The organism is Streptomyces sp. NPDC056169 (genome assembly GCF_042268445.1).
Lineage (GTDB): Bacteria > Actinomycetota > Actinomycetes > Streptomycetales > Streptomycetaceae > Streptomyces.
Genome location: NZ_JBHJUO010000028.1, coordinates 1 through 91881 on the forward strand (window position 1 = coordinate 1; position 91881 = coordinate 91881).

Annotated in this window: 125 protein-coding genes and 2 pseudogenes; 30 read left to right on the forward strand and 97 right to left on the reverse strand. The window is 70.1% G+C overall.

Annotation, left to right across the window (positions count from 1 at the left end):
* From ACFC0G_RS35385 to ACFC0G_RS35555, 35 genes are all read right to left on the reverse strand, one after another.
* Window positions 1-688: collagen-like protein (locus tag ACFC0G_RS35385; protein WP_376411781.1), on the reverse strand; the 688-nt coding region annotated here is incomplete at its 3' end.
* Window positions 685-984 (reverse strand): hypothetical protein, encoded by a 300-nt coding sequence (locus tag ACFC0G_RS35390; RefSeq protein WP_376411785.1) that lies wholly within the window; start codon window positions 982-984, stop codon window positions 685-687. The genes ACFC0G_RS35385 and ACFC0G_RS35390, both read right to left, overlap by 4 nt.
* Before the next feature lie 38 nt (window positions 985-1022).
* Complete coding sequence (locus tag ACFC0G_RS35395; RefSeq protein WP_376411787.1) at window positions 1023-1382, reverse strand: hypothetical protein; 360 nt, start codon at window positions 1380-1382, stop codon at window positions 1023-1025.
* Window positions 1383-1424: 42 nt separating this feature from the next.
* Window positions 1425-2513: a peptidoglycan-binding protein gene (locus ACFC0G_RS35400; protein WP_376411790.1), complete on the reverse strand. Its 1089-nt coding sequence runs from the start codon at window positions 2511-2513 to the stop codon at window positions 1425-1427.
* On the reverse strand, window positions 2513-2641 hold the full coding sequence (locus ACFC0G_RS35405) for a hypothetical protein (RefSeq protein ID WP_376411793.1): 129 nt from the start codon (window positions 2639-2641) through the stop codon (window positions 2513-2515). Before ACFC0G_RS35405 ends, ACFC0G_RS35400 begins: the two co-directional genes overlap by 1 nt.
* A 146-nt stretch (window positions 2642-2787) precedes the next feature.
* The gene (locus ACFC0G_RS35410; RefSeq protein ID WP_376411796.1) at window positions 2788-4350 is read right to left on the reverse strand and encodes a hypothetical protein; all 1563 of its coding nucleotides are present in this window, start codon (window positions 4348-4350) and stop codon (window positions 2788-2790) included.
* Window positions 4347-5447, reverse strand: a complete 1101-nt coding sequence (locus ACFC0G_RS35415) for a hypothetical protein (RefSeq protein ID WP_376411799.1) — start codon at window positions 5445-5447, stop codon at window positions 4347-4349. Before ACFC0G_RS35415 ends, ACFC0G_RS35410 begins: the two co-directional genes overlap by 4 nt.
* Window positions 5444-6379 (reverse strand): hypothetical protein, encoded by a 936-nt coding sequence (locus ACFC0G_RS35420; RefSeq protein ID WP_376411802.1) that lies wholly within the window; start codon window positions 6377-6379, stop codon window positions 5444-5446. Before ACFC0G_RS35420 ends, ACFC0G_RS35415 begins: the two co-directional genes overlap by 4 nt.
* 12 nt (window positions 6380-6391) lie before the next feature.
* Window positions 6392-7294, reverse strand: a complete 903-nt coding sequence (locus ACFC0G_RS35425; RefSeq protein WP_376411805.1) for a hypothetical protein — start codon at window positions 7292-7294, stop codon at window positions 6392-6394.
* Window positions 7291-11763: a hypothetical protein gene (locus ACFC0G_RS35430; protein WP_376411807.1), complete on the reverse strand. Its 4473-nt coding sequence runs from the start codon at window positions 11761-11763 to the stop codon at window positions 7291-7293. The genes ACFC0G_RS35425 and ACFC0G_RS35430 overlap by 4 nt, the downstream gene beginning before the upstream one ends.
* Before the next feature lie 17 nt (window positions 11764-11780).
* Window positions 11781-12260, reverse strand: coding sequence for a hypothetical protein (locus tag ACFC0G_RS35435; RefSeq protein ID WP_376411810.1), 480 nt, complete (start codon window positions 12258-12260; stop codon window positions 11781-11783).
* Complete coding sequence (locus ACFC0G_RS35440; RefSeq protein ID WP_376411813.1) at window positions 12176-12703, reverse strand: hypothetical protein; 528 nt, start codon at window positions 12701-12703, stop codon at window positions 12176-12178. Before ACFC0G_RS35440 ends, ACFC0G_RS35435 begins: the two co-directional genes overlap by 85 nt.
* A 104-nt stretch (window positions 12704-12807) precedes the next feature.
* Window positions 12808-13596 carry a hypothetical protein gene (locus tag ACFC0G_RS35445; RefSeq protein WP_376411816.1) on the reverse strand — a complete coding sequence of 263 codons (789 nt, stop codon included), beginning with the start codon at window positions 13594-13596 and terminating at the stop codon, window positions 12808-12810.
* Between the two features lie 100 nt (window positions 13597-13696).
* The gene (locus tag ACFC0G_RS35450; RefSeq protein WP_376411818.1) at window positions 13697-14146 is read right to left on the reverse strand and encodes a hypothetical protein; all 450 of its coding nucleotides are present in this window, start codon (window positions 14144-14146) and stop codon (window positions 13697-13699) included.
* Window positions 14143-14529, reverse strand: a complete 387-nt coding sequence (locus ACFC0G_RS35455; protein ID WP_376411820.1) for a hypothetical protein — start codon at window positions 14527-14529, stop codon at window positions 14143-14145. The genes ACFC0G_RS35450 and ACFC0G_RS35455 overlap by 4 nt, the downstream gene beginning before the upstream one ends.
* Window positions 14526-14975: a DUF6093 family protein gene (locus ACFC0G_RS35460; RefSeq protein ID WP_376411823.1), complete on the reverse strand. Its 450-nt coding sequence runs from the start codon at window positions 14973-14975 to the stop codon at window positions 14526-14528. The genes ACFC0G_RS35455 and ACFC0G_RS35460 overlap by 4 nt, the downstream gene beginning before the upstream one ends.
* Window positions 14975-15361: a hypothetical protein gene (locus tag ACFC0G_RS35465; protein ID WP_376411826.1), complete on the reverse strand. Its 387-nt coding sequence runs from the start codon at window positions 15359-15361 to the stop codon at window positions 14975-14977. Before ACFC0G_RS35465 ends, ACFC0G_RS35460 begins: the two co-directional genes overlap by 1 nt.
* On the reverse strand, window positions 15358-15699 hold the full coding sequence (locus ACFC0G_RS35470; protein ID WP_376411829.1) for a hypothetical protein: 342 nt from the start codon (window positions 15697-15699) through the stop codon (window positions 15358-15360). The genes ACFC0G_RS35465 and ACFC0G_RS35470 overlap by 4 nt, the downstream gene beginning before the upstream one ends.
* Window positions 15700-15746: 47 nt before the next feature.
* A complete protein-coding gene (locus ACFC0G_RS35475; RefSeq protein WP_376411832.1) occupies window positions 15747-16595 on the reverse strand; it encodes a hypothetical protein in 849 nt (282 codons plus the stop codon).
* A complete protein-coding gene (locus ACFC0G_RS35480; RefSeq protein ID WP_376411835.1) occupies window positions 16592-16936 on the reverse strand; it encodes a hypothetical protein in 345 nt (114 codons plus the stop codon). The genes ACFC0G_RS35475 and ACFC0G_RS35480 overlap by 4 nt, the downstream gene beginning before the upstream one ends.
* 123 nt (window positions 16937-17059) lie before the next feature.
* Window positions 17060-17398, reverse strand: coding sequence for a hypothetical protein (locus ACFC0G_RS35485; RefSeq protein ID WP_376411838.1), 339 nt, complete (start codon window positions 17396-17398; stop codon window positions 17060-17062).
* Entirely contained in the window at window positions 17398-18447 is a 1050-nt protein-coding gene (locus ACFC0G_RS35490; RefSeq protein WP_376411841.1) for a major capsid protein, read from the reverse strand. Before ACFC0G_RS35490 ends, ACFC0G_RS35485 begins: the two co-directional genes overlap by 1 nt.
* A 21-nt stretch (window positions 18448-18468) precedes the next feature.
* The gene (locus tag ACFC0G_RS35495; protein WP_376411844.1) at window positions 18469-19209 is read right to left on the reverse strand and encodes a hypothetical protein; all 741 of its coding nucleotides are present in this window, start codon (window positions 19207-19209) and stop codon (window positions 18469-18471) included.
* 111 nt (window positions 19210-19320) lie between these two features.
* A complete protein-coding gene (locus tag ACFC0G_RS35500; protein ID WP_376411847.1) occupies window positions 19321-20091 on the reverse strand; it encodes a hypothetical protein in 771 nt (256 codons plus the stop codon).
* A gap of 62 nt (window positions 20092-20153) precedes the next feature.
* Entirely contained in the window at window positions 20154-22022 is a 1869-nt protein-coding gene (locus ACFC0G_RS35505) for a hypothetical protein (RefSeq protein WP_376411850.1), read from the reverse strand.
* Window positions 22023-22704: 682 nt separating this feature from the next.
* Window positions 22705-23778: a PhlD gene (locus tag ACFC0G_RS35510; RefSeq protein ID WP_376411853.1), complete on the reverse strand. Its 1074-nt coding sequence runs from the start codon at window positions 23776-23778 to the stop codon at window positions 22705-22707.
* Window positions 23779-23865: 87 nt separating this feature from the next.
* Entirely contained in the window at window positions 23866-24702 is an 837-nt protein-coding gene (locus ACFC0G_RS35515; protein ID WP_376411855.1) for a helix-turn-helix transcriptional regulator, read from the reverse strand.
* A gap of 691 nt (window positions 24703-25393) precedes the next feature.
* Complete coding sequence (locus ACFC0G_RS35520; protein WP_376411857.1) at window positions 25394-26641, reverse strand: hypothetical protein; 1248 nt, start codon at window positions 26639-26641, stop codon at window positions 25394-25396.
* A 120-nt stretch (window positions 26642-26761) separates the two neighbouring features.
* On the reverse strand, window positions 26762-27505 hold the full coding sequence (locus ACFC0G_RS35525; protein ID WP_376411860.1) for a hypothetical protein: 744 nt from the start codon (window positions 27503-27505) through the stop codon (window positions 26762-26764).
* Between the two features lie 2 nt (window positions 27506-27507).
* Complete coding sequence (locus ACFC0G_RS35530; RefSeq protein WP_376411863.1) at window positions 27508-28296, reverse strand: hypothetical protein; 789 nt, start codon at window positions 28294-28296, stop codon at window positions 27508-27510.
* Window positions 28296-29087: a hypothetical protein gene (locus tag ACFC0G_RS35535; protein ID WP_376411866.1), complete on the reverse strand. Its 792-nt coding sequence runs from the start codon at window positions 29085-29087 to the stop codon at window positions 28296-28298. The genes ACFC0G_RS35530 and ACFC0G_RS35535 overlap by 1 nt, the downstream gene beginning before the upstream one ends.
* Window positions 29084-29515, reverse strand: coding sequence for a hypothetical protein (locus tag ACFC0G_RS35540; RefSeq protein WP_376411869.1), 432 nt, complete (start codon window positions 29513-29515; stop codon window positions 29084-29086). The genes ACFC0G_RS35535 and ACFC0G_RS35540 overlap by 4 nt, the downstream gene beginning before the upstream one ends.
* A complete protein-coding gene (locus ACFC0G_RS35545) occupies window positions 29512-30108 on the reverse strand; it encodes a hypothetical protein (protein ID WP_376411872.1) in 597 nt (198 codons plus the stop codon). Before ACFC0G_RS35545 ends, ACFC0G_RS35540 begins: the two co-directional genes overlap by 4 nt.
* A gap of 298 nt (window positions 30109-30406) precedes the next feature.
* The gene (locus tag ACFC0G_RS35550; protein WP_376411875.1) at window positions 30407-30706 is read right to left on the reverse strand and encodes a hypothetical protein; all 300 of its coding nucleotides are present in this window, start codon (window positions 30704-30706) and stop codon (window positions 30407-30409) included.
* Window positions 30703-31008, reverse strand: coding sequence for a hypothetical protein (locus ACFC0G_RS35555; RefSeq protein ID WP_376411878.1), 306 nt, complete (start codon window positions 31006-31008; stop codon window positions 30703-30705). Before ACFC0G_RS35555 ends, ACFC0G_RS35550 begins: the two co-directional genes overlap by 4 nt.
* Before the next feature lie 178 nt (window positions 31009-31186).
* Here ACFC0G_RS35555 and ACFC0G_RS35560 point away from each other — a divergent pair, with 178 nt between their 5' ends.
* Window positions 31187-31753 carry a hypothetical protein gene (locus ACFC0G_RS35560; protein WP_376411881.1) on the forward strand — a complete coding sequence of 189 codons (567 nt, stop codon included), beginning with the start codon at window positions 31187-31189 and terminating at the stop codon, window positions 31751-31753.
* A 435-nt stretch (window positions 31754-32188) separates the two neighbouring features.
* Here the strand turns inward: ACFC0G_RS35560 and ACFC0G_RS35565 are convergent, their stop codons facing one another.
* Entirely contained in the window at window positions 32189-32770 is a 582-nt protein-coding gene (locus tag ACFC0G_RS35565; protein ID WP_376411884.1) for a hypothetical protein, read from the reverse strand.
* A 149-nt stretch (window positions 32771-32919) separates the two neighbouring features.
* Here ACFC0G_RS35565 and ACFC0G_RS35570 point away from each other — a divergent pair, with 149 nt between their 5' ends.
* Window positions 32920-33522, forward strand: coding sequence for a hypothetical protein (locus ACFC0G_RS35570; RefSeq protein WP_376411887.1), 603 nt, complete (start codon window positions 32920-32922; stop codon window positions 33520-33522).
* A 54-nt stretch (window positions 33523-33576) separates the two neighbouring features.
* Here the strand turns inward: ACFC0G_RS35570 and ACFC0G_RS35575 are convergent, their stop codons facing one another.
* The 4 genes from ACFC0G_RS35575 to ACFC0G_RS35590 all read right to left on the reverse strand — a co-directional run bounded on the left by ACFC0G_RS35575 (window position 33577) and on the right by ACFC0G_RS35590 (window position 35609).
* The gene (locus tag ACFC0G_RS35575) at window positions 33577-33924 is read right to left on the reverse strand and encodes a hypothetical protein (RefSeq protein ID WP_376411889.1); all 348 of its coding nucleotides are present in this window, start codon (window positions 33922-33924) and stop codon (window positions 33577-33579) included.
* A 12-nt stretch (window positions 33925-33936) separates the two neighbouring features.
* Window positions 33937-34680, reverse strand: a complete 744-nt coding sequence (locus tag ACFC0G_RS35580; RefSeq protein WP_376411892.1) for a bifunctional DNA primase/polymerase — start codon at window positions 34678-34680, stop codon at window positions 33937-33939.
* Window positions 34677-35132, reverse strand: coding sequence for a hypothetical protein (locus ACFC0G_RS35585; RefSeq protein WP_376411895.1), 456 nt, complete (start codon window positions 35130-35132; stop codon window positions 34677-34679). Before ACFC0G_RS35585 ends, ACFC0G_RS35580 begins: the two co-directional genes overlap by 4 nt.
* 252 nt (window positions 35133-35384) lie before the next feature.
* Window positions 35385-35609: a hypothetical protein gene (locus ACFC0G_RS35590; RefSeq protein ID WP_376411897.1), complete on the reverse strand. Its 225-nt coding sequence runs from the start codon at window positions 35607-35609 to the stop codon at window positions 35385-35387.
* Between the two features lie 94 nt (window positions 35610-35703).
* On the opposite strand from ACFC0G_RS35590, the gene ACFC0G_RS35595 reads away from it, so the two are divergent.
* The gene (locus ACFC0G_RS35595) at window positions 35704-36189 is read left to right on the forward strand and encodes a hypothetical protein (RefSeq protein ID WP_376411900.1); all 486 of its coding nucleotides are present in this window, start codon (window positions 35704-35706) and stop codon (window positions 36187-36189) included.
* A gap of 17 nt (window positions 36190-36206) precedes the next feature.
* A complete protein-coding gene (locus ACFC0G_RS35600; protein ID WP_376411902.1) occupies window positions 36207-36575 on the forward strand; it encodes a hypothetical protein in 369 nt (122 codons plus the stop codon).
* 42 nt (window positions 36576-36617) lie between these two features.
* Here the strand turns inward: ACFC0G_RS35600 and ACFC0G_RS35605 are convergent, their stop codons facing one another.
* From ACFC0G_RS35605 to ACFC0G_RS35625, 5 genes are all read right to left on the reverse strand, one after another.
* Complete coding sequence (locus ACFC0G_RS35605; protein ID WP_376411905.1) at window positions 36618-36827, reverse strand: hypothetical protein; 210 nt, start codon at window positions 36825-36827, stop codon at window positions 36618-36620.
* A 177-nt stretch (window positions 36828-37004) separates the two neighbouring features.
* Window positions 37005-37187, reverse strand: a complete 183-nt coding sequence (locus ACFC0G_RS35610; RefSeq protein WP_376411908.1) for a hypothetical protein — start codon at window positions 37185-37187, stop codon at window positions 37005-37007.
* A gap of 184 nt (window positions 37188-37371) precedes the next feature.
* Window positions 37372-38886, reverse strand: coding sequence for a hypothetical protein (locus ACFC0G_RS35615; protein ID WP_376411911.1), 1515 nt, complete (start codon window positions 38884-38886; stop codon window positions 37372-37374).
* 206 nt (window positions 38887-39092) lie between these two features.
* The gene (locus ACFC0G_RS35620) at window positions 39093-39365 is read right to left on the reverse strand and encodes a hypothetical protein (RefSeq protein ID WP_376411914.1); all 273 of its coding nucleotides are present in this window, start codon (window positions 39363-39365) and stop codon (window positions 39093-39095) included.
* A 184-nt stretch (window positions 39366-39549) separates the two neighbouring features.
* Complete coding sequence (locus ACFC0G_RS35625) at window positions 39550-40296, reverse strand: GntR family transcriptional regulator (RefSeq protein ID WP_376411917.1); 747 nt, start codon at window positions 40294-40296, stop codon at window positions 39550-39552.
* A gap of 247 nt (window positions 40297-40543) precedes the next feature.
* On the opposite strand from ACFC0G_RS35625, the gene ACFC0G_RS35630 reads away from it, so the two are divergent.
* The 17 genes from ACFC0G_RS35630 (at window position 40544) to ACFC0G_RS35710 (ending at window position 51698) form a co-directional block, all read left to right on the forward strand.
* Window positions 40544-40855, forward strand: coding sequence for a hypothetical protein (locus ACFC0G_RS35630; protein WP_376411920.1), 312 nt, complete (start codon window positions 40544-40546; stop codon window positions 40853-40855).
* A complete protein-coding gene (locus ACFC0G_RS35635; RefSeq protein WP_376411923.1) occupies window positions 40855-41094 on the forward strand; it encodes a hypothetical protein in 240 nt (79 codons plus the stop codon). The genes ACFC0G_RS35630 and ACFC0G_RS35635 overlap by 1 nt, the downstream gene beginning before the upstream one ends.
* Window positions 41091-41507, forward strand: a complete 417-nt coding sequence (locus ACFC0G_RS35640; RefSeq protein WP_376411925.1) for a hypothetical protein — start codon at window positions 41091-41093, stop codon at window positions 41505-41507. Before ACFC0G_RS35635 ends, ACFC0G_RS35640 begins: the two co-directional genes overlap by 4 nt.
* A gap of 74 nt (window positions 41508-41581) precedes the next feature.
* A complete protein-coding gene (locus ACFC0G_RS35645) occupies window positions 41582-42346 on the forward strand; it encodes a hypothetical protein (protein ID WP_376411928.1) in 765 nt (254 codons plus the stop codon).
* A gap of 48 nt (window positions 42347-42394) precedes the next feature.
* Entirely contained in the window at window positions 42395-42703 is a 309-nt protein-coding gene (locus tag ACFC0G_RS35650) for a hypothetical protein (RefSeq protein ID WP_376411931.1), read from the forward strand.
* Window positions 42704-42744: 41 nt separating this feature from the next.
* On the forward strand, window positions 42745-42876 hold the full coding sequence (locus tag ACFC0G_RS35655) for a hypothetical protein (RefSeq protein WP_376411934.1): 132 nt from the start codon (window positions 42745-42747) through the stop codon (window positions 42874-42876).
* A gap of 83 nt (window positions 42877-42959) precedes the next feature.
* Window positions 42960-43157 (forward strand): hypothetical protein, encoded by a 198-nt coding sequence (locus tag ACFC0G_RS35660; protein ID WP_376411937.1) that lies wholly within the window; start codon window positions 42960-42962, stop codon window positions 43155-43157.
* 5 nt (window positions 43158-43162) lie between these two features.
* Window positions 43163-43366 (forward strand): hypothetical protein, encoded by a 204-nt coding sequence (locus tag ACFC0G_RS35665; RefSeq protein WP_376411940.1) that lies wholly within the window; start codon window positions 43163-43165, stop codon window positions 43364-43366.
* A gap of 18 nt (window positions 43367-43384) precedes the next feature.
* Window positions 43385-43687 carry a hypothetical protein gene (locus ACFC0G_RS35670; protein ID WP_376411943.1) on the forward strand — a complete coding sequence of 101 codons (303 nt, stop codon included), beginning with the start codon at window positions 43385-43387 and terminating at the stop codon, window positions 43685-43687.
* A gap of 28 nt (window positions 43688-43715) precedes the next feature.
* Entirely contained in the window at window positions 43716-43919 is a 204-nt protein-coding gene (locus ACFC0G_RS35675) for a hypothetical protein (RefSeq protein WP_376411946.1), read from the forward strand.
* A 42-nt stretch (window positions 43920-43961) separates the two neighbouring features.
* A complete protein-coding gene (locus ACFC0G_RS35680; protein ID WP_376411949.1) occupies window positions 43962-45182 on the forward strand; it encodes a hypothetical protein in 1221 nt (406 codons plus the stop codon).
* Between the two features lie 185 nt (window positions 45183-45367).
* Window positions 45368-45709: a hypothetical protein gene (locus tag ACFC0G_RS35685; protein WP_376411952.1), complete on the forward strand. Its 342-nt coding sequence runs from the start codon at window positions 45368-45370 to the stop codon at window positions 45707-45709.
* Window positions 45710-45857: 148 nt separating this feature from the next.
* The gene (locus ACFC0G_RS35690; protein WP_376411955.1) at window positions 45858-46349 is read left to right on the forward strand and encodes a hypothetical protein; all 492 of its coding nucleotides are present in this window, start codon (window positions 45858-45860) and stop codon (window positions 46347-46349) included.
* Window positions 46350-46588: 239 nt separating this feature from the next.
* Window positions 46589-48310, forward strand: coding sequence for a hypothetical protein (locus ACFC0G_RS35695; protein ID WP_376411957.1), 1722 nt, complete (start codon window positions 46589-46591; stop codon window positions 48308-48310).
* Between the two features lie 21 nt (window positions 48311-48331).
* Entirely contained in the window at window positions 48332-48712 is a 381-nt protein-coding gene (locus ACFC0G_RS35700; RefSeq protein WP_376411960.1) for a hypothetical protein, read from the forward strand.
* Window positions 48713-48832: 120 nt separating this feature from the next.
* Complete coding sequence (locus tag ACFC0G_RS35705) at window positions 48833-51163, forward strand: hypothetical protein (RefSeq protein WP_376411963.1); 2331 nt, start codon at window positions 48833-48835, stop codon at window positions 51161-51163.
* 88 nt (window positions 51164-51251) lie between these two features.
* Window positions 51252-51698 (forward strand): protein kilB, encoded by a 447-nt coding sequence (locus tag ACFC0G_RS35710; RefSeq protein ID WP_376411966.1) that lies wholly within the window; start codon window positions 51252-51254, stop codon window positions 51696-51698.
* Window positions 51699-51909: 211 nt separating this feature from the next.
* Here ACFC0G_RS35710 and ACFC0G_RS35715 read toward each other — a convergent pair whose 3' ends face one another.
* Window positions 51910-52629, reverse strand: coding sequence for a hypothetical protein (locus ACFC0G_RS35715; RefSeq protein ID WP_376411969.1), 720 nt, complete (start codon window positions 52627-52629; stop codon window positions 51910-51912).
* A gap of 103 nt (window positions 52630-52732) precedes the next feature.
* Here ACFC0G_RS35715 and ACFC0G_RS35720 point away from each other — a divergent pair, with 103 nt between their 5' ends.
* The 7 genes and pseudogenes from ACFC0G_RS35720 (at window position 52733) to ACFC0G_RS35750 (ending at window position 58018) form a co-directional block, all read left to right on the forward strand.
* Window positions 52733-53272 (forward strand): hypothetical protein, encoded by a 540-nt coding sequence (locus ACFC0G_RS35720; protein ID WP_376411972.1) that lies wholly within the window; start codon window positions 52733-52735, stop codon window positions 53270-53272.
* Window positions 53273-53762: 490 nt separating this feature from the next.
* Window positions 53763-54854: pseudogene (locus tag ACFC0G_RS35725) on the forward strand (hypothetical protein); the annotation flags it as partial.
* A 12-nt stretch (window positions 54855-54866) separates the two neighbouring features.
* Window positions 54867-55907, forward strand: a complete 1041-nt coding sequence (locus tag ACFC0G_RS35730) for a hypothetical protein (protein WP_376412132.1) — start codon at window positions 54867-54869, stop codon at window positions 55905-55907.
* Window positions 55908-56038: 131 nt separating this feature from the next.
* Window positions 56039-56173 carry a hypothetical protein gene (locus tag ACFC0G_RS35735; RefSeq protein WP_376411975.1) on the forward strand — a complete coding sequence of 45 codons (135 nt, stop codon included), beginning with the start codon at window positions 56039-56041 and terminating at the stop codon, window positions 56171-56173.
* A 282-nt stretch (window positions 56174-56455) separates the two neighbouring features.
* Window positions 56456-56659, forward strand: a complete 204-nt coding sequence (locus tag ACFC0G_RS35740) for a hypothetical protein (RefSeq protein WP_376411978.1) — start codon at window positions 56456-56458, stop codon at window positions 56657-56659.
* Between the two features lie 92 nt (window positions 56660-56751).
* Window positions 56752-57012 (forward strand): hypothetical protein, encoded by a 261-nt coding sequence (locus tag ACFC0G_RS35745; protein WP_376411981.1) that lies wholly within the window; start codon window positions 56752-56754, stop codon window positions 57010-57012.
* A gap of 76 nt (window positions 57013-57088) precedes the next feature.
* Window positions 57089-58018: a Ku protein gene (locus tag ACFC0G_RS35750; protein ID WP_376411984.1), complete on the forward strand. Its 930-nt coding sequence runs from the start codon at window positions 57089-57091 to the stop codon at window positions 58016-58018.
* Window positions 58019-58057: 39 nt separating this feature from the next.
* Here ACFC0G_RS35750 and ACFC0G_RS35755 read toward each other — a convergent pair whose 3' ends face one another.
* From ACFC0G_RS35755 to ACFC0G_RS35960, 42 genes are all read right to left on the reverse strand, one after another.
* Complete coding sequence (locus ACFC0G_RS35755) at window positions 58058-58441, reverse strand: DUF6233 domain-containing protein (RefSeq protein ID WP_376411986.1); 384 nt, start codon at window positions 58439-58441, stop codon at window positions 58058-58060.
* 19 nt (window positions 58442-58460) lie between these two features.
* Window positions 58461-58856 (reverse strand): hypothetical protein, encoded by a 396-nt coding sequence (locus ACFC0G_RS35760; protein ID WP_376411988.1) that lies wholly within the window; start codon window positions 58854-58856, stop codon window positions 58461-58463.
* 289 nt (window positions 58857-59145) lie between these two features.
* Window positions 59146-59781 (reverse strand): hypothetical protein, encoded by a 636-nt coding sequence (locus tag ACFC0G_RS35765; RefSeq protein ID WP_376411991.1) that lies wholly within the window; start codon window positions 59779-59781, stop codon window positions 59146-59148.
* A gap of 105 nt (window positions 59782-59886) precedes the next feature.
* Window positions 59887-60336 (reverse strand): hypothetical protein, encoded by a 450-nt coding sequence (locus ACFC0G_RS35770; RefSeq protein WP_376411994.1) that lies wholly within the window; start codon window positions 60334-60336, stop codon window positions 59887-59889.
* A gap of 116 nt (window positions 60337-60452) precedes the next feature.
* A complete protein-coding gene (locus ACFC0G_RS35775; protein ID WP_376411997.1) occupies window positions 60453-61010 on the reverse strand; it encodes a hypothetical protein in 558 nt (185 codons plus the stop codon).
* Window positions 61007-61258, reverse strand: coding sequence for a hypothetical protein (locus tag ACFC0G_RS35780; protein WP_376411999.1), 252 nt, complete (start codon window positions 61256-61258; stop codon window positions 61007-61009). The genes ACFC0G_RS35775 and ACFC0G_RS35780 overlap by 4 nt, the downstream gene beginning before the upstream one ends.
* Window positions 61255-61695, reverse strand: coding sequence for a hypothetical protein (locus tag ACFC0G_RS35785; RefSeq protein ID WP_376412002.1), 441 nt, complete (start codon window positions 61693-61695; stop codon window positions 61255-61257). Before ACFC0G_RS35785 ends, ACFC0G_RS35780 begins: the two co-directional genes overlap by 4 nt.
* The gene (locus tag ACFC0G_RS35790; RefSeq protein WP_376412005.1) at window positions 61692-61880 is read right to left on the reverse strand and encodes a hypothetical protein; all 189 of its coding nucleotides are present in this window, start codon (window positions 61878-61880) and stop codon (window positions 61692-61694) included. The genes ACFC0G_RS35785 and ACFC0G_RS35790 overlap by 4 nt, the downstream gene beginning before the upstream one ends.
* Window positions 61877-62254 carry an HIT family protein gene (locus tag ACFC0G_RS35795; protein WP_376412008.1) on the reverse strand — a complete coding sequence of 126 codons (378 nt, stop codon included), beginning with the start codon at window positions 62252-62254 and terminating at the stop codon, window positions 61877-61879. The genes ACFC0G_RS35790 and ACFC0G_RS35795 overlap by 4 nt, the downstream gene beginning before the upstream one ends.
* Window positions 62251-62532 carry a hypothetical protein gene (locus ACFC0G_RS35800; protein WP_376412011.1) on the reverse strand — a complete coding sequence of 94 codons (282 nt, stop codon included), beginning with the start codon at window positions 62530-62532 and terminating at the stop codon, window positions 62251-62253. The genes ACFC0G_RS35795 and ACFC0G_RS35800 overlap by 4 nt, the downstream gene beginning before the upstream one ends.
* Window positions 62529-63485 carry a hypothetical protein gene (locus tag ACFC0G_RS35805; RefSeq protein ID WP_376412014.1) on the reverse strand — a complete coding sequence of 319 codons (957 nt, stop codon included), beginning with the start codon at window positions 63483-63485 and terminating at the stop codon, window positions 62529-62531. The genes ACFC0G_RS35800 and ACFC0G_RS35805 overlap by 4 nt, the downstream gene beginning before the upstream one ends.
* A 51-nt stretch (window positions 63486-63536) precedes the next feature.
* Window positions 63537-63890 (reverse strand): hypothetical protein, encoded by a 354-nt coding sequence (locus tag ACFC0G_RS35810; protein WP_376412017.1) that lies wholly within the window; start codon window positions 63888-63890, stop codon window positions 63537-63539.
* 74 nt (window positions 63891-63964) lie between these two features.
* Window positions 63965-64153, reverse strand: coding sequence for a hypothetical protein (locus ACFC0G_RS35815; protein ID WP_376412020.1), 189 nt, complete (start codon window positions 64151-64153; stop codon window positions 63965-63967).
* 75 nt (window positions 64154-64228) lie between these two features.
* A complete protein-coding gene (locus tag ACFC0G_RS35820) occupies window positions 64229-64762 on the reverse strand; it encodes a hypothetical protein (RefSeq protein WP_376412022.1) in 534 nt (177 codons plus the stop codon).
* 24 nt (window positions 64763-64786) lie between these two features.
* Window positions 64787-65548 (reverse strand): hypothetical protein, encoded by a 762-nt coding sequence (locus tag ACFC0G_RS35825; RefSeq protein ID WP_376412025.1) that lies wholly within the window; start codon window positions 65546-65548, stop codon window positions 64787-64789.
* 31 nt (window positions 65549-65579) lie between these two features.
* Window positions 65580-66032 carry a hypothetical protein gene (locus ACFC0G_RS35830; protein WP_376412028.1) on the reverse strand — a complete coding sequence of 151 codons (453 nt, stop codon included), beginning with the start codon at window positions 66030-66032 and terminating at the stop codon, window positions 65580-65582.
* Complete coding sequence (locus ACFC0G_RS35835; protein WP_376412031.1) at window positions 66032-66199, reverse strand: hypothetical protein; 168 nt, start codon at window positions 66197-66199, stop codon at window positions 66032-66034. Before ACFC0G_RS35835 ends, ACFC0G_RS35830 begins: the two co-directional genes overlap by 1 nt.
* A 17-nt stretch (window positions 66200-66216) precedes the next feature.
* Window positions 66217-66543, reverse strand: a complete 327-nt coding sequence (locus ACFC0G_RS35840; RefSeq protein WP_376412034.1) for a hypothetical protein — start codon at window positions 66541-66543, stop codon at window positions 66217-66219.
* Window positions 66544-66763: 220 nt separating this feature from the next.
* Window positions 66764-67255, reverse strand: coding sequence for a hypothetical protein (locus ACFC0G_RS35845; RefSeq protein WP_376412037.1), 492 nt, complete (start codon window positions 67253-67255; stop codon window positions 66764-66766).
* 144 nt (window positions 67256-67399) lie between these two features.
* Window positions 67400-67924: a single-stranded DNA-binding protein gene (locus tag ACFC0G_RS35850; RefSeq protein WP_376412040.1), complete on the reverse strand. Its 525-nt coding sequence runs from the start codon at window positions 67922-67924 to the stop codon at window positions 67400-67402.
* A gap of 33 nt (window positions 67925-67957) precedes the next feature.
* A complete protein-coding gene (locus ACFC0G_RS35855) occupies window positions 67958-68524 on the reverse strand; it encodes a hypothetical protein (RefSeq protein ID WP_376412043.1) in 567 nt (188 codons plus the stop codon).
* Window positions 68521-69183 (reverse strand): WhiB family transcriptional regulator, encoded by a 663-nt coding sequence (locus tag ACFC0G_RS35860; protein ID WP_376412046.1) that lies wholly within the window; start codon window positions 69181-69183, stop codon window positions 68521-68523. Before ACFC0G_RS35860 ends, ACFC0G_RS35855 begins: the two co-directional genes overlap by 4 nt.
* 37 nt (window positions 69184-69220) lie before the next feature.
* Entirely contained in the window at window positions 69221-69778 is a 558-nt protein-coding gene (locus tag ACFC0G_RS35865) for a hypothetical protein (protein WP_376412048.1), read from the reverse strand.
* Complete coding sequence (locus ACFC0G_RS35870) at window positions 69775-69996, reverse strand: hypothetical protein (protein WP_376412051.1); 222 nt, start codon at window positions 69994-69996, stop codon at window positions 69775-69777. The genes ACFC0G_RS35865 and ACFC0G_RS35870 overlap by 4 nt, the downstream gene beginning before the upstream one ends.
* Window positions 69993-70691 (reverse strand): hypothetical protein, encoded by a 699-nt coding sequence (locus ACFC0G_RS35875; RefSeq protein ID WP_376412053.1) that lies wholly within the window; start codon window positions 70689-70691, stop codon window positions 69993-69995. Before ACFC0G_RS35875 ends, ACFC0G_RS35870 begins: the two co-directional genes overlap by 4 nt.
* Window positions 70688-70954: a hypothetical protein gene (locus ACFC0G_RS35880; RefSeq protein ID WP_376412056.1), complete on the reverse strand. Its 267-nt coding sequence runs from the start codon at window positions 70952-70954 to the stop codon at window positions 70688-70690. The genes ACFC0G_RS35875 and ACFC0G_RS35880 overlap by 4 nt, the downstream gene beginning before the upstream one ends.
* Before the next feature lie 23 nt (window positions 70955-70977).
* Complete coding sequence (locus ACFC0G_RS35885) at window positions 70978-71412, reverse strand: hypothetical protein (protein ID WP_376412059.1); 435 nt, start codon at window positions 71410-71412, stop codon at window positions 70978-70980.
* 109 nt (window positions 71413-71521) lie between these two features.
* Window positions 71522-71875, reverse strand: a complete 354-nt coding sequence (locus tag ACFC0G_RS35890; protein ID WP_376412063.1) for a hypothetical protein — start codon at window positions 71873-71875, stop codon at window positions 71522-71524.
* Between the two features lie 174 nt (window positions 71876-72049).
* On the reverse strand, window positions 72050-72289 hold the full coding sequence (locus tag ACFC0G_RS35895) for a hypothetical protein (protein WP_376412065.1): 240 nt from the start codon (window positions 72287-72289) through the stop codon (window positions 72050-72052).
* Between the two features lie 146 nt (window positions 72290-72435).
* Entirely contained in the window at window positions 72436-72978 is a 543-nt protein-coding gene (locus ACFC0G_RS35900) for a hypothetical protein (protein ID WP_376412068.1), read from the reverse strand.
* A 226-nt stretch (window positions 72979-73204) separates the two neighbouring features.
* Window positions 73205-73489 (reverse strand): hypothetical protein, encoded by a 285-nt coding sequence (locus tag ACFC0G_RS35905; protein ID WP_376412071.1) that lies wholly within the window; start codon window positions 73487-73489, stop codon window positions 73205-73207.
* Between the two features lie 513 nt (window positions 73490-74002).
* Window positions 74003-74893: a ParA family protein gene (locus ACFC0G_RS35910; RefSeq protein WP_376412074.1), complete on the reverse strand. Its 891-nt coding sequence runs from the start codon at window positions 74891-74893 to the stop codon at window positions 74003-74005.
* A 29-nt stretch (window positions 74894-74922) separates the two neighbouring features.
* Window positions 74923-76287 (reverse strand): ParB/RepB/Spo0J family partition protein, encoded by a 1365-nt coding sequence (locus ACFC0G_RS35915; RefSeq protein ID WP_376412077.1) that lies wholly within the window; start codon window positions 76285-76287, stop codon window positions 74923-74925.
* Between the two features lie 238 nt (window positions 76288-76525).
* Complete coding sequence (locus ACFC0G_RS35920) at window positions 76526-77329, reverse strand: DciA family protein (RefSeq protein WP_376412080.1); 804 nt, start codon at window positions 77327-77329, stop codon at window positions 76526-76528.
* A gap of 25 nt (window positions 77330-77354) precedes the next feature.
* Window positions 77355-78752 carry a winged helix-turn-helix domain-containing protein gene (locus ACFC0G_RS35925; RefSeq protein WP_376412083.1) on the reverse strand — a complete coding sequence of 466 codons (1398 nt, stop codon included), beginning with the start codon at window positions 78750-78752 and terminating at the stop codon, window positions 77355-77357.
* A gap of 866 nt (window positions 78753-79618) precedes the next feature.
* Window positions 79619-80029 (reverse strand): hypothetical protein, encoded by a 411-nt coding sequence (locus ACFC0G_RS35930; protein ID WP_376412086.1) that lies wholly within the window; start codon window positions 80027-80029, stop codon window positions 79619-79621.
* Window positions 80026-80397, reverse strand: a complete 372-nt coding sequence (locus ACFC0G_RS35935; RefSeq protein ID WP_376412089.1) for a hypothetical protein — start codon at window positions 80395-80397, stop codon at window positions 80026-80028. Before ACFC0G_RS35935 ends, ACFC0G_RS35930 begins: the two co-directional genes overlap by 4 nt.
* Window positions 80394-81263 carry a hypothetical protein gene (locus tag ACFC0G_RS35940; protein WP_376412092.1) on the reverse strand — a complete coding sequence of 290 codons (870 nt, stop codon included), beginning with the start codon at window positions 81261-81263 and terminating at the stop codon, window positions 80394-80396. Before ACFC0G_RS35940 ends, ACFC0G_RS35935 begins: the two co-directional genes overlap by 4 nt.
* Entirely contained in the window at window positions 81260-81529 is a 270-nt protein-coding gene (locus ACFC0G_RS35945; protein WP_376412095.1) for a hypothetical protein, read from the reverse strand. Before ACFC0G_RS35945 ends, ACFC0G_RS35940 begins: the two co-directional genes overlap by 4 nt.
* 50 nt (window positions 81530-81579) lie before the next feature.
* Complete coding sequence (locus tag ACFC0G_RS35950; protein WP_376412097.1) at window positions 81580-83397, reverse strand: DNA cytosine methyltransferase; 1818 nt, start codon at window positions 83395-83397, stop codon at window positions 81580-81582.
* Window positions 83397-84311 (reverse strand): Rad52/Rad22 family DNA repair protein, encoded by a 915-nt coding sequence (locus ACFC0G_RS35955; RefSeq protein WP_376412099.1) that lies wholly within the window; start codon window positions 84309-84311, stop codon window positions 83397-83399. The genes ACFC0G_RS35950 and ACFC0G_RS35955 overlap by 1 nt, the downstream gene beginning before the upstream one ends.
* 80 nt (window positions 84312-84391) lie before the next feature.
* Complete coding sequence (locus ACFC0G_RS35960; protein ID WP_376412102.1) at window positions 84392-84883, reverse strand: hypothetical protein; 492 nt, start codon at window positions 84881-84883, stop codon at window positions 84392-84394.
* Between the two features lie 228 nt (window positions 84884-85111).
* On the opposite strand from ACFC0G_RS35960, the gene ACFC0G_RS35965 reads away from it, so the two are divergent.
* Window positions 85112-85513 carry a WYL domain-containing protein gene (locus tag ACFC0G_RS35965; RefSeq protein WP_376412105.1) on the forward strand — a complete coding sequence of 134 codons (402 nt, stop codon included), beginning with the start codon at window positions 85112-85114 and terminating at the stop codon, window positions 85511-85513.
* Window positions 85514-85527: 14 nt separating this feature from the next.
* Window positions 85528-85677: a hypothetical protein gene (locus tag ACFC0G_RS35970; protein WP_376412108.1), complete on the forward strand. Its 150-nt coding sequence runs from the start codon at window positions 85528-85530 to the stop codon at window positions 85675-85677.
* A gap of 102 nt (window positions 85678-85779) precedes the next feature.
* Here the strand turns inward: ACFC0G_RS35970 and ACFC0G_RS35975 are convergent, their stop codons facing one another.
* From ACFC0G_RS35975 to ACFC0G_RS36015, 9 genes and pseudogenes are all read right to left on the reverse strand, one after another.
* Window positions 85780-86907, reverse strand: a complete 1128-nt coding sequence (locus ACFC0G_RS35975; protein ID WP_376412111.1) for a hypothetical protein — start codon at window positions 86905-86907, stop codon at window positions 85780-85782.
* Window positions 86904-87068, reverse strand: a complete 165-nt coding sequence (locus tag ACFC0G_RS35980) for a hypothetical protein (protein ID WP_376412135.1) — start codon at window positions 87066-87068, stop codon at window positions 86904-86906. The genes ACFC0G_RS35975 and ACFC0G_RS35980 overlap by 4 nt, the downstream gene beginning before the upstream one ends.
* A 3-nt stretch (window positions 87069-87071) precedes the next feature.
* Window positions 87072-87275, reverse strand: a pseudogene (locus ACFC0G_RS35985) (helix-turn-helix domain-containing protein); the annotation flags it as partial.
* On the reverse strand, window positions 87272-87673 hold the full coding sequence (locus ACFC0G_RS35990) for an endonuclease domain-containing protein (protein WP_376412114.1): 402 nt from the start codon (window positions 87671-87673) through the stop codon (window positions 87272-87274). The gene ACFC0G_RS35990 and the pseudogene ACFC0G_RS35985, both read right to left, overlap by 4 nt.
* Before the next feature lie 275 nt (window positions 87674-87948).
* Window positions 87949-89052, reverse strand: coding sequence for a tyrosine-type recombinase/integrase (locus ACFC0G_RS35995; protein WP_376412117.1), 1104 nt, complete (start codon window positions 89050-89052; stop codon window positions 87949-87951).
* Entirely contained in the window at window positions 89049-89222 is a 174-nt protein-coding gene (locus ACFC0G_RS36000; RefSeq protein WP_376412120.1) for a hypothetical protein, read from the reverse strand. The genes ACFC0G_RS35995 and ACFC0G_RS36000 overlap by 4 nt, the downstream gene beginning before the upstream one ends.
* Entirely contained in the window at window positions 89219-89644 is a 426-nt protein-coding gene (locus tag ACFC0G_RS36005; protein WP_376412123.1) for a DUF6221 family protein, read from the reverse strand. The genes ACFC0G_RS36000 and ACFC0G_RS36005 overlap by 4 nt, the downstream gene beginning before the upstream one ends.
* Before the next feature lie 134 nt (window positions 89645-89778).
* Complete coding sequence (locus tag ACFC0G_RS36010) at window positions 89779-90759, reverse strand: hypothetical protein (protein WP_376412126.1); 981 nt, start codon at window positions 90757-90759, stop codon at window positions 89779-89781.
* 272 nt (window positions 90760-91031) lie between these two features.
* Window positions 91032-91694, reverse strand: coding sequence for a hypothetical protein (locus ACFC0G_RS36015; RefSeq protein WP_376412129.1), 663 nt, complete (start codon window positions 91692-91694; stop codon window positions 91032-91034).
* Window positions 91695-91881 lie beyond the last annotated feature (187 nt).

The following is a 91881-nucleotide window of genomic DNA, read 5'->3' on the forward strand; positions in this document are numbered from 1 at the left end:
CGGCGGTGGGGGTGCAGGTGTAACGGGGGGCTGTCGGGTCGAAGCCGGTGGCGGGGGTGCAGGTGTAGGTGACGCCCTGGGGGTCGGTGTATGTCCATCCGGCCGGCGGGCGCCCGTCGGTGCCGTTGGTTCCGTCTCGGCCGGGGGCGCCGTCTTTCCCGTTGATGCCGTCCTTGCCGTTCGCGCCGTCCTCGCCGTCCTGGCCTGGGACGCCGTTGGAGCCGTCCTTCCCGTCGACGCCGTCGGCGCCGTCACGGCCGGGGGCGCCCGTGGGACCGGTGACACCGGGCTGTCCGGCTGGCCCGGTTCGCCCGGGAGAGGGGGTGGGAGCGGCTTGTCCGGGGTCTCCCTTGTCGCCCTTCTCTCCCTTGTCGCCCTTCGGGCCGGGGATCGGTACGGGGACGGCCGCGCGGTCGGGCAGGTTGTCGACGGCGGCGGTCGGGTCGGGAGCCACCGGTGTCTTGCCGTCGGCCTCGAGCTGGGTGCGGAGCTTTCGGACGTCGGTGGCGAGCGTGGTGACGGCGTTGCCGCGGAGGTCTGCCTCGGCTGCGAGGTCGGCGGCGCGGCGGTCGCTGCTGTCGATACGGGCCCAGAGGATGGCGGCGATCCCGAAGAGCGCGACGAGGGCGCACACGGTGGCGAGGCCACGCCAGCGCGCGGCCAGGAACCGCTCGGTGCGGCTGCTCATCCGGGATCTCCTCCGAGTTGCATGATGATCAGGCGTAGGCGGGCGATCTCCGCCTGGTCCACGGCCCGGCCTACGGTTGCGGCGGCCAGCGCGCCCCGTAGCTCGACGTTCTCTTCCTTCAGGAGCGTCCGCTCCTCCTTCAGGCTCGAGCGCTCCTCCTGGAGCTCGTCGGTCAGCGTGCTCAGGCTGTTCAGGGACAGCTCCCCGCGCTTGCCCACGTAAGCCACCACGGCGGTCGCCAGCACGCCGATGAGAGCCAGTAGGGCTCCCACCAGCGTGACGGTGGTCGGGTCCATTCACGAGGTCCAGTCCATGTGCGTGGGGGTGATGGAGGTCAGACGGTCGGCAGGGGGCTCTTAGCCGGGACCCTGGCAGTGACCTGGGTGCGGTCCCACATGCCGACGGCGATGGTGACGGCGGTCATGACGACGGCCTGCTTCTCGGTGGACCAGTCGAGGCCGTAGCCGATCGAGAGGGCGAGTGCGGACTGGGCGAGGCCGACGATCGCGACGCCGAGGCCGTCGTGGACGGCGAGCGCGATGAGGATGCCCATGGCCGCCGCCGCGATCGCGTTGACCGCGGCCTGGACCTCCGGGGAGGCCTGCCAGCCGAACGCGGCGGCGAGCTTGACGAGGATGGCGACGAGCGACAGCCAGGCCGCCGGTTCACGGCCGAGGAAAAGCGGGGTACGCACAGAGGTCTCCTTCACGAGGGTGTGCGGGGTGAGGGTTGAGGGTCAGAGCTGCTTGGGGACGCGCAGGGCGTCCCACGTCTTCTGGCCGGGGATGCCGTCCGCGGCCGCGCCGGAGAAGCCGCGCTTCTGCTGCCAGCGGCGGTACGACGCGCGGTCGGCGTTAGTCCAGTGCGGGCCGGGCCCGTCGGTGTAGGCGGAGCAGCCCTCGGCGACGAGGCGGCGTCCCATGGCGCTGATGATCGGGGAACGCCGGCCGGAGCTGAAGAAGCCGGCGCCGGGGAACGGCTCGTACTTCGGGGTGGCCGGGGCCTTGGCCGGGAGGGTGCCGAGGAGCTTCTTCAGGCTCTGCTCGCCGGGGACGCCGTCGGCGGCCGCGCCCGTCAGACCGAGCTTGGCCTGCCACTTCGCGTAGGAGCGGGTGTCGGCGTCACTCCATTCCGGGCCGGGGCCGGTCTTGTACGCGGAGCAGCCGGCCTTCACGAGGGCCTGGCCGACCTTGGTGATGTGGGTGCCGGTGGCGCCGTAGCCGTACTTCAGGCCGTTGATGGTGACCTGGTAGCGGGCCGAGGTGGTCGTGCCGGTGCCGGTGGACGGCTTCCCGCCGCCGGTGCTGCCGCCGGGGGCGGGCTTCTTGCCCACGATCACAGCGGCGCGCTTCACGATCTCGTCAAGCTGGGCCACGACCTTCGGTCCCGGGCAGTCGGGGTGGTTGCCCCATGCCTTGCCGCCCATGCCGTGCCAGCCGAGGCCTCTGTCGTCGGGCCCGGTGGAGCGTCGGAGGGGGACGTTGTCGTACGTCTGGTGGACCCAGGCGAAGATCTCGGCGTTGCGATCGATCTGCTGCTCGGTGAGCGCCTGTCCGCCGCGGCCTTCGTTCTCCGACGACAGCCAGGTCCGGTTGCCGTTGCCTTGGGCCCATGCGCGATCGGCCGTATCGACCCACTGGAGGAGCTGGCCGTCACGGCCGGTGCCCCAGTGGGAGGAGGCCTCCGAGACGGGGTTGCGGAACCAGGAGTCGGTGCCCATGAGGGTGCCGGCCATGATGTGCACGACGAGGCCGCGGACTTCTTCCTGGCCGCCCTTGCGGAAGTTCGGGACGGGGCGCCAGATGGCGCCCGGCATGCGGGCCATCAGACGTCACCTCGGCCGGCGAGGTCGTCGTCGGTGGCCATGTGGCTGACCTGGTCTTCGGGCGGCGTGTCCCCGTCGTGAACGGGAAGGTCGGCCGAGTCGTTCTCGGTGTTCGCGGTGGCGGGCATGCCAGGCTCCTTGTCCCCATGCCGGTGGTGTGGTCGGCGCGCACCTGCGTGGTGCGGTCCCTCGGGGGTTGGAGCGGAGGGCGGAGGGTCGCCCTGTGATCAGCGTAGGGGTGGGGTGGCGGATCGTTCCCTCTGCTCCCCTGGCGTCAGACGGCTCGGGCCGACGGGTAGTCCGTGGCGAGCCCGATGTCCTGGACGTCGATCCAGGCGGGGTTGGAGGCGTTGGCGACCAGCTGGACGTTGCCGGTGCCAGTGGTGCGGAGGACCGTGCCAATGAGCACTGCTGTGATGTTCGAGGCGGTGGTGTTGGTGACGACCTGCGACATGTCCATCAGGACGTGCTGGTTGGCGACGGGTATCTGGTAGCTGTTGATCGAGTCGACGAGGGAGACGCCGCTTCCGCCGATGGAGCCGCGCCAGACTCGGCAGCGGACGATGTCGTTGGCCACGGAGGAGAGCAGCAGGCCGTGGTAGGTGATGCGGTAGGCCCGGCCGGCGGTGAAGGTGAGGCTGGGGGTGGTGATGGCCGCGATTTCGGTGGTGGTCGTGGTGCTGGTGCTGGTCTGGAGTCCGGTGAAGGACTTCCGGCCTCGGCCTTGGTCGACCCCGCCGACTTGAATGGTGTCGTCGACGAAGAGGCTGCCGTTCGTGCTGAGCCCGACGGGGAAGTCGGGGTGAGAGGAGAAGCCGAAGCGCTTCTCGCGGCCGTCGACCCATTCGAAGGTGTCGCCGGTCAGCATCAGCTCGCCGTACCCGTTGGGCAGGTCGGGTTGCTGAATCCATACGCTCCACTGTCCGAGCTGCGTGTCGCCGTCGGCGGAGAAGGCGTGCATCTTGGTTTCGGAGCCGGAACCCCACCCGGTGGTGAGGTAGAACTCGCCCTGGTCGTTTTCGGTTCCGCCGCCGCCGATCAGGCGCATGGCGGCGCTGGATCCGGCTGCGCCGGCTGTGGGTGACCAGAGGATGAGTTGCGGTCTGGGGTGTCCGGCATCGCTGTTGACGGAGGCGAGGAGTTCGCCGGGCTCGGTTTCCGTTGCGACGCCGGAGTACATCTGGACGGCGTTGGTGCCGGGGGTTCCGGAGGGGGCGATGACGATGCGCTGGCCGGTGGCGGCGGTACGGAGGGTGGCGCCGGTGATCGTCTTGCCGTCGATGGCGTCGGCGGCGAGCTTGGTGCCGGTGATGATGCCGTCGGCGACGTCGTCGGCGACGATCATCGCGGGGGCGATCGGCCCGTTCTGTGTGGAGGGGGCGGAGGCGGTTCCTGAGGTGGTGCGGGTGAGGAGTCGTACGTACACCGGGGTGGCGGTGGGGATGACGACGATGCCGCCCTGAGGGGTTTCGACCGTGCCGACCAGGGTGGCGGAGGTCGGGGTGAAGCCGGCGCCTGCGGCGGCGTGGACCTCGATGCGGGCGAAGTCCAGGGGCACGCTGGTGCCGCCGACGAGCTGGCCGTCCCACTCGGCTGCGACGCCGCCGACGACGGAGGCGACGAGCGGGGTGGTGGGCGCTGCCGGGGTGGGGCCGTTGACGACGTTGACGGCGGTGGTGCCGTCGCCCTGCTGGCCGACGAGCGCGCGCAGGGATCCCGCGTCGTCGCGGACCTCGAGGGCGGTGTCGTCGATGGCGGCCGCCCCTAGGCGGGAAGCCCTTTCGACGGCGGTGATCCGGGCCTTCAGTCGCTGGATTTCGGTGCCGAGGTCGGTCACGTGGTGCCTCCGTACTGGAAGGAGTCAGCGGGTGCGAGATGGACGGTGGCCTGGGGGCCGCCGGGGCTGTCGGGTCGAGTGGTCCAGCCGGTGATGCGGCACCAGCCGGTGTAGGACGTCCACGCGTTGTGGATGCGGACGTAGATGTCGTCGCCGACCTGCCAGGATCCGAGGGGAGCGGCGGGGTGGTCACGGACGATGACCTCGGCGACGTGGCCGAGTTTCTGCCTGCGGACACGCTCGCGGGCGGCGCGGGAGGCGAGGACGTCGTTGGCCTTGATGTCGGGCAGGTCGAGGACGTGCTCCAGGCGAAGCCGGCCATCGCGTACGGCGGAGGTCTGGCGCCTCTTCGCGGAGCCGTCGCCCTGCCCGGAGGCGATGACGACCTGGGCGTAGTCGTCGCCGGCGAGGACGATCTCGGGGTCGTCGAGGACGTTGACGCCGGAGGCAAAGCTGATGTCGGTGCGGCGGGCGCCGAGGCGGGGCCAGCCGATCCGGATCCGCTTGACGACCTCGGTGCGCCCGGTGTTCCAGGTGGTGGTGCAGGTGTAGTCGGGGGTGGCGTCGCCGTCGGCCATCTCGTCGAACTTCTCGCCGAGGTTCGGGGTCTCCCACGCATTGAGCTTGTACGGGTCGGCGGGCGTGCCGACGGTGGAGGTGGACGTGGTGGAGTCGACGAGGACGTTCAGGTTGCCGTCGAGGACGGATTGGGCGTAGGCCCAGATGTCGCGCATGACCTTGGTGCGGTCGGCGTAGGTGTAGGGGCCGCGAGCGTTCAGTTGGCCGTGGAGGTCGTGGCGGCGGTGGAGGTAGGACGACCAGGAGGCGGCCTCGATGCTGAGGGTGCTGCCGCGGGGGCGTGCGTCCCAGATGAGGCCGCCCCAGGTGATCTGACCGGCCTCTTCGACGTAGATGCAGGTGGTGCCGGGGTCGACGAGGCGGACGGCTTGCGGGGCGAGCTTGGGGGTGAGGGTGCCGGTGAGGGAGCCGGGGCCGGACAGTTCGGGGCCGTACTCCAGGTCCTGGAGGGGAAGGGTGTGGGTGAGCCACTCCCCCGTCAGGACGTGCTGGGTGAGGATCCGCCGGTCGGCTGTCACCGGGGGGCCTCCTCGAACTCGATGTTCGTGATGAGCGTGGAGGAGGAGTCGACGATCATCGTTCCGGCGTTGCCGGGGAAGCAGCGGGCGCGGGCGCGCAGCAGCTGGGTGGTGCCGCGGTATCCGGCAGGGATGGTGAGGGTGTCGCCCATCAGGTGGGTGTAGCGCCTGACGTTGGTTTGGTTGTCGTCGACTCCGACGGCTTCGACGATGAGGGAGGCGCCGAAGGTCGCGGAGATGTCGCCGTAGACGGCGGCCGCGGACAGGCGCAGGCCGCCGATGTCGAGGCGGATGCGAGCGGTGGACGCCCAGGTGGGGACGGCGATGTTCCAGCCGGCGGCGGTGGAGAAGTAGGAGTAGGTGGAGGCGGTGCCGCCGATGGCGGTGGAGGTCCCGGATGGGGTCTGGGTGAGCTGGCGGGCCTCGCGGCGGGGGTTCGCGATCTTCCGTACGTCCTTCACCATCGCGTTCGTGATTGTCGCGGTGGAGGCGGGGATGTCGATGCGTGCGAGGGGGATCCCGGTGCGGCCGTCGGGGATCGTGGTGGCGCTGGACGACACGTTGGGGATGACCTGGAAGTAGCAGACCGGGTCGGTCTCGGGGTCGAGGGTGCCCTCGTACTGGGGGTCCTCGACGCGGATGATGACGAGGTCGGAGCGGGGGGAGCCGGCGGTGGGGGCGATGGCGATCGTGTCGGCGCCGACGTTGCACACCGCGTACGACCCCTGGAACGTGTTCGCGCGGCCGCGGACGATACCGCTGCCGTCGCCGATCTGGACGCCGCCGCCGGGCGTGGACAGCTGGGCGACCTTCAAGTCGTCGCCCTGGGTGATTCCTTCCGATCCGAGAGACAGGTCCCGCACGAGCATGCGGAAGACCTCGGCGGGGTGGGTGGCGCCGTTGACGAGGATGGGCGCGGGGTACAGGGACATGGTCGCGTCTCCTCAGAGGGCGGTGTAGGCGTCGCGCCAGGTCAGGCGCAGTCGGGCGGTGTTGGTGGAGTCGAAGGCGGTCCAGCGCATCTCGGACTGGCCGGGTGGCAGGGAGAACTGGTCGATGCGGGAGGCCGGGGCGAGGGCGGAGAGGGCGTTGCCGCCGTTCTCGCGGGTGATGGTGCGGTAGCCGGGCCGGGTGTCGATGTCGACCCACTGGCCGGCGGTGAGGGTGAGGGTGGGCAGCTGGAGGGTGCGGCCGGTGGGGACGTGGGTGACGGTGACCTGCGTGCACGGGCCGGTGATCCGGATGACCGGCCACGTGTCGGTCGTGCCGGCGTTGGTAACCCAGCCGGGCCGGTCGGCGGCGACGGTGCCGTCCTGGACGTAGACGGGTGCGACGACGGGGGCGGCGAACCCGCCGCCGGTGAGCCAGCCGAGGGGGATCTCGGCGACGGTTTCGGTGTCGGCGTACCAGAGAGGGTCGGTGGCCACGAACTCGATGTCGCAGGGGATGAACCCGTGGACGGCGCGGGTGACGTCGGCGTCGACGCGCCGCAGCCGGCCATGCAGTCGCTTCACGGGGCGGCCGGGCCACGCGATCCGCAGGGCCTGAGTGGCACCCGCGGTGAGGCGTACGGCGGCGGTGTGGGAGGGCTGCTGGAGGGCGGCGAGCATGTCGAGGGCGGCGGCGCGGTCGCCGGGGGTGCGGATCGCGGCGTCGATCTGGACGGGGCGGGCGGCGTAGTAGTCGGGTCCGGGCCAGGCGCCGTCCAGGGAGGGCTGGTCGGCGTCGTTGTCGCGGACGGGGGGCCGGCCGAGGCCGGTGATGTCGCGGACCTGGACGGCCGTGTCGGCGCCGATGACGACGCCGGCGAGGTCGAGCTGGCCTGTGGTGAGGGTGGGGTCGGTCATCGGGCTGCCATTCCCCCTCGGCGCGCGCGGCGCTGCTGGCGGTCGATCTCGGCGGCGATGTCGTACGCGGTGGCGCCCGAGCGGACCGTGGAGACGGTGATGTTGGTGTCGCCGGCGCTGCCGGGCAGGACGACGATCTGCTGTGAGGCGCGGGCGTCGGTGAGGCCGACGCCCATGCGGCGGGCGGCCTCGGCGAGGACCGGCATCGCGCGGGCGCGTTTGTGGGCGCCGAGCGGGATGTACGCCTCGCCGCCGGTGCTGGCCTCGGCGAAGGTGACGGCGCCGCCGCGGGTGGAGTAGATCCCTTCGCGGATGCCGCCGTTGGCGTAAGCCAGTCCCTTGTTCGCGCGGGCCAGGTCGGACAGGAACCGGGTGGCGCGGGTGCCGAGCGAGGTCTTGAGCTGGGCGTTCGCCTTGTTGGCGAGGGTGATGATCTCGTCCTCGCCCAGGCCGGTGGCCTCGGCGACGGCGTGGATGCCGGTCTTGGAAGTCTTCACCGCGGCGATGACCCGCAGGAGGGTGCCGAGTTCGTCCTGGGAGAGCTGCGCGCCGTTGGTGCGGGCCGCCTTGTTCGCGGTGTCGGCCTTCTTCTTGTCCTTGACGGCGTCGGCGGCCAGCTTGACGGCGGCATCGTCGCCCTGGGCGGCGAGCATGCCGGCGAGGTCGGCGTAGCCCATGCTGGCGAGCTTGGTCAGGTTCTTCTGGAAGTCGCCGTTCGTCTTGTTCGCCGCGTTGAGCTGGGTGGTGAAGTCCGTGAGGGACGCCTTCGCGGCGGGGCCGAGCTTGCGCAGGTTGTTGAGGATCTCGGTGAACTGCTTGCTGGTGGCGCCGGCGAGCGAGGCGACGAGGGAGGCGCCTTCCTCGCCGAGGTCGCGGAGCATGCCGATGACGTCGCCGCCGCCCCGAGACGCGATCTTCTTCAGGTTCGTCTCCCAGGCCGCGTTGGCCTTGACGGCGTCCTGGAGGGTTTTGGCCCAGTCGGTCAGGGAGAACTGCTGGCGGTATCGGGCCTCGGCCTTCGTCGCGGCTTCCGTGGCGGTGGTCAGGGTGCGGCGGGAGACGGCGACCTGTCGTTCGGCGGCTTCGATCTCGGCGCGGGTGGACCGCTTGCTGCTGCGGGCCTGGCGGAGCCGGGCCTCGGCGATGCGGAGCCGGTCCACGGCGTTCGCCTGGTTGCGGAGCGCCTTGTTGTAGTCGTCGCGGGTGATCGGCTGGTGGGCGGCGGTGTACCGGTCCTGCACGGCGCCGGCGTCACGGCGCGGGGCGAGCGGGCTGGTGGGGGCATAGACGAAACCGCCAGAGGCGAAGTGCTGGACGGGTGCGCCGGGGACGAGGCCGCCTTCGGCGAAGCGCATGGTGGTGCCGTAGCGGCCCCATGCGTTGAGGGCCTTGATGGTGCCGGCGCTGCCCAGGCCGGTGGCGCGGCCGAGCTTGAGGACGGTCTCGGGTACGAGGACGCCTTCGCCTTCGGAGAGCATTGCGGGGACGGTGTCGCGGCGGGGCGCGTAGCCGGGGACGAACAGGCCGTTCGCCGCGTGGACGATGCCGCCGTTCGCGTACTTCGACAAGTTCCCTTCGCCCTGCTGGGGGCGGCCGAGGATGTTCTCGGTGACGGTGCGGCGGACGGTGGTGACGGTGATGGTGCGGTCGGACAGGGCATCGCGGGCGGCCTTGACGTTGGCAAGACCGGACAGGGCCTGGCCCGTGACGGCAGTGACCTTCACTTGCCCGTCGGGGAGCTGCTCGGTCTTGTAGCCGAGGTCGCCAAGGAGTGCCATGGCGTCCTTGGTGAGTGCGGTGACCGTGACGGACTTCGCGTCGGGGGTGGCCTCGATCTTCGCGATGACCTCGTTGAGGCCGGCGAGGGCGTCCTCGCGGTCCATCTCGACCCGCGTCTCCTTCTCGTCGGGGATGTCGAGGATGGACTGGGCAAGCTGCTCGGCCTGGGCTTTCGTCAGTCCCATGGCGTCGCCCAGCTTGATGATCTCCGCGCGGCCGCGGTCGTAGATGGCGTTGACCTCTGCCCAGGGGGCGCCCGACGCGCGTGCGGCAGCCGTGGCCTCGTCGGTCTTCGTGCCGAGTTCCTGAAGTGCGGCGGCAGCGTCGCGCGCTTTCTGGCTGTTCAGGTCGAGCTTGCCGCCGGTCATGGTGAGTGCGCCGGCGTTCTTCTTGGCCGCTTCGGCTGCGTCGTCGATAGCCTGCTCGAAGCCGATCATGCCGCCGAGCGCGGCCCGGTTGACGTCGTTGAGGGCTTGGATCGACTGCCGCAGCCCGTCCGCCGACAGCTTCTGCGCGTCGAGCTTCGACTTGGTCTCCAGCGCCTGGGCTCCGAAGACGCCCATGGAGCGGGCCGTGAGCTCCTGCTCGGCCTTCAGGCCTGCGAGCGCGGCCTGGTACTCAGGGAAGACGGCCGCGATGTCCTTCGTGGAGTATCCGGCTTCGGTGAGTGCCTGGGTGAACTGCTTGTACCGTTCGGCGGCGAGGTCGGCGTGGCCGGAGGTGGCGAGGGAGGCCATGGCCTCGTCGAGGGCGGTGAAGTCGTCCTTCAGTGCGTCGAGGGACTGGTCGCCCTGGATGAGGGTGTTCACCTTCTTCCCGAGCCAGTCGATGGCGTTTCCGGCCGGCACGAAGTCGAGGACCTTCTTGACCTCGTCCATGGCCTTGACCTGTGCGTTGAGCAGGCCCAGGGACTTGGTGAGGCCGTCCATGTCGCCGAAGGTCTTGGCGAGCTCGCCGGAGAACTTCCCGGCCTTGCCGAGGTCCTTCAGCGACGTCGTGAGCCGGTCGATGTCCGGCGGCGCGCCCTTGGCCTCGTCGGCGAGGTGGTTGATGGCCATGACGGCGACGGTCAGGACGGCGAGGACGACGGAGGCCCGCTGCATCAGGGTGAGCTGCTGGGTGACGCCGGCGATGGCGGAGGCGACGCCGCCGAAGCGGGCGGCCCGTACGAAGCGGGAGGTGTTGGTGGCGAGGGTGCCCATGATCGGGGCGACGGCGCCGACGGCGAGCCCGGCGAGCTGGATGGCCTTGAACGCGAAGGCGACTTGGAGCAGCGCGGACAGCATTTCGGTGGGGATGGCGTTGATGAGCTTCGCGAAGGTGTTGACGACGGTGAGCATGCTGACGCCGACGTCGGAGGCGGCCGCGAGGAGCTTGAGCAGGGCGTTGCCGAGTTCACCGATCGTCTCGGCGACTGCGGGGCCGTTGGCGCGGGCGTAGGCGAAGAACTCGCGGAGGTTGCCGCCGATCTCGCCGGTGTCGAGGCCGCGGGCGAGCCGGACGACGCCGGCGTTGGCCCGGGCGAGCGTCTCGACGGCGAAGACGCTGAAGTCGTCCATGAAGCGGCCGAACGCCTCGGTCTCCAGGCCTCCGGCGAGGATGGTGGTGAACCGGTCGACCTCCTTCGCGGCGCCCTTGGCCAGCGGTCGTGTCCGGTCCAGGAGGCGGGAGAAGATGCCCATCGCCTTGGTGGCGACGGGCATGGTGTCGCCGGCCAGGCTGTCGGAGAAGTCGTTGTAGTGGTCGGTGAGGACCTCGTACGCGGCGGCGGCCTCGCGGGTCGCGGGCGGCATGTCCTCCAGGACGCGGACCCGGGCCATGTCCGCCTCGGCTGCTTCCGGGGAGGTGCGGCCGTGTTCGCGGACCGCGTCGTCGTACGCGGTCTGCGCTTCGGCGGCTTCGGTGAGCGCCTTGATCTGCCCGGCGATCGCGGCGCCGAACACGCCGATTCCGACGCCGGCGGCCCCGAGTCCGGCCGCGATCGGGGCGATGGACGCGGCGATCGGGAGGAGTGCGGTGGCGAGCGCCGCGGCGACGACGAGGAGCTGCTTGCTGCTGCTGGTGGCCGAGGTGGTGGCCTGGGCAGTGGAGTTCAGCGCGCCTTGCAGCCCGCCCAGGCCGCGGCCCACATGGTCGAGGTTGTTGTTGAGGCCGTTCATGGCCGCGGCCAGGGTGATGGCGCGGCCCTGGAGCGTGTCCAGACGGTCGTCGGCGGTGCGGGCGGCGTTGTTGAGGGTCCGTACGCCACTGGCGGCGATGCGGGCGCGGGCGCCCAGGTCGTCGAACGAGGCGGCCGTGCGCCTGGCGCGGTTGCGGAGGATCTGCAGCGCGCGGGCGGTGTCCTGCGCGGCTTCCTGGACCTGACGGAGCGCGCCGGCGGCGGTGCCGGTCTGGTCGTCGAGGCGTACGGCGATGCGGATGTCGTCGTCGAGGGAGCTGAGGCGCCGTTCGACCTGGTCGATCTCGCGGGCCAGGTCCCGCATGTGGCTGGCGGTGCGCGACGCCTGGGAGCCGAGCCGGCCCAGGCGCTGGCGGGCGCCGTTCGAGGTCCGGCCCAGGCCCGCGACGGCGTACTGGGCGTCGCGGGCGGCGTCGCCGAGGTCGCGGGCGTGGCCGGCGTTGTCGCGGAGGGTCTGGGCGAGGTGGCGGCCGCGGCCGCGCAGGTCGACCGACAGATTCCACTGGGCCATCGCGCCTGCCTCCTCGTCTACTCGTCGGTGTCTTCGTCGCGCCGGGTGGGGCGCAGGGCCTTTTGTGCGTCGAGCGCGGCCTTGACCGCGGCGGGCTGCAGGCCGACTTTCAGCCCGTGCGTGTCGATGCCGGTCTTGGAGAGCTCGTCCTGCTTGTCGGCGATGACCTGGCAGCCGACGCACCGCTGGACCGTGACCTCGAAGGCGTCTTCCTCGCCGTCTTGGCCGTGGTCCCAGTCGTCGTGGCGGGTGCCGCACTGCGAGCAGACGGTGAGCTGGTAGTCCCGGTAGGCGCGGGCTTTCTCGCGGTCTCGGGGTGTCCAGCGGCCGTCGCCGGCGCCGAGGAACTGGGAGTGGGGGATGCCCCAGCGGTCGCACAGCTCGAGATCGGCGCGCAGGTGGTCATCGTGGATCAGCCTTTTCCCAGGTCCGCGCGGGTGGTGTCCTGGATGTCCCAGGCGGCGTGGAACAGCTGGGTGGCTTCGCCTTCGGCCCATTCGGTGAGGAAGGTGCGGGCGTCGTCGACGGTGAGGCCGTCGAGGGACGCGGTGGAGATCAGCTCGGGTCCGAGGGTCTCGACGTTGAAGGGGTGTCCGTCCTCGGCCTGCGCTTCGGTCGGCGGGTGGGCGAGCTTCAGCTCCTCGAACAGGGTCCGGGGCAGGGCCTGGAAGGTGAGGACGATCGCCACGTCGTCGAACGTGGCCTGCGCGGCGGCGAGGGCTACCTCGGCTGCGGCGAGCTGGTCGGGTTCGCCGGTGAGCTGCGCGCGGGCGTGGCGCTGGCGGGCCTCGGCGAGGCGCCGGCGGGCGGTGTCGTCGTCGCAGATCGTGAGGATCGCGGTGGGCCGGGTGCGGGCGCGGAGCTTGGCCAGGGTGGCCGTCCAGTGCGCGTCCTGCGCGACCGCGGCCAGCGGCGGGGTGGGGGCGGGGGTCTTGGGCATGAGGGCGATCTCCGGAGTGGGGTGGGAAGGGGGTCCCGGCCGGACGCTTGGCGTCCCTTCCCGAACGCGTCGCGCCCGGCCGGGAGATGAGGGGGTGGGGTGGATCAGCCGCCGGGCGTGGTCGTGGTGACCGCGACCGCCGGGGTGGTGCCGCCGGTGAGGGAGCCGGTGGCGGTCATCTCGGCGACGTTCTGGCCGTCGTACTGGCCGCCGAAGGCGACCGTGACCGGCGTGCCGGGCAGCGCGCCGCCCGCGCAGACGACGTCGCCCGGGTTGACGTTGCTCAGACCCTCGAGGGCCGCCGTCACGGCGGCCGCGGCCGCGTTGTAGGCGATCGCGGCGGTGGTCTGCCCGGAGAAGGTGAGGGTGAACGTGCCGCCGGTCGGCGTGCCGGTGATGGTGATCGTCTGGACCTCGTCGGCACCTGCGGCCGGGACCTCGGAGTCGAGGACCGGGGTGTCGGTGATGGAGAACCGGGCGGTCCACTTCGCGGCCTCGTTGTCCACGGTGATCTGCGAGGACTTCGACGCGACACGGACCGGGTAGATGTCCATGGACGGGGAGGCCGGCACGTCGCCCTTGCGGAGGATGACGACGAAGCCCGTGGTCCCCTTGGCGAGCGCCAGCTCCAGGGTGTTGCTGGTGTCGTCCTCGTAGAACGTGAGCGAGGAGTCGGCGGCCTGGTCGTCCCCCGGAATCTTCGACGTGAAGGTCGACTCCAGGTCCGGGGTCTCGATCTCCTGGTTCTCCAAGGCGAAGCCTTCGACCTCGGCGATCTGCTTGGTCAGCTTCGTCGCGCCGGTCAGCTCGGCGCGGGTGGGCAGGTAGTTGGTGTCGGCGATCGTCTCGAGGAACAGGATCTTCGTGACGCCCTTGCGGGAGAAACGCGGCATGGTGGGGACCCCTTGATGCGTACGGCTGTGTGGCGGCCACCGATGTGGAGTGGCGTCCGCGTGGGGTCCCGCCGCGGTGCGGTGTGGGCCTGACCGAAAGTCAGGCGGGGGTCAGGTCGAGCCTGAACCGCTGCACATTGTTGATGATGGCATCGGATGAGTCGGTTGATCCCCCCGGTTCGTTGTCGAGGCTGCGGTCGAAGACCTTCGCGCCGGCGACGGTGATGGGGTGGAGCCACAGGCCGGTGCCGGGGTCGCGGGCGAGGAACGCGGCGCGGGCCTTGTCGGCGAGCCATTCGGCCTGGTCGGCGTCGGCGTGCGAGCCGGGCTTGCTGGGCGCCGGTCCGGAGACGGCGGTGACCTGGTAGACGACGCTCAGGTCTTCGCTCTCGTCGGCGAGCGGCGCTCCGGAGACGGTGGTGGAGACGACGGTGAGCAGGTAGTACGGCGGCTCGGCCCCGACCGGGATCGCGCCGTGGCCGACGGGCTTCCCGGACGCGGCCGCGAGCATGGCGACGACGGCCTGGGTGACGAGGCGGCGCTCGATCATTCGAATGCCTCCTCGACGGCGTGCCGCATTCTGGCCTTCAGCGTGTCCTCCATGACGGGAATGGCGGGTCCGACGTGGGGGAATGCCGGTTGATCGTAGAAGCGGCCGATGGAGTCGTAGCCGTGGAAGCCGTACTCCAGGCGCCGGCCCTGCGGCTGGCGGGTGCCGATGGTGCACTCGGCGCCGTAGGGGATGCGGCGGCCGTCGGGCTCCCAGGAGGAGCGGTAGACGCCGGTGATGACGTTCGGTCCCGGTCGGCCGGATGCGTTCGCGCGGATGTGCCCGATGCCGATCATCGCGGTGTGGGCGACGCCGTTGGCGATGAGGTCGGGGAGACGGTCTGCGGCGGCCTCGAGGCGGTCGGCGAGTTCGTCCGGGGTCATGGGGTGGTCCGGGGACTGTGGTTCTGGTCGAGGGCGGTGCGGCGGACGACTTCGACGGTGGATGCCTGCCCGCGGTCGGCGGCGAGCCACGTCCGGCCGATGAGGGAGGTGCGGGAGGGGTCGTGGACTGCGGTGACGTCGACGAGCGCACCCTCGGGTGGGATGGGGGCGGTGAGGGGGGTGATCAGGACGTACGCGGACCGGTTCTGTTGGATCCAAGGGCGGGACTCGTCGGGGGTGACGGAGCGGCCGATGGCGATCGAGAAGGGCACGACGGCGCCAGGGCCTTCGTAGAGGACAGGCCGCTCGGGGTAGACGAGGTCGCCAGTGTCCGGGTCGAGGACGGCTTCGGTGGGGGCGGCGCCGCGGACGCGGACGGTGTCGACGCACAGGTTGCCCTCGATCCAGCGGGTGGCGCCGGCGAGTGCCTTGTCGAGGCCGGCCATCAGCCGGCCGCCTTGCCGAGGGCGTAGTCGGCGAGCTGGGCCAGCAGGGCCCGGGTCAACTCGTGACGGGTGCCGTCGAGGTCGTCACGGTTGAGGGCCGTGCTCTCGAGGGCCGCGGCGTCCACGCTGCGGAGGAAGGCAGCGATGGCCGGGCCCGGATCGGCCTGCTCGGCAACGGCGACACGGGCGAGACCCTGCCACTGCACGTGGTTGGGCTGCCGGGTGTGGAGGATCAACGTGGGGAGCGCGACTGCGACGTCGTGCTCCAAGACGTACCCGGTGACCTGGTCAATCGGGAGAGGTCTCCCGTCTACTCGGATCTCGGCCCGGCCGGGCTGGGCATCGATCTGTACACCGTGCGTGCTCGGCTCGATGGGGGTGCTCATGCCGAGGCCTCCGGATCGGGCTCCAGTTCCACCTTCTGGCGGACCGCGCGCTGGATCACCATGGCGGTGGTCGAGTCACGAGGGTCGGCGTACCGGTGTCCCGTCTCATCGAGGTGGAACTCGCTGAAGCAGATAACTTGGTGCCGCTTCCTGCCCTGGTAGATCCGCCCTTCGACGGTGATGGGCCTGCTCGAGCACACGTCCTTCGGGTCGATTCCGTTGGCCTTCAGCCAGGCACACACCCGCAGGCGCTGCTCCTCACTGATCTCGGCATTACCGCTGACGACCGTGGTGATGAAGCTGTCGATGGGATTCGGCACCAAGGTGATTCGGGTCATGGCGGGCGGCTCTTCGTCGGTCTCGGAGGCGTTGTGTGTGATGGGCATCAGAAGGGGCCTCCGAAGGCGTAGTCGGGGCGGGAGATGACGTCGGGGCGGGGCAGGAAGGAGCGGCGGCAGTGCGGGTGCGCGACGGGGTGGGCGAGCGCGTCCTGGACGGTGCGCAGGGAGCCGTCGGCCTCGTCGCCGTCCTTGTGGGAGGTCCATCCGCAGCCCGGCCCATCGCGGACCTCTATCCAGTCAGCACCGACCTCGTCCGCAGTCGTGCGGAGCAGGCCGGTGTTGGCGGTGGTGTAGGTCTGCCAGGAGAGCGCGGCGTGCGCCCAGGCGGCGGCGGGGTGGCGGGTGTTGCCGGCGTAGATGACGGTGTCGAGGGGGTGGTCGTGCAGGAGCGTGGCGCGTCCTGGCCAGCGGGTGGGGTGGAGGCGGTCGACGCGGCCGCGGGCGGCGGCGAGCGCGTCGCGGAGGAAGGCTCGGGCGCGGCGTACGGACTCGCGGATCCGGTTGGTGAGGTCGGTGTAGTACTGCGCGGACACCGCGGTGATGGTGGCCTGGTGGCGCCCGGTCCACGTCCACTCCCCCGGGTCGCGGCCGGCGAGGGTGAGGGCTTCGGCGCCGCCAGCGCGGTAGGCGGTGGGCAGGTCGGTCGCGGCCCAGCGTTCGACGAAGCCCATGGCCGCGCGGTCGAAGGCGGCGATGGCCCGCGTGAACGCTTCGCTGGCGGCGCGGATGGCGGCCTGGGCGGTGCGGCCGGGCCGGATGCGGGCGAGGACGGTGAGCAGTGTCTGCTGGGCGCGGGTGAGGATCCGCCAGGCGGCCGCGAGTTGGTCGGTGGCGGTGGTGATGAGGGCGAGGAGCCGGGTGCGCAGGGAGCGGCGCCGGGTGGGGGTGGTCATCGGCGGGGCCGCTCGACGAGCTGGATGACGCCGTAGCCGTCCGGGACGCCGTCGTCGGGCCCGCCGGTGCCGGGGTCGTCGGGGGCCGGCGGCTCGCCGTTCTCCATCGCTTCGATCTGCCGCTCGATGGCCTTGATGTTCTCCGAGAAGGACAGCGACACGACGCCGGAGACCGACAGGGTGCTCGGCTGGTCGTGAACGAGCGCCGCGAGACGCTCGCGAAGGACCTCGAGAGCGACGGCGCGCGCGGTGCCGAGGCGGGCGTAGCGGGTGTCGAGGTCGGCGAGGTCGGTGCTGGTGCCGAGCTGCGAGATGAGCCAGGCGCGTACGGCGGCGTCCATGCGGCTCCTCCGGGTGGCGTGTTCGGGTGGGAAGGGGGTGCGGGTACGGGCCCGGCTGCGGCGCCCCCACCGAGGGGCCGGGCCCGTACACCGCGGTGACCGCCGTGCCCTCGGGGCGGTCAGCTAGTTGGCGGCCGGCTTGCGGGAGGCCGTCTTACGCGCGGGCTTCGCCTCGGCCAGGGCCGCGGGTTCGTCCTGCGTGTTCTCAGGGGTCGATTCGGTGGTCTCGGCGTCGGCGTCCGGCTCCTGGCCGTCATCGCCGTCAGTGGCACCGATGTCCCCCTCGCCCTGCCCGTCGACCGCGTCCGCGCCCGCGAGATCGGGGAGGACGCCGTCCTCCCAGGCGGCCTCGTTGGTGATGAGGGCGGCGAGGTGTGGTGCGGGTTCCTCGCCGGGCTGGAGGACGATGGGGCGCCGGGTCTCCGGGTCGGTCAGGTGGACCGCCGCGATGAGCCGGGCCATCAGTCGAGCACCGTGGCGGTGATGTGGATGTCGGGCGTGTAGAGCACCGGCATGCCGACGGCCGCGCCGCGGGTGTAGACCTGGACCGGGTTGTCCTCGACCTTGGTGACGATGACGATGCCGGGGGCCTGTTCGGCGGTCAGGGCCGGGTTGGAGCCGGTAGAGAGCTGGATCCCCTCAGCGGTCAGGCCGTACTGGGTCTCGCCCCACTGGCTGGCGGACACCCCCGGGATCATGCACCACAGGTTGTCGGGCAGGACGCGGACGAAGTTGCCCTCGTCGTCATAGACCTGCACGTCGTACTCGCGGATCGGCGGGAGGTTGTAGCGGGCGCGGACGGCGTTGACCTGGTCGGGGGCGAGCATCGCGGTGGGCGTGGTCCCCCCGATCGGAGTGTTGTAGTAGGACGCGCGGTATTCCTGGTTGGAGGCCAGGTTGGAGCGGGCGCGGCGGGAGGTGACGACCTCGCGGGGGCGGGGGGCTCCGATGGACTGGAGGTAGTCCAGCCAGGCCAGCTCGTCGGTGAGCGGGGTGGCGCTGGCCTGGTCCCACTTGACGGCGGCGGTGGGCCGGTTCGCGGACGGGACGTTCCAGTTGACGTCGAGGCCGAGGCCGGGCAGGGGGACGACGCCGCTGGCGAGGAGCTTGCCGGCGGCGATCTCCTGGGAGGTCTTGATGGCCTCGAAGTGGCGCTCGATGTCGTCGTAGAGCTTCTCGATGAACTCGGCGGTGTCGGAGCCGTGCGAGATGTTGAAGAGGATGGTCTCCATCTCGCTGATCGGGAGGGTCTGGCCGAGCGGCGGGAGCAGGCCCTCGTTGACGACACGGGAGGCGTGCCGGGTGGCGAGCGCGGTCGGCGCGTCGTAGCTGCGGAACTTCGCGGCGTTGACGCGGCGCTTGCTGCTGGAGGTGCGGAACTTGATGTTGTTGATGTTCCGCTCGGGGAAGATGCTGCGGGTCAGCTCGTAGTCCTCGCGCGTGGTGAGCTCACGGGCGAAGGCGTTGATCTCTGCGGCGTCGAGTTCCCGCAGGAGCAGGTCGAGGTCCATGGTGGCGTTCTCCTGGGGGTCTTAGCGCCAGTGGATGAAGGCGGTGGTGGACGCGACGTCGTCGGCGTCCATGGGGATGGGGAGCTTGGAGGCGTAGACCTCTGCCTGCCAGAGCAGGACGCCGCCGCACTTGGTGGAGCCGGGCGAGAAGAAGGTCTCGTCGAGGAGGAAGCCGGCAAGGACCTGGGTTCCGTCCGAGGCGCTGGCGGCGCCGCCCGCGGTGGGCGTGGCGATGGTGACGCCGGGGGTCGATCCGCCGGTGAGGGAGGCGGTCGCGGTCATCGCGGCGACGTCCTCGCCGAGGTACTGGCCGGCGAAGGCGACGGACATGGCCGTGCCCGGGTGTGGGCCGCCGGTGACGGTGACGTCGCCGACGTTGATGTTCGACAGCGCCTCGAGGGCGGTCTTCACCTGGGCGGCGGTGGCGTTGTACGGGATCGCGGCGGTGGTCTGGCCGCTCCACGTCAGGGTGTAGGTGCCGCCGGTCGGGGAGCCGGTGACGGTGACGCTCTGGACCTCGGAGGTCGGTCCGGAGTACGGGGCGTACAGGCCGGACGCGGTGACCTTGCCGAGGGGCAGGCCGCTCTTGAGGACGTTGCGTCCCTGGAGGAAGGTGCCCTTGTCGTAGTGGACGCCCTCGACGAACTTCGTGAGGTCCAGGGCGATGGTGTTGCCGTCGTTGGTGCCGACCAGGGAGGCGAGCCAGGGGCGGCCGGAGGTTGCCGTCTCGTTCAGGACGGTCATGGGCTGGAAGTCGTTCACGACCTCGCTCCTCATGTCACGGGGGTGGTGCGTGTCCTGCTGCACCGGGTGGTGCGCGTCCACGAGGAGCGGGCGTGGTCCCTGGCGTGTGTGCCGCGCGGGGCGGCGGGGTTATGCGGCTTGGCGGTGGCCGCGGGCCTGCGCGATGGCGCGGCCGCGGTCTCCCGGCTTGCCGTTGGGTGCCTGTCGGGCCGGCGGGTTCCCTGCGGGGGCGCCGCCGGGGGCCGGGGGGAGCGGCGGCGTCGGGGCGGGCGCGGCAGTGCCGAACAGCTCGGGCCGGCGGGCCTTGAGCGCGGTAGCGGCTTCCTCGACGGCCTTGGCCTCGGAGGTGTCGGTGAGGGAGATCTGGAGGAGTGCGAGGGCGTCGGCGAGGTCGGCGCCGGTGGCGCCGAGCCCGACGAGCGCGGAACGGCGGTCGGCCTCACGCTGCGCGGCCGCGGCGGCCTGCTCCCGAGCGGCGACCTGCGCTTCGCGCTCGTCGAGGGCGACCTGCCGCTTCTGCTCCTCGGTGAGGGCGTCCTGCTGCGCTTGGCGGGCGGCGGCGATGAACGTCTTGGCGTCCTCGACGTTGGTGAAGCCGTGCTCGGCCGCGAAGTCCTCGAGGGCCTGGCGGGCGCCGGCCCGCTTGCCCTGGTCCTTCTCGCGGGCGGCGAGCGCGTTCAGGTCGTCCTGGCTCATCGTCACCTGAGTGGTGACGGGCGGGGGTCCGGGCTTCGGCGCCGGGTCCGGGTTGCCGCCGCCGGCGGGCGGGGTCGGCGGGTTCGCCGGGTCGGGGGTGCCGCCGGAGTTGTAGAAGACCGCGAGGGCCTCGACGCCGGCGTATGGGCGGGACCAGGTCGCGGCGTGCTGCTGGAGCGCGGCGTTCTGCGCGGGGCGACGCATGAGGGCACAACCTCCCAAGGAGAATTCAGGCCCCGCGCCTTGATCCAAGGAGAGCACACGTCTCACGCTTCGTTCCCCCCGCTCCCCTGGGCCGGGTCTTCCTCGGCGTCCTCGGCCGGATCGCCGGCAGCCGGCAGCTGGACGACGGGGGGCTTCGGGTCGGGTTCGATGTCGAGGCCGAGGTAGTCGCCGACAGCGTCGGTGGAGCCGGTGGCGTCGGCGAGGAAGCGGGCCTGCTCGAAGCGGCGGGACTGGATTTGGGTGATCTCGGCTTCGATGTCGTCGATGGGCCAGCCGGACTCGCGGAGCATACGGACGGCGGTCTCGAGAGACATGACGCCGGCACCGAAGGCCTCGGTGACCTGGGTAAGGACGGCGGCCTTGTCGGTGGGGGTGTACGGCCCGAAGGCGTACTCGGCAGGCAGCGGGGTGATACCGGTCCAGTCGGGGTGCTGGCCGGCGATGTGGAGGCGCTGCACGAACTTCAGGAGCAGCCGGTACTTGTGGTCGCGGGCGAGACGCATGGCGCCGATGAGGGCGTCGAGGGGGCCGAGGGAGATCTCCAGGGCGTAGCCGGAGGGGACCTTGGAGGGGTCGGTGGTGCCGAGGGCGACGGCGGGCAGGCGGGCGACGGTGGCCGCGCGGTCGGCGAGGTGCTCGGCGTGGTTGCGGAGCTCGGCGAGCATCGGGGAGGTGTCGAGGACGTCCATGCGGCCGTTCTCTCCCACCTCGATCACCTTGCCGGGGGCGATGGCCAGGGTGGACTGCTTGTTGGAGGCGGGACGTCCGGAGATGGTGAGGAGGGGCGAGCCGGTGGTGGCGGAGGCCTTGCTGCTGTCGGTGTCGGTGCCGGCGATCTCGTCGAAGATCTGCAGGGGCTTGAGCAGGGACGACTGGCCCCAGTGCTCTTCGGCCTCGGGGACCGTGTTGGGGACGTGGATCAGCGGGATGAAGTCGACGTAGAGGTCGAGGCGGTCGAGGACTTCGCCGTCGGCGCCGGTGCCGTAGCGGGCATCGGTGAGGGGGAGGTTGTCGACGTCGTGGGGGCCCTTGAGGTCTTCCAGGTTCCAGGTGGCGTCGGTCAGGTAGCAGGTGTAGGGGGTCGGTTCGTCGTTCCACGGGTACTGGCGGACGATCGCGCCGCTGGTGGGGTCGATGGTGTCGCCGCGGCCGAGGGCGGGCTGGGCGGGGGTGTCGTCGGTGGCTTCGGTGAGGACGGGCGCGCGGACGGGCCGCCCTTCGGGGGTGATGCCGGAGGCGGTGGCGGGTCCGATCCAGCCGAGCTCGTAGGTGATGCGGCGCAGCCGGGGCTTGAGGTCGCGGGCCTTGTCCTCGGGGAGTTCCCAGGCGAGGTGGACGCGGGTGGGGAAGTCGGCGTCGCCGTCCTCGGGGAGGACGGGGAAGTAGAAGCCGGGGTCGTAGACGCGGCAGCGGGCACGGCGCTTGGCCGGGTCCCAGGCCAGGAGGTAGACGCCGTCTCCGAGAGAGACGGCCTTCCGTTCGCACTGGACGACGCGCATGGTGAGGAGTTCGTCCTCGGCCCAGGTGGTGAGGAGCTCCTCGACGCGGGCGGCGGCCGCGGCTTCGGCGGACTGCTGGCCGTCGGCCTGTTCGGCGCCGGGGACGACGATGCGCTGCTCGCGGCCGAGGAGGTGGGCGAGGACGGCCTCGATGTACATGGAGGGGTCGCCGAACTCGCGGCGTTCGCGGGCGGCCGGGCCGTCGCGGAACTCGGCGAGCTCGCCGGCCTGGTTGTTGTCGTAGGCGGCAAGCAGCTTGTACGCCGCGAGGCGACGTTCGTCGGCGGCCGGGACCCAGGTCGCGGCGGCTTCGGGGAACGCGCGGCGGTGCGGCATGCCTCGGTCGTCGCTGTAGATCGGCTTGAAGTTGAGCGCCGACCAGGCGTCGATGACGAGCTGCTTGAGGCCCACGGGGCACACCCCTCCGGTACAGGCCCCGCGCCTTGTGATCAGCGTAGCGGTGGACGCTCCAGGTCATCCCTATGAGCGGAGAGCGCAACTCCGTACCCCATTTACAGGAATCGGCCCGGATCCGCGTACGTCGGCTACTAGAGTTGCGAACTGCAGCACACGCTCAGTTACTTCGGCTCCCGCGCGCGGAGCCGAAGGGTGAAGCCCGGCAGCCAGTCGGATCCGAACTGAGGGTAGGAGTGCAAGTGCCGCACGAGGAAAAGCCGTCAGGACTTCAGCTGATGTTCCTCTTGGTCGCGTTGGCCCAGTTCCAGCTGGACCTGACCCAGTGGATCAGCGGCTGCTGACCTGACGGCCTCACACACACCAGCGTCCGACAACCAGTCGGGCGCTGGCCCCTTTTTGCTGGCCATCGGCCCCGTCGTAGGGGCAGCCGGCCAACCTAGCGCACTGGCTAGTGCGCTGGCTTGTGACGCCAATCTAGCAATCTGCGCAGATGAATGTCGGCGGCTCTACAGGATTCATGGGTAGTGATTCGGCGCTACCAATTCGTCATCCGGGTCACATACCAAAATCGGTAGGTGACCCAATCCGGCATTTCAGATCGCTCGTCGCGGTCATTCCGCGGCCACTGGAAGACCGTTTGGCCTGGTCAGCGGCCTGCGACAGAACGGTGCGAGGGTCAGGGCGTGTGCCAGGTGCCGCGTAGGGCGGCGGTGTTGAAGCCGGGGCCGTAGGCGATGACGACGCCGTGGGCGCCGTGCTCGGGCGGCTCGGCGTGGGTGCGTTCGAGGACGCGGAGGACGCTGACGCCGCCGAGGTTGCCTTCGTGGGCGAGGGTGGCGGTGGAGTGGCGGGTGTCGATGTCGTCGAGTCCGAGGGCGCGGCCGGTGTCGGTGATGATGCGGGGGCTTCCGGGGTGGATGGCGGCCCAGTCGACGGGCTGATGGGGGCCGATCCAGTCGAGGACGGTGGGCAGGACGTCGTCGGCGGCGGACAGGGCTTCCTTGGTGGAGTCGAAGTGGAAGCCGTCGGCGGCGATGCGGCCGCTGTAGCGGTCGAGGCTGTCGGGCAGGACGTACTCGAGGGTGTCGTCGGGGCCGGCGATGCGGAGGCCGGGGCCGAGGGGTTCGTCGGTGACGATGCAGGCGGCGGCGGAGTCGCCGAACAGTGCCTTGTAGATCATCGCCTCGATCGAGGTGTCGTTGTGGTTGTAGACCGAGGAAATAACTTCGGCGGCGACGACGAGGACCTTGGAGCCGGGGCGGGCGGTGACGAAGTCGACGGCCCGGATCAGGGCCTGGGTGCCGCCGGCGCACGCCATGGTCGTCAGTGCGATGCGGCGGACGGTGGGGCGGAGGCCGAGGGCCGGTATGAGCCGGATGTCCAGGTTGGGGACGGCCCAGCCGGTGGAGTGGGTGGTGATGATGCCGTCGATGTCGGCGTAGGAGCCGGGGGCCGGGCCGGGTGCGAGGCCGTTGGCGGTCAGGGCGTCCTTCGCCGCCCGGGTGGCCATCGCGAGGGCGTCGTCGAACGCGGCCTTCGACCGTTCCTCGATGGACGCGCCACCGGACACGGTGGGCGCGGTGAGTGGCCGGGTGAAGTAGCGGGACTCGACGCCGAGGTTTCCGATGGCACGCGGGATGACTCGGAGGCGAGGGTGCCCGGGGTGACGACCGACGATGTCGTCGATGATCTCGGCGGTCGTCACCTTGTGGGCGGGCAGGGTGGTGAAGGGGCGGGAGATGAAGGGCACGCTGGCCTCCGGCGCATGAGTGAGCGGCGTGGGGGTTCGGACAACGTACGACACATCCCGGCCAGGTGGTCCCCCTGACCTGTGGGTTCAGTCAGATCGACGGGAGCGGAGCATCGGCACTCTGGTGTGCTGCTTCTTGTGGCCGGGGTGGTAGATCAGGACGATCAGCCGGGCGCCGGGGGCTCCCAGGGGCATGGCTGCGCACATGGTGACGTGGCCAGGGCCCTTCAGGGCGTGGTGGATGGGGCGTTCGTCGCCGTCGGGGTGGATGTGGGCGCCGCTGCCTTCCCAGAGGGGGGCAAGGTCCGGGTCGGCGACGACTTCCTTCGCTATCTGCAGGAGGGTCTGGTCGTCGGAGCGCGGGACGAGCGCGGCACGGAGCTGGGGCACGACGAGCGGCGCCCACACCTCTTTCCACTGGAGAAGCATCTGTCGGCCGTCGGGGTCGAGGAGCATCCACCGCATGGTGTTGGTGGGGACCTGGCCGCCGGGGAAGAGGTCGGCGAATGCCTGGTTATAGGCGAGCAGGTCCCAGGAGGCGTCGTTGACGTAGGCAGGGTGGCTGATGCCGTCGAGAGCTTCCTGCCAGACACCGGCGACTTCGAGGCCAGAGGAGGGGTTCAGGGGGTGAGGCGGGTTACCGATGCCGGCGAGCTGGCACAGGATCCCCCATTCCTGTTCGTTGAGGCCGAAGAGCCGTCCGACCTGGACGAGGTAGTCGATCGGGGGGTTCGGGTATCGGCCGGCCTCGAGGCGGTAGTAGGTGTTCGCGGGGCGGCCGGTGAGTTCGTCGACTTGCTGCTGGGACAGTCCTGCGGCGCGGCGGCCCTGTTTCGTCGGGCGGGAGAGGCCGTGGTCCTCCGGTTCGATGAGGTCGCGCCGCTCGGAGAGCAGCGCCTTAAGCGCCCGCTTGTTCGTCTTCATCGTCGCCTTTCCCCCGTGTACCGTGCACGCGTGCCACCGGAGTGTATTTATTGGTACGTGGTTTCGTAATAAAAACTGCACGTGGATTTCTGTCAGTTGAACGGTGAAGCTGTGCTGCGTGGACGCGCTGACCTGCCGGGAAGCAGGGCGGGGCGGCCACACTGCAACACCCCAGGACGCTCCCGCGAGCGGCGGGTCGAGAATCCGTCAAATCAGCTTGCTGAACGTCCTGTTGCCCTCGTCGGGGCTCCGGCAGGGGCGTTGCCGGACGGTGCTGTATTCCGTGCCTCGGTGCGGATTTCGCAGCTCGGCACCGTTCCGGTTCGCCGATGCCGGGGCGCCGAGGGCCCACTGTTCTGCGGTCGCTGTCGACAATCGCCCCGATGTCGCGTCCTCGGCGACGACCGTGTCGTACGGGTCAGGCGGTGCTTCCCCCGGCGCCGTCTGACCGACCCCACAGGCCCCGGGCAGCAGCCTCCACCGGCTGCCCGGGGCCTTCCCGTGCCCTGGGCGGACTGGAGGGGGTGCGTATCCGGGGCACTGGTGTCTCCTGTCTCGTGCGGGGCCGTGGTGAACGGCCGTTGGGCAGGGCCTGGGGGTGGCGTCTGGTCGCCTGCCCTGGAAACCGCTTTCGGCACGTGAAGTCACTCGAAGGAGTGGCAGGTTGGCACGGGTCTTGCCCTGCGGTGGTTCACGTGTTCCCGCCGGTAACAACGGGGGCATGCTCCCCCGCCGCGCATCCGCACGGCTCGGCGCCGAGGAACTGCGCGGTGCACGGCCCGGGGCCCACGTAGGCGTGGTGAGTGATCAGCCGGTGCTGGCCCTCCGCCTTGCGGACCGCGGCCATCGCGTCCGTCGCCAGCGTGTCCGCCCAACTCCCAGGGACCATGGGATTTCCCGCCGGCCACGCCATCTTCCGCACCTGATCGAGAACCGCGCCGTACCGCGGGTCCTTGCGGGCGTCGCTACGGGCGCCGGGGTTGAAGTCGGTGATCCGCCCCTCCTCCCGCGTGGCCGCCGCGGTCTCCTCGGCGTGCAGGGCCCCGATCAGCTTGAGTGCCAGGAGCTCCTGCAACGGCGCCGACAGCGCCGTCTGGCCGTCGACCGTCTCCAGGCCGAGGATGGCGCGCCGGATCGTCGGGTATCGCGGGTCCTGCCGGGCCACGGCGCCTGCCACCGCGGTGGCAGGTTCCAGCGCCGGGTCATCGTGCGCCTGGGCGGCGAGCGCGGCCTCCAGCTCCGCGATCCGCCGCTTCGAACGGGCCATCGCCCGGTCGAATCCCCGCTTGAACGCGGCCTCCTCATCCCCCCTCGGCAGTCGCTTCATCCAGCCGCGCAGGTCGTGGGCGGCCGCCCAGTGCTCCTGAGCCCGGTCGGAGTCGTCCTCCTCGAGCTCAGACAGGGGCAGGAAGTCGTACGTCCGGCACAGCTCGTCGGCGAGGCGTTCCGTCATCCGGTTCGGCGGAGGCGTCGGGTTGTTCGCGTTGTTCGGGAGGAGCTTGACGAGGCGGTGCACGAGCGTGACGGTGTCGAGGCCGTGGGTGCCGAGGATGTGGCCGCCGATCTGCTGCACGGCACTGTGGCGGGTGCCGCCTTCGGCGGGGTTGGTGTACCAGTCGCAGAGCGGGCAGTCGTAGCGGATCACCTCGCCTTGGACATGGCCGGCTTGTACGGCCTCCTGTTGGACGGGAAGGACCGAAGCCATACCCACGCGGCGGACAGCGGCCCAGAACGCCTCAGCGGCCTCGTCCGGGGTGTATCCGGGGCCAAACTCCATTTGCCCCGTCTGCGTGTTCAGGGTGAAGAGAGGCTGCCCGCCGGAGGCCTGGATGACGAAGGTGTTGATGACGTGGTCGTCCGGGTTGTAGCAGTCGACCACTCCCGGGTCTCCGAGCAGGACGATGGGGCCGGGGTCGAAGGTGCTGTCGGTGGCGTCCATAGGGGCTCCTGGTCGTAGGGCGGGCATGTCCAGTCGAGGGCGATGGCGGTCTGGCCGGCGAGCGGGTCCGGTGTCGGGGCGGTGAGCTGCTGGTGGAGAGTGGCCAGTCGGGCGCGAGTCTCAGGAGTCGTCACCAGCGGCTCCAGGCAGTTCGGCCTGGAGTTCACTGTGGCCCTTGTCCTGCCACTGGCGGCGGTAGGAGTCTGCGCCTTCCTCGCAGGCCCGTCGGGCGTGGAAGACCGCAGAGTCGTTGCCGAGGTCGGGGCGCCAGAGGTTCGGTCCCGGGAAGCGGGTGGCGTTCATGCGGGAGGTGATGGCCTGGCCGCAGAACAGGCAGGCTCCGGCCGGGATGGCCATGAGTTCGTCGGTCCTGCGCACAGCGTGCTCGACCTGCGCTTCGGTGGTGGCGTGGGTGCAGGGTGGGATCTCGTTGCAGAGGCGGCAGACGCTGTAGTGCTCGGGCAGGACGTAGAACGTGCGGCCGGCCCGGATGGCGTAGTGGTTGGGCTTGGCTGTGGGCTGGTCGGCTGCCCGGACGCTGAGCACGACAGGGCGGTGCTCCCAGGTGCTCTTCTCCGGCTGGTTGCCCATGTCGTGGCCTGCGAGGACCTGCTCCGCCCACCAGGTGGTGTAGCGGTCCCACTCGCGGTTGAAGAGATCGGGCCACAGGTCGAGGGGGCGTTCCTGAACGTCGATGACTTCGTGGGCTCGGCGCTCGCCGAAGACGATGATCGTGCCGGGCCGGATGCGGGTGGAGTAGTCGGACTCGTTCAGGTGCGGTGCGATGCCGTCGATGGGCAGGTAGCCGGTCTTCCGGGTCTGGTCGGGGCGCCACTGGCGGAGCACGTGCAGCGGGATCCGCATGGTCAGCTCTCCGTCTCTGTGGTGTGGTGCCCGATCCACTCAACGCCCGACGTCGGTCCGGTGCCGGTGTCGGCCATGGTGGGGGCCCAGCCCTCAGTGATGAAGCGGGCGGCCGTCTCCTGCGGGACCCAGCGGTCGCCGCGGTCGGGGTGTGACATCCAGGCGGCCAGGTCGTCGGCGTTCGGAAAGACGGGGCTGATCGGGGATCCGTCGCTGACGGTCTCCCACACCTGCCAGCCGTCGCCGGTCGGCGGTTCGGTCAGCTCCCATGCTTCGATGTCAGCGGACTGGCCTTCGTAGGCGTCCAGGAGGGCGTGGCCAGTGCAGGTGGTGCACGTGCCCCATGTGTCCGCGTCGAGGCCGGCGGCTTGGATGAGCTTGTTCAGGATGGTGTAACTGCAGTCGCCGGGCATCGGGCCGAGGAAGTACTCGGCTGGCCTGTCGGTCAGGCCGGCGATGAGGGGCAGGATGTCGTCGGACGGTCGGATGATCTCTGGCATCTTCGTCCATCGCCAGGGGTGGCCCCCGATTTCGCCTCGGGTGGTGAACGGGTCCGGGTCTTCGGCGAGGTAGGGGTGCATGGGGCGGCCGGCGCGCTGGGCCGCGATGTCCGTGGCGAGCATCTCCATGCGGCCACACAGGGCCCTCATCCACTCCGCTGCCGGGGTGGAGCCGTTCTCGCAGTCGGGGCAGGGCTTCTGCTTGAGCTGGGAGGGCATCTGGTAGCCGCCCCAGACCTTGCTGAGAGGCCAGTCGAAGTCGAGCGGTACCCGCCGGATCAGGCGTCCCATCAGTCCTCCTCGTTGTCCACGGCGCGCCGTGCGGCAGCGTCGGTCTCGCCGTTGGGTCCGACCTTCGCGAAGACGGCCCGGTGCTTGCGGATGCGTTCGACTCGGTCGGGGGTCCAGCCGTGCTTGGTGGCCACCTCGTTCAGCAGCTTGGGGCAGGTGGGGGTGTGGTCGTGCTGCTGCTCGCAGTCCCAGCCGTAGAGGACGGCGTACATCCAGGCGTCGTCGCTGTTCTGGGCCCAGTCGCGGGAGCTGTTGGCCAGCCTGATACGGAGCACCAGGAGGGTGTTGTGCACGCCAGCCGCGACGGTGGCCCCTTCGGTGAGGGCGGTGCGCTGCTCGTTCCAGGCGCGGTACATGGCCTGGGCGACGTGTTGTGCTTCGGCGTAGTAGGCGTCGGCTTCCTGGACCCGGTCGTAGAGCTCGTCGAGGGTCTGCTGGGTGTGCTCGGCGAGCGGGACACGGGGCTCGGGGTCGGTGACGGGCGGGGCAGCAGCATGTAGACGTGCCTCGTTTGCGAGCCACGCGGGCCAGCCGTCAGGCCCGTTCTTGTAGTGCAGCGCCACCTGCCCCTCCGGCTGGACTGGCTTGCCGTCTCGCATGCACAGGCCCGTCACGCTCGCGCTGACACGGGCTGTGCGGCCGTCCCGGGCGGCGGAGTACACGAGCTCAACCAGCGAGGGCCTGACGGCCATGTCGCCGGTGTGCGGGTTCTGCGAAGGGAGGATGGGCGCTCCCGTGACGCCATAGCGAATCTTCCGGGCGTAAGGGGTGCGGACGGTCTCGTCGGTCACGAGGCGGCTCCCGTGGGGGCGGTGGGGGTGGGCTCCCAGAATTGGACCTGGACGTCGTGCAGGACGTCGGCGGGCGGGGTCCACAGGCCGAGGGCGCCGGTGGCCGGCACGGGCCGGGGCAGAGGCCGGCAGTCGCGAAGTATCCAGTGCCAGTGGTCGCTCATGCCCCACGGCACGCAGCAGTCGGCGGTGGCCTGGTGGCAGGAGTCGAGTACGGCGGTTCCGATGATGGCGCTGCGGGTGTCGGGCCACGTTTCGCTGGTGAAGTCGGAGGCGACGACGCCCGAGGCGTGCAGGTCCTTCGCGGCGTGGATCAGGATCGTGGTGCCCAGGTGGCCAGCGGGGATCGGACGGGAACGGTTCTCGGTGCGCTTCGTCCCCCACACGATGGCGTCGGCGTACGGCTGGCGGATGGTCAAGGCCCTCATGCCGCAGCTCCCTTCGGGTGGTTCGGGCAGGTGGGGTGTTGTCGGGGTCCGTCCGTCAGTGCGTACGGATGGTCGTAGGCGCCTCTGATCGGTCGCTGCTCCTCGCCGCGGGCGTCGCAGGTCTTGCAGCTCCAGTACTCGCCGCCGCCTGGGGTCTTGGACAGGTCGAACCGGTCGTAGAAGGCGTTCAGCTCGGCTTCGCGGCGGGTCCAGATGGTGGAGCGCTGCTTGTACTCGCGGTAGGTGGCGCCGCTGCCGGACGACGGGAGGTCGATGGCCTTGTTCCAGCCGGGCATGTAGTCGGGGTGGTGGCGCCAGAGGCGGGCGAGGCCGGCCATGGTGAGGCAGGGGACGCCACCGGCGGCGGGGGCGCAGGTGATGCAGTGGCCGGCGGAGCGGCCTCGGGCGTCGACCCAGATGTTGTGCTGGGAGGCGATCAAGTAGAGGGAGTCAATGCGGTTGAGCTCCTGCCGCTGCGGGGGTCCGGACAGCATCGCCTCGTCGGCGTGGCGGTCCTCCTCGGCAAGGCGGGCGTAGACGAAGTCCTCGCAACGGAACTCCCACCGCCAGTTCGGGTCGTCGGGTCCGGTCACGGCGCGGGCTCCTCGGGGTCTGGGGTGATGCGGACGAGCCGGAGTGGCAGGGCGGGTTCGGCTGCGCGGCGGGCTGCCTCTCTCCAGGCCCGAACGTTGGCGAGGGTTCTACGTGGGTGGACGGTCCACACGAACGCGAGGGCGACGGCGAAGACGACCTGGGCGGCCCAGTTCGCGGGGTTCTTCCAGCCGCCTCGGGCGTGGTCCTCGGCCCAGGACAGGAGCCGGGGGCCTGGGCCGTACCGGCCGGCCGTGTATCCGGCGGCGCCTGCGGCGGCTGCGGTGAGAGCGATCGTGGTCAGCACGGCCAGTCCTCTCGGGGCTCCCACTTCGGGCAGTCCGTCACGACGGTGGGCCCGTCGGGCAGCGGCACCTTCGCGCCGCACGAAGGCGGCTGGGGCTGGCTGCATCGCCAGTCGCATCCGCAGTCCACGCCGCCCGGGTCGTAGTTGTCACAGGTCTTGCAGGAGCGGACGGCGGGGTTCTTCCAGCAGCGGCCGATGTGCGCGATGGCGGCGGTCTTCTTGCTGCGGGTGGCCCGGCAGTGGGGGCACTGGTGGCGGGTGACGACGATCGGGATCGGGAGGTCAACGGTCACTGCGGCTCGTCCTCCTCGGCCGGTTGCGCGGCGCACTCGGTACGGAGCTGTTCCAGGTGCTTCTGGACGGCCGGGTCCGGGTTCATGAGGCAGGTGGTGGGGTCAATGCCGTCGCAGTTCCCGCAGAAGTGAGTGGCCGCCTGCTCGCTGATGTCGTCGGTAGCGAGGGCGGTCAGGACGGCGCTGACGATGGCGTTGCTGGTCTCGACGTCGACCCAGTGGCCGGCCGCGTTGAGGGTGGTGCTGACGGCGTTGTTGGCGAGGGCGCGTTGTCGGTCGGTAAGGGGGTCGGGGTCGGCCATGGGGCGTCTCCTCCGGGGAAGGGCGGGGTGGGTCAAGGGTTGCGCGGTTGGGCGCGGTTGATGCCCCTGCTCGGCCTGCCCTGTGGGGATGGCCGGGATCCACACGGTATCCCATATTCCATTGCGTGCGCAATGGAATATGGGTGTTCGAGGCGGCCCGTACGGCAGGATGGCGCCTATGGATCAGGGGTGGGCGGCCGTCACAGCGGCCGGAGTAGCAGTGCTCGGAAGCCTCGTCGTCGGCTTCCGGGCAGGCAGGCGAACAGTCCGCGACCAGGCGCAGGTCGAACACGGTCAATGGCTCCGAAACCAGCGCCAGGAGGCCTACGTGAAGGTCCTCGACACGTGGGACAGGGCGATGAGCGCCTTCGAGACGATCATCGACGGGTCGGAAGAGCGAAAGGAGGCCCACGGGTGGGAGACCGATAACGTCGGCAGCAACCCGTTCCTCAGCACGGTGCTCTTCGCCGAGGTGGACCGGATCTCGGGTCCCTCAAACGAAGCCCTGGAGCGTGTCCGACTTCTCGGTCCGGATCCAGTGGAGAGGGCAGCGAAGAACCTGGAGGACGCCTTGAAGGGCATCGGTGGAGCGATCCGCGCTAACTCCGGCGAGGACGAACTACAGGACTGGCCCAACCATGCCTTCTGGAACGAAGCACGGAGGAACGCCACTGAGTGCCGCAGGGAGTTCTTCGACCTGGCCCGGTCCGTGATCCGCACGGCGCCCAGCACAGAGCAGAACTAAGGTCCGGTAACTCCGGCGCTCCCTGCGGTGTCGCACGGTGACGGGAAGAAGTCCGCCTGAGGCGGTGGCTAACGAAATGGGAGCTGGGAGCCCGAGCCTTCCGACTGATCCCCCGGCATGAGTGCGCCCGCCCGGTGCAACGTGCGACGGCTTCCCGGGCGGGCTCTGTCCTCATCGTCCGTCAGGACGGCCGCAGGCGCGCGCGGAGGCGTTCTGAGGGCGGGTGGACGCATTGCGCCCCCGCACCGGGGATCACTGGATGCGGGGGCGCGTGGGAGGCGGATCAACGACCAGTCGGCCCGACTCCCCACGGGGAACCGTAGCGGCCTGCGAGCGGCGGTTGGCCGGCGTATCGGTTCGCCGCCGCTCTCACGGGTTACAGAGCTGTACGGCTGGTGACGGGCTTGTTGACGGCTGTCATCCCGTAGGGCGGTGTCAGGCTGCGGGGGTGGTGCGGGAGCGCGGGCGTTCGGTGGACAGCACCGCCCACACGCGGCGGCCGTCTTCGGCGGCATCGGTTCCGCAGCTCGCGGTACCGGGCACCGCGGCGAGGTCGGACAGGATCGCCTCGTCGGGCTCGGAGCCAGTGTGGCTGAGGACGGCGATGAGGATCATGCCGTCCTGGTCGGCGAGGTGGACGCTGATGCGCCGGCCGTCGTCGGCGGCGGCCGCGCCGACGAGGAGCCGCACGGACTTCTCCAGGACGTCGTCCTGCGGGTGGGCGTAGCCCCAGGCGCGAACGGTCTCGGTGACCTTGCCGACGGCCTGGCCGCCGACCCACGGGTAGCCGGTGAGGGCCCAGTTCGCGGCGCGCCGGTCCTTGATGGTCATGCGCGGGCGGCGGGTCTCGAGGCGGGCCTGGCCGGGACCGGGGAGCGGGAGGGAGGTTGTGACGGGCTTGGTCGACGGCTGGGGCCGGGGCGCCTCGACGGGCTTCTTCTGCGGGGGCGGGGTGCGGGGCGGATAGGTCGGCGGCACCTTAGGGCCCTTGCCGTCCATGGGCAGCGGATCGGTCACGACAGCCTCCTTGCGCTCACGACCATCCTGACAGCGCGACCCGGCCTGTTGAAGCTGATTGCCCAGGTTGTCAACGAGGAGCATCGCGCCGTCGGTGAGCCATCGCGCGTTTCCCCACCCCGAGGACGGCGCCCAACTAGCGTGGCTTCATGAGCAACTCGACTTGGCGGCGCGGCCTGATCGCGCGAGTGGACAACGCATACGACGAGGAGTACGGCAGCGGGCGCAGCGGCCGGCTCGCCACGTACCTGCGCGACCACCGGGACCGGATGTTCGAGGAAGACCGAGACAATCAGAGCAGGGTCCTCGTCTGGGCGTGGGATGTTGCGACCTCGCCGGTCATGTCGCCGGGCTACGTACGTCTCCGCCCGGACCTGTTCTCGCTGCGCCTGGGGCGTGAGGAGTGGGACGGCACTCTGTTCGCCGAGGCGCGGTTCCCGCTCCCGCACCATCAGCTGCAGGGCAGGGTGCCGTACAAGATGACGGACTGGGCGACCGATGGGCTGGCCGGCGATCCCTTTGCGGGCCTGTACGAGCCGAGCGTGTCGGACAGCTCTGCGTACGGCACGTTCTTCCTGGCGGAGGGACGCCTCCGGGTGCCGGTTACTGCGAAGTTCCCGCACGTCTCGGCGGAGGCGCCGGTTGCCGAGGTGAAGGAGGCTCTACTCGAGGTGGTGCTCTACCTGAACGACGAACTCGCCCCGCGGGTCGACGCGGCCCTCGGCATTCCAGGCGCGTCCTGGCCGTCCTGACGGCCGCTGCCAGCGAGACGCACAACGGCGCCCAGTCGAAACCTACGGGTGACCTCACATGAGGCGGGTCAGCTGATGGTTGCCAGGGGTGCAGATTTCCCGCAGCGGCTCACACAGGTGCCAGGCCCGGTGCAGCGCCTCGGCCATTTCGATCGGGCCGATCTTGTAGTCCTCGCGCCATAGCTCGCAGACGTTGCAGTCCGGCTGCCGGTCGGGCAGCCATTCGGCGTGCTCGGTGATCAGGTGGTCGTCCAGGCGGATGCCGGTCGACGTGAGGGGCAGCTCCCAGTGGCGTTGGTCTGCACCGGGGCGGCGGGAGATGATCAGGTTCGTGCCGTAGTCGACGGCCAGCTTCCGGCAGTCGCCGCAGGCCGCCATGCGCTGGATCAGTTCGTTGGTCATGGACGGCGTCTCCTACCGGCGTGCGTCGAGGGCCTGCTGACGGTCGGCACGGTCGGCGATCCAGGCGGGCAGCGGCGCCACGGGCACGTCGAGGGCGATGACGTACGGCCGGCCGCCGATGACGGAGCCGGGGCCGACGAGGTATCCGCCGCTGCGGTGGCCGGGGCCGCGGACGTCGATCCCGGGCCCGAGCGCCGTGCGCCCGCCTGACACGCTGCCGATGGTGCATCCCATGGGCGCCCGGAAGTACAGGTGCCGGCCGCCGGACGGGGTGGCCACGGTGAACGTCTCGGGCACCTTCTCCCCCAGCCGGTCGGCCAGGGCAGCGAGGACTCCGGAGCCGTCGTTGTCGCCGTGGACGTCGAGGTCCAGGGCGACGACGTGGGAGGCCCGGCAGCCGATCCCGACTCCTCGCCCGGTGAGCAGCTCTGGGAGCCGCTCGGGCAGCAGGGTGGCTTGGCGCTGCCACCCGCGTTCCGGGACCCGGCCGCCGATCGGGAGCGGGAAGACGGCCAGGCCCCGCCCGATCGCCGTGCGTGCGGCGGTGAGGACCTGGGGGCACTCGGCGGACCAGTGCCAGAGCTGTGCCGGGGTTCGCCGGTGCTCGGGGCAGTCGTCACGTTCGCTGTCGGCGGCGACGGCCCCGCAGCTGGCTTTGGGGCAGGTGCAGCCGGGGAAGGCGCTGCCGCCGTACGGCCTGCCGTGCCGCTCGTACTCGCTGGCCTTGATGATGGCCTGGACGTCGCGGGTGTTCACGCGGCCTGGCCCTCCTCGTCCTCGTCGTAGCAGACGCACTCCTCGTACGGGCTGCCGCCGGAGCCGGCGCCGCACTCGTCGCAGCCGTACAGGTCGTGGTCCGCGTCCTCACCTGTGGCCGCGTCCATCTGGGCCTGGTACTCCTCATGGCGCCAGCCGGAGCACCGGCCGTTGTAGCAGCCGCATCCGGGGCACTCCGGGCAGGCCATTCCGACGGTCCAGTCGCACTTCTCGCACAGGATCTGGCTGAGCGGGTTGTTCTGCTCCTGGCGGAGGAAGTCGACGGCCTCCTTGTACGTGCTGATGTCGCTGTACGTCTCGAGGTACTCGACGAGCATCTGAGTCTCGTCCGGATCGGGGTGGTCGAGGAGCGCGATGGCGCAGGTGTGCTTGATGCCGAGCTCGGCCTTGAGGTCGGCGAGCTCCTTCTTGCGTGCGTGGTTCTTCGGCATCTCGAGCTCGTTTCCGCGGCTGCGGTGATCCCAGACTCACGGCCGCACAGAGCGAGGCCAGCGAAGGCGAAGCAGAAAGGGGGTGGCGGCTCAGTGCGGGGCACCTTCGGCGTCCGCGTCCGGTCTGGGCCGAACACTGCCGGGCCACGAGCCGGGCCCACGACTCAAGGCCGCGAGAGCAGCGTACCGAACACCACCGACACTCCGGGCCGACTTGCCCGAACCCCGCGGCAGGATCGCCCTGATCGCCGCCTACCCCCGCAGGCGCCCCAGAACAGCCGCCAGTTGTTCGACGGAGACCTCCAGATCATCGACCAACACCTCGGCGTCCTCGGATCCCGGCTCCAGGTCTTGGGTGTGAAGTTCGATGAGGTTGGCCAGCGTCACCAGCTTCCTGACACAGGTCTCGGCCTGATCAAAGGCATCCTCAGGGCCTTTGAAGAGAGGGAAGACGACCTGCCGATTCCCGCGCTGCATCCCGGTTCCCCTACTCGCCGCCATGTCCATGCCGGTCCAACGAGCAGGGCTGAGCGGCGACACGCCCCCGCGCACGCATGGCAGGATCCCCGACATGAGTGAGTGGGGGATCGCCCTGATCGCCGCTGGGTCGGCCATCTTGGGCAGCATCACGACGGGGTTCTTCGCGTGGAAGGCCGGCCACCGACAAGCCGGCGCCGCAGAGGCCGCGGGGCGTGCACAGGCGGGCGCGCTGATCTCGACCGTGCAGGCCACACTGGACGAACAGCGGAGGGCGCGAACACTCGACCAACAGCGACAGGCATACCTGCAGTTCGTGACGGCTACCGACAACGTCATCATCTTTGTACAAACCCGGCCTGAAAACCGCGGCCCAGGTGGAGAAGACGGAGTCAGGGGCACCATGCTTACAGCTCTCACGCAGGTCGAACTGGAAGGGCCTGAGAGCGTGTTCCGGGCGGCAGATCTCTTGGTTGACGAGTTCCTGGCTACCGACCTGGCGACCGACGGCGTCACCCACGAGCTCCGGGCCGCCCGGGCAGCTTTCATGGACGCTGCTCGGCACGCACTCTCGCTCTAGTTGACGCCCATCCGGGGGTGGTGGTCTCGACCGTCAGGCCCAAGACCACCACCCCCACGCTGTTGCCCCAGGAATCGCTGCCCGCGGCCTACGCTGCCGTCATGACGCTGAACGCTGACGCGCGCGAACTGCTGGGCCTCATCGCAGGGTCCCCTGAGCCGGTAGCGCCCTCGACTTACTTCCACACCATCCACCCGCCGAACTTCGACGCAAGCGCTGCCGAGGACGACCCGCGCCGGGAGGTGTGGGTGGAGAAGCAGATCGGTCTCTACGGGGAGATGCTGAAACTGCACGAGGGAGGGCTGATCCGGATCGTGCATCCCTCGAACGGTGAGCGTGGGGACCTCATGGAGGTCACCGAAGCCGGCCACGCCGTCCTCGCCTGACGAACCGAGGGCCCGCCACCAGTCGGTGGCGGGCCCTTCTGCTCAGCGTCCTTCGAGGCGTTCCACGATGTCCGTCAGTGTCTGGATGCGCTCCTCGAGGCAGCTGACGACTTCGTCCAGGGCGTCCGAGCCCTTCTCGAGACCGTCGGTGTCGTCCTCGAACGTGGTGTCGAGCATGTGGACGCTGACGCGAAGGACCTCGAGCTCCTTGGCGATGTTCTGGGGAACCGTGTCCGTGTCGCTGCCGATCATCGTTCTCTCTCACTTCTCGGGCTGGCGCTGCTTCCTGGCTCGCCATCCTGGCGCGCGCGCCGGTCCTGGGGGGCGGAATCCTGCGGAACCTCACCCCCACGGTGCTACGGCGCCGGGCCCTGACCACGGGCCCGGCGCCGGCTGGTGACAGGCCGTACTGGGTACGAACCGCAGGAGTTATGGGCGGCGCAGCAGATGGCCGGCCTGGGCGACGGCAAGCGCGCCGTTGAGAGCAACGACGAGGTGCTCGGCGTCCGCCTTGGTAGCAGTGAGGCAGAGCAGCGTCAGGGTGGCGAGGAACCCCCAGAGGTACGGGTCGTTCGTCGGGATTCGGCCGTGAGCGTGGCTGGTGTTGGTCATTTCGATCCTTCGGGAGGCGTCGTGCGGTTGAGTGGGCGGCGCCTGCCGTGTGACCTTTACCGAGGTGGTAGGCAGCAGTGAGCCGCCTCACCTCTAGCCCAGGCGGGGCGGCCACTGCCGAGACTCACGTTAGCCCATAACCTATTGCGTGCGCCATGGGCTATAGACAACTCGTGTGGCACCGTCAGAACGGCGCGGGCCCCTGGCTTCCGTACGCGGCAAGGTCCGGGTTCTGCCGAGCGAACTCCTCCCGCAGCCGGGCATCCTCCTCGGCCGCCCCGCGCCGGCGCTCCTCCGCCAAAGCGGCCCGCTCCTGTGCATCGGCCGCCTCGCGGGCAGCACGCTCGGCGGCCTCCTGATCGAGCTCGGCGGCGAACCGTGCCCCGGCAGCAGCCTGCTCGGCGCCGTAGGCCTCCTCGGCAGCCCACTGGGAGGCCAACTCTGCGCCGACGACCTCAGCTTCCTGCTGCTCGCGGCACTCCCAGCACGTGTCGTCGTCGCGGTCCTTCGGCAGCGGGTTGCCGCAGCTGCACTCCTGGTACGGCCTGTGCTCTCGAGGCCCGGGGATGCCTCCGGTCGGAGCCGCGGGTACTTCGGGGCGCTCGTGTCCCGCCTGGCGGCTGGCACGCCGGTCCTCTGCCCGCATTGCGCAGGCCCCGCACGGCTGCCGGGTGTGAACGTCGGTCCGGTCGTCGCAGACGAGACTGCCGCACTCCGGGGTGTCCTTCAGCATCGACACCAACGGCCCGAACGGCGCCCGCGGAGACCGGCCAGCGTCCCGCTCGGCCTTCCACGCGGGGAGGAGCTGCTCAGCCCAGTAGCCGTTCCAGCGTGGGAGCACGCGGTGCTCGACGAGCTGCTGCACGGTCCGTTCCCTCGGCTGCCCGGTCGCGAGCGCCGCCAAGACCGCCGCGGACACGTTCGCCGGCGTCCTGTCGCCGAGCGCGGCGTCGAGCTCGCGCGGCAGGAGGTCCCGTACGGCCTGCACCTGGTCCCTCTGCGGCTTCGAGAGACGGAGCTTGCTTGTCGCGGGCGCGGCGGAGCCGCCCTCCCCCGGCCCCCTACTACCTGTAGGTGCCTGACGGCGTCCAGGGGCGCTACGCGCCGGAGGCGCATCCTGTGGTTCGAGTGGGTCTGGTTGCTGTGGGTCTGGTTGTTGGGCAGTGGGCGATTTCCCACCGCGCAACGTGGGATTCTTCCCACCTTCGGAGGTGGGCTTTTTCCCACCTCCGCTTTGACCTGCACCTTCTCGTTCTGCGGCCGCCTTCACCGACTCCTTCCCCTGGGACTTCACGTCCGGGTTTGCCTCGTAGAAGTCGGCTAGAGACGTCAGCCCCTGGTAGCCCTCGGGCGGGTTGAAGCGCACCCAGTAGCGGTATCGCCTGCGCATCCCACCGGCGTACCGGAACTCCTCGAACCGGATGGCTCCGACAGAGGCCAGCTCTTCCCGGTACTTGGCGACGTCGCGGTAGTCCTTCAGCTTCAGCGCCCGTGCGATCGCCTTTTGCGAGGGAAACGCGATCCTCTTCCCGGGAGTCCGGTTGTTGATGTGCTCGGCCAGGAAGGCGTACATCCGGTACCCCTGCGCGCTGCATCCGCAGAGAAGCACCCACACGGGCACCGGCGTGTAGAAGGTGGGCCACTCCTCGGGGATGCCCTCGTCCGAGTCGTCGTCGAATCCGAACGCCTCGCCGCTCACCGGCTTACCCCTGCCGCACGGGCGATCACGCAGCGTGGGCTTGCGGGGCAAGCGCTACCTACCGGTACTCTCGACACCGAGATACCTCTTTCGCGAGATGGGTCTTGATGCAGCGGGCGGGAACCCGCTGTTGCGCTTCGAAGGCCGGTTGAGTCGTTAGCTCGCCGGCCTTCGGCATGTCCGGGCGCAAGAACAGCCCGGCGGAATTACGTGGTCTTGGGCCGTCTTTTGCGCTCGCGGAAGAACTTCAGGAACGGCTGCGTGGCCATGACCTTGGCGTTCGCGAGCGGCCAGTACGGGTACGCGCGCCCCTTGCCGAACGGCCAGAGGGGGTCGGTGTCAGCGATGTGGCGGACGCCCTCACGGGTGATGCTCTCGACGATGCCCAGCTGCATCAGAAGCTCGGCTCCGGAGGCAAAGGTCACGGCTGGCGGCATGCGGGGATCGTCGTCGGGCAGGGGGGCGTCGGAGCTGCTCATCGGCGGCCACCGAACAGAAAATCGCTTGGAGGATCTCCAAGTAGACTCATGCCGAACCTCTCTGCAACGGGTGGTTCACGTGGCCGCGAAAGTCTTCGCAGGACAGCGGCCATAAGGGCGGTCGGCCGGTTGGGAAGCCGGTCGGCCGCTGCGCGTTCAAGCTGGACGCTTGAGCGCGTCAGGATCAGGCGTCATCGCCCCCTTCCGGCGCTCGGAGCGACGTGGTCCATCGGAGGATGGTCGATCCTTCGGCAACCTTCACCGCCACCTCAACGACCCGCCCGTCCTCCAGCGTCACGGTGCGGACGACCTGGGTTACAACCACCTCAGAAGCAGTCAGCCCCAGGACCTCCTTCTCGGCCTCGGTGGCGAGCCGACTGGTCACCTCCTCGAGGACCTCGTCCTGAGCGACACCAAGCCGCTCAGCTGCCAGCTCCCGCGAGGCGCCGGTGGAGACCGGCTGCTGGAGTTCAGGCGTCACCGCGATCACATAGGCGGGGTAGTAGCTGCTGCTCAGGTGCACAGGTACACCGCCCCTGCTAACGACTCGCCGCCGAACCTGCACCGGTGTACCAGGCGCGATGTCGAGCCGAGGGGCCACCAGCGCATCCGCACCCACGGTTCCCACCTCGAGAATCCGTGACGACTCGCCCCCGTCGAGGGCGCTGCCAGTGGCTGCGTGCAGCGCGACTCGCGTCCCGATGTTGTTGCTGGCCGGCGCGGCCACAACCATGTTGGCGCCTGGATTGGCGAGGACCAATCCCTCCATCTTGAGGACCCGGTACGCACGGTTCACGGTCGTGTGCGCTACGTCGAACTGGTCCTTGACGTTCTGGTAACTCGGCATCTCGTCCCCAGGACGGAGCGTTCCGTCCTGGATCTGCTGCCGGAAGTGCGCAGCGATCACCGCATACCCGGGCTTCCTGGGCATGGCCTGCCTCCCTTCTCTGTCGTGTACTGCCCACGTCGTTGTGTGCAGTGGTGTGCCCTCTGAGAGTAGTTCACGGAAACTTCTATCGCTACATGTAGCGGAACGTTGGGAAACTAGTCTACATTGAGGTTGTCGGAATCGGCGGGAGCCCGGAAACGCCGAACGGCCCAGGTGGTTGGACACCTGGGCCGTTCAGGGCCCCGAAGGACCCGGCGAACGCGCACCTACAAACCAGGAGCGATCCGCCATGAACAACCGTAGCGGTCTGACCCTCCACACCGCCCACCCCACCCCCAACGTCTTCGCCGACGCGCTGTGCCGCATGAAGCGTGACGACGAACTGGTCACCCGGCCGGCCCGTCGAACACTCGCCACGATGGAGCCGGGCTACGTCCAGCAGCCGGTGCTCCGGCTCGCCCCGAACGTCCGGTTCCTGCCGACCGCTGCGCAGGAGGACTCCTGCGGTCTCTGCGGGTCCTGGTCGTGCGACGGCACCGACTGCCGCTTCGGCGCCTCGGTCCCGGCCGCCGCCCGTGTCGGCCTTCGGAGCGTGGCGTGATGGCGGGGATCGAGTACGACGAGCTGGACCCGCTGCTCATCGCCGCGATCGAGGACATGTTCGCCAAGGTCCCCGAGGTCGAGAACACGCTCGACCTGGTCGACAACGTCGAGGACGTGTTCAACCTGATCGACCCGACGTCGTTCCTCGACGACGTCCTCGACGGGGACAACCCGCAGGCGTCGGTCGCCGCGTACGAGGACATGGTCCTGGGCGACTGGGACGGGGAGCAGGAGTGAACGACTACCCCTCCACCCATGTCCCCGGCTTCGCGGCCCCGATTCCGTCCCGTACCGCGCCGGTCCCGCCGCTCGACGACGAGCTCGCCGGCGTCCTGGACGACATGGTCGGGATCCACCCCGCGATCGACCTCATGGCCGACGCCATGCGCCTCCTGGCACTCGACAAATTGAGCGCCGACCAGACCCAGTCCGCGCTCGTCACCCTCGCCGGTGCCGACGCCAACGTCCTGAGCGCCATCGGCCTCCTCGTCCAGCGGCTGACGAGCGCCTCGAACCCGGCTCTCGACAGTCTCCCGGCCCAGACAGCGCGGGATGTGCAACAGCTCGGGGAGCAGTTCGCGTACGACCTGGCCGAGCTCGCACCCGGTGAGCGGCTCTCGGAGGCCGCCGCCCGCATCGACGGCCTCTGAGCCCGCCCCACCTGCCTCACGGGGCCCGGCGTATGGCCGGGCCCCTCCCCCTCCACACCCTGAAGGAGCACCGCATGTCGTCGTACAAGTTCACCGGCGAGCAGCTGACCGAGATCCTCGACCGCCTGCGCCCGCATCTTCCGGCCAAGCTGACCACCGTGACGCCGGCCTACGGCAGCCTCCGGTACACCTTCACCCCGTTCACCGGCCTGGAGCCCAAGCCGACGGAGCCCAACCGGTGCTGGGAGCACCCGAACCTCGCCTACAAGCACCTCGACGAGAAGGCGGGCCGCCCGATCGCCGCCGAGGCCGAGTACGAGCTCCGCGAGATCGCCCGCCACATCCTCGACGACGTCTACAGCCAGGCCCGCGTCGAGTGGAAGAACGCCCGCCACGTCGCCCAGCTGAAGCAGGTTGTGAAGGACGCCAGCAACCTGTGGAAGGCGCACCAGCAGGCCCTGCGAGCCGTCGAGGCCGCGTTCGCCTACCTGCGCGACCCGCAGGCCGCCACCGAGTGGCAGCCCGCCGTCTCCCGCCTGGTCGACACCCAGGACACCTACCTGGCCGCCGCCATCGCCTTCGACCAGCGGGCCCGGGAGATCGCCGAGGTCCACGAGCAGAACATGCACGAGGAGATGCTCGGCTACGACGAGGCACTGATCGCGGCCGGATTCCCCGAGGCCAAGGACTGGCTGATCTCCTCGGTCGACGAGTACGGCGCCGACTACCGCGGCGAGTACGGCCGGTACACGGCGGCCGGTCAGGCCCAGCGCCTGATCAAGGAGCAGGAAGCCCACGTCGCCAAGGTCGGCAGCCTCACCAACCAGACCACCTCCTGACCAGACCCACTTCCACTGCCTGCCACCTCTCCCCGAAGGAGTCCTGCCGTGTCGAAGACCGCCGTCCTCACCGCCGACAGCCTCGTCGCCAAGTACGCCGCGGACATCGCGTCCGTCACCAGCCAGACGCCGGCCACCACCCTCGCCGAGTTCGCCGACCAGCTGTCCACCGCCGGCGACACCCTCACCTCCGCCTACATCACCCTCGCCGAGGAGTTCGAGACCGCCGCGTCGCTCCTGAGGGTCGCCGCCGACCCCGACGTCACCGCCACCGATCAGGACGCCCTGCTGAGGAAGGCCATCCCGTACCTGAAGGACATCCCGGACGCGGTCGGCGAGTACCGCCTCATGAGCTGACCCGCTGGACCTCACCCCTCCACACCCTCAAGGAGCCCCTCATGGCCGAGCAGAAGCCCACCTCCCGCGTCCGGATCAACCTTGACGGCCGGCGCAGCACCCCGAAGCCGGCGCAGCCCGCCAGCAACGAGAAGCCCGCCTCCCGCGTGAAGTTCAACCCCCGCAGCAGCTGACAGCCCACACCACCACCCCGCGGGGTCCGGCCCGGGAGCCGACAACGGGCCGGACCCCCACCACCCCCATCACCGGAGGCCCGATGCACACCGGCAGCCCCGAAGAGCTCCACCGCAAGGAACAGCGCGCCCAGGCCATCGCCACCCAGATCGCCGAGCTCCTTTCCCAGCTCGAACAGTGCGGCCCCGTCACCGCGAACGCCGGCCGCATCACCGGACTCGCCGTCACCATCCGCCGGACCAACACCCACTGGACCGCCGAACCCGCCCGAAGGACGTGAACCTCATGGCCATCCCGACCCCGATCGAGTTCCGTACCGCGCATGGCGACCCCGCCACCTGGTCGTCGGCCGACCACGAGTCGTACGAGCACCTCGCCGCCATCGACGCCATCGCCCCCGGGGCCTCCCCGGCCACCGTGCACCTGCTCATCGCCGGCACCACCCGCTCCGGCAAGAACACCCCCATCGCCCCCGCCACCGCCGCCTGACCCGAGAGGAACCCCGTAATGGGCCTGTTCACCCGCACGCCGGTGGAGACCGCCGAGCAGCAGTACGTCCGCCAGTCCGCCGCACGCCAGGCCGAGATCGCCCGCAAGCAGGCGCACGCCGCCGACGAGGAAGCACAGATGCAGCAGATGTCCGCCGACGTCTACGGCCGTCCGGGCACCGACTACCACGACCCCGGCACCGTAGCCCAGGCCGCCAAGAAGCGGGACGCGGCGCTGAACCGCCGTGACCGGTACCGGCAGGCCGCCGCCCGTCAGGACGCGATCGCCGCCCCGCCCCCGCAGAAGCGCCGCTGGTTCTGACCGCCCCCCTTGCCCTGAAAGGACCACCGTGACCAGCAAGCAGGACGTCATCCAGGCCACCGCCGCTGCGGCCGTTGCCGCCGGCCAGCACCTCGTCGCCGTCGCCGCCCAGCACGGGCTCAACAGCCCCCAGGCCCAGCAGGCCGCCGTCCACGTCAACCAGGTCCTCGACACCGCGCAGGCCGCCGGCTGCACCCCCGCCGACTACGCCAACGCCCGCAACACCCACTGACCCCGCCCGTTCCTCCCCCGAACCGGAAGGACACCGAACCCGATGAGCACCCACCCGGCCGGCGACCAGCCGCCATACGACACCGACAGGGACCCCGCGGCCCTGGCCGCCGCCGGGCCCGCCCCCCAGCAGCGGAGGCTGAACCGCTGGCAGATCTGGGCCCTCGCGCTCGCCACCATCCCGATGATCGCCGTCGGCATCGGAGGCGGCGTCGGCACCTACCACAACGCCAAGACCCAGCTCGGCAGCGGCGAAACCGCCCTCGGCATGCTTGCCGCCGGCGAAGGTGCCACGCTCATCGCCGCGATCGTCATGATTGCCGTCACCATGCTCGGCCAGGCGGCCCCCCTCATCGCCCGCGCCGCCCTCTGGCTCGTCCCCGTGGCCGCCTCGGTGATGGGCCTCGTCATCGCGCCCCGCCTCCGCGAGGCCGTCATCTACGCCCTCACCCCCCTCGCCATGACCGCGGCCGCCGAGGGCGCCAGCTTCATCGCCCGCCGCATCGTCACCTACACCAGCAACACCGACGTCGAGGCGCAGCGCCGCAACGCCGAACTCCTGAGGCAGATCGCGTTCCACGCCGCCCAGGCTCAGCGCCACCCCCGGAGCTGGGTGCGGAAGCGTTCGGAGCTCAAGGCCTGGCGGCTCATGCGCAAGGTCGGCGACGGCGACACCGAGCTCGGCTCAGGGCTCGTCGGCGTTCAGCGCACCCGGCTCACCCAGGGAGCCGACATGGCTCTCCTCGGAATGCTCGCCGGAGCCGGTGAGCCGATGCTCGCGGCTCACGGTGAGCCGCTCGCCCTGGAAACCGCTGCCCCGGCTCACGCCCCGGACGAGGCGGATCAGGGCCTGGCCGAGTCGGCTCACGCCCTTGGTGCGACGGCCCCCATCGGCGTGAGCCGCACGGATCACCCGGCCACCACCACCGAGACGGCCAGCCCGATCCTCGTCAGCACCCGCCCGGTACTGCACGACTCTGACCAGCAGGTCTCACGTGAGCCCGTCTTGATCCCGTCTGAGCCGCCCCTCACCAAGGCACCGCAGCTCACGGCACAGACCACCGCCGAGGATCCGGGTGAGCCCGAGCCGGAGACGGACGAGCGGGAGCAGCAGATCACGGCTCTGGCTCAGCGGCTCAGGGCCGGTGAGCAGCTCACGAAGACCCTCGCGGCTCAGCTCCTCGGCGTGAGCCCGGCGACCGCCGGCCGCCGTCTCAAGGACGCCCGCGACCGGATCACCGACGGAACGGGGATGTACCTGTGAGCCAGACCCGACTCATCACCGCTGAGCCGACCACGGCCCCGCTCATCAGCCGCCAGGCACCGGCCGGGCCGCAGCCCACCGCCCCGGTGCGGCCGCAGTCGTCCCGCTACCCACGGGTCCCTCCTCCGGCCCCGGACCCTCCGACCTGGGGCCAGCGCGTGATCCCCAAGGGGATCCGGTCCGCGATGGCCGACCTGGGGCTCTGGCAGGAGCCGCGCCCCTTGAAGCCCTCGTTCCACCTGGCCCAGGTGATCGAGGTCCTGAACCGCTACGGCTGGTGCCAGACCTGCGATTTCTCCCCCACCGGGCGTATGTGCATCAGGGGTGCCCAGACCTTTCTGGAATCCACCGGACACGTGACCGCGATCGACCGGGGGAGGTCCGTGAATTACCTCCAGACCCAGCTGGCGCGCCAGGGCGTGAACATGGATTTCTGGGCGTGGAACGATCTTTCCAGCAACACTTTCCAGGGCGTGGAGGCCATGATCTCTGCAGCCTCCGACATTGCACGTAGGAACGGAGACTGAAATGACACCGGACGAAGAGAGGGCATTCGAAGGAATTCAGGCCGGAATGGCGGCCGGAATGACCTTCGGGAATAGCGCTCCGGACGCTTCTCCGTACGCCGATGAAGGACCGTACGGAACCCCGGTAGCAAATCACAAGAAGGCCGGTATGACTCGCCGCGGGAAGGTCGCCGTCGCGGTGGCCGGGGTGGCGATCATCGGCGGCGGAACCATCTGGTTCCAGGTCCATTCGGCGGCCGTCGCGAAGGACGAGAAGGAGGCCGCCGCCCTCCAGATCCAGATGAAGAAGCTGGAGCTGGAGGAAATGAGGATCCGGAACGAGCAGGCGAGCACCGACAAGAAGGCCGCGGCCGCCTCCGCCGACAGGATCCAGGCGGCCGTCGACAAGTGCGTGAAGGACTCCTCCGGCCAGCTCGGCAAGGGGTACGGAGCGCCCTCGAGGAGCAGCGTCGTGGCGGACTGCAAGCAGCAGTACGAGGCCGCCGACGGGTTCGGCATGGAGGCCGCCGGCAGCACCTGGAATGCCGGTGACGGAGAGGGCGGCGGCGGGATCAACTCCCCCACCCTGCTGGGTCTCGTCGCCGGTGGCGGCCTGGCCGTCGCGCTGTTCGCACGCAAGGGCAAGAAGGCCGAAGCGTAGTCACGCACGGTGATTACTTACTCCTTCCTTCCTGGCGGAGAGTGCCGTAATCGGGCCCTAAGGTCCGCTGATCGGCTGCTCTCCGCCGGGAGGCAAGGAGTGAGGAACCACCGGAGACCACGGAGAGTGAGGAAATGATGGCGACCGATACGGCGCCCCTGGCCCCCGGGGGACCACCCGATCTGCCCGCTCCGCCAGCCGCCAGCACTGCGCCGGCGCCCGCTGGAGACACCGGCATCATGGCCGCCCTGATGGCCGCGGTGGAGCCGGCCCGGCCGGTCGCCGCGACCGGTGCCGGTGCCAGGCCGGACGGTGACGATCCGGCCGCGAAGGCGGACCCCGACGGAGTGGTGGACCGATCTTCCCCGGGCGTCACCAGCGAGTCCTTCAAGGCCCCGGAGGACCTGACCGGCGCCGGATCCGACGCGGCCGGTACCCGGTACAAGGAGGGCGTGGTCAAAACGCTGATCCGGGCGGGCGCGACCCGCTGGGCGAAGGGCGGCGGGACGGCGAACAAGCGGCTGGACCTGGAGAAGGCCAGGGCTGGCGCGCACCAGGTGAAAGAGGCCCGGACCACCACGGTTATGAAGTCGCCTGGGCTTCCCACCCGAAACGGCTCCGGAGGGTCCGGCGCAGGCGGCCAGAATTCCGGCGGAAGTAGCGGTGGGAATTCGGGCCGTAATTCAACCGGGAATGGCTCCAAGGGTACCGGGCGCGTCGGAAGCGGCGGCGCCACGGGAGGCGGTGGGCGCGGCTCGTCCGGCCTGAATGGGAATGGTGGATCCGGCGGCGGGCGCGGCACCAGTGGAAACGGTGGCGGGGGTTCATTGAAGGACACCAGCTCCAATCCGTCGAAGGATTCCGGGAGTAAGGGGAAGGACGGCTCCTCGGGGAACGCGGGAGCTGGCGGAAAAGCGGGCAAGGACGGAAAGCCCGGTGCCTCCGGAAGCGGCGGTGGATCGACGTCTGGCGCCTCGTCCGGCGGGAATTCCGGCGAATCGAAGGACAAGGCCGACAAGGGCAAGGGCACGCAGGCCGACCTGAAGAAGGGCGGCGGCAGTGGCCAGGGTTCGGACGGCTCGTCCGGGAGCAGCGGCGGATCCGGCTCGTCGAGCGGCGGCGCCGGCAAGAACGGCAAGAACGGCGCCGCCGGCCACGGCGCGAATGGGACCGACCGGACCGACAACCGGACCCCGCTCCAGCGCTCGAGGGAGACGGGCCATGGCGACGGCTCCGTGGTCCGGGACACGGTCGATCACGTGAAGGCGTACGCGAAGGGAACGAAGGACGGATACCAGGACAAGAAGGCGGAGAACGGCAAGGAACACGCCCGGCTGGACAAGGCGCACGCCGACCACAAGGCGAAGCAGCAGGACCCGAAGCAGGACGACCCGAAGCAGCAGGGGACGACGGTCACCGAGCCCAGCGCCCAGACGACCGTCATCGCCCCGCCGGACGAAGGAGACGACGGAGTGAGCACGGACGTGAAGCCCCTCCTGGTCAAGGAAGTCGACGCCAACACGCTGACCCTGGGCACGGACGGTGCCCGCGGGTCGATCAGCCGGAAGGAGCTGCGCAACTTCAAGCAGTACGAACGGAAGCTGGAGGCCAAGGAGAACCACCTGGTCAAGGTGGCGGACGCGTGCAAGTCGCTCGAAGCCGCCGCCCAGGACGAGGCGAAGGACTGTCAGGAGCTCGCCGAGCAGGCGAAGGCCGTCGAGGGCGGGGAGAAGCTGGCCGCGAAGCTGACCAAGCTGGCCGACCACGCGAAGGCCCAGGCGGCAGAGGCCGCCGAACTCCACAAGCGCGCGAAGCGGGCAGCGGAGATGTGCAAGGTCGTCCTGACCAACATCGGGACCAGGTACGCGCCGCTGTACAAGGCCGTGGTGGACAGCGACGAGACGAAGCCGGCCGAGCTCCGCTTCTACAACGACAAGGGCTCCTACGCGCCCGCCGCGTAGGACCAGGCAGGAAAGCTGATCATGGCGGAGCTGACGTACAAGGTCCTCGTCCGAAAGACCCAGGACAAGGAGAAGGCCCTGGCCCGCAACGCGGAGGGCGTCAAGAAGGCCGCGGACAACATCAAGGAACTGGCCGACGACACCGCCTCCGACGCGGACGCGCTGGGGGCCAAGAGCGTGGACCGTGACTCCCTGGCGGAGTGCCAGGAGCTGGCGAAGATCATCCGCGGGGTGTCGGAGGGCGCGCTCACCTACGCCTCGAAGACGTCCGACACCGCGAAGGCCGCGAAGGCGGCAGGCGACCAGGCCCGCACCACCCACGCCGGTTTCCAGGAAGCCTTCGACCGCTCCAGCGTGACGGACCTGGAGAAGGTGTCGCGCGACTGGTTCGAGCAGGAATAGCACCACCCGGCACCACCCGGCACCACCCACCACCGGCACGGCCGGGCCTCGGGGATCGCACCCTGCAGGCTGGCCGTGCCCTTGCGGATCACCCACGATCCAGACACGGAGTTGTTCCCGATGCCCACCATCACCAAGACCGTGCCGAACGCGGAACCGGCGGAGCGCGCCGCCGCGGCGCTCCAGATCGCCCTCCCCGTCGGGGTGGGCATCCTGGCCCCCTACCTGGACCCGAACGCGGCGGTCTACGCCGGGGCCGGCTTCCTGGCCGGCGCGACGTTCGCCGGCGCCAACTACATGAACCGCCTGGGCCGCTGGGCGAACCAACTCCCCGGGATCGACATCGCACGGGCGCACCGCGACACCATGGGGATCTCCACGATCACCACCGGCATGGGCCTGGCCCTGGGCCAGCTGGGCGGAGCCGAGGCGTCCGAAGCGCTGATGGCCGGCGTCTTCGAGCCGATCACCATTCCCGGGATCCTGTCGCTGGGCTGGTGGGCCGCGGTCGTCTTCACCGGCTGGCGCCTGCGCCGCGTCTTCGGCCGGCAGAAGATCCAGGTGCAGCAGGCGCAGCCGACGGCGCAGGCCGCCCCGGCCAATACCGGCAACCCGAGCCCGGTGTCCCTGGCCGACAAGATGATCGCGGCCTGGGGGCGCGTGATCAGCGACCCGAAGACGGGACGCCACCGCAACCAGGTCCTCTCCGACGTCGTCATCTACGCGGACCGCTGGGAAGGCCGGATCACCGCCGCCCTGGGCGACTCCGTGAACGTGTCGAAGGAGACCGTCTCCAGCCTCTTCGGGCGCCAGGTCGGGGACATCGACCTGAAGTACGGCGCGCACTCCGGGGAGGCGATCATCACCGTCTGGTACACCCAGCGCGCGGAGCTGGACCCCTCCACCCTCCAGGGCGCCTGGAAACGAGTCCGGGCGCGGGTCCTCCCGAAGACTCACCTGGAAGAGGTCGGCAAGGACGAGAACACTGGCGGCCAGGTCGCGCGCGTCGTGGCCGATGACGACCTGGACGCCCTCCCCCGCGTCGTCAACCTCGGGGAGCTGGCCGGCGCGCTCCGCCGCTCCATCGACCTCGTCTCCTACGAACCGGGACGACGCGACCCGCGCCGCGCGATCATCCGCGTCATGGACCACAACCCGCTGGAGGCCGGCCACGACTTCCAGGGCCTGGACTCCCTGAAGGCCACCCCGGGCGGCTGGGTCAACATCGGGAAGATCGTCTCCGGCTTCCCCGCGAAGATCCAGCTGTTCGACCCGAAGCTGGGCGCCCTCCACGTCGTGATCGCCGGTACCACCGGCTCCGGCAAGGGAGGCACGGGCCAGATGATCAGCCTGGCGTACCACGCCAACAAGATGGCCCAGATCTACGGCGACCCCAAGGGCGCCAGCAACCCCGCGATCCCGAAGATGGCCGCGTACAGCGGCCTGACGCAGTACGGCGCCCTGGGGGCCATGCGACTGTCCTGGTGGGTTCTCCAGCACCGGATCGAAGAGGCCGCCCGACTGGAACTGAAGAACTTCGAGCCGTCTCCGATGCGGCCGTACTGCGCCACGATCCTGGACGAGGCCGCCCAGATGCTGTCCCCGGGAGCACCGAACCGCAAGGAGGCCGTGAAGATCGTCAAGGACGGCGCCTCCCTGACCCGCTCCCTGGGCATGCCCTGGGTCCTGATCAACCAGACCGTGAACCTGGACCAGTTGGGCAGCGAGCAGGCGATCCGCGCCAACCTCCTGGCTGGCGGGACCTGGATCATCCTCCGTACCGACAGCGACCAGGTGAACCTGGGCGACCTTCCCCCCGGCTTCGAGGGCCTGGACCCCTCCCTGATCCCGCCGGTGTGGGTGGAGGACGACGACGCGCTGGTGTACGACCCGACCATGGACGAGTCGGACCCGCGCCGCACCTTCGGTCTCGGCTACGTCGCGGCACCGGGCGGGCGCGCCGGCATGATGCGGATCGACACCCTGGAGGACGCCACCGAGCACATCCGGCAGGAGAACATCCTGGCCCCGGCCGACGTCCCCTGGTGGGGCGACCAGGCGCACATGGAGGAACTGGCCCGAACCCCCATCCCCGGCTTTGAGGAGAAGGACGGCGAAGGCGCAACCGGCGAGGCAGGCACCATGTTCGCCGGCGTCGACCTCCCGAAGGCCAAGGAGCTGACGTCGGAGGAGAAGGTCTTGGCCGCCCTCCGCGACGAGTCCGACCCCATGTACGTGGACATGGTCGACGAGGGCGACGACATCGACCCCAGCGACATCGACTACGTGGAACGGGGCCAGCTGCAGGCCGCCTGCGGGGTCGCGGAGTCGACCTTCGCGAACGTCCTGAACAAGCTGGAAAAGGCGGGAAAGATCCACCGGATCAAGGAAGGGAAAGCCTCGAAGGTCGCCCTGGGCAGCCGTCCAGAGGCCAGCGACGAGGCCGCCTAGCCGCTGCGTTCCGGCCCCCGAGAGCTACGACGTCTTCAGCGACTGAAGCGACTGCCCCAGCCACACGCCGCATCCAAGGAGATCAGCCATGATCACTGCCATCGTTGCCGTCCTCGGCACCCTTGCCGGAGCCCTTCTGACCGGCGCCCTCCAGCACTTCAGCCAGCGCGCCCAGCGCACCACGGCCGAGGCCACCACCCGCCGAAACGAAGGCATCGCCGCAGTGAGCGAGCTGGCAACCGCCCTGGCGGACCACCGCCGCGCAATGTGGGTCCGCGAAGACCTCCGCCTCCGCGGCGAAGACTGGACGGACGCCCGTACCGCCTCACACGCCACCCGCTCAGCGATCACCGCCCCGCTCCTGCGCGTGTCCATCCTCCTGCCCGGCCTCGCACCCACCGCGCAGGACGCCGCAGACGCCACCTACGCGTTACGCAACGTCCCCGACCAGACCAGCCTCAACGCCCAGCGCGCCAACGCCATCGAGGCCAGCGACCACCTCGTCATTACCGCCGGACCCGCGCTCAACGCCTGACCCCGAACACACGATGCCCCTGGCCCGAGCGATAGCCAGGGGCATCGGGGGATAGCGGCTCAGACAAACCGCGTCCGGCCTGCCACCATGAATTCCGGTAGCAGCAGCCGCTCTCCCGCTAGTGTCCCCGCGCTGTGGCAGGGCGGCTGCTCACCTGTCTCGGGCCCGCCAGTCACCCCGTCTGGCGGGCCCGCCCCATTCCCTCGGCCGGCTACTTCACCGGCTTCCACGTCTCGCAGCGCTCCGACGTGAACTGCCCATCAGACGCTCGAATCGTCACCGTGATCTTCCGCGCCGAGGTCGCGAAGTTGTTGTCGATGATCTCCCCGGACTCACTGGTGCGCTCCCAGTAGCAGTCGTCCATCTTCCCCTCCGCCCGATACGTGCCCGGCGGGATCGTCTCCTCCCCCTCCACCGGCTTCGACGACACCACGTACGTGCCCTCGCCGTACCAGCGGTCGTACTTCCCCGACACCGCCTGCTTCAGGATCGGCGCCGCCTTCGGACACAGCTTCGGGACCCCCGCCTGCAAGACGGCCTTCCCGTCCCCGTCGAGGTAGTGCCCCTCCACCAGCCACTGCGGATGCGGCTTGCCGTTCTCCTCGCCCTCCAGCGACTCGCAGATGCTGGTCACGAAGCCAGAGGCGGAGCCGTACGTCACCTCATCGACCGTCCAGTCCTCCTCGTGCGCCAGCTTGTCGATCTCCCCCTCCGGGCCAGCGGCGAAAGTCGGCTCCTCCGTGGCGTACGGGTCCTCCGTCGAGAACGGCAGCTCCGTATCCGTCTCCTCAACCGTCGGCGCATCGCTCACCACAGCCGACGCCGACGGCGCAGCAGACACCCCGTCACCACCCCCGGCACACCCCGATATCAGCACCGCCACCACAGCCACACCGGCCGCAGCAGCCCCCACCCTGCGTACATGTCTCATCCGCGCAGGATGCCACCGCAACCAGGCAGAGGGATCACAAACCAGCAGATCGGGGATCATCACAGGTAAGGCGCGGGGCCGACCACATCACGGGAGCCCCACCGTGCCAGCGTCCAAGGCCCACCAGGCCGACACCGCCGCCCGCCGCGCGAACCTGATCCGCCTTCGGCGCCGCGGCATCCCGTTCGACGACGCGCGGATCCTCGACCTCGGCTACTCCTCACCCGGCGCCGCCCGCAAGGACCTCGTCCGCGCGCTCGAGACGAACCGCGACGACGAGGCCGCCGAGGTGTCGGTGTACCGGCAGCAGGAGAGCGAGCGCCTGGACGCCCTGCTGGAGGCGGTCTGGCCGCAGGCCACGGAGAAGCGCCCCGTCTTCGACAAGGAAGGCCAGTGGGTCGGTGAGGGCGTCGACGTCCGCGCGGTCGACACCGTCCTGCGCCTCATCGACCGGCGCGCCAAGCTCCTCGGCCTGGACGCCCCCGCCGCTGTTGAGCTGTCCGGACCCGGCGGCGGGGCCGTGCCGCTGGCCGGCACGCTCGCCGAGCTGAACGAGCTGATCAGCCTCGCAGGGCAGACCGATGCCCACGGCGACGACGAGGACGACGCGGAGGAGGAGCAGGGTGACGACAGCATCCAGTGACCTCGTTGAAGACGCCCTGCTCGACAACTACCGCACTCTTCCCGTGGCAGAGCGCCGCCGCGTAGCCCGTCGCGCCAGCCCTGCCCTCCGCCAGCAGCTTGCCTACGTCGAGCGGCAGATGGCCATGGGCCGCTCCCCCGGCGCGCTGGCGGCCGTCCTCACCAACGGTAAGGAGATGCAGGCGCGCCACCTCGACCTCGTCGACCAAGCCTTCCAGCGCATCGCCCGAGGCGAGCGCGTCAAGGTCATGCTCACTATGCCTCCGCGGCACGGCAAGAGCCGACGGGCATCCCGCTGGGCCCCGGTCTGGTACCTGCGGAAGCACCCCAACCACCGGCTGATGCTGGCCTCGTACAGTGCCACCCTCGCCGACGACCACGGCCGGTGGATCCGCGACACCATCACCGGCTACTCCGAGGAACTCGGGATCTCCCTCAACCCGGCTTCGCACGCTGCGAACCGGTTCGACATCGCGGGCCACGAGGGGGGAATGGTCACCGCAGGCGTGGGCGGAGGCCTCACGGGAAAGGGAGCGAATTGTTTCCCGGACTCGACTCTCATCACAACAGAAATCGGTAGAATTTCGATAGCGGAACTCGTCGAAATTAGTCCGAAGCCACGAGTTCTGTCCTTCAATCATGAATCCGGGCGAACCGAATGGCGTCCGGTGCTGGCGACAAGGACAACCACGACCGATGGACTCGTTGAAGTCGTCACCCGCCGTGGCCTTCGAGTACGGGCTACCGCAGATCACCCCTTCTATGTCCCCGGATCCGGATACCGGCAGGCCAAGGCTCTACGGCCCGGGGACGGGCTTAGTACACACGACGTCCCGGGCGAACAGGATCTGCATACTCTGCGGGAAGGACAAGGGGAGCAATGGCAGGGGTCCGTCCTGCCACGACTGCTACCAGCAAGCCAGGTCGGTGAAGGTTCGCCTGCGCTGCCTTTGGTGTGGCGTCGAATTCCTGAAACCCCGGTGCGACTACAACAAGGCGATGCGGCGCGGGCATTTCTCGTTCTACTGCTGCAGGCCGCATTCGCAAGCGCACCATGCGGTCAAGAACGCGAAGCGCTGCGACCGATGCGACACGCCTATGCCGGGGCGCTCCAACCGGATGTTCTGCTCGGTGGAGTGCCGCGTCGAGGCCAGGGAGCACCCAGAACATCCCTGCACGATGTGCGGCCTGTTCTTCCGGCGGAGGTCGAGCCGGACCGTGTACTGCTCGCGTCCCTGCGCGGACAGGGCGCACTCCATTCGGATGCTCGGAACGGGGAACTCGCACTACAAGGACGGCACCAGCTACAGCAAGTGGTTCAAGGAGACCCGCCCGCTCATCTTCGAGCGGGACAAGGACGCCTGCGTAGCCTGCTCGGCCCCGTACAAGCCGATCACCTTCACCAGGAACGGCGCGCCGGCGCAGAAGTCGAACCTGATCGTTCACCACCTCGACGAGGACCCCGCGAACAACCGCGTCGAGAACCTGCTCCTGCTCTGCTTCAGCTGCCACCAGGTGCACCACAAGTCCACGCAGACTCCGTATCCGTGGTTCGCCGAGTACACGCGCCAGGCGTCCGAGTCCATGACCTCCAGGTGGAAGGCAACAGCAACTTCTTTGCTGACGGTGTACTCGTCCACAACTGCCTGATCGTCGACGACCCCTTCAAGGGCTCGGACGACGCCGAGTCCCAGACCCAGCGCGACCGGGTCTGGGACTGGTGGCAGTCCGTCGCCCTGACCCGCCTCGAACCGAACGGGTCGCTCGTCGTCATCAACACCCGTTGGAACCCGGACGACCTCTCCGGCCGGTTGCTGGAGACCGAGGGCGACGAGTGGACCGTGCTGGACCTGCCTGCCATCGCCATGGCCGAGGACGATCCTCTTGGGCGTCAGCCCGGCCAAGCCCTGTGGCCCGAGCGGTACGGCACCCAGGACCTTGAGCGGATCCGGCGCGGAGTCGGCGAGCGGGTCTGGTGGTCGCTCTACCAGCAGCAGCCGCGGCCGCTCGAAGGCGGCACATGGCAGTGGGCGTGGATCACCGAGCACCGCATCACCCCGGTCCAGTTCCGCGGCGTTGACCTGTCCCGGATCGTCGTAGCTGTCGACACCGCTGGTGGAGGCGGCGCGAACAACGACGAGACCGGCCTCGTCGCTGCCGGCCGTACGGCAGACGGGCAGTACTACGTGGTCGCCGACCGGTCGGCTCGCATGGGCGCCGACACTCGCGGCCACGAGGTGGGGCGCCTTGCTCTCGAGACCGACGCCGACGCGATCGTCATCGAGGACAACTTCGGCGGCGACCAGGCCGAACAAATCGTCCGGCAAGCATGGGCGGACCTGGAACGGTGGGGCGAGACCAAGGGCCGGCTGATGCCCGCGATCATCCCGGTACATGCCAAGGTCGGCAAACGTCTGAGGGCCGAGCCGATCGCGCAGCTGTACGCCCAGGGTCTCGTCCACCACGTCGGCGAACACCCGCGTCTCGAGGGCCAGCTCGTCACGTGGATCCCGGGCATGGACTCCCCCGACCGCATGGACGCCGCCGTGCACGCGCTCACCGAGCTCGCGGACCCGGCCGCCGTGTCCACGGGCACCGGCTCGTACGACGACCAGCGGCTCGCGGGACGCCGCTGACCCGGCGCCGGGTAGCACGTCCGCAGGAACGGGCCGTGGTGCGACACACCGAACATTCCTGGAGCGACGTGCTGTCCGGGCCTTGTCGGCTGCACTAAGGGGCGTAGGAACCCCTTACGGAAGGAAGTTTCGTGACCCCTGTGACGTCTCTCTGCCCCAGCTGCGACCGCCCGGTCTCGGTGCCCGTCCACGTCATCGGTGAGCCGCGGGAGGAGCCGCGCCACATCGGTATCCCGGGCAACCCCACCGACTGCCCGCAGCGGTAGCCGGTCCCGCATATGCCAGAGGCCGGTTCGTGCACACCTATGGCGTACCGAACCGGCCCGGTGGCAGGGTGAGCGCAGCGGACACATCCCCCGATGCGACACCGCAACGGTCCCGCCCTGCGTCGCTCGTGAGGGCGGGGCCGCGCCCACCTCCCGGCTCCCCACGGGAGGCCCGAGGCGCGCCGTCGTCGTACACGGCCATGACCCTCGCGCAGCCGTACCGGCGGTGTCAGTGCGCCGTGACAACCTGACGGTGCCCGGCGGCGCCCATCCTTGAAGCCGATGCTGCCGCCGGGCCCCACCCCAGGAACGACGGAGGACGACGTGCAGATCTACCGGCTCATGTGGACACGGGAGGGGCGGGACGAGCGGCAGGTCTCGGTCGTCAGCTACGACGCGAAGAGCGCCGAGCACTACAAGGCGCGCAAGGAAGCCGAGGACGGCGTCAGCGACATCGAGATCGTCCCGGTGAAGCCCGGCGAGTAGCCCGTTCGGACCGTCGTTGTCAGTGGCGGCTCGTAGCGTCGTGAGCAGGAAGGCCGGGAGCCGCCCCGGCCGACGACGCCAGGGAGCGGGTCATGGGAGAGATCACCGTCAGCGCGCAGGACATCGACCACCTTCTCCACGACCCCAAGGGCGCCTACGGAGCCCCGTACCAGCGGGCCTACGCCGATCTCGCCGTCTCTCACCGTGGCCGGCCGGTCGCCGAGATCGTGCCGCTGCTCCGCGCGGCCGCCGACAAGGCGCTCCTCGGCTTCACCACCGCCGACCTGACCGAGCAGGCGCAGGCGATCAGCAGCGGCGCACGGTACGAGCTCCGGGTCCGTGTCACCGGGTAGCCCACGGGGCATGCGATCACGGGCCCGCGATGCATAGCCTGGGAGCACGTCCAGGGGGGTCCTGGAGGAGCGTGCGATGCCCCGTCCCCTGTGGTCCGGAGCCATCTCATTCGGCCTGGTCACCGTGCCCTGTCAGCTTGTGAACGCGACGGAGAAGCACGACGTGTCCCTGCGCCAGGTACACCTGGAGGACGGCGGCCGGATCCGGTACCGCAAGACGTGCGAGATCGACGGCCAGGAGCTCGCCGAGGACGAGATCGGCAAGGGGTACGAGGCCAGCAAGGACCACGTCATCCCGATCACGGACCAGGACCTGGCGGACATGCCGCTCCCCACCGCGAAAGCGATCGAGATCGTCGCCTTCGTCGACCGCTCCACGGTTGATCCGGTGCAGCTTGGCGCCGGGTCGTACTACATCACTCCCGCCGGCCAGGTGGCGGCAAAACCATATGTTCTGCTTAGAAAAGCCCTAGAGCGGAATGAAAAGGTCGCAGTGGCGAAATTCGCCCTGCGTGGGCGCGAGCGGCTCGGTCTGCTCCGACCACTCTCGGACACCTTGCTCCTGTCCGGCCTCCACTGGGGGGACGAAATCCGCTCCTCCGCCGAGCTCACCCCGCCCGAGACCGAGCTCACCGATGACGAGATCGAGGGCGCGCTCGCCCTGATGGCCACGATGGCCGTCGACTCCATCACCGACCTGGACGTGACCGACCACTACACCGAGGCGCTCCACGAGGTCATCGAGGCCAAGGCCGAGCACCGGGCGCCGAAGCCCGCCGAGGGTGAGGAGGCGCCGGCCGGGCAGGTCGTCGACCTGATGGCCGCGCTGGAGGCGTCCGTCGCCAAGGCCAAGGAGTCGCGCGGCGAGACGGGGGAGCATGCCACCGTCCACGAGATGCCCGCGCCGAAGAAGAAGGCCGCGGCCAAGAAGACCGCCGCGAAGAAGGCGACGGCCAAGAAGGCGGCTCCGAAGAAGCCGGCGTCGCGGCGCCCGAAGTCGGCCTGAGCCACCAGACGGGCGCGCGCTGCGCCGCCAGGAGCAGGCCTAAGGGAACTCGACCTCGACGGAGATCGCCCGGCCTGCGGTCGGCTTGGGGATGCCGAGGCTCCCCCACGGCGCGCAGACCTCGCACATCTCCAGGTCGGTGTACTCCTCGGCCGCGGCCAGGACACCGTCGCGGTCGAGGAGGCCACTGACTCCGTGGCGGGCGCCGAGCGAGCATCCGCCGCGGTGCAGCATCGGGTGCCCCTCGACGGCCCGGGACGCCTGGAGCACCCACCCCTGCTCGCGGCGGGCGACGTCCCGGCGCCGTCGGTCCTCCGCTTCCTGGTGCTCGAGGTCCCGGATCGTCCGCTCGGTCTCCTTGAGCTGCCACTTCAGCCAGTCCCGGACGGCCCGGTGCTTGTCCAGCCGCTCATCTATCTCCACGGCGAGCGCCTCTCCCCGCTCACGCCGCCTCAGCGACCGCGGGCTCGCCGGCGGCGAGGACGTCGGGGTGGGACTTCAGCGCGATACGGGCGTCAACGAGCTGCGGGCCACGCTCGAGCGTGCCCCAGTACGAGTGCGTGGACACCTGGTCCGACAGGTCCCGCACGAGGGCGCGCAGGCGGGTGTCCTCGGCGAGCTGCTCGGGGGTGTAGCCGGGGGACGGCTCGCGACCGGGGTCGGTGACCACCTTGCTGTTGGGGTGCACTGTGCGGGCCCAGCCGGGCATCGGCTCGACCGACCACGGCAGGGTCCGGCTCAGCGCCTCATAGTCGGCACGGGCTCGGTGGAGGCGGGCCTGGAGGGCGGTGAGGTCTGCGGGGAAAGCGAAGGAAGGGGGTGCATCGTTCTTGCTCACCCCAGAAACGTACCTCTGTTCGATTTGCTGAGGCTAGTCACACGCGCCACCTGCGATTACGGTCACCCCAATGGGCGCACACCACAGCCCACGGCACGGGAGGGGACACGCATGAGCGACAGCGGATGGGGCCTGGCACCGAAGGACGTCGGCTGGGGGCGCCGGGACATCGGCTGGGGTATGGACGAGCCCGAGTGGGGCGCGGCCGCCGACCCGAACTGGGGCTGACGACGACGGCCCGCGCCTACCCGGGCGCGGGCCGCTCCCCTCCCCTGATGACAACGGCCGGCTATCGCTTCCGCCACCACCGCAGACCGTCCGGCTCCCCGCGGCCCTCCTCGCCGTCCAGCGCCGCGAGGTGCTCGCCGTACGCCGCTACCCGGTCCGCGGCGTACTCCCGCTGCGCCGTCGTCATCCTCGACGTCACCCACTCCCAGCGGGTCTCCAGCCACACCGTGTGCCAGGCCCCGTTCTCCACCGTGTCCCCGGCATGGGCGCGCGCCGTACGGTCCCGGGCGCGGCCGTGGAGCGCCGCCAGCTCCTGCCCGAGCGCAGCCTCGTACACCGGCAGGTACTCGGCACAGCCGGGACAGTCCACGGCCGTGTCGACGAAACGTGGGGTTCCCTCGACGGACTGCCCACAAATGCCCTGGCCGACCAGCCAGCCGTCCATCCGCTCGTTCCACACGTACAGCGCCAGGTGCACGGCGTCCGGCTCCCCACCGACGCGGAGCTGACCTGCGGGCACGAGGTACCGGCGCCGGCCGTCCAGGCTCTCGTCGGAGGCCGCGACGATCGGCTCGTGAAGGTCAGGCCGGCCGCAGCAGACGTCGAACCCGCCGTGACAGTCAGACTCCGTGCTCCCGTTCGTCGGGCAGTAGTAGACGCTCGCGCCGGGACGGCAGACGTGCTCAGGCTCGGTCATGGGGCTCCTCCAGGGCGATGCGACGTTGGGTTACAGCGTTGATGGCCCTACTGGCCGGTACGGGTCTCAAGCCCGCACCGGCGGCATAGTTGGATCAAGGAACGGTCACGCAACGTGCCGAACCTCCTCGACTGGCACGACCTCCCAGCCCTCCGCGCGCGCCCGATTCCGCGCCCGGGTCACGCCGCGGGGATGCACCCCTAGCGCCAGCGGGTCCCGGCCGGCCAACTCCGCGAAGACACGACGTACCCGGGTCTCCATCGCAACGGTGATCGTCGTCCGGGCCATCACGTCACTCAGCTCGGGCTGCCCCATGCCCATACGACCGGCGATGAACGAGACGCTGAAGCCCTCGACCACCAGCGACCGCAACAGACGCAGGCTCGGCCCAGCCTGCGTCATACCCGCTGCGTCTCCCGCGCCCCGTATGGGCAGCAGGCCGCACTGGCAGGCCAGATAGACGGCGTGAGTGATGTTCAGGGCCCCGAACTTCCTCAACACCCGGGACACGATCTTGTTGGGAGTGTTCACATGCATGCCGAACCGCTTCGCCATAACTCGGTAGGTCGCACCGTTGCTGACAGCCTCAAGGACAGCCAGCTCAATCTCTGTCAGAGACGGGACGGGCCCGCCACCAGCCGGTGACGGGCCCGCCGAGCTGCTCCTTCGAGTCATGCCGGGCGTCCCGTCGCCAGGCTGAGGAGGTGCTCGTGGATCCGACGGTTGTGCTCGGCGTCCGCGAGCGCATGGTGTGCACCGGCGGGCTGCTCCGGGAGCCGCGGGTTCCCGGCGTCGACGATGAGCGCCTGGAGCTCGGTGAACCACTGCGGGATGAACTGCGGCATCACGGCCCAGTCGTTGTCCCAGAGCATGTGGAGCCGGCCGATGTCCTGGCCGCCGTAGTAGGCGTACAGGCGGGTCTCTGAGGCGCTGGTGTCGGCGAAGTACCGGGCGACCTCGGATCGGATCGTCTCGAGCGGCTTCACGTCCTCGTGCGTCACGTCCAGCTCGCTGGGGTGACCGCGGCGAGGGTGGTTCACACGGGGCAGGAAGCGCCAGACGTTGTTCACCATCCACGGGACCGCGAGCACGGCCGCAGTGTCCATGTCGCGGTTGACGGCGTAGTACGAGCGGCCCTGGTCGTCGGTGAGGCCGATGGAGACGAGGCCGGTGTTGGTGGGGTCGGCGGGCAGGAACTCGGTGTCGAGGTACACGCGGCGGATGATCACAGCAGGTCTCCTGTCGGTACGGTCTTGGGCTCGGCCGCGCACCAGGGGCAGCCGGTTACGGGCTGGTCGTGGTGCGCGCGGTGGGCCGCGACGTAGTGCACGCAGTGCTCGGCGTACGGGTGGATCGCCTTCAGGACGGCGTCGGCAACGGCCTGCCGGGCGCCGACAGGCAGGTACTCGCCCCACGGCTCAAGGGCAGGCTCCACGGCGTTGAAGGCCACCTCGCGGAGCTGCTCCCTGGCCGTCACCGACCTTCCCCCGATCGGGTCTGGCCGTGCTGGTCGAGGACGGCCATGGTGGCGCAGGGCCAGGTGATGTCGCCGTGGTTGGAGCACAGGGCGCAGTAGTCGGCCTCCGGGTTGCGCTCGTGCCGGGCGCGGATGGCGGTGAGGGTGGCCTCGGCCCGCTCGGCGCGCTCCTCGGCCGCCAGCTGGTCGTTCAGGGCCTTCGCGGCGTCGCGGGCGGCAGACCGTGCCACGCGCACGGCGTGGTCCCGTTCGGCGTACAGCTGGTCGAGTTGGTCGCTGGTGAGTTGGTCGATGCCGGGCCGGTCCGTGGACTGGACGGGCTGCTGGCCGCACAGCGAGTGCCAGGCCCGGTTGATGGCGTCGCGGCATTCGGTGGTGCACTGCCGGGTGCACGCGTCGAGGAGGCACGCGCCGGGCTGGTCCGTGGGCTGGGTCATCGGATGTCGTCCTTCCAGCAGTCGGGGCAGATGTCGCGGCCGCCGGGGCGTGGGTGCCAGTCAGGGTTGCCCTTGCGGACTTCGGCAACGGTGGTCGCGCCGGGGAGGCCGACCTCGTTGTCGCAGGGGCCGCCGAGGTTCTCCTCGCCGTCGCAGCGGATGACGGGGTACGAAGCAGCGGTCACCGGGCGTCTCCCGTCTTCCGCGTCCGGCCGCTGTACCAGGGCAGCGCCAGACCGTCGCCGGCCGCGCGGGGCACGAGGTGCAGGTGGAGATGGAACACGGACTGCGTGGCGTGGACACCTCGGCTGGTGATGAGGTTGGCGTGCACCAGGCCCAGGTCGCGGCAGAGCTGCGCTGCCCGCCGCGCGGTCGCCCCGGATACGTCGGGGTTGTCGGCAAAGTCGGTGACGTGGGTCTTGGGGATTACGAGGGTGTGCCCAGCGACCACAGGATTCAGAGGGACGATCGCGATGGCGTCGGACCACTCGTGCACGAACGTGGCGGGCGCACGACCGGTGTTGATCTCGCAGAACGGGCAGGGCGCGACGGGGGTCATGAGCGGGCCTCCTCGGCCATCCGGCGGAGCAGGTCAGCTCCGTGGCGGACGTATCGGTCAATGCCGAAGCCGGTGTAGGTGGCGTCGATGGCGTCGGCGGCTTCGTCGAAAGCGGCGGCCCGGGATGTCGCGGCGACGGCCTCGGCGATGTTGCGCGGGTCGTCGATGACGATGCCGCTGCCGTGCTGCTTCTCGCAGTGCTCCCATACGGCGGCCGCGATGGCCTCCAGGTACGGGTCGCCGTCCTGCCAGGTGGTACGCGGGGTGGGCTGGGTCATCGGGTCTCGTTCTCCACGGTCCAGGTGGTCGTCTCCCGCACGAGACGGCGCTCGACGGGCTTCCCGTCGTCCTTCCAGCGCGGGGCCTGCGTGCGGGCGTGCTCCAGGCGCTCAACGGCGCGCTCTCGGACGAGGAGGGCGATGCCGGGCGCCCACTCCTTGGCGAGCGGGTCGTAGTGCTCGACGCGCCACCGGATACGCGGGGGCTGCGTCTCGTGGGCGGCCTGTGCTTCGGCCGGCTGCCCGACAGCGGGGCCGGCGAGGTCGTCGCGGAGTGCGGCGGCGCGCTCGGGGTCGAGCTCAAGCCAGTACGGCGCGCGGTGGGGAGCGGGCCCGGAAAGGCAGACGATCACGGTGTCGTCGTCGCCGTGGAGGACGTCACCGAGGCCCCAGCGGAGCGGGATCGGGTCGTCGGCGATGGTCGGGTCGGCCGACTGCCCGACGGCGTCGCACTCGGCGCGCAGCTGCTCGAGGTGCCGTCTGACAGCCGGGTCGGGGTTCATGAGGCAGGTGGTGGGGTCGATGCCGTCACAGTTCCCGCAGACGTGCCGGGTCGCCATGTCGCGGATGAACTCGTCGACGACGGCCTGGTCCGGCTTCCCGGTCTTGGGCTGCTGTCCGCTTGCGGTGCGGGCGGCGTCCCGGATCCCGGCGTCGAGCATGAACTGCAGCAGCAGCGGGCCGAGGGTCTCGCCGCCCGCGCTGCCCTCCTCGGCGAGCCAGCAGTCGGTGTAGCCGCGCATGACGAAGTCGCCGCCCTTCCACCCGGTGTACGTGGCACCGAGGGCGGAGCGGGCATCGGCAAGCATGTCGGCGACGGGCACGTCGGTGGCGGGCTCGAAGGCGAGCTCGTCGTAGTAGCCGCGGTAGGAGTGTGGGTTGGTGAAGCCGTGCGGGAGGACGAGGGTGGGGTCGGCGACGTCGAGGGCGGTGATGAGTTCGTCGAGGGTCATGTGGTGGCTCCTTGGTGGGGGCTGTCCCGGAGGACGGCCCGGCGGCGAGGGTCAGGCGGAGAGGTTCGGACGGCGGTTGTAGCCGGAGCAGGTCCGGCCGGTGGAGAAGCCGGCGGCGTCCATGCCGTTGTGACGGCCGATGAGCCCATTCGCCTTGACCAGGTAGGGCAGGCCGCAGACCGCGCACGGCTGGCGGGTGCCGACTACGGCGCGGGCCTTCAGCTCGTCCGCAATCCAGCCGATCTCCTCGCGGAGGAGTTCCTCCTCGGCGTCGGTACGGGCGTCATTCGGGGCGTACTCGCGGGGCGCCCACTCGGTGAGGGAGACGTGGAGCATCCCGGCGGCGTGTCGGGCGGCTGCGCGCCGGATCTCGGCGGCTCGGTCGGGGGCGATCAGGTCGGACATGGTGCTGCTCCTGGTGGTGGGATGCTGTGGGTGGCCGCCCCGATAGCCCCGGGGCGGCCGGCTTGCGTGCGGGGTCAGGTGTTGGGGTGGTCAGGGCAGTAGTCGCGGCCCTCCAGATCCGTCCAGCCGTCGTCGGTCAGCATTCGGCGGTGCTTGGCGTCCCGTTCCTCGCGGGTCGCCGACAGTCCGGCAGTGATCGCGTAGGCGGTGCAGTCCTCGTTGTCGCAGGTGGTCTGGACAGTGGCGGTTCGATTGCTACGCACGGGGTCTCCTTCGTGGTGGGCGGGTCAGGCGGCGGCCACAGCGGGAATGGTGTGTGGCGGGGGAACCGCCAGGTTTCAAGCCGGCAGGTAGTGGATCTGCACGGCCATGTCGGCTCCCCCAGTGCCGAACGTCATCAGCCACGGGCACTCGGCGTCTTCGGGCTGCCACTCGAAGACCACCCACCTCAACTCCAGGCAGTCCGGGTGGTGCCGGTGGTACTCGGGGTCCATGCCGTGGTCGTCCAAGTACGCGGCGAGCGCAGCCCGGGCGGTGGTCGGGTCGGGGGTCAGGAGCACGATGTCCTCGTCCTCGAACTCGCACACGGGGATGCCGGCGTAGAGAGTCCCGTCGAAGTCGCGGACGGTGGGGTGGAAGCGGCCCATCGGCAGGTCGGGGACCGGGATGACCTGGTCGAGGTAGCGGATGCCCTCGTAGTCGGCGCGGCAGGCCAGGTTGGACCTGGTGCCGTCGAGGCGCACCCGGAGGCTGGCGGGGTCGTCGGTGATGGCGGTGATGATGCCGGGCAGGTAGACGTCCTGGTCGCGGTAGTAGGCGAACTCGACGCGCCGGCCAGCAACTGCCTCGGCGGGCAGGACGGTCTCGGGCATGGGGTCTCCTTCGTGGTGGGCGGGTCAGGCGGCGGCAGGCGCAGCGGAAACGGACGTGCGGGGAGAGCTCTTCTTGTGGGGGGAGATGTCGACGACTCGGCTGCGCCCTGGGTCGTCGAGGACGTCGTCGTCCAGGTCCATGGGCCGGCGCCACCCTTCGGCAGCGGCAGTTGCCTTCGCCCGGACAACCGCCCCCGAGAACACCCCGTGCTCGAGCGGGTCCTGGTTCCACAGCTGTTCGTAGGCCCGCTGGGCTTTCTGGGCGGTGGAGAGGCTGACGTACCTGTCGCCGCGGCGCATGCGCAGCATCAGCCGGGACAGGGACTTGGAGGTCGTGCCGCCGCCCATTGCGTTGGCGATGACGTACTGGGGCCAGCCGAGGGCCGTCAGGGCTTGCAGGCGCAGGCGGGTGCTGCGGCCGTCGACCCGGGCGCGGTTGATGGATGCGGCGCGCGGCATGACGGACGGCAACGCGATGGCGAGGATCTTCGTCTCCGTGGCCCTGGCGATGGCGCCTCCGGGGCGCGCCGCCTTGTAGAGGGCGTCACGACCAATGCGTGCGGCGTTCTGGATGGCGGCGTCCGTCATGCCGGCGCCCCGGAGCCTCGCAATGTGAGGGCCGGTCCGATCGGTGCCGGTCAGGCAGGACCGGCCGGTCTGGGCGAGGTACTCGCGCTGCTTCATGACGCGCCGCCTGGACTGGAGGCATTCCTCGCGCTTGCAGCCGTAGTCGGCGCAGGCCGGGTCGCCGTGGTTGACGCGCGAGTTCGCGGGGCGCTGCTTCATTGGTCTCGGTCCTTCCTCGTGTGGCAGGTGGTCAGGACGGCTTCTGCTGGTCCAGGGGGTAGGGGCTGGCCCCCTTGGCAAGCCCGTCGATCGGCTGCTGCGCCCGAGTGGCCCGCTCTCGGGCGTCTGCCACCCACTCCTGGAACTTCTCCGGGCTTCCCGCGACGTGCTTCTCCGCCCACGCCGAGTAGGCCATCGCGTTCGGGCCGTCGCCGAACGGTCCGTGGTACCAGGCGGCGACCCGTTCGGCCTGTTCCGGCGCCAGCTGGGCCAGTTCGTGGAGGGCGACGGAGAACCCGGCCGCGAGCGCGCCAGCGGTCATCTGCCACCCGAGGAGTCCGGGATCGCGCGGGAGCGGGGAGGCAACGGTGCGGGTGTGGATCTGAGCGAGGTCGGTCAAGAGCGTCTCGCTGCTCATGTCGGGTTCGGGGGCTTCCTCGGTCAAGGCGCCCTCTTGCAAGGCGGTCGGGTCAGAGGCGTCCATCAGTCCTCCTTCTTGTCGTTGTCGTACGGGTGGTCGGTGAGGGTCACGCTGACCTTGTAGCCGGCGCTGCGGAGCGCGCCCTCGACGATCTCGGCGACGGTGGCGATCTCGTCAGGGCCGTCGAGGTTGCCGATCCAGATGTCGCCGGTGGCGTAGTGCGAGCTCAACGAGCCCTCCTTGCTGGTCAGGTGTTGGGGTTCTGCGCGATGACCGCACGGATGGCCTTGAGAGACGGGCCGTTGTGCCACGCGGGATGGCCCGGGGTTCGGGCGACGCTGCTGAACAGGCGCACGTGGCCGGGGGCGCAGCCGCGGGAGTGCCAGGTCAGCCGGTAGTGCCAGATCCCGCCGTTGCTGGCGTGGAGGCCAACGCGGACGGTGAGGAACGGGGCGCGCTGGTAGGCGGGTGGGGTCCAGGAGGTCAAGGTGCGCCAGCCGGCGGCCTGCGCGGTGGCGAGGAGTTGGGCGGCGGCAGCCGGGATGGTGTAGCCGGTGGGCGGGGTGGCGGCCATGGCGGGCTCCTTCTCGGCGAGGTCTCGTGGGTGGCCGCGCGCCCCGGGAAGGGGGAGTCGGGGCGCGCGGCCGGGGTGGGCGGCACTCGACGGGCTGCGGGGTGGTGCACGGGAGGGGGATCCGTGCCGCCGCGTGTCCGGGTGCCTGCCCGCGGTGCCCTCCCCGCTGGGGGGAGTCGGGGAGGGCGGCGGCCCCTTGGGGGTGGGGGCCAGTCTGGGGTCAGTACGCGGTGACCTGCGTACGGAAGTCGTGGGCGGTCTGGTTCCACAGACGGGCGTGACCGCCGGGCTTGAGGGTCTCGGCGAGCACCTCCCGCTGCGCCTCGACGATCTGCTCCTCGGTGAGGTCGCGGCGGACCGTCCCCGGCACGGTGTAGCCGCCGCGACGCTCGATGAGCCGGACTTCGTAGCGGGGCTGCATGGGGAGGGCGGCGGGGCCGAAGACGACGTAGGCGATGAAGCCGAGGTCGATGTCGCCGACGAGGCGGACGGCAGCGGCGAGGCGCTCCTGGTTCGCGTCGGCGGCAGCGGCCTCACGGGCGATGACGTCGGCGCGGCCACGCAGGTGGTCGAGCTGGGCCAGCGCGTTGTGCCGGGCCTCCCAGGAGTGGGAGTGGCCAACCTGGGCGGTGAGGATGGTGATCTCGCTCTGGAGGGTGGCGAGTTCGGTGTGGAAGTCGCGGTCGGTGTGGAAGCCGAGGTTGTCGATCATGTGTCCCCCAGTGCGTTGTGGGTGGGTCGTTGTCGGCTCTGCCACCCTAACTCATAATCCATTGCGCGCGCAATGGATTATGGATGGAGGGGGGAACGCGAAGGCCTGGCCCCACCCGGGACCGGGCCCAACAACTCCTCACCGTCAGAACGGAGGTTCGTCGCCCCCTCCCCCACCCCACGACCCGCCACCAGCACCCTGCCCGCCGCCGTGCGTGCCCGGCGTCGACGACGACCACGGATCCTGCGCCGACGCCGCACCCTGCTCCCGCCGCGCCGACTCGTACGCACCCCGCCCAGACCCGCCGGCGTTCTTCGTCACCCGCGCCGTCGCCGACTTCAACGACGGGCCCAGCTCGAGGACGTCCAGCTCATAGACAGTGCGCTTGACACCCTCCCGATCCTCGTAGGAACGCTGCTTCAACTGACCCTGCACGATGACCCGCATGCCCTTCTGCAGGGACTCCGCCACGTTCTCCGCCGCCTGCCGCCACACCGAGCACGACAGGAACAGGCCCTCGCCGTCCTTCCACTCGTTGGTCTGCTTGTCGAACACCCGCGGGGTCGACGCGATCCGGAACTTCGCCACCGCCGCCCCGGAGCTTGTGAATCGAAGCTCGGGATCGTCCACGAGATTGCCGACAATCGTGATGATCGTTTCGCCTGCCATGGTCCTGCTCTCCTTCGTCTGTCTTCCGGCCCTTCAGGCCACGCTGCTGATCTGTCCCACGGGCTGCGCCGGCACGTACCGACCCTCCGCCCGCGCCCGGTCCTTCGCCCGGTCCCACGCTCTCTTCACGGCGGGCACAGACATCCCGAGACGCTCCGCCACCTGCTCGTACGACAGGCCCCGACGGATTCCCCGGTCCACGCCCAGGCGCCGCTCATCCCGGTTCAAGCGGACCCCGGCCGCACCAGCCGGGTGGGAAAGAGCCCGCTCAACCGCCACCTCGTCCACCCCGGCATCCATCGGCGCCGGTTCCACGACCAGGTCCCGAAGCGTCCGGCGGCTGGTCTGCACGGCCTCGGCGGGCGCGCCGTGTTCGTCGAAGTCGAGCCACCCCAGCACCGTGCCAAGGGAACTGTCCGGATCGACAAGGCCGGCGAGTACGACGAGGAGCGCGGTCTGCCGCTGCTGGTCCAGCTCGTCGAGGAGCTCCTCCACGTCCTGCACGCCCCCGTCGCCCTGCACGATCACCGCCAGGCGGGCGGCGACCGGCAGCATCTCCGCCGCGAGGTCCCCGCGGTCCTGTGCGGTGAGCTGGCTCATGCCGCCACCTCCAGGCCTTCCGCCGCAGCCCGCGACTGCTCCATGGACGTCACTGCGCGCGAGACGTACGTGAGCTCGGCGCCGAGGTAGGCGGCGATGTCCGCATGGATGGCCCTGAGGCTGCGGAGCCTGGTCATGACGTCCGCGTGCTCCGCTACGAGCCGGTCGACCCGTCCGCCGCGGGTGCGCCAGGTGACCCAAGCGCCCTTGCCGCCCAGCCACCACACCGCCAGCCGTACCGTCAGCCCGTCGGTGACCAGTCCATCGATCCGCAGCGACTCGGCAATCTCGTCGGGGTTGAGACCAGCACTCCGCAGGGGGTACAGCCGGTACTGCCACACGTGCCTGAGCAGCATCCGGGCAACCTCCAGGTCCGGCCCGTGCCCACGAAGACGCTGCTCCCACGCGAGCGCGACCCGCTGCGCCGGGTTGAGGCCGGCCATCACGCTCCACCGGTCGCTGGAGTGACCACCGGCCTTCAGGACAGCCGCCGCGCACCGCGTGAGTTCAGGGCAGGCACGGCAGTACGCACGGACCTCGTCCTGGGCTCGGTTAGAACGCTGGAAGAACAGGTCGGGTTCGACGCGGCAGGGGGCCTTCCAGCCGCCGGAAGGCGTTGAAGCGGCCGGTGTTATGGCGAGGCGGGTTTCGGTGCTCACGGGGTCTCTCCCAGGTGTTGTCAGGGTGTTGGCAGGGCTACGCGGCGGCAGCAGTGGGCTCAGGCCAGGTGGCCTTGGTGATGGCCGCGCGGTGGGTCTGGGGCATGGGGGTGAGGGTGTGGCCAAGCCAGTCGCGGCCGGCGGCCATGAGGACGACGGCGTCGGCGGCGTTGTCGTCTCCGTTGGTGGGCCAGGTGGGCCAGCGGCGGGCGACGGCGTCGACGATGAGGTTCTTGGTGGCTGCGCCCTTGCCGGTGGCGTAGAGCATGCGCTGGTTGGTCGACATGAGGCCGACGGGGATACCGCGGGCGGTGAGCGCGCTGTAGACCTCCCACCAGAGCCAGCCGCGTTCGTGTCCGCCTCCGCCGGTGCGGGAGAGGGCGGGGGTTTCGAGGACGGCGAGGTCGGGTCGGCCGATGGTGTCGAGGACCAGGGTGCGTACGTGCTGAAGGGCCGCGGCGCGCTCGGGGTGGGAGAGCTTGGTGAGGGGGCGTTTCTTGTCGGTCCAGCCGACGACCTGGCACCAGCCGCTGCTGGAGGCGATGCCGGTGGCGGTGAGGCTGGTGTCGATTCCGACGACTGTGGGCGGGGTCATGAGGTGAGCTCCTGTACGGGGACGGGGCCGTTGAGGCGGGTGCGGAGGTAAGTGGCCTGGCCGGGGCTGTGGCCGAGGTGCCAGCAGGTGCAGTACCGGCAGGGGTACGGGCGGAGGTTGGGGCCGCCCGTACGGCGTATGCGGCTGGAGACCTTCTTGGCGTAGGCCCGCTGGTGGTAGCGGACCTTGCCGAGGCAGGAGATCTCCTCTTCCGTCACGGGATGGCCGTGGGAGTGGTGGGCAGGTCGCGGCAGGTCTCGAACCGCTGGTGCAGGAAGTGGTCGTGCGGGTCCTCGGCCTGCCGGGGAGGGGGAGTCATGCCCAGCCGCCGCCAGTGGGTGGCTTCGCCCTCCGTGGCCGCTCGTTCGTTCAGGCGCTGTACGCCGGGCCGCAGGGGCTTCTCTTCCTGCTGTGCCGCGTTGTCGGGGAGCGGAAGGTCGGTCCAGGGGCCGTACCACTGGGAGTCGTCGTCCCAGGTGCGTACGGTGCGCTGCTGGGCGCGGGCGCCGCAGTGGGGGTAGTCCTGGAGTGCCTTGCGGACGAAGGCGATGGCTGCGTCGGCGCTGACGGCGCCGTCGACTCCCCAGTCGCCGACGACCTCGTACTCGATGTCCTCGACAGGGTCGAACCCAGTGGGGGCGTACAGCTCCAGCTCGGCAAGGCGGTCGCGGTTGGCGCGGAGCTGTTCGGCGACGTCGGAGAGGGCCTCGTTGGTGGTGTGCCGCTCGGCCCGCAGCCGGTCCACCTCGGCAAGGAGGTTCGTGCGGGCGGCTTCGAGGGCCTGGGCCTGGCGCAGCAGGTCGATCTCGGTCTCGGTCTTGGGGAGCCAGTGCAGACCGGAGGGCTGGGTGGGGCGCTGGAATCCGATGGATCGGAGCAAGTCCAGGTAGTCGTCCGTCAGTGGACTCTTCATGCGGCGCCGCCGACGCGGTCGGTGTGGGCGAGTTCGGTCTCGGCAGCACTGACGGCGGCGTGTTCCATGCGCATCTCGAGGACGCGGTCGGCGTAGCCGAGGGCGGTGAGGAGGTGGGCGTGCTCGGCGTAGAGGGCGGCGCGGGCGGCGAGGTGGTCGAGGGTGTGGTGGTGGGCGTCGTCGTAGGCGTCGGCGCGGCCGGCGGCGTACTCGGGTGTGTGGGCGTATCCCCCGGGGGCCGGGTTGGTGGTCATGAGGCTCATGGCGGTGGTCTCCGTTCGGGGGGTCAGGCGGCGGTGCGCTGGCGGGGGACGTCGGTGAGGGTGTCGGAGGTCTCGGCGGCTCGGCCGAGGAGGCCGATGACGTCGGAGGTGTTGGGGCGGCGCTTGGTGAAGAAGTCGGGCTCGTCGAGCCAGGTGGTGATGTGTTCGAGGTAGTCGTCCTTGCCGGTGGCCTCGTCGTGCGGGGGCTGGGTGGGGAGGACGGCGGAGATCCAGCGGAGGGTCGCCATGACGGTCTCGTTGGTCTCGAGGAGCAGCACGGCCTTCGGGATGTCGTCGTGGAAGGCGGTGGGGGTCTTCCCGGTGACGGCGCGGAAGACGGCGGCGGCGAGGTGGAGGCGGCCGTCGGGGTGGGCGAAGTGGGGGAAGGGCTGGGGGATGAGGCCGTGCTGGTTCGCGATGTCCTGGGTGGTGCGGAGGATGAGGCCGATCTCGGACATGGGTGTCTCCCGTGGCGTGCTGCGTGGGGTCTCTGGTGACGGGTTGGTCCGGCCCGACCGCGAGGGAGTGGGGTCCTCGACCTGGCGGCCGGGCCGGTGCTGGAGGGGGTTAGTCCTCGTGGGGCGCGGGGTGCTCGTCGGTGCAGTCCGCGCACTGGTACTGCGGGAGGCCGTGGTCGGTGGTGTCGACGGTGCGCAGGTCCGGGCCGGAGGTGTCGAAGATCGCGTCGCAGCAGCAGGCCGGGCAGGCGCACCGGACGATCTCGCCGCTGTCGGGGAGGAAGAAGGGGAGGTGGAAGCCGAGGGCGATGACGGCGATGCACATCGCGGTGTCGTAGCGGCCGACGTCGTTGGAGGAGTCGGCGCATTCCATGGCGCTGTCGAAGCCGTGCTGCTGGGTGGTGTTGAGCTGCCCGTAGTGGGCGAGGGGCTTGGTGGGGCGGGTGGTGGTGAGCACGGTCATGGCGGCGCTCCATTCAGGTACTCCGCATCGGCCCGGTTGGGCTGGTGCGTTGTCGGCTCCACCACCGTAAGTCATAATCTATTGCGCGCGCAATGGGTTAGCGGGTGTTGCGGGCAGCGAAAAGCCCCGCCCCCGGGAACGGGGCGGGGCTGAGAAGGGAGACCGGAGAAGGTGTCAGGGAACAGATGCGGCGGCTGACGTGGCGACCCATTCGCCGTGGGCGACCAGCAGGTCGGAGTAGGAGACGTGCACGACGCCACATGCCTTGTCGGTGATGAGCTTCCGCTCCTTCACCCACCGGCGCATCGTCGTCTCCGACACGTCGTGCCCGGTCTCGGCGAAGAGCTGTCGCGCCTCCTTGTACGTCACCAGGTCACTGTCGAGCGGGTAGGGCTGGATGGTGCTGATGGCCACTGGGGCTCCCGGGTCTCGGCTGGCCGTCGTTCGCAGCGCCGGCGGCCGATGTGCGGGTGTCGTGCGGTTGCTGACGGGTGATCGGGAAGCCCCGTCAGGTGATGAGGGTGTACGGGTGGGCGCTACCTAGACTCGCGAGGTGGCCGTCAGGTTGCACGGGCCGCGGTGGCGGCTTGGCGGTCGACGTGGTTCTCGGCGAGCTGGGCGAGGGTCCAGGTGGTGTGCTGGCCGTCGTCGTCGGAGCAGTAGCGGTTCAGGCAGACGACGGTCTCGCGCTGCCGGTGCCAGGTGAGGCCCCAGGTGTTGCAGTCGGGGCAGGCGTGGCGGCGGATGGCTTTCGTGTCGCCCATGAGGATGGCGTGCTCGAGGCCCTGCCGGTAGATCACGGCGTCCCGGATGCGTGCGCGCCGGCCTTCGAGGTGGGCGGTCTCCTCTACGGCCCACCGGTAGGCGTTCTCTACCCCCGGGGGGCGTGGGGCGGCGGACCGGCCGTCGCGGTTGACGTCGGCGAAGTCGGTGAGCTCGTCGACTGTTGCCTTGATGTGGTCGTACACGGCGAGGCGGATCGGCGTGGACGGCTCGGTGGACTTGCTGACGCGTTCGGCGTGGGGGGCGGGGCCGGGCGTCAGGTACTCGTCGTGGAGGAGGCGGAGGCGTTCCGCCGGGGTGGTGGTGTCCCCACTGTGCATGGTGTCCCCGTCCGCTGTGCGGCCCTCGCGGGCGCGGGTGCGTGACGGGGTGCCAGGGACGCGCGCCCGGGGCCGGAGTTGCTCACTCCGGGTGGTTCCGGACGCCCCATCGTGGCACAGGTGTGACGGCTGTTGACAGCGCTGCGTACGGATCGGTCAACTCGCCGCGATCAAGGTTGCCGGGGGTTCTCCCGGTACATCCGCAATGTCCTTCGGCATATGCCGACTAGACGAGGTCGGGCGCGGCCCGCATGTCGTCGAGCATGACCCGCATTGCCTGCCACTGCTCCTCGCCCAGAATGCCCTGCGCGTGGGCGCCGTCGACGAGGAGGAGGACGGCCTGCAGCGTGGTGGCGAAGGCCTGTGCGGTGGCTGGGTCGTGGAGGCTCTGGCCGTCCGCCTGGAGCATTGCCTGAACGGTGAGGGCGAGCTCGAAGGCCGGGGTCGACGGCGGATCGGGCACTGGGTGGACGACCGCGGGGCGGCGCCGGCGGTGAGCGAGATGGATCACGGATCCTGCGCCGGGGCCGGGTTCGGCCGGGGGTGCGGGGGCGTGCTCTGCTGAGGGCATCGGGGGCGTCTCCGCTCCGTGGCAGCTCGGGAAGGGTCCTCGGCCCGTACTCCCCATGTCCGGGCTTCGGGATCCGGGATGGCTGCCATCCATCCCGGGTACGCCACTGTGTCACCTGAGGGAGCACTACGGCGAGAATCTGGTCTGTTTTTCGCGCCACACGCACCGCCTAAAGTGTGGCGATACGCGCATATTGCTGCGCAGTTGGGCGGAATCGGTATGGAAATCTGGTGGTGGGCATGAGGAAGCCCCCGCGGCCAGGGGACGGAGTTTTGCCGACAACGACCCGATGGCCTGCGAGGGCCAGAGACCTCACGGGCAAGCCCGTCAGATGACGGAGATTGTAGCCGCGAGCCTCGCCACGACGGTAGGGCTGACGCGTGGGCGGTTCTGCCAGAACCGGTCCCACGCTGCAGACGCCTACGTCTACCCGGTTCTGCCAGAACCGCTCGCCTACTCGCGGGGCTGCTTCTCGGCGAAGCCGAGCTCGTCCGCGATTCTGCCGACCACCTTCGTTGCGTCCGACTTGGGAGCCCAGATCGGCAGCGGCTCCTGCGCGTCGTACGCCTCGGCTACGACTACCGAGTTCCTCAGCTCAGGCAGGAGACGGTCGCCGTAGATCTCACGGGCCTCGTCCTGCATGTTGCCGTAGAAATGTCCCTGGCTGCTGACCTTGGCGTCGTTGATGCAGTACCAGGTGGGCGAGAGCCTGACGTCGTAGCGGTCCATGTCGTTGTTCAGGGTGGCGATCTCTTCGGCCAGTGCGCGCGCTCCGCGGAGCTCCTTGCGCATCGGCTTCATCATCGTGATGACATCGGTGGCCGCAGCCATGAGGGACTCGGAGAGACGCCCGTAGGAGGCTGGCGCGTCGATGGCGAGGAAGTCGATGGAGCCGGGCTCGACCTGCTTCCGAATGACTTCCTGTAGCCAGAAGACGGACGTGGATCCGGCGAGTGCAAGCTCGCCGTCGGCCTGCTTCATCTTGATGTCGCCGCGGACGAGGTAGAGCCCGGGGATGACCTCGAAGGACGACTGATCATTGCCGGGTGCGATGCGTGTACGCGCCGGAAGCAGAACGTCCTGGAGCTTGGCCTTGCCAAGCATGAGGTCGTGAATGGACGGCGCGCCCTCAGGGATGTAGTCGCCGTCGTAGCCGAACCAGTAGCTCATGTCGCTCTGGAGGTCGGCGTCGAAGATGATGCCACGGTAGCCGCGGAGCGCAGCCTCGACGAAGACGCTGTTCGCGAAGGTGGTCTTCCCGACGGAGCCGGCCCTGTTCATCATCAAGAAGACGGGAGCGTCGATGTGAGGGGCGTACTTCGGGGGTAGGTAGGTGCCAATCATGTGGGTCTCCTGGTCGGCGCTGGCCGCGGCTAGCTGAGGTGCTGCTGGTCCCACGGGGTGGGTGTGTACCCACTGGCGACCAGGTGGTTGAGGTAGGCGACGTCTCGGGAGTCCCAGTTGCGGGTGCGGTTGGCGGCGCGCAGTTCGGACTCTGCGAGGGATGTTGCGTAGGCGAGGCGACAGATGCGTGCCGCGTCTCCCTGGGCAAGGACGGTGTCTCGGTACCCGCTGGGGGTGAGCTCCCCGACGACGGCCGGCTCGATTCGCTGCATCCACCCATGCACGCGCGCGAGTGTGGCCGCAGACGCCTGGAGGAGCACAGTTTCGGCGATGCGGGTAGCGGGGGCGTCCGCGACAGGCTGAGTGTGCTGGCCGACGAGCTTGGCGCAGAAGTAGTCCCGCGCTGCACTGGCGAAAGGCCGCTGCTTCTCCGCCGAATTGCCCGTCTCTGCCGCGTCGGCAGTAGGCGGCTCGGTGCGGGCTGTGGGTACGGACGGCGAAAAAGTCGCGGAAGTTCCACTGGGGGTCGGTTCTGGCAGAACCGCCGTGCCAGTCGGGGCGGACGGTTCCGCGGCAGGTTCTCCGGTTCTGGCAGAACCGGCCTGCGTGGTGTGAGAGGGTCCCGGCGCGGCGGAGGTGCGGGCCCCGGCGATGGGAACCGGTTCTGGCAGAACCGGTTCGGAGGCGACGGGGCTGTCCTGTTCGGTCTTCGTCGCCACGCTGCTGAGCAGCAGTCGGTTCACGGCGTCCGCCACGGAGAGGTTCCGGTCGCTGCGAAGGAGGTCGTTCGCCGGAAGGATGAGACCCACGCCTTCCGGGCCGAATGCCGTGAAGAGGTTGTAGGCGTTGTCGATCGTGAGTGTCTTCGCCGTCAGCGCGGCCTTCGCGTCATCGGGGAGCTTGAGGAGCGTGATGCGCTTGGTGATGTGGGACTTGGACCGGCCGACCTTCTTGGCGATGGCTGCATGGCTGTCCCCGTCCACCTCCAGGCGCCGGTAGCCCTCTGCCTCCTGCAAGACACTGAGGGCCTTCCGCTTCATGTTCTCCTCGATCATGAGGAGGTCGGCGTTCGGGAGCTGGTCGTCCCGAAGGTCGATGCGCGTCTCTTCGATTTCAGCCAGGCGGATGGCTTCGTGCCTGCGGTGGCCGGCCAGGATCACGTACTGGGCGGAGGGGGCGAGGTCGTAGCCCGGGTGCCGCTTGTCGTACTCCTGACGGGAGCAGACCACCAGCGCGGAGATCTGGCCGACCTCCTGCATGGAGACGACCATCTGGTCCCGCTGCTCGTCGTTGTCCCACAGATCGCCGTCCCGGAGGTTGCGGGGGTTCGCGACGATGATGTCCGTGCGGACCCTGCGGGGCGCTGTGGTGGGGCGCAGTGGGATGTCCTCCATGCCCCCCGAGTTGGCGGATCCGCCTGACCCATTGCGTGGCATGCCTGCCTCCTGTGGTGCTGAGATTCGAAGGGGACCTTACCGGGTCTTGCAGAACCGGTGGAGAGGCGGGTCAGGAGTGAAGCGATACGAATGCGCCTAGATGCCCGGTTCTTCGCTATTCGCATGGGAGGTGACTGCAGATCAGGTCTTCGCTGTCCCTCCACGTGCCGGCAACTCCGTATACCGAGGTCTACCGTCAGGCCGCTCCGAAGACCTGGCGCGGGTCTTGGTCCCCGGCGGCACGGCCGGTGCGGGCGTAGAGGCGGGCCGCCTGAATGCTTGCCTCGATGCCGACCACGGGCTCCCCGGTCCGCTGGATCTCGAGCTGGGCCAGGTACTCGGCATGTTCCTCGGGCGGGAGCCGACGGGCGGTGAGGGCGGCGTCCTGCCGGGTGCGCGCTGCTGCGACGCGTTCGGCGAACTCCGTGAGGTTGACCGGCTCGCTGCGGTGCTCGTGATGGGCGGCGAGCGCGCGGAGGTAGCCGGCGGAGGGCGGGATGGGCGTGTGTGCGGGAGCGGCTGCCGGTTCTGCCAGAACCGGTTCGGTGATGCTCGGAGCTGGTCCGAGGGAGGCGACGGGCAGGATGCCGATTGCCCGGACGGTCTCGTGGCCGAGCTTGGTGTTGATCTGCTGGCAGAGCTGTCGGCCGAGGAGGCGCAGATTCGTGGCGTAGGCGGGGGATCCGGGGCGCAGGTCGAGTCGGCCGATGTCGGCGTGCCAGGCGACCGCGATGACGCGGCCGTCGAACTGGGGGCACAGCTCGGCGAAGCGGCTCAGGATGTCGCCGCCGCGGACTCCGGCGGTCCAGCCCTGTTCGGTGCCGAGGCGCTCGAGGACGGTGGCGAAGGTCTGCGGGTCGCGGCCGTCGCCGCGGCGGCGCTGGGGTTGGCGGGTGGGCTTGGCGGGGCCGGTGCCGGGCCGGCGGCCGACCTTGTAGGCGGCGAGGGCCTGGCGGGCGAGGTCGGCGCCGGAGTGGGCGGCGGGGCTGCTGTCGGTCATGGCGGTGGTCACCTCCGGAAGTTGGTCAGAAGGCGGGGGCGGGGGCGTTGCGGAGGGTCTGGTCGACGAGCCAGTTCGTGTAGAGGCGGCGGACGTCGCGCTCGGGCATGCCGCTGTCGAGGGCGGCGAGGATGAGGCCCGGGTCGGTCTGGGCGTCGGCTCGCAGGGACAGGACCACGTCGCGCGGCAGGTCCTCAAGGTGCTGCTCATCGTCGGAGCTGACGATGACCGCCTCGCTGGTGCCGTCGCCGAAGGCGGCCGTCTCGACGGCGGTCACGGCGGCGGCGAGAGCCTTCTGGGCGGCGCGGCTCTGCGGCAGCTGCACCTCCCCGTCGGTCTCGCGCTGCTGCCGTACGGCCGCGATGCGGGCCTTGCGGGCGGTCTCCTCCGCGCGGTGCCAGGCCTCCACGGCACTCGCCCGCTGCTCGGCGGTGGGCCACAGCTGGACGGCGCCCTTGAGGCGGTAGGCGAGCAGCGCGGAGGGGCGGCGGGCAGACGGAGCTTCGGCGAGAGCCAAGAAGGCGCGGACCTCCTCGACGGTCCAGCCGGCGTCGGCAACATGCCGGGCCACCCACGCGATGCGGGCGACCGAAGCCTGACCGAGCCACGGCACGCTGGCGATGAGCTTGCGAGCAAGCTGGTAGCGGCGGCCGACCGTGTTGAGCTTCCGGGCCTTCGGCTTCTGCTGCTTGGGGGTGGGGGACGACTTCTTCCCGCTTGCGAGCTTGCTCTTCTCAGAGGGAAGCGAAGTAGAACCGGTAGGGGAGACAGTTGAGGTACCTACCTGCATTGGGGTGCAACGCCCCTGCCTGCCCACCGACTTGTCCACACCCCGCTTCGTCCGCTTTCGCCGGATCTTGCGCGCGGCCTTCCGGGCGAGGTCACCGATGGCCTTCCGGCTCTCCTTGGCGATCCCGACAGCGGTCCGCGTGTACGCGGGGGCGGCCTCGTCGCGGAGGACCGTGCGGATCCCGAGCGCCTGGTCGAACTGGGCCGGGATGACCCGCTCGTACACGGACGCCAGGCGGACCCGCCCCGCGAGCCGGGTGCCCTTCGACCGGTACACGAGCAGCCCGGCCTCGCGGAGGATCGCCAGGTGGTACTTCACCGTCCGCGGGGACGCGCCGAGCTTCCGCGTGAGGTACTCGACGCTCGGCCGGCACTCGGCGAGCGCGGAGATCTCCTGCGCGAGCGCGACGGTCGTGTCGCCCCACTTCGGGCCGTGGGTCTGCGACGGGGTGTAGAGGCCGGAGCCGCCGACCCAGTGCACGGCCTGCATCCACGAGTACGGCTCGGGGGCGATCCGGCCGGTCGTCATCGACAGCCACTGCTCGGTCTCCGGGACACGGAGGGCCTCGAGAACGGGCGCCTGGTGGCCCGGGGTGCCACCTGCCGGGTGGGAAATAAGCCGCGAATCGCCCATGCGGGCGCGCGGAAGCTGACAAGACGGTGCGTCGTACTGCAAGATGTAGTCGCTCGCTTCCCTGTGATGGGGGCATGCAAAAGCCCCGCTTCGGTGGGTGCTGGTTCCGCGAAGAACCTGAAGTCGCTCGAACGCTCGGGCCCGGTCGCCAAACCGGATCTCGAAGTTCGGGCCTTAGCTCGGATCGCCAAATCCGAGCCGTAGGAAGTGGCCGCGCACGGTGCTACCAACACCAGCGGCCGGCGGTAGAGGATGTGCCCCCGTCAAGGGGCCCAGGGACCTCCCGCCTTGCAGGAGTTACGTCACGATCTCTCCCTCATCGGATACCGGGGATTCCCCTGCCACCGGCACGCAGGTGTGCGCGCGTACGGACGGGGATGTGATGGTCCAGGGCGCGGCCTTGTCGGGATCGGCGGAGCCGCCCGCGGGGGTCATCGCGTGCTGGAGGTAGAGGTGACAGGGGTCGCGCTCGTCGCCGGTGTGATCTTCACGGCGGAGCGCTGGGGCCCACTGTCTGTTTTCCCGGGTGCCCGGGTAGTCTTCGCCATAGAGCTGGCACCTTCATTCGTTGCAACGGTGGGGTGTCGGCGGGCCCCGCGTCCTGATGCGGCAAACATCGGGACTGCCACCTCGGTGGCAAGCGGGGCCTTTTGACGTTCTGGGTGGCTCCGTTCGGCCTCTCGTGTATCTGAGTGGTCGTCTGGCGCAAGGCGAAGCCTATCGGTTGAGCTCGCCACCGAGCCACCTCCTCTTCGAATCCGGTTGGTCGTGTCGTACGAGCCGACTTGTCATCAGATATCCAGGTCATCGGACAGTCGTGCGGGTCGCCGTCCATGTCCTACGGTTTCTCACACTAAATAAGGTGATCAGGCGGCGACGGGGGTCGGCCCAGGAGAAGGACTTGGCAGCGAAAAAGGAGTAGGGGACTCCCGGCTCGCGTCGAGGTTGTGGACCTGGCCGCCCACGGCGTAGTCGCTGTCGTGGCGGCGGGCGGTCCGGGCTGCGGTGGCGGCGGTTGTACAGATGGGGCAGCGGCATTCGAGGTGGTTGTAGCGGTACTCGCCGTGCGGTGTCCGGGCGTCCTTCCCTTTCCTGCGGGCGGTCTCCAGCGCCGCCGCGAACGCCGGGTCCTTGCGGGCGTGCCGGGTGGGGACGTTGACGCTGACCCCGACCGTGGCCGCCGCGACGCCGAGGCGGTCTCCTCTGCGGACGAGGCGGAGGAACTCCTCGCGGACTTCGGTGGTGAACTGCGCGGGTCGGCCGCGGCCCCGGGTCACGGGTGGTTCCGGGGCGGCTCGGTGTCGGCCGGGTGTGCGGTGGTGCGGTTCGAGCGGTCGGCGAGGGCGGCCATGGCGTCGTAGCCGGCGGCGGCGAGTGCGGCGCGGAGGCGGCGGAGACCCGCGGTGTCCCACTGCGGTCGGCCGGCGAGCTTCCCCATGCGGTACCCGACCGGCAGGGCGGTGTTCCAGACCCGCTCGACGACGTCGGGGTCGAGGTCGGGGAAGAGGAGGCTGGGGAGCTTGTCCGGCTGGCCGACGGTGTCGAGCATCGCGTCGGCGAGGATCCCGGCGAGGTACTCCCCGGAGGTGGTGCACCGGGCGGCGAGGGCCTGGTCGGCGGCTGCGGTGTCGGGGTGGGTGGTCATGCGGCTCGGGCCTCCGGGGTGCGGACGGGCAGGAGGAGCGGGACGGGCCGGGCGGCGGCCGCGGGGCGTACGACGGTGAGGTGCCGTCGCGGGGCAGGGGCGGCGGGTGCCGGGGTCGGTGTCGGGGTGCGGGGGTAGTCCGGGAGGCCGGGGATGGCGAGCTGGACGGGGCGTTCGGGGGCGAGTCGGCGCTGGCGGGCGCCGTCGGTGGTGGGGGCGGCGGCGATCGGCCACCGTCCGTCCGGCACGATCCGAGCGCCGGCCGGGAGGAGCCCGTGCCGCTGCGCGGTCTGCAGGAGCTCGGCCCGGCTGGCGGTCTCCTTGTCCAGGCCGAGGAGCGTGCACAGCGTCGACCGGTGCCAGTTAGAGGTCCGCAGGTCCATTCCGGCCCGGTAGGCGACGAGCTCGGCGTCGGTCTCGCGTGCGAGTGCCCGCAGCAGCGCGCGCTTCGTCAAGGAGCCGGCCTCCGCGATCTGCTCTACGGAGACGGGTGCCGGTTCTGCCAGAACCGGGTCGGCGGCGCGGCGGGCAATGAGCGCCCGGTGCCGGTCGAGGGACCTCTCTCCGCCCCAGATGCCGTCCGGCTCGACCAGGCCGCCGCCGGGGATCTCGACGTTGGCGTACACCTGGCAGGCGGCGCGGACGGGGCAGCGGCCGCAGATGTCGATCGCGCGGCGCTGGTGGTCCAGGCGTTCGGCCTGTTCCTGGCCGCCGTCGAGCGTGCTGCCGCCCCATGCGTCGAGGGGGAGGTCGGGGTCGGCGGCGGACTGGGTGGGCTGGTCGGGGTCGGGGGCGCACCCGCGGTAGACGTAGTGGCGGTGTTCGGTCAGGTTGCGGTACGCGGCGAGGGCTTCGGTGGTGTTCACGGGGTGGGTCCCCCTTCCTGGGAGCGGGTGAGGCGGGTGTAGGCGGCGTCGACGGTGTCGGTCGCGGCGGTGAGGACGTCCTCGGTGGCTGCGCGTTCGGCAAGCCGGCGGCGAAGGGCGAGGTTCTCTCGGGCGTCGCTGGCGCGGATGAGGCGGTCGGTGAGCGCGCGGCGTCGGGCTCGGCGCCGGTGGTAGGCGGTTGCGGCGGTGTATCCGGTGAGGGCGCTGGCGAGCGCGGCGAGGGTGAGCAGGACGGGGTGGTCCACGGCGGGGCCTCCAAGAAGGGGTGGGTGAGTCCCGCCGTGGGCAGCGGGGGTTACGCGGCGGCGGCCATCTCCGGTGCCGCAGGGGCGTATCGGTCGAGTTCCTCGCCGGTGATGGCCTCGACGAGCGCGCAGACGAGGATCTCGGAGGCGTTCGGCGTGACGGCGTTGCCGTACTGCTTCACACGCTCGCGCTTGGAGCCGAGGACGATGTAGTCGTCCGCGAAGCTCATCGCGCGGCCGATCTCGTGGGGCTCCAGCATCCTGAACAGCACGTCGTCGAGGACGATGTCGCCCTTCACGAGGGCGTACCGGTCCCGCGTGGACAGGGCGCCCATCGGGTCGGTGACCTGCCGGGCGACTCCGGTGCCGTAGTACGGGATCAGCATGTGCTCCTGGGCGCCGGCCGGAGTGACGAGACCGTGGTGGTTCCCGGAGGCGGTGACCGTGGCGAGGGCGTCGGTGACGGGGCGGGCCACGGATCCGCCGCCCCGGAGCTCGGCGATGAACGGCAGCCACGCCAGGCCGGTCTCATTGCGAGCGGTCTGAGTCCGCAGCGGCGCGAGCGCGGTCGCGGCGTCCTTCCCATCGCGGCCCTCGACCGGCACCAGGAGCGGCGGGACCGCCAGGCCCTTGGTGATGGACGCGGTCTGGGTGGTCAGCGGCGCGTCCACCGGCCACGTGCGGACGCCGGGGCGTCGCTCGAAGGTGTGCCCGGCGGCCTCCAAAGTGATGGGTCGGGAGAACTTCTCCAGCCCGGCCTGGATCCGGGCGAGGGTCTTGTCGGCCAGGGGCCGGGCACGGTCCCCGATGCGCTGCCCGGGGATGGACCAGTCGATCGCCGCGAGCGCCGGGAGCGCCTCCGGCTCGACGACCTGGTTCCGGCAGGAGGCGTTCGGGCAGCGGTAGACGTACTGGCTGCGGTAGCGGCCCATGTCCCGGCCCGGCTGCTTGAACCGCTGGACCGCCTGCACCATCCGGTCGCAGGTCGAGCACCAGGCCCGCGGCCGCAGCCACTTGTCCCAGTCCGGGGTACGGCCGAGCGAGCGGTGCCAGTACGCCACGTACAGCCGGTCGCGGGACTGCGGAGCGGCATGCACGGAGCGCGGGTTGGCGTGCATGGAGTTGAGGGCGATCAGCCGTGTCTCGTAGCCGAGCTTGTGGATCTCACCGATCCACCGGTCCCACTCGGCCCACTGCCGGACGTCGACGACGTTCTCGACGACGCCGGCCTTGACCAGGCCGCCGCGCTCGATGACGCCGCGCAGGTACAGCGGCACCTCCTCCATCAGCGCGCGGGACTCCTCCTCGCTGGTCGGCTCGCGCGAGTCCTCATCGTCACCGCCGTGGTGGAACTTTCCGGCCTCCAGCTCGGCGTACAGCTCCAGCAGGTCGCCCTGCATCGCCTTGTCGAAGTCGCGCTGCTTGCCCTTCGCGATCGACCAGTTCGTGCACTCCGGCGACGCCCAGAAGATGTCGGTCACCGGCCACGCCCACACAGGGGCCTCGCGGATGTCACCGCGGTAGTGGGAGGCGTCGGGGAAGTTCGCCTCGTGGGACTGGATCGCGCGCTCCCAGTGGTTCGCTGCGCGCTCCACCCGGACGCCCGGGATGGAGTGCATCCCCTGCGAGGATCCGCCGGCGCCGCAGAACCAGTCCATGACCGTGAGGTCGCCGTCGCTCGTGTGTGGCGTCTGCGCCGGGTGGGCTTGGCGGTAGGCGTCGCGCTGCCACTCCGACGGACGCCCCCACTGGAAACGGCCGTCGGAGTGGAGGAAGCCCGCCGATGCGGCACCGTGGCCGACCGGAAGGAGGCACCGGTTTCCGGCGGAGTGCTCGTGCGTGCAGAGGCTGCGGTTGGGCTGGGTCATCAGGCAGCGCTCCTTTCGGTGGCGGCGTTCTGGGCGGGCTGCTGGTTGAGTTCGTCGGTCCGGGTCGACAGGAGGTCGCCGAAGGTCGTCCAGGTGCCGTCGGGGCCTTGGACTCGGCGGGGGCCGAGGTTGGTCTCCAGGACCTTGGTGTGGATCTGGAGAAGGGCGATCGGGTTGTCCCAGCAGCGCTGGGTCTGCTCCCAGAGCTTGTCGAACATCTCCTGGCTGCCCTGGGGGGCCGCCGGCTCGGGCGCAGTGGGGGCCTTAACGGGCGGCGTGGACGGGGTGGTGGGCTCGGGGTTCTGCTGGCTGCCGGGTTCCGGCTGCACCGGCGGGTCCACCGGAAGCTTCGGCGCCTCCTGAGGCTTCATGTATGCCAGCGACCGGTTGACCACCGGCTCCAACGACCCGTTGTTGTAGAGGGACAGGCCGAACTGGTCGCCCATGTTCACCGCGGCCCGCTTCAGTGCCTGTGAGTCCGCCGTCTTCAGCGCCAGGTCGTGAGCGTCACCCAGGGCGGGCTGGTTCGTGGCGTCTCCGATGGCGGCGCCGTGCCAGTGGCCGAGTTCGACACCGTCGACCTTCACCGTCAGCTTGATCGCCACTCGGTAGACCACGGTGTAGCGGATCTTCCCGTTGGGACGGTCCGGGGGCGTGTCGATCTGCGCGACCAGTTCCATGCCGAGCAGGTCGGTGTCGAAGCCACCGAACCCGAACACGCGGATCAGGTGCCGGCGGATGTCCCACGCCTCGACGTGGCTGAAGCCCTTGCCGTCCCGGCCGATGCGGTTCGCGTTGATGCCGGAGAGGAGGAAGCCGATCTGCTGCTCGTTGAGCTGCGCGGCCTGCATTTGGGTGTGCGAGGTCGGGCCCTCCGCCGTGATGCTGGCGGGGGCCTCGGTGGCCGGGGCCATGAGGTCTCCTATGGGGTTGTGGCTGTACTACGGCGACAGGGGGCCCGGTTGTCGGCGTCCAGGCCCGCTACCGCGGCCGGCTACTTGGACGACACCAGGCCAGTCAGCTCGTACTTCTTCAGCAGGTAGGGGGCGGCCACCCGGGCGGGCGTGACCGTCCATCCGTACTCGTCCGACCGCTCGCCAGCGATGTCCTTCACCTGCTGGAGCAGGTCGGGGTTCACCCGGACGTTCAGGTTCACCGTCTCGGCCGTCGCACCGGAGTTGCGACGGGCACGTACGGGCGCGTCCGGCGTGAACGTGCCAGCCAGGAACTCCTCGAAGGCCTCGTTGACGTCAGCGGAGAGCGACGTGGAGGTCTCGTGCAAGGCGTCCCTGACCGCGCGGTTCATACCGATCGACAGCGGGTGGCCGCCGCCGGTAGAGGCGGCCGGCGGCTTCAGAAGCTGCCATCCGCCGGGCGCGAGGACTTCGTCGACCGTGTCTGCGAGGAGCGGATCGATCGGCCGGAGCTTCTCGGAAGCGACGATCAGGCGGGCGCGGACTGTCTCGATGCTGGGGCGGCGGGACACGGTCGGTCCTTTCGACGGGCGCCGCCCGTACTGAGCGCGGGACGGCGGGTGCGTGGAGGTGTGGGCCATGCCAGTGTCTCCCATCTTCTATTGCAGAGGCCATGGGCTATGGCTTCTCGGAATGTCGGGCTGCGCGGTGCGATCTGACAGGACCACCTTACTCATAATCTCTTGCAATGCAATAGATTATGAGTAAGGTGGAGGCACACCACACCGACGGGGGCACCGATGAAGCACACCAACCGCCAGACCACCACCCGCACCCTCACCGACCTCTACCGCAGCATCGACCGCCGCCAGGCCGTCACCATCACCTACATCGACGAGAACGGCGACGAGAGCCTGCGGACGATCGAGCCGTACGACATCCGCACCACCAAGGCCGGCCACATCGAGGTCCGCGCCATGTGCCGCCTCCGCGCCGAAGCCCGCGGCTTCCTCCTCCACCGGATCGTGTCGTACACCTGCCACCGCATCGCGTTCGTCCTCGACCGCCCGGAGGCAACGACCCCCGCCGGAGCCGTCATCGTGGTCCGCAGCACCGCCCAGCTCATCGCCCGAGAGCTCGGACGCGACTACCTGCCCTCCACCCGCCGCATCACCCAGACCGACACCGACCTCGCCGCCTGACGAAGGAGACCCCCATGAACGACTGCCGCACCTGCAAGGGAGACGGCGCCCACGCCGCCTGCAACGGCACCGGCTGCAACGACTGCGACCCCTCCACCGGGAACTGCCCGACCTGCTGCGGCACCGGCAACGACCCCAAGCGCTGGCAGCACGCCCGCGCCTGAACCCCAGACACGACGAAGGCCACCGACCCGAACCCGGGTGGTGGCCTTTGAAGTTCATACGTATTGCGCAGGCGCAGCCTATCCGAGAGCCTCGCCAGCGCGCTACAGCGCCAGCGGCTCCGCCTCGACCGCGCGCCGCAGCTGTTCCATCCGCGTCGGCAACGGCGCCCACCCGTACTGGCCAGCCATTACGAGGTTCAGCGCGGTGATGCCCTTCGTGTACGCCTTCCGTAGGCCCTGCGGCCGCATCGTGATTCCCGGCGGCCCGGCCTTCGACGCTGCCAAAGTCACCCACAGTCCGGACCGGCCGCCCTCCAACGGCAGTGCCTCCACCACCTGCTCGCGGACCGTCAGCCACTGCCGGACCGCGACCCGGGTTCCCTCCCGCAGCGCGTACCACTCCACCTCCGGCAACGGCTTCAGCTCGGCCATCGCCGCCAACACCCGCTGCCGCGTCGCCTCCGACCGCATCTCCAGCCGCCCCGCCCGGATGTCCTTCACCGCCGACGGATGCACCTGCGCGATCGCGGCGATCTCCTCCTCCCGCGACGGGGCCGCGCGCTGCGGCCGCCGCCGCAGCCCAACCGCCGCCTGTCCGTCCGTCAGGTCGTCCAGGCGCAGCGCCGCCAGCTCACCCTCCCGCGCACCGGAGTCCAGAACGATCCCGACCATCGCCAGCAGCCGCGCCCGCTCCGCCGCCGACATGCCGATCCCGTCCCGCGCGCTGGGCCCGGCGGCCGCCATGTCGGCCAGCCCCCGGTACAGCGCCGCCCGGTCCCGCGCCGGCACCGTGGCCTTCAACTCCGGCTGCCCCAGCACCGGCAAGGCCACCACCCGCTCCGGCACCACCAGGTCCGCGAGGATCCCCAGGACGTCCCGCACGATCCGCTGCGACGCCAACGGCAACGCCCGGCCCACGTCCTCCGGCCGGAACCGGAGCTCCCCGGCCTCCGCCAACGCCCAGAACGCGCGCAACGCCGGCCGCGTGAACAACTGGCTGGCCGACCGCCGCGCCCGGTCCGGCACCTCGTCCCGGACGACAGCCCGGTCCCACATCCCGACGACCATCCACAGCTGGTCCGCGCGCTGCCGCGACACCTGCAACCGCGCCCCGCCCGCGGCCGCCACCAGCTCCCGCGACTCCCACACCGCCCGGTCCCGCGGCGCGACGCGCTCCACCACCGCGGCGAGCTGTCGCACCGACACCGCGGCGTACGTACGACCGGTCACCGGGGCCGCAGCCTCTCCACCAGCATCTCGACCAGGTTCCGGTCACCAGAATCCGTGATCTCCCACGCGGCAAGCGCCTGCTGAACGGACATCAGGGGGCGCGGCACTACGGCAGGTGCTGGAGTGGCGTCGAGCCCGTAGGCCACGGTGAACAGCTCCACCTCGCTCATCCTCAAGACGGGCGCCAGCTTCCGCAAGGTATCCGGGGATGGCTCCCCCTGCCCGTTCAGCAGCCGGGAAGCCACGGACATAGGAATCCCGGCATCCGCAGCCAGCCGCGTTGCGGAACCACGCTCAGACAGGTCGTAGCCAGCGGCCCCTACCGCCCTGCGTAGCCAGCCGTTGGGCACATCAGTCTGCCTTGTCACAGGCCAATTCCAATCAGCGCGTTTCCTTCAGGGCACCACAGATCACGTTCCGGCTCGCCACGAAGATCGGGGGCGTAGCCCTTGGTGAACGGGTCCCAGTACCGCAGTTCCAGGCCGAGGATGGAGGTCGGGTGCTTGACGCGGTAGCGGCCGAAGGGATTGTCCGACCCCCCGGTCATGCCTTCACGGGTGTTGCAGGAGCGGCACAGGTACCCGCGGACAAGGCCCGACACATGGTCATGGTCCTCAGCCAGGTGCAACCCGGTGACGCCGCAAACGGCGCATCGGCCAGCCTGCCACCACGACAACAGGGCTTGGGCCCGGCCTTCCGGTGTCCGGTCGAAGGCCACCAGCTGGTCGACGACGTCCCGGGGCAGCTCGTAGTCGCCGGAGCCCACGGAGTACCCCACCGAGGGTTCCCAGGACTCCAGGTCTTCCGGGACAGGCCAGGACCAGCACGCCGGCTCGCATGCAGCGAACCTGGCCTCGGCCGCGCGGCGCCGGTTCTCGTGGGCAGCCTTCGTGGCCCGGTACAGCTCCCGCTCCCCGCCCCGAAGGTGCGCAGCGCAGGAATGAGGCAGGCGCACACGGGCGTCGAGCCTAATCCACCACCATGCGGCCACCGGCAGAGTGCAGGCCGTTCCCTTGGCGGTCGGCCGCCCGCAGGCAGTTGTCATGGTGCGCTCCTCTGGCTGATGAACCGGTCGACGAGATGGTCGTACACCGCGACCGCGGCCGCCGCGTGCTTCGCCTTCAGCGCACCGCCGTCCCGGCGTCTGATGTACCCCAAGGTCGTGCTGATCGCGGCGTGATCAGCGAACTCCTGGATCTCCTCCACAGGCGTCTTCGCGTCATGCATGTGCGTCAGCTTCGACGCCCGCAGCACGTGCGGAGTCAGGTTCCGGTCCGGCGACACCCCGGCAAGCCGACCAAGCCGGGTCAGGAGCCGGTCGACCGCGTGCCGGTCCATCGGTTGGCCCTCGTCGTTGAGCAGCAGCGGCCCGCTGTCACGGCCCTGAGTCGCAACATCGATCAGATCGCCGAGCCGGGCCGGCAGGGGGAAGACGCGTCCCTTGCCGCCCTTGCGACGCATGTCCAGGACGCGCTCACCGTTCAGGGTCTTCAGCTCGTGGAGCTCGGCGGTGCAACACTCGGTGACCCGGCCGGCCAGGGTGTAGATGAGGACGGGTACGAGGGCCTGCTGTGGGGTGTCGGCCGCGTTGATGACGGCCTGCAGCTCGGCGACCTCCAGGATCGGGGTGGCGGTCGTCTCGTCCCGGGGGTCGACCTTGATCCGGTCGTGCTTGGTGACCGGGGAGACGACGCTCTCGTCCTTCGTCTTCCACCGGGCGTACTCGGAGAGCGCCGTGAGGACGGACAGGCGCCGGTTGATGGTCCGGCCGGCCTTGTTCTGGGCCTTCTGCGTCTTGGTCCAGGTCTCGATGATGCCCGGAGTGATGGCGCCGACGAACAGCCGCTCGTGGCCGCCCAACTCCCTTGCCACGCCTGCCCACAGGCGCAGGTCGTCGGCGTACGCGCGCTTCGACGTGACGGCCGGAACAGCCTCGGAGCCGAGCCAGGAGGAGACGAGGAGGAAGGTGTCGCGGTCCAGGCACTCGGCGAGGAGTTCGAGGCGGTCACGGCGCGGGCCGAGACGGCGGGTGCGGGGGTCGCGGGGGGCGACAGTGCCGAGGGTGTCGCGGAGCCAGTAGAACGCTTCCTCAGCGGAGCCCGGCGCGGCGAGCTCCGCGCGCGGCCGCGCGGTGACGGCGCTCACCGGTCTACCTCCGGCTCTGTGGTGGGGAGTTCGTCTGCATCCCATTCGCCAAGGATCTCGTCCTCGTGGATCGTGCCCGCGTGTCCGGCCGGGCGACTGCATTCGGCGTCGCAGGCCTCGTCGTCGGGCCAGAACACTGTGCGGGCGCCGCATGTCACCTTGCCGGTCACCGCCGCCACTCCTCTCGGTAGTCCGGGTGACCGGTCCACGCGGCGACTTCAAGAGGGAGTAGCTCGGCCGCCAGGTCGAACGAGTCATGGCCAGCCGTGATCGCGTCCGCCAGGGCAGCCATTCGCCGGCGGGCCGCTTCGACGTGGCGCAGCACTCGGCCCGGTGCATGAGCGACAACGTGCCGGGCGGACGGCGCCGTCATGCAGAGCGAGTTGGAGCTCTCGCAGTCCCAGAGCGGTTCTTCATCGGCGGCGGTCAGGAGGCCGCTGCCGTGACCGCTTCGTACGGCCGTCCCGCCGTCGTCTGTGACCGAGGCGGTCCAGGGGGTCGGGTCGACGCGCGCGGACGCTTCGGCCAGAGCGGCCGTCTCGTCGAGGCGCGCCGCCCAGAAATCGAGCATCGCACGCAGTTCGCTGTCCATGATCCAAGGCTACCGGAGCGAACGCATAACACACGTTATGCGCTTCCCTCAGAACGATCCTGCGCAGCACGCGTTCTGAGGGCCAAACAGAAGGAGAAGCCGTTGAGTGATCAACGACTTCTCCAGGAGCGATCCTAAGCTCCAGAGTCTCCGCTGGATCGTCGCTCTGCTTCCCATGAAGGGAGCGCGACGTGTGCGCTGACGTCGGCCTGTCGAAGTGCCGTCGTCACAACGAACTGCCGACAGAACTCGAACTCTTCTCGGGTGGGTTTCCTCTGCGTCACCCGCTCGCTCGCCAGATACTCCTCCAACCTGGATTCATCGCGTGACCAGTAGAAACCAGCATTGGGGGTCAGGGACTGGAAGCGCGCGTAGTGGTGCAGGCTACCGCCCAGGACCGTCCACTGAAGGGCCTCGCGGAGTCCTGCCACTGTCTTCTCAAGCTCTTCCATGCCGCGCGTCACCTCCCCTACGCGGTGGCTATGTGACTCGCCGAACGCCATCTGGAAGAGCAAAGCCAGCTTTCCCGGCCGGCTCCTACTCCGCTGGGACAGCCCCGCCAACACCGTGCCATGGGGCCATCGTTGATCTCCGAGGACGTGCTGAAGAGCCAGCTGGAGCAGAGCCAGTGCAGCGCCTCCCTTCCCCTCCTCGAAGTTCGCTGAAGCTTTCTGCGTCCATTCCCGGACCGTCTGCTGCGGGATGACGTACGAGACGTCCACCGACCACAGCGCCACGCCGAAGACGCGCGGCACGTTGTCGTCGAAGAACGCGAACGTGTCAGTGAGGGCCTGATCAACCGCCTCGGCGGAAGGAATTGCGCCCGCATGCTTCAAACCGTTGCGAGCATCGTTAAGACGGCGCATGCCGAGGCTCTGGCTCAAGGCCACTTCCTTCAGCTTCTTCCAGTAGCCGAGGAAGTCGGTGCGCTGGTCGCCCGGAATGCTCAGCGCATCGCTCGCCAGAACGAGGAACATTTCCACCGCGTCATGGAGCGACAGGAGGCTACTCGCCCCCATCGGCATGGGCTGCTTCGCCTGCGCCACTCCCTGCTCGTAGAGCATGCGAATGTACGCCAGCCGCTTCACGGACTGCTCATCTACCGGAACTGCCATGCCGCCCCCTTGCCGCGAGATTGATCAGACGACGGTACAGGCGTCGTGCGACAGGGGGCGAAGGAGTTCTCGGCCGGGACGGGCGGGCAGCCGCCGGTGCTCGAGGCTTCTGGCCGTGCCGGGAGGCGACGCTAGCGCTGGCGGTTGCTTGATCACCTTATTTAGTGTGAGAAACCGTAGGACAGAGGATCTGAATCACTGGGTGAGCAACTCCGCGTACGCGTCCCCCACTCGGGGCCCGTCGTATAGCGGCTGCACCGTCCCAGAGACTCTCATTCGCTGCCGTCGAGCGGCTCCACGGGTGCGAGTGCAGCTTCGATCGCCGCAACTCGTAGAAGGAGCTCGTCGAGGTAGCGTCTCAGGTCGTTTCCTTGAGCGAGTGGATAGAACTGTTCGCTGGCCCAGGCGCGGTCGCCGTGCGGGTCGGCTGCTGCGGCGTGGGCGGCGATCTTCTCGAGCGCCCCCGCCGGGGTTTCGGCGTCGGCCGGGGTCGGTCCGGGGGGCCCTTGCACTCCGGGCGGGCCCTGCTCGCCGCGGGGTCCGGGGACGGTGACGTAGTGGGCGCGGGAGGGGTCGACCTGAGTGACCTTGCCGAGGTCTACCTCGCTCTCGGTGATGGACAGGGAGAGGTAGAAGCGTCGGGGGCCGGCGTCGGCGAGGACGACGGTGACCTGCCAGACCCACTCGGCGGGGTTGGCGCCGGGGATGTCGCAAGGCAGGAGCGGGACGCCGACGGTGCCGTCGGTGTCGACGAGGCGGCCCTGGTCGTCGAGCGTGTAGATGCCGCGTCCGGCGTAGACGACCCCGTGGTCCGGGAGGGAGATGGCGGGGGCGACAGGGGTGAACTCCACCGTGCCGCGGGACGGCTGGCCGCCGGCTGGGGTGGCGGCGGTGTAGGTGACGAGGACGGTCGGCACCCCGGGCGAGAACGGCACGGCGGGCTCCTGTCAGTAGCGGCGGCGGTCGGGGGCGAGCGCGGCAATGGTGTTCAGCGCGGTGCGCTTCTGCGGGCCGGGCGGCTCGGGCACGGCGGTGGGGGTGCAGGTGTAACGGGGGGCTGTCGGGTCGAAGCCGGTGGCGGGGGTGCAGGTGTAGGTGACGCCCTGGGGGTCGGTGTATGTC

What these genes read in the sequence shown, in the direction of transcription:
- ACFC0G_RS35390 (WP_376411785.1), bottom strand. Translation starts at nt 984, where the DNA reads ATGGACCCGACCACCGTCACGCTGGTGGGAGCCCTACTGGCTCTCATC.
- ACFC0G_RS35400 (WP_376411790.1), bottom strand. Translation starts at nt 2,513, where the DNA reads ATGGCCCGCATGCCGGGCGCCATCTGGCGCCCCGTCCCGAACTTCCGC.
- ACFC0G_RS35405 (WP_376411793.1), bottom strand. Translation starts at nt 2,641, where the DNA reads ATGCCCGCCACCGCGAACACCGAGAACGACTCGGCCGACCTTCCCGTT.
- ACFC0G_RS35420 (WP_376411802.1), bottom strand. Translation starts at nt 6,379, where the DNA reads ATGTCCCTGTACCCCGCGCCCATCCTCGTCAACGGCGCCACCCACCCC.
- ACFC0G_RS35425 (WP_376411805.1), bottom strand. Translation starts at nt 7,294, where the DNA reads ATGACCGACCCCACCCTCACCACAGGCCAGCTCGACCTCGCCGGCGTC.
- ACFC0G_RS35430 (WP_376411807.1), bottom strand. Translation starts at nt 11,763, where the DNA reads ATGGCCCAGTGGAATCTGTCGGTCGACCTGCGCGGCCGCGGCCGCCAC.
- ACFC0G_RS35435 (WP_376411810.1), bottom strand. Translation starts at nt 12,260, where the DNA reads ATGGGCCGAAGGCGAAGCCACCCAGCTGTTCCACGCCGCCTGGGACAT.
- ACFC0G_RS35440 (WP_376411813.1), bottom strand. Translation starts at nt 12,703, where the DNA reads ATGCCCAAGACCCCCGCCCCCACCCCGCCGCTGGCCGCGGTCGCGCAG.
- ACFC0G_RS35445 (WP_376411816.1), bottom strand. Translation starts at nt 13,596, where the DNA reads ATGCCGCGTTTCTCCCGCAAGGGCGTCACGAAGATCCTGTTCCTCGAG.
- ACFC0G_RS35450 (WP_376411818.1), bottom strand. Translation starts at nt 14,146, where the DNA reads ATGATCGAGCGCCGCCTCGTCACCCAGGCCGTCGTCGCCATGCTCGCG.
- ACFC0G_RS35455 (WP_376411820.1), bottom strand. Translation starts at nt 14,529, where the DNA reads ATGACCCCGGACGAACTCGCCGACCGCCTCGAGGCCGCCGCAGACCGT.
- ACFC0G_RS35460 (WP_376411823.1), bottom strand. Translation starts at nt 14,975, where the DNA reads ATGGCCGGCCTCGACAAGGCACTCGCCGGCGCCACCCGCTGGATCGAG.
- ACFC0G_RS35465 (WP_376411826.1), bottom strand. Translation starts at nt 15,361, where the DNA reads ATGAGCACCCCCATCGAGCCGAGCACGCACGGTGTACAGATCGATGCC.
- ACFC0G_RS35470 (WP_376411829.1), bottom strand. Translation starts at nt 15,699, where the DNA reads ATGACCCGAATCACCTTGGTGCCGAATCCCATCGACAGCTTCATCACC.
- ACFC0G_RS35475 (WP_376411832.1), bottom strand. Translation starts at nt 16,595, where the DNA reads ATGACCACCCCCACCCGGCGCCGCTCCCTGCGCACCCGGCTCCTCGCC.
- ACFC0G_RS35480 (WP_376411835.1), bottom strand. Translation starts at nt 16,936, where the DNA reads ATGGACGCCGCCGTACGCGCCTGGCTCATCTCGCAGCTCGGCACCAGC.
- ACFC0G_RS35485 (WP_376411838.1), bottom strand. Translation starts at nt 17,398, where the DNA reads ATGGCCCGGCTCATCGCGGCGGTCCACCTGACCGACCCGGAGACCCGG.
- ACFC0G_RS35490 (WP_376411841.1), bottom strand. Translation starts at nt 18,447, where the DNA reads ATGGACCTCGACCTGCTCCTGCGGGAACTCGACGCCGCAGAGATCAAC.
- ACFC0G_RS35500 (WP_376411847.1), bottom strand. Translation starts at nt 20,091, where the DNA reads ATGCGTCGCCCCGCGCAGAACGCCGCGCTCCAGCAGCACGCCGCGACC.
- ACFC0G_RS35515 (WP_376411855.1), bottom strand. Translation starts at nt 24,702, where the DNA reads ATGAAGACGAACAAGCGGGCGCTTAAGGCGCTGCTCTCCGAGCGGCGC.
- ACFC0G_RS35520 (WP_376411857.1), bottom strand. Translation starts at nt 26,641, where the DNA reads ATGGACGCCACCGACAGCACCTTCGACCCCGGCCCCATCGTCCTGCTC.
- ACFC0G_RS35525 (WP_376411860.1), bottom strand. Translation starts at nt 27,505, where the DNA reads ATGCGGATCCCGCTGCACGTGCTCCGCCAGTGGCGCCCCGACCAGACC.
- ACFC0G_RS35530 (WP_376411863.1), bottom strand. Translation starts at nt 28,296, where the DNA reads ATGGGACGCCTGATCCGGCGGGTACCGCTCGACTTCGACTGGCCTCTC.
- ACFC0G_RS35540 (WP_376411869.1), bottom strand. Translation starts at nt 29,515, where the DNA reads ATGAGGGCCTTGACCATCCGCCAGCCGTACGCCGACGCCATCGTGTGG.
- ACFC0G_RS35555 (WP_376411878.1), bottom strand. Translation starts at nt 31,008, where the DNA reads ATGGCCGACCCCGACCCCCTTACCGACCGACAACGCGCCCTCGCCAAC.
- ACFC0G_RS35560 (WP_376411881.1), top strand. Translation starts at nt 31,187, where the DNA reads ATGGATCAGGGGTGGGCGGCCGTCACAGCGGCCGGAGTAGCAGTGCTC.
- ACFC0G_RS35570 (WP_376411887.1), top strand. Translation starts at nt 32,920, where the DNA reads ATGAGCAACTCGACTTGGCGGCGCGGCCTGATCGCGCGAGTGGACAAC.
- ACFC0G_RS35575 (WP_376411889.1), bottom strand. Translation starts at nt 33,924, where the DNA reads ATGACCAACGAACTGATCCAGCGCATGGCGGCCTGCGGCGACTGCCGG.
- ACFC0G_RS35585 (WP_376411895.1), bottom strand. Translation starts at nt 35,132, where the DNA reads ATGCCGAAGAACCACGCACGCAAGAAGGAGCTCGCCGACCTCAAGGCC.
- ACFC0G_RS35590 (WP_376411897.1), bottom strand. Translation starts at nt 35,609, where the DNA reads ATGCAGCGCGGGAATCGGCAGGTCGTCTTCCCTCTCTTCAAAGGCCCT.
- ACFC0G_RS35595 (WP_376411900.1), top strand. Translation starts at nt 35,704, where the DNA reads ATGAGTGAGTGGGGGATCGCCCTGATCGCCGCTGGGTCGGCCATCTTG.
- ACFC0G_RS35605 (WP_376411905.1), bottom strand. Translation starts at nt 36,827, where the DNA reads ATGATCGGCAGCGACACGGACACGGTTCCCCAGAACATCGCCAAGGAG.
- ACFC0G_RS35610 (WP_376411908.1), bottom strand. Translation starts at nt 37,187, where the DNA reads ATGACCAACACCAGCCACGCTCACGGCCGAATCCCGACGAACGACCCG.
- ACFC0G_RS35620 (WP_376411914.1), bottom strand. Translation starts at nt 39,365, where the DNA reads ATGAGCAGCTCCGACGCCCCCCTGCCCGACGACGATCCCCGCATGCCG.
- ACFC0G_RS35625 (WP_376411917.1), bottom strand. Translation starts at nt 40,296, where the DNA reads ATGCCCAGGAAGCCCGGGTATGCGGTGATCGCTGCGCACTTCCGGCAG.
- ACFC0G_RS35630 (WP_376411920.1), top strand. Translation starts at nt 40,544, where the DNA reads ATGAACAACCGTAGCGGTCTGACCCTCCACACCGCCCACCCCACCCCC.
- ACFC0G_RS35635 (WP_376411923.1), top strand. Translation starts at nt 40,855, where the DNA reads ATGGCGGGGATCGAGTACGACGAGCTGGACCCGCTGCTCATCGCCGCG.
- ACFC0G_RS35645 (WP_376411928.1), top strand. Translation starts at nt 41,582, where the DNA reads ATGTCGTCGTACAAGTTCACCGGCGAGCAGCTGACCGAGATCCTCGAC.
- ACFC0G_RS35655 (WP_376411934.1), top strand. Translation starts at nt 42,745, where the DNA reads ATGGCCGAGCAGAAGCCCACCTCCCGCGTCCGGATCAACCTTGACGGC.
- ACFC0G_RS35660 (WP_376411937.1), top strand. Translation starts at nt 42,960, where the DNA reads ATGCACACCGGCAGCCCCGAAGAGCTCCACCGCAAGGAACAGCGCGCC.
- ACFC0G_RS35665 (WP_376411940.1), top strand. Translation starts at nt 43,163, where the DNA reads ATGGCCATCCCGACCCCGATCGAGTTCCGTACCGCGCATGGCGACCCC.
- ACFC0G_RS35670 (WP_376411943.1), top strand. Translation starts at nt 43,385, where the DNA reads ATGGGCCTGTTCACCCGCACGCCGGTGGAGACCGCCGAGCAGCAGTAC.
- ACFC0G_RS35680 (WP_376411949.1), top strand. Translation starts at nt 43,962, where the DNA reads ATGAGCACCCACCCGGCCGGCGACCAGCCGCCATACGACACCGACAGG.
- ACFC0G_RS35685 (WP_376411952.1), top strand. Translation starts at nt 45,368, where the DNA reads ATGGCCGACCTGGGGCTCTGGCAGGAGCCGCGCCCCTTGAAGCCCTCG.
- ACFC0G_RS35690 (WP_376411955.1), top strand. Translation starts at nt 45,858, where the DNA reads ATGACTCGCCGCGGGAAGGTCGCCGTCGCGGTGGCCGGGGTGGCGATC.
- ACFC0G_RS35695 (WP_376411957.1), top strand. Translation starts at nt 46,589, where the DNA reads ATGGCCGCCCTGATGGCCGCGGTGGAGCCGGCCCGGCCGGTCGCCGCG.
- ACFC0G_RS35700 (WP_376411960.1), top strand. Translation starts at nt 48,332, where the DNA reads ATGGCGGAGCTGACGTACAAGGTCCTCGTCCGAAAGACCCAGGACAAG.
- ACFC0G_RS35705 (WP_376411963.1), top strand. Translation starts at nt 48,833, where the DNA reads ATGCCCACCATCACCAAGACCGTGCCGAACGCGGAACCGGCGGAGCGC.
- ACFC0G_RS35710 (WP_376411966.1), top strand. Translation starts at nt 51,252, where the DNA reads ATGATCACTGCCATCGTTGCCGTCCTCGGCACCCTTGCCGGAGCCCTT.
- ACFC0G_RS35715 (WP_376411969.1), bottom strand. Translation starts at nt 52,629, where the DNA reads ATGAGACATGTACGCAGGGTGGGGGCTGCTGCGGCCGGTGTGGCTGTG.
- ACFC0G_RS35740 (WP_376411978.1), top strand. Translation starts at nt 56,456, where the DNA reads ATGCTGCCGCCGGGCCCCACCCCAGGAACGACGGAGGACGACGTGCAG.
- ACFC0G_RS35745 (WP_376411981.1), top strand. Translation starts at nt 56,752, where the DNA reads ATGGGAGAGATCACCGTCAGCGCGCAGGACATCGACCACCTTCTCCAC.
- ACFC0G_RS35750 (WP_376411984.1), top strand. Translation starts at nt 57,089, where the DNA reads ATGCCCCGTCCCCTGTGGTCCGGAGCCATCTCATTCGGCCTGGTCACC.
- ACFC0G_RS35765 (WP_376411991.1), bottom strand. Translation starts at nt 59,781, where the DNA reads ATGACCGAGCCTGAGCACGTCTGCCGTCCCGGCGCGAGCGTCTACTAC.
- ACFC0G_RS35770 (WP_376411994.1), bottom strand. Translation starts at nt 60,336, where the DNA reads ATGGCGAAGCGGTTCGGCATGCATGTGAACACTCCCAACAAGATCGTG.
- ACFC0G_RS35785 (WP_376412002.1), bottom strand. Translation starts at nt 61,695, where the DNA reads ATGACCCAGCCCACGGACCAGCCCGGCGCGTGCCTCCTCGACGCGTGC.
- ACFC0G_RS35795 (WP_376412008.1), bottom strand. Translation starts at nt 62,254, where the DNA reads ATGACCCCCGTCGCGCCCTGCCCGTTCTGCGAGATCAACACCGGTCGT.
- ACFC0G_RS35800 (WP_376412011.1), bottom strand. Translation starts at nt 62,532, where the DNA reads ATGACCCAGCCCACCCCGCGTACCACCTGGCAGGACGGCGACCCGTAC.
- ACFC0G_RS35805 (WP_376412014.1), bottom strand. Translation starts at nt 63,485, where the DNA reads ATGACCCTCGACGAACTCATCACCGCCCTCGACGTCGCCGACCCCACC.
- ACFC0G_RS35810 (WP_376412017.1), bottom strand. Translation starts at nt 63,890, where the DNA reads ATGTCCGACCTGATCGCCCCCGACCGAGCCGCCGAGATCCGGCGCGCA.
- ACFC0G_RS35820 (WP_376412022.1), bottom strand. Translation starts at nt 64,762, where the DNA reads ATGCCCGAGACCGTCCTGCCCGCCGAGGCAGTTGCTGGCCGGCGCGTC.
- ACFC0G_RS35825 (WP_376412025.1), bottom strand. Translation starts at nt 65,548, where the DNA reads ATGAAGCAGCGCCCCGCGAACTCGCGCGTCAACCACGGCGACCCGGCC.
- ACFC0G_RS35830 (WP_376412028.1), bottom strand. Translation starts at nt 66,032, where the DNA reads ATGGACGCCTCTGACCCGACCGCCTTGCAAGAGGGCGCCTTGACCGAG.
- ACFC0G_RS35840 (WP_376412034.1), bottom strand. Translation starts at nt 66,543, where the DNA reads ATGGCCGCCACCCCGCCCACCGGCTACACCATCCCGGCTGCCGCCGCC.
- ACFC0G_RS35845 (WP_376412037.1), bottom strand. Translation starts at nt 67,255, where the DNA reads ATGATCGACAACCTCGGCTTCCACACCGACCGCGACTTCCACACCGAA.
- ACFC0G_RS35850 (WP_376412040.1), bottom strand. Translation starts at nt 67,924, where the DNA reads ATGGCAGGCGAAACGATCATCACGATTGTCGGCAATCTCGTGGACGAT.
- ACFC0G_RS35855 (WP_376412043.1), bottom strand. Translation starts at nt 68,524, where the DNA reads ATGAGCCAGCTCACCGCACAGGACCGCGGGGACCTCGCGGCGGAGATG.
- ACFC0G_RS35865 (WP_376412048.1), bottom strand. Translation starts at nt 69,778, where the DNA reads ATGACCCCGCCCACAGTCGTCGGAATCGACACCAGCCTCACCGCCACC.
- ACFC0G_RS35875 (WP_376412053.1), bottom strand. Translation starts at nt 70,691, where the DNA reads ATGAAGAGTCCACTGACGGACGACTACCTGGACTTGCTCCGATCCATC.
- ACFC0G_RS35880 (WP_376412056.1), bottom strand. Translation starts at nt 70,954, where the DNA reads ATGAGCCTCATGACCACCAACCCGGCCCCCGGGGGATACGCCCACACA.
- ACFC0G_RS35885 (WP_376412059.1), bottom strand. Translation starts at nt 71,412, where the DNA reads ATGTCCGAGATCGGCCTCATCCTCCGCACCACCCAGGACATCGCGAAC.
- ACFC0G_RS35890 (WP_376412063.1), bottom strand. Translation starts at nt 71,875, where the DNA reads ATGACCGTGCTCACCACCACCCGCCCCACCAAGCCCCTCGCCCACTAC.
- ACFC0G_RS35900 (WP_376412068.1), bottom strand. Translation starts at nt 72,978, where the DNA reads ATGCACAGTGGGGACACCACCACCCCGGCGGAACGCCTCCGCCTCCTC.
- ACFC0G_RS35910 (WP_376412074.1), bottom strand. Translation starts at nt 74,893, where the DNA reads ATGATTGGCACCTACCTACCCCCGAAGTACGCCCCTCACATCGACGCT.
- ACFC0G_RS35915 (WP_376412077.1), bottom strand. Translation starts at nt 76,287, where the DNA reads ATGGAGGACATCCCACTGCGCCCCACCACAGCGCCCCGCAGGGTCCGC.
- ACFC0G_RS35920 (WP_376412080.1), bottom strand. Translation starts at nt 77,329, where the DNA reads ATGACCGACAGCAGCCCCGCCGCCCACTCCGGCGCCGACCTCGCCCGC.
- ACFC0G_RS35925 (WP_376412083.1), bottom strand. Translation starts at nt 78,752, where the DNA reads ATGGGCGATTCGCGGCTTATTTCCCACCCGGCAGGTGGCACCCCGGGC.
- ACFC0G_RS35935 (WP_376412089.1), bottom strand. Translation starts at nt 80,397, where the DNA reads ATGACCACCCACCCCGACACCGCAGCCGCCGACCAGGCCCTCGCCGCC.
- ACFC0G_RS35950 (WP_376412097.1), bottom strand. Translation starts at nt 83,397, where the DNA reads ATGACCCAGCCCAACCGCAGCCTCTGCACGCACGAGCACTCCGCCGGA.
- ACFC0G_RS35955 (WP_376412099.1), bottom strand. Translation starts at nt 84,311, where the DNA reads ATGGCCCCGGCCACCGAGGCCCCCGCCAGCATCACGGCGGAGGGCCCG.
- ACFC0G_RS35965 (WP_376412105.1), top strand. Translation starts at nt 85,112, where the DNA reads ATGAAGCACACCAACCGCCAGACCACCACCCGCACCCTCACCGACCTC.
- ACFC0G_RS35970 (WP_376412108.1), top strand. Translation starts at nt 85,528, where the DNA reads ATGAACGACTGCCGCACCTGCAAGGGAGACGGCGCCCACGCCGCCTGC.
- ACFC0G_RS36005 (WP_376412123.1), bottom strand. Translation starts at nt 89,644, where the DNA reads ATGGACAGCGAACTGCGTGCGATGCTCGATTTCTGGGCGGCGCGCCTC.
- ACFC0G_RS36010 (WP_376412126.1), bottom strand. Translation starts at nt 90,759, where the DNA reads ATGGCAGTTCCGGTAGATGAGCAGTCCGTGAAGCGGCTGGCGTACATT.